This is a genomic window from Janthinobacterium sp. TPC_1, from assembly GCF_056037845.1.
The window spans coordinates 688,441-803,783 of the sequence record NZ_CP195157.1; the positions used below are offsets into that span (position 1 = coordinate 688,441).

Annotated in this window: 86 protein-coding genes and 21 pseudogenes (2 of these 107 only partly in view); 46 read left to right on the forward strand and 61 right to left on the reverse strand. The window is 64.6% G+C overall.

The genetic code is table 11. The features are described 5' to 3' along the window. The 6 genes from ACQVLG_RS03380 to ACQVLG_RS03405 form a co-directional block, all read right to left on the reverse strand. Positions 1–123: the 5' end (the start) of a hypothetical protein gene (locus tag ACQVLG_RS03380; RefSeq protein WP_474292839.1), read on the reverse strand. The gene continues 159 nt to the left of window position 1, outside the view; 123 of the gene's 282 nt are visible here — the first part of the coding sequence; its start codon is at positions 121–123; the stop codon falls past the left edge of the window. 110 nt (positions 124–233) lie between these two features. Then, positions 234–1,622 carry a TonB-dependent siderophore receptor gene (locus ACQVLG_RS03385; protein ID WP_474292840.1) on the reverse strand — a complete coding sequence of 463 codons (1,389 nt, stop codon included), beginning with the start codon at positions 1,620–1,622 and terminating at the stop codon, positions 234–236. A gap of 2 nt (positions 1,623–1,624) precedes the next feature. Then, complete coding sequence (locus ACQVLG_RS03390) at positions 1,625–2,431, reverse strand: TonB-dependent siderophore receptor (protein WP_474292841.1); 807 nt, start codon at positions 2,429–2,431, stop codon at positions 1,625–1,627. 110 nt (positions 2,432–2,541) lie between these two features. After that, positions 2,542–3,141: a FecR domain-containing protein gene (locus tag ACQVLG_RS03395; protein WP_474292842.1), complete on the reverse strand. Its 600-nt coding sequence runs from the start codon at positions 3,139–3,141 to the stop codon at positions 2,542–2,544. Further along, positions 3,108–3,533 carry a DUF4880 domain-containing protein gene (locus ACQVLG_RS03400; RefSeq protein ID WP_474292843.1) on the reverse strand — a complete coding sequence of 142 codons (426 nt, stop codon included), beginning with the start codon at positions 3,531–3,533 and terminating at the stop codon, positions 3,108–3,110. The genes ACQVLG_RS03395 and ACQVLG_RS03400 overlap by 34 nt, the downstream gene beginning before the upstream one ends. Continuing rightward, positions 3,530–4,039 carry a sigma-70 family RNA polymerase sigma factor gene (locus ACQVLG_RS03405; RefSeq protein ID WP_474292844.1) on the reverse strand — a complete coding sequence of 170 codons (510 nt, stop codon included), beginning with the start codon at positions 4,037–4,039 and terminating at the stop codon, positions 3,530–3,532. Before ACQVLG_RS03405 ends, ACQVLG_RS03400 begins: the two co-directional genes overlap by 4 nt. 240 nt (positions 4,040–4,279) lie before the next feature. Between ACQVLG_RS03405 and ffh the strand changes: the two are divergent. Continuing rightward, positions 4,280–5,650, forward strand: a pseudogene (gene ffh, locus ACQVLG_RS03410) (signal recognition particle protein). Between the two features lie 161 nt (positions 5,651–5,811). Here ffh and ACQVLG_RS03415 read toward each other — a convergent pair. Then, the gene (locus ACQVLG_RS03415) at positions 5,812–6,009 is read right to left on the reverse strand and encodes a hypothetical protein (protein ID WP_474292845.1); all 198 of its coding nucleotides are present in this window, start codon (positions 6,007–6,009) and stop codon (positions 5,812–5,814) included. Positions 6,010–6,086: 77 nt separating this feature from the next. Between ACQVLG_RS03415 and ACQVLG_RS03420 the strand changes: the two genes are divergently transcribed. After that, the gene (locus ACQVLG_RS03420; protein WP_071650146.1) at positions 6,087–6,482 is read left to right on the forward strand and encodes an SWIB/MDM2 domain-containing protein; all 396 of its coding nucleotides are present in this window, start codon (positions 6,087–6,089) and stop codon (positions 6,480–6,482) included. A gap of 142 nt (positions 6,483–6,624) precedes the next feature. On the opposite strand, the gene ACQVLG_RS03425 is transcribed toward ACQVLG_RS03420, so the two are convergent. Beyond that, positions 6,625–7,242 (reverse strand): lytic transglycosylase domain-containing protein, encoded by a 618-nt coding sequence (locus ACQVLG_RS03425; RefSeq protein ID WP_230538906.1) that lies wholly within the window; start codon positions 7,240–7,242, stop codon positions 6,625–6,627. Next, entirely contained in the window at positions 7,239–8,978 is a 1,740-nt protein-coding gene (locus ACQVLG_RS03430) for a proline--tRNA ligase (RefSeq protein ID WP_474292846.1), read from the reverse strand. The genes ACQVLG_RS03425 and ACQVLG_RS03430 overlap by 4 nt, the downstream gene beginning before the upstream one ends. A gap of 204 nt (positions 8,979–9,182) precedes the next feature. On the opposite strand from ACQVLG_RS03430, the gene ACQVLG_RS03435 reads away from it, so the two are divergent. Continuing rightward, complete coding sequence (locus ACQVLG_RS03435) at positions 9,183–9,815, forward strand: RNA pyrophosphohydrolase (RefSeq protein WP_076566319.1); 633 nt, start codon at positions 9,183–9,185, stop codon at positions 9,813–9,815. A 100-nt stretch (positions 9,816–9,915) separates the two neighbouring features. Here ACQVLG_RS03435 and mqo read toward each other — a convergent pair. Both mqo and ACQVLG_RS03445 read right to left on the reverse strand, forming a co-directional pair. After that, positions 9,916–11,513: pseudogene (gene mqo, locus ACQVLG_RS03440) on the reverse strand (malate dehydrogenase (quinone)). Further along, complete coding sequence (locus ACQVLG_RS03445; protein WP_474292847.1) at positions 11,506–11,781, reverse strand: hypothetical protein; 276 nt, start codon at positions 11,779–11,781, stop codon at positions 11,506–11,508. Before ACQVLG_RS03445 ends, mqo begins: the two are co-directional and overlap by 8 nt. A 178-nt stretch (positions 11,782–11,959) precedes the next feature. Between ACQVLG_RS03445 and ACQVLG_RS03450 the strand changes: the two genes are divergently transcribed. Beyond that, entirely contained in the window at positions 11,960–12,382 is a 423-nt protein-coding gene (locus ACQVLG_RS03450) for a DUF1841 family protein (RefSeq protein WP_070218599.1), read from the forward strand. Positions 12,383–12,387: 5 nt separating this feature from the next. Here ACQVLG_RS03450 and ACQVLG_RS03455 read toward each other — a convergent pair whose 3' ends face one another. Genes ACQVLG_RS03455 through nirK form a run of 3 tightly spaced genes read right to left on the reverse strand, consistent with a single transcriptional unit; the run spans position 12,388 to position 16,872 of the window. Then, on the reverse strand, positions 12,388–14,658 hold the full coding sequence (locus tag ACQVLG_RS03455; RefSeq protein ID WP_474292848.1) for a nitric-oxide reductase large subunit: 2,271 nt from the start codon (positions 14,656–14,658) through the stop codon (positions 12,388–12,390). Between the two features lie 14 nt (positions 14,659–14,672). Further along, on the reverse strand, positions 14,673–15,350 hold the full coding sequence (ytfE, locus tag ACQVLG_RS03460; RefSeq protein WP_230538911.1) for an iron-sulfur cluster repair protein YtfE: 678 nt from the start codon (positions 15,348–15,350) through the stop codon (positions 14,673–14,675). Positions 15,351–15,381: 31 nt separating this feature from the next. Next, entirely contained in the window at positions 15,382–16,872 is a 1,491-nt protein-coding gene (gene nirK / locus ACQVLG_RS03465; RefSeq protein WP_474292849.1) for a copper-containing nitrite reductase, read from the reverse strand. A 150-nt stretch (positions 16,873–17,022) separates the two neighbouring features. Between nirK and norR the strand changes: the two genes are divergently transcribed. Continuing rightward, positions 17,023–18,582 carry a nitric oxide reductase transcriptional regulator NorR gene (gene norR / locus ACQVLG_RS03470; RefSeq protein ID WP_474292850.1) on the forward strand — a complete coding sequence of 520 codons (1,560 nt, stop codon included), beginning with the start codon at positions 17,023–17,025 and terminating at the stop codon, positions 18,580–18,582. A gap of 140 nt (positions 18,583–18,722) precedes the next feature. On the opposite strand, the gene ACQVLG_RS03475 is transcribed toward norR, so the two are convergent. Further along, complete coding sequence (locus ACQVLG_RS03475; protein WP_474292851.1) at positions 18,723–19,064, reverse strand: c-type cytochrome; 342 nt, start codon at positions 19,062–19,064, stop codon at positions 18,723–18,725. Positions 19,065–19,075: 11 nt separating this feature from the next. Beyond that, entirely contained in the window at positions 19,076–19,405 is a 330-nt protein-coding gene (locus ACQVLG_RS03480; RefSeq protein ID WP_046684254.1) for a c-type cytochrome, read from the reverse strand. Positions 19,406–19,613: 208 nt separating this feature from the next. Here ACQVLG_RS03480 and ACQVLG_RS03485 point away from each other — a divergent pair, with 208 nt between their 5' ends. The 9 genes and pseudogenes from ACQVLG_RS03485 (at position 19,614) to ACQVLG_RS03525 (ending at position 29,015) form a co-directional block, all read left to right on the forward strand. Beyond that, positions 19,614–20,507 (forward strand): AAA family ATPase, encoded by an 894-nt coding sequence (locus tag ACQVLG_RS03485; protein WP_474295522.1) that lies wholly within the window; start codon positions 19,614–19,616, stop codon positions 20,505–20,507. Positions 20,508–20,516: 9 nt separating this feature from the next. Next, positions 20,517–21,158 (forward strand): GNAT family N-acetyltransferase, encoded by a 642-nt coding sequence (locus ACQVLG_RS03490; RefSeq protein WP_474292852.1) that lies wholly within the window; start codon positions 20,517–20,519, stop codon positions 21,156–21,158. Positions 21,159–21,237: 79 nt separating this feature from the next. Continuing rightward, entirely contained in the window at positions 21,238–22,332 is a 1,095-nt protein-coding gene (locus ACQVLG_RS03495) for a vWA domain-containing protein (RefSeq protein WP_474295524.1), read from the forward strand. A gap of 311 nt (positions 22,333–22,643) precedes the next feature. Beyond that, complete coding sequence (locus ACQVLG_RS03500) at positions 22,644–23,192, forward strand: cation:proton antiporter (protein ID WP_474292853.1); 549 nt, start codon at positions 22,644–22,646, stop codon at positions 23,190–23,192. Further along, complete coding sequence (locus ACQVLG_RS03505) at positions 23,168–23,830, forward strand: cation:proton antiporter domain-containing protein (protein WP_474292854.1); 663 nt, start codon at positions 23,168–23,170, stop codon at positions 23,828–23,830. Before ACQVLG_RS03500 ends, ACQVLG_RS03505 begins: the two co-directional genes overlap by 25 nt. Continuing rightward, positions 23,831–24,960, forward strand: a pseudogene (locus ACQVLG_RS03510) (YbdK family carboxylate-amine ligase). A gap of 174 nt (positions 24,961–25,134) precedes the next feature. Then, positions 25,135–25,617: pseudogene (locus ACQVLG_RS03515) on the forward strand (sigma-70 family RNA polymerase sigma factor); the annotation flags it as partial. 189 nt (positions 25,618–25,806) lie between these two features. Continuing rightward, positions 25,807–26,451, forward strand: coding sequence for a FecR family protein (locus ACQVLG_RS03520; RefSeq protein WP_474295526.1), 645 nt, complete (start codon positions 25,807–25,809; stop codon positions 26,449–26,451). 95 nt (positions 26,452–26,546) lie between these two features. Beyond that, a complete protein-coding gene (locus ACQVLG_RS03525) occupies positions 26,547–29,015 on the forward strand; it encodes a TonB-dependent siderophore receptor (RefSeq protein ID WP_474292855.1) in 2,469 nt (822 codons plus the stop codon). On the opposite strand, the gene ACQVLG_RS03530 is transcribed toward ACQVLG_RS03525, so the two are convergent. Beyond that, the gene (locus tag ACQVLG_RS03530) at positions 29,016–30,095 is read right to left on the reverse strand and encodes an alginate lyase family protein (protein WP_474292856.1); all 1,080 of its coding nucleotides are present in this window, start codon (positions 30,093–30,095) and stop codon (positions 29,016–29,018) included. Beyond that, positions 30,092–31,090, reverse strand: a complete 999-nt coding sequence (locus ACQVLG_RS03535) for a gamma-glutamyl-gamma-aminobutyrate hydrolase family protein (protein WP_474292857.1) — start codon at positions 31,088–31,090, stop codon at positions 30,092–30,094. The genes ACQVLG_RS03530 and ACQVLG_RS03535 overlap by 4 nt, the downstream gene beginning before the upstream one ends. A 297-nt stretch (positions 31,091–31,387) precedes the next feature. On the opposite strand from ACQVLG_RS03535, the gene ACQVLG_RS03540 reads away from it, so the two are divergent. From ACQVLG_RS03540 to ACQVLG_RS03555, 4 genes and pseudogenes are all read left to right on the forward strand, one after another. Then, positions 31,388–31,615 carry a hypothetical protein gene (locus ACQVLG_RS03540; protein ID WP_474292858.1) on the forward strand — a complete coding sequence of 76 codons (228 nt, stop codon included), beginning with the start codon at positions 31,388–31,390 and terminating at the stop codon, positions 31,613–31,615. Positions 31,616–31,686: 71 nt separating this feature from the next. Further along, a pseudogene (locus ACQVLG_RS03545) lies at positions 31,687–32,103 on the forward strand (dihydrodipicolinate synthase family protein); the annotation flags it as partial. Between the two features lie 145 nt (positions 32,104–32,248). Continuing rightward, complete coding sequence (locus tag ACQVLG_RS03550; protein ID WP_474295528.1) at positions 32,249–32,650, forward strand: dihydrodipicolinate synthase family protein; 402 nt, start codon at positions 32,249–32,251, stop codon at positions 32,648–32,650. After that, positions 32,628–33,170: a division plane positioning ATPase MipZ gene (locus ACQVLG_RS03555; RefSeq protein ID WP_474292859.1), complete on the forward strand. Its 543-nt coding sequence runs from the start codon at positions 32,628–32,630 to the stop codon at positions 33,168–33,170. The genes ACQVLG_RS03550 and ACQVLG_RS03555 overlap by 23 nt, the downstream gene beginning before the upstream one ends. A 70-nt stretch (positions 33,171–33,240) precedes the next feature. Here the strand turns inward: ACQVLG_RS03555 and ACQVLG_RS03560 are convergent. From ACQVLG_RS03560 to kdpF, 7 genes and pseudogenes are all read right to left on the reverse strand, one after another. Further along, positions 33,241–33,983: pseudogene (locus tag ACQVLG_RS03560) on the reverse strand (TorF family putative porin). Between the two features lie 146 nt (positions 33,984–34,129). Further along, a pseudogene (gene kdpE, locus ACQVLG_RS03565) lies at positions 34,130–34,827 on the reverse strand (two-component system response regulator KdpE). Beyond that, positions 34,824–37,581: pseudogene (locus tag ACQVLG_RS03570) on the reverse strand (DUF4118 domain-containing protein). Before ACQVLG_RS03570 ends, kdpE begins: the two co-directional pseudogenes overlap by 4 nt. Before the next feature lie 58 nt (positions 37,582–37,639). Then, positions 37,640–38,215, reverse strand: a complete 576-nt coding sequence (gene kdpC / locus ACQVLG_RS03575; protein ID WP_474292860.1) for a potassium-transporting ATPase subunit KdpC — start codon at positions 38,213–38,215, stop codon at positions 37,640–37,642. A gap of 10 nt (positions 38,216–38,225) precedes the next feature. Next, positions 38,226–40,302: pseudogene (gene kdpB / locus ACQVLG_RS03580) on the reverse strand (potassium-transporting ATPase subunit KdpB). 9 nt (positions 40,303–40,311) lie between these two features. Further along, positions 40,312–42,117: a potassium-transporting ATPase subunit KdpA gene (kdpA, locus tag ACQVLG_RS03585; RefSeq protein WP_474292861.1), complete on the reverse strand. Its 1,806-nt coding sequence runs from the start codon at positions 42,115–42,117 to the stop codon at positions 40,312–40,314. Next, on the reverse strand, positions 42,117–42,206 hold the full coding sequence (kdpF, locus tag ACQVLG_RS03590; protein ID WP_034746483.1) for a K(+)-transporting ATPase subunit F: 90 nt from the start codon (positions 42,204–42,206) through the stop codon (positions 42,117–42,119). The genes kdpA and kdpF overlap by 1 nt, the downstream gene beginning before the upstream one ends. A gap of 463 nt (positions 42,207–42,669) precedes the next feature. Here kdpF and ACQVLG_RS03595 point away from each other — a divergent pair. From ACQVLG_RS03595 to ACQVLG_RS03615, 5 genes and pseudogenes are all read left to right on the forward strand, one after another. Continuing rightward, positions 42,670–44,669 (forward strand): annotated as a pseudogene (locus ACQVLG_RS03595) (DNA topoisomerase IV subunit B). Beyond that, positions 44,669–46,380 (forward strand): annotated as a pseudogene (locus ACQVLG_RS03600) (molecular chaperone HscC). Before ACQVLG_RS03595 ends, ACQVLG_RS03600 begins: the two co-directional pseudogenes overlap by 1 nt. A 12-nt stretch (positions 46,381–46,392) precedes the next feature. Beyond that, positions 46,393–48,198 (forward strand): hypothetical protein, encoded by a 1,806-nt coding sequence (locus tag ACQVLG_RS03605; RefSeq protein WP_474292862.1) that lies wholly within the window; start codon positions 46,393–46,395, stop codon positions 48,196–48,198. Between the two features lie 48 nt (positions 48,199–48,246). Further along, positions 48,247–50,599, forward strand: a pseudogene (gene parC, locus ACQVLG_RS03610) (DNA topoisomerase IV subunit A). Between the two features lie 184 nt (positions 50,600–50,783). Next, complete coding sequence (locus tag ACQVLG_RS03615; RefSeq protein WP_035822224.1) at positions 50,784–50,972, forward strand: helix-turn-helix domain-containing protein; 189 nt, start codon at positions 50,784–50,786, stop codon at positions 50,970–50,972. Here ACQVLG_RS03615 and ACQVLG_RS03620 read toward each other — a convergent pair. From ACQVLG_RS03620 to ACQVLG_RS03685, 14 genes and pseudogenes are all read right to left on the reverse strand, one after another. Further along, a complete protein-coding gene (locus ACQVLG_RS03620; protein ID WP_474292863.1) occupies positions 50,969–51,301 on the reverse strand; it encodes a hypothetical protein in 333 nt (110 codons plus the stop codon). The two genes, ACQVLG_RS03615 and ACQVLG_RS03620, sit on opposite strands and share 4 nt — an antisense overlap. Positions 51,302–51,342: 41 nt before the next feature. Then, positions 51,343–53,709 carry a DUF8189 domain-containing protein gene (locus ACQVLG_RS03625; RefSeq protein WP_474292864.1) on the reverse strand — a complete coding sequence of 789 codons (2,367 nt, stop codon included), beginning with the start codon at positions 53,707–53,709 and terminating at the stop codon, positions 51,343–51,345. A gap of 163 nt (positions 53,710–53,872) precedes the next feature. Further along, positions 53,873–54,349 carry a hypothetical protein gene (locus tag ACQVLG_RS03630; RefSeq protein WP_474292865.1) on the reverse strand — a complete coding sequence of 159 codons (477 nt, stop codon included), beginning with the start codon at positions 54,347–54,349 and terminating at the stop codon, positions 53,873–53,875. A 215-nt stretch (positions 54,350–54,564) separates the two neighbouring features. Next, positions 54,565–55,784 (reverse strand): annotated as a pseudogene (locus ACQVLG_RS03635) (acetate/propionate family kinase). Then, positions 55,781–57,196, reverse strand: a complete 1,416-nt coding sequence (locus tag ACQVLG_RS03640; RefSeq protein WP_474292866.1) for a bifunctional enoyl-CoA hydratase/phosphate acetyltransferase — start codon at positions 57,194–57,196, stop codon at positions 55,781–55,783. The pseudogene ACQVLG_RS03635 and the gene ACQVLG_RS03640 overlap by 4 nt, the downstream one beginning before the upstream one ends. Before the next feature lie 9 nt (positions 57,197–57,205). After that, positions 57,206–59,415, reverse strand: a pseudogene (locus tag ACQVLG_RS03645) (DUF3141 domain-containing protein). Positions 59,416–59,515: 100 nt separating this feature from the next. Next, positions 59,516–60,640 carry an ABC transporter permease gene (locus ACQVLG_RS03650; RefSeq protein ID WP_230538938.1) on the reverse strand — a complete coding sequence of 375 codons (1,125 nt, stop codon included), beginning with the start codon at positions 60,638–60,640 and terminating at the stop codon, positions 59,516–59,518. Between the two features lies 1 nt (position 60,641). Beyond that, positions 60,642–63,383, reverse strand: coding sequence for a ribosome-associated ATPase/putative transporter RbbA (gene rbbA / locus ACQVLG_RS03655; RefSeq protein ID WP_474292867.1), 2,742 nt, complete (start codon positions 63,381–63,383; stop codon positions 60,642–60,644). Between the two features lie 2 nt (positions 63,384–63,385). Next, positions 63,386–64,459 (reverse strand): HlyD family secretion protein, encoded by a 1,074-nt coding sequence (locus ACQVLG_RS03660; RefSeq protein ID WP_474292868.1) that lies wholly within the window; start codon positions 64,457–64,459, stop codon positions 63,386–63,388. Between the two features lie 18 nt (positions 64,460–64,477). After that, a pseudogene (locus ACQVLG_RS03665) lies at positions 64,478–65,921 on the reverse strand (efflux transporter outer membrane subunit). A 10-nt stretch (positions 65,922–65,931) separates the two neighbouring features. Further along, a complete protein-coding gene (gene fabI / locus ACQVLG_RS03670; protein WP_474295530.1) occupies positions 65,932–66,717 on the reverse strand; it encodes an enoyl-ACP reductase FabI in 786 nt (261 codons plus the stop codon). Continuing rightward, complete coding sequence (locus tag ACQVLG_RS03675; protein ID WP_230538942.1) at positions 66,714–66,899, reverse strand: hypothetical protein; 186 nt, start codon at positions 66,897–66,899, stop codon at positions 66,714–66,716. The genes fabI and ACQVLG_RS03675 overlap by 4 nt, the downstream gene beginning before the upstream one ends. Positions 66,900–67,325: 426 nt before the next feature. Continuing rightward, a complete protein-coding gene (locus tag ACQVLG_RS03680; protein ID WP_474295532.1) occupies positions 67,326–67,592 on the reverse strand; it encodes a M64 family metallopeptidase in 267 nt (88 codons plus the stop codon). Further along, on the reverse strand, positions 67,559–68,770 hold the full coding sequence (locus tag ACQVLG_RS03685) for a M64 family metallopeptidase (RefSeq protein ID WP_474292869.1): 1,212 nt from the start codon (positions 68,768–68,770) through the stop codon (positions 67,559–67,561). Before ACQVLG_RS03685 ends, ACQVLG_RS03680 begins: the two co-directional genes overlap by 34 nt. A 202-nt stretch (positions 68,771–68,972) precedes the next feature. On the opposite strand from ACQVLG_RS03685, the pseudogene ACQVLG_RS03690 reads away from it, so the two are divergent. From ACQVLG_RS03690 to ACQVLG_RS03700, 3 genes and pseudogenes are all read left to right on the forward strand, one after another. Then, positions 68,973–69,083, forward strand: a pseudogene (locus ACQVLG_RS03690) (TetR family transcriptional regulator); the annotation flags it as partial. A gap of 119 nt (positions 69,084–69,202) precedes the next feature. Then, positions 69,203–69,577 (forward strand): TetR family transcriptional regulator C-terminal domain-containing protein, encoded by a 375-nt coding sequence (locus tag ACQVLG_RS03695; protein WP_474292870.1) that lies wholly within the window; start codon positions 69,203–69,205, stop codon positions 69,575–69,577. 76 nt (positions 69,578–69,653) lie between these two features. Next, the gene (locus tag ACQVLG_RS03700) at positions 69,654–70,787 is read left to right on the forward strand and encodes a DUF418 domain-containing protein (protein WP_474292871.1); all 1,134 of its coding nucleotides are present in this window, start codon (positions 69,654–69,656) and stop codon (positions 70,785–70,787) included. On the opposite strand, the gene ACQVLG_RS03705 is transcribed toward ACQVLG_RS03700, so the two are convergent. From ACQVLG_RS03705 to ACQVLG_RS03715, 3 genes are all read right to left on the reverse strand, one after another. Beyond that, positions 70,778–72,031 (reverse strand): cyanophycinase, encoded by a 1,254-nt coding sequence (locus ACQVLG_RS03705; protein WP_230538946.1) that lies wholly within the window; start codon positions 72,029–72,031, stop codon positions 70,778–70,780. The genes ACQVLG_RS03700 and ACQVLG_RS03705 overlap by 10 nt on opposite strands. Before the next feature lie 162 nt (positions 72,032–72,193). Then, positions 72,194–74,953, reverse strand: coding sequence for a TonB-dependent receptor (locus ACQVLG_RS03710; RefSeq protein WP_474292872.1), 2,760 nt, complete (start codon positions 74,951–74,953; stop codon positions 72,194–72,196). A gap of 32 nt (positions 74,954–74,985) precedes the next feature. Further along, on the reverse strand, positions 74,986–75,990 hold the full coding sequence (locus ACQVLG_RS03715; protein WP_474292873.1) for a MurR/RpiR family transcriptional regulator: 1,005 nt from the start codon (positions 75,988–75,990) through the stop codon (positions 74,986–74,988). Between the two features lie 200 nt (positions 75,991–76,190). Here ACQVLG_RS03715 and ACQVLG_RS03720 point away from each other — a divergent pair, with 200 nt between their 5' ends. Further along, entirely contained in the window at positions 76,191–77,327 is a 1,137-nt protein-coding gene (locus ACQVLG_RS03720; protein ID WP_474292874.1) for a succinylglutamate desuccinylase/aspartoacylase family protein, read from the forward strand. An 18-nt stretch (positions 77,328–77,345) separates the two neighbouring features. Next, entirely contained in the window at positions 77,346–78,734 is a 1,389-nt protein-coding gene (locus ACQVLG_RS03725) for a YfcC family protein (protein WP_230538950.1), read from the forward strand. A gap of 24 nt (positions 78,735–78,758) precedes the next feature. Here the strand turns inward: ACQVLG_RS03725 and ACQVLG_RS03730 are convergent, their stop codons facing one another. Together ACQVLG_RS03730 and ACQVLG_RS03735 are read right to left on the reverse strand one after the other, a co-directional pair. Continuing rightward, positions 78,759–79,184: a GNAT family N-acetyltransferase gene (locus ACQVLG_RS03730; protein ID WP_230538951.1), complete on the reverse strand. Its 426-nt coding sequence runs from the start codon at positions 79,182–79,184 to the stop codon at positions 78,759–78,761. A 168-nt stretch (positions 79,185–79,352) separates the two neighbouring features. Further along, entirely contained in the window at positions 79,353–79,556 is a 204-nt protein-coding gene (locus tag ACQVLG_RS03735; RefSeq protein ID WP_230538952.1) for a hypothetical protein, read from the reverse strand. Between the two features lie 317 nt (positions 79,557–79,873). Here ACQVLG_RS03735 and ACQVLG_RS03740 point away from each other — a divergent pair, with 317 nt between their 5' ends. Genes ACQVLG_RS03740 through ACQVLG_RS03750 form a run of 3 tightly spaced genes read left to right on the forward strand, consistent with a single transcriptional unit; the run spans position 79,874 to position 83,099 of the window. Further along, positions 79,874–80,230, forward strand: a complete 357-nt coding sequence (locus ACQVLG_RS03740; RefSeq protein WP_474292875.1) for an alpha/beta fold hydrolase — start codon at positions 79,874–79,876, stop codon at positions 80,228–80,230. Next, positions 80,167–81,552, forward strand: a complete 1,386-nt coding sequence (locus ACQVLG_RS03745; RefSeq protein WP_474295534.1) for an alpha/beta fold hydrolase — start codon at positions 80,167–80,169, stop codon at positions 81,550–81,552. Before ACQVLG_RS03740 ends, ACQVLG_RS03745 begins: the two co-directional genes overlap by 64 nt. Beyond that, entirely contained in the window at positions 81,552–83,099 is a 1,548-nt protein-coding gene (locus ACQVLG_RS03750; RefSeq protein ID WP_474292876.1) for a HEAT repeat domain-containing protein, read from the forward strand. Before ACQVLG_RS03745 ends, ACQVLG_RS03750 begins: the two co-directional genes overlap by 1 nt. A 221-nt stretch (positions 83,100–83,320) precedes the next feature. On the opposite strand, the gene ACQVLG_RS03755 is transcribed toward ACQVLG_RS03750, so the two are convergent. After that, positions 83,321–83,518, reverse strand: a complete 198-nt coding sequence (locus tag ACQVLG_RS03755; protein WP_077408563.1) for a hypothetical protein — start codon at positions 83,516–83,518, stop codon at positions 83,321–83,323. A gap of 265 nt (positions 83,519–83,783) precedes the next feature. Here ACQVLG_RS03755 and argH point away from each other — a divergent pair. Beyond that, positions 83,784–85,162, forward strand: a pseudogene (argH, locus tag ACQVLG_RS03760) (argininosuccinate lyase); the annotation flags it as partial. A 74-nt stretch (positions 85,163–85,236) separates the two neighbouring features. Here the strand turns inward: argH and ACQVLG_RS03765 are convergent. Beyond that, the gene (locus tag ACQVLG_RS03765) at positions 85,237–85,632 is read right to left on the reverse strand and encodes a hypothetical protein (RefSeq protein ID WP_474292877.1); all 396 of its coding nucleotides are present in this window, start codon (positions 85,630–85,632) and stop codon (positions 85,237–85,239) included. A 13-nt stretch (positions 85,633–85,645) separates the two neighbouring features. Here ACQVLG_RS03765 and ACQVLG_RS03770 point away from each other — a divergent pair, with 13 nt between their 5' ends. From ACQVLG_RS03770 to ACQVLG_RS03835, 14 genes are all read left to right on the forward strand, one after another. Continuing rightward, positions 85,646–85,768: a hypothetical protein gene (locus tag ACQVLG_RS03770; protein ID WP_474292878.1), complete on the forward strand. Its 123-nt coding sequence runs from the start codon at positions 85,646–85,648 to the stop codon at positions 85,766–85,768. Positions 85,769–86,568: 800 nt separating this feature from the next. After that, entirely contained in the window at positions 86,569–89,100 is a 2,532-nt protein-coding gene (locus ACQVLG_RS03775) for a M4 family metallopeptidase (RefSeq protein WP_474292879.1), read from the forward strand. Positions 89,101–89,355: 255 nt separating this feature from the next. Continuing rightward, on the forward strand, positions 89,356–90,549 hold the full coding sequence (locus ACQVLG_RS03780; protein ID WP_474292880.1) for a type II secretion system F family protein: 1,194 nt from the start codon (positions 89,356–89,358) through the stop codon (positions 90,547–90,549). Between the two features lie 10 nt (positions 90,550–90,559). Continuing rightward, a complete protein-coding gene (locus ACQVLG_RS03785) occupies positions 90,560–92,260 on the forward strand; it encodes a GspE/PulE family protein (protein ID WP_474292881.1) in 1,701 nt (566 codons plus the stop codon). Further along, positions 92,247–93,050: a hypothetical protein gene (locus tag ACQVLG_RS03790; RefSeq protein WP_474292882.1), complete on the forward strand. Its 804-nt coding sequence runs from the start codon at positions 92,247–92,249 to the stop codon at positions 93,048–93,050. Before ACQVLG_RS03785 ends, ACQVLG_RS03790 begins: the two co-directional genes overlap by 14 nt. Beyond that, on the forward strand, positions 93,041–93,595 hold the full coding sequence (locus ACQVLG_RS03795) for a hypothetical protein (RefSeq protein ID WP_474292883.1): 555 nt from the start codon (positions 93,041–93,043) through the stop codon (positions 93,593–93,595). Before ACQVLG_RS03790 ends, ACQVLG_RS03795 begins: the two co-directional genes overlap by 10 nt. Further along, the gene (gene pilO / locus ACQVLG_RS03800; RefSeq protein WP_474292884.1) at positions 93,583–94,203 is read left to right on the forward strand and encodes a type 4a pilus biogenesis protein PilO; all 621 of its coding nucleotides are present in this window, start codon (positions 93,583–93,585) and stop codon (positions 94,201–94,203) included. The genes ACQVLG_RS03795 and pilO overlap by 13 nt, the downstream gene beginning before the upstream one ends. Further along, positions 94,200–94,739: a hypothetical protein gene (locus tag ACQVLG_RS03805; RefSeq protein WP_474292885.1), complete on the forward strand. Its 540-nt coding sequence runs from the start codon at positions 94,200–94,202 to the stop codon at positions 94,737–94,739. Before pilO ends, ACQVLG_RS03805 begins: the two co-directional genes overlap by 4 nt. Beyond that, entirely contained in the window at positions 94,736–96,628 is a 1,893-nt protein-coding gene (locus tag ACQVLG_RS03810; RefSeq protein ID WP_230538965.1) for a secretin and TonB N-terminal domain-containing protein, read from the forward strand. The genes ACQVLG_RS03805 and ACQVLG_RS03810 overlap by 4 nt, the downstream gene beginning before the upstream one ends. A gap of 42 nt (positions 96,629–96,670) precedes the next feature. Next, positions 96,671–97,108: a type IV pilin protein gene (locus ACQVLG_RS03815; RefSeq protein WP_474292886.1), complete on the forward strand. Its 438-nt coding sequence runs from the start codon at positions 96,671–96,673 to the stop codon at positions 97,106–97,108. Positions 97,109–97,113: 5 nt separating this feature from the next. Beyond that, complete coding sequence (locus ACQVLG_RS03820) at positions 97,114–97,500, forward strand: type IV pilin protein (protein ID WP_474292887.1); 387 nt, start codon at positions 97,114–97,116, stop codon at positions 97,498–97,500. Continuing rightward, positions 97,487–98,023: a type II secretion system protein gene (locus tag ACQVLG_RS03825; RefSeq protein ID WP_474292888.1), complete on the forward strand. Its 537-nt coding sequence runs from the start codon at positions 97,487–97,489 to the stop codon at positions 98,021–98,023. The genes ACQVLG_RS03820 and ACQVLG_RS03825 overlap by 14 nt, the downstream gene beginning before the upstream one ends. A gap of 45 nt (positions 98,024–98,068) precedes the next feature. Then, on the forward strand, positions 98,069–98,725 hold the full coding sequence (locus tag ACQVLG_RS03830; protein WP_474292889.1) for an aminopeptidase P family N-terminal domain-containing protein: 657 nt from the start codon (positions 98,069–98,071) through the stop codon (positions 98,723–98,725). Next, complete coding sequence (locus ACQVLG_RS03835) at positions 98,683–99,291, forward strand: M24 family metallopeptidase (RefSeq protein ID WP_474292890.1); 609 nt, start codon at positions 98,683–98,685, stop codon at positions 99,289–99,291. The genes ACQVLG_RS03830 and ACQVLG_RS03835 overlap by 43 nt, the downstream gene beginning before the upstream one ends. 40 nt (positions 99,292–99,331) lie before the next feature. On the opposite strand, the gene ACQVLG_RS03840 is transcribed toward ACQVLG_RS03835, so the two are convergent. From ACQVLG_RS03840 to paaG, 15 genes and pseudogenes are all read right to left on the reverse strand, one after another. Continuing rightward, positions 99,332–100,906 carry a methyl-accepting chemotaxis protein gene (locus ACQVLG_RS03840; protein WP_474292891.1) on the reverse strand — a complete coding sequence of 525 codons (1,575 nt, stop codon included), beginning with the start codon at positions 100,904–100,906 and terminating at the stop codon, positions 99,332–99,334. A gap of 59 nt (positions 100,907–100,965) precedes the next feature. Continuing rightward, positions 100,966–101,371 (reverse strand): annotated as a pseudogene (locus ACQVLG_RS03845) (type 2 periplasmic-binding domain-containing protein). 10 nt (positions 101,372–101,381) lie between these two features. After that, positions 101,382–102,644: a hypothetical protein gene (locus tag ACQVLG_RS03850; RefSeq protein ID WP_474292892.1), complete on the reverse strand. Its 1,263-nt coding sequence runs from the start codon at positions 102,642–102,644 to the stop codon at positions 101,382–101,384. Positions 102,645–103,039: 395 nt separating this feature from the next. Next, a complete protein-coding gene (paaZ, locus tag ACQVLG_RS03855; RefSeq protein ID WP_474292894.1) occupies positions 103,040–105,091 on the reverse strand; it encodes a phenylacetic acid degradation bifunctional protein PaaZ in 2,052 nt (683 codons plus the stop codon). A gap of 23 nt (positions 105,092–105,114) precedes the next feature. After that, positions 105,115–105,728, reverse strand: a pseudogene (locus ACQVLG_RS03860) (phenylacetic acid degradation protein PaaY). 91 nt (positions 105,729–105,819) lie between these two features. Further along, positions 105,820–106,520: pseudogene (locus ACQVLG_RS03865) on the reverse strand (ABC transporter ATP-binding protein). A gap of 29 nt (positions 106,521–106,549) precedes the next feature. Next, on the reverse strand, positions 106,550–107,305 hold the full coding sequence (locus ACQVLG_RS03870; protein WP_131685593.1) for an ATP-binding cassette domain-containing protein: 756 nt from the start codon (positions 107,303–107,305) through the stop codon (positions 106,550–106,552). A gap of 1 nt (position 107,306) precedes the next feature. After that, complete coding sequence (locus ACQVLG_RS03875) at positions 107,307–108,290, reverse strand: branched-chain amino acid ABC transporter permease (RefSeq protein WP_230538974.1); 984 nt, start codon at positions 108,288–108,290, stop codon at positions 107,307–107,309. Further along, the gene (locus ACQVLG_RS03880) at positions 108,287–109,165 is read right to left on the reverse strand and encodes a branched-chain amino acid ABC transporter permease (protein WP_070224249.1); all 879 of its coding nucleotides are present in this window, start codon (positions 109,163–109,165) and stop codon (positions 108,287–108,289) included. Before ACQVLG_RS03880 ends, ACQVLG_RS03875 begins: the two co-directional genes overlap by 4 nt. 72 nt (positions 109,166–109,237) lie before the next feature. Continuing rightward, on the reverse strand, positions 109,238–110,389 hold the full coding sequence (locus ACQVLG_RS03885) for an ABC transporter substrate-binding protein (RefSeq protein ID WP_474292897.1): 1,152 nt from the start codon (positions 110,387–110,389) through the stop codon (positions 109,238–109,240). Positions 110,390–110,473: 84 nt separating this feature from the next. Next, entirely contained in the window at positions 110,474–111,679 is a 1,206-nt protein-coding gene (pcaF, locus tag ACQVLG_RS03890; protein ID WP_230538977.1) for a 3-oxoadipyl-CoA thiolase, read from the reverse strand. A gap of 22 nt (positions 111,680–111,701) precedes the next feature. Then, positions 111,702–113,029, reverse strand: a pseudogene (gene paaK / locus ACQVLG_RS03895) (phenylacetate--CoA ligase PaaK). Positions 113,030–113,076: 47 nt separating this feature from the next. Beyond that, positions 113,077–113,529 (reverse strand): hydroxyphenylacetyl-CoA thioesterase PaaI, encoded by a 453-nt coding sequence (gene paaI, locus ACQVLG_RS03900; protein WP_474292899.1) that lies wholly within the window; start codon positions 113,527–113,529, stop codon positions 113,077–113,079. Next, entirely contained in the window at positions 113,522–115,087 is a 1,566-nt protein-coding gene (paaH, locus tag ACQVLG_RS03905) for a 3-hydroxyacyl-CoA dehydrogenase PaaH (protein ID WP_474292901.1), read from the reverse strand. Before paaH ends, paaI begins: the two co-directional genes overlap by 8 nt. A 1-nt stretch (position 115,088) precedes the next feature. Beyond that, a protein-coding gene (gene paaG / locus ACQVLG_RS03910) for a 2-(1,2-epoxy-1,2-dihydrophenyl)acetyl-CoA isomerase PaaG (protein WP_230538980.1) crosses the window boundary here: on the reverse strand, positions 115,089–115,343 show its final stretch. Its footprint extends 537 nt past the window's final position; the window shows 255 of its 792 coding nt (coding positions 538–792); its start codon lies beyond the right edge, outside the window; it ends in the stop codon at positions 115,089–115,091.

Consider the following 115,343-nt stretch of genomic DNA (forward strand, 5'->3'; position numbering starts at 1 on the left):
TTCGGGACGCGACAGCGGCAGCACGGCCGCCAGCAGCACGGCCACGCCGGACGTCAGCGCATAGCCGCCAAAAACAGCGGCAAGCACGCGCGAAAACAACATCATGTGGGCCGATTTCATCATCGCGGCGCTCCCTGCAACACCAGCGTGGTCACGCCATCGCGGGCCAGGTTCAACTGCACATCCATAAGCCATGCATCCTTCATCAAGATAGATCATTCAAAGTTATTAAGTTATAGCTTGTAGTTCAAGGTCAGCATCAGGTTGCGCGGCGTGCCCACCAGGTTGCCGAGGACATCGGAGTAGATGCTCTGGTAATAGCGTTTGTCGAGCGCATTGTTGACGTTCAGGCGCAGCTCGGCGCGGCTGTCGATTTGCCACGCCGCGTTCAAGCCGAGGATCGCGTAGCGGCCCTGGCGCAGGTGGGCATCACCGTCCGTTGATTCCGTCGCGCCCTGCCCGTACACCGAGGCGCCGACGCGCCAGCCCTGCGCCGCGCCGGACAGGCGGTAGCTGGTGGCCAGCTTGAGCTGCTGGCGCGGATAGCGGCTATTGAAATCCTTGCCGATATTGGCCGGATCGCTGTCGCGCGTAAATTGCGCCTTCACATACGTAAAACCGGCCGACAGCTGCCAGTCGGGCGTCAGCGCGCCCGCCACGTCCAGCTCCACGCCTTCGCTGCGCACTTCGCCCGACGCGCGCTGGCAATAGCCCCACGTGCTGCCGGGGCAGGGATCCGGGCCGGTCAGGTCGTCCACGCCGCGGTTTTGCTGGCGGATCTGGAACACGGCCGCGCTTGCATTGAGGGCGCCGCCGAAGTATTCGCCCTTCACGCCCGCTTCATAGTTGGTGCCGCTGACCGGCTTCAAGGGCTGCCCCTTGGCGTCGGTGGACGCTTGGGGCTGGAAGATCTCGGTCCAGCTGGCATACACGGAATGCTGCTTGTCGAGGTCATACACGACACCGGCATACGGCGTGAATTCACGCGCCAGCGAGTAGCCGGCATCGTCCTTGTACCAGCTCACGCGCCCGCCCAGCACCAGCGACAGCGGATCGGCCAGGCGCAGGCGCGTGCCTGCATACACGCCGCTTTGTTCGGTGATGCTGGCCGTGCCCCACTGCGCGTAGTTGATGACGGGGCGCGCCACGCTGCCCGCATCCCAGTGGAACGGGTCGATCACCGGCGCGCTATCTTGCCGGGTGTACGATGCCCAGCCCCCATAGCTGTTTTTCGACGAACGGCGGTGGCTGGCGCCGACCGTCAGCTCGTGCTCGCGGCCGAACAGGCTGTAGCTGCCGCTGGCATACGCGTCATAGCTGGTATTTGCCAGTTCGGCGCGGTAGCTTTGCGAATTGAAGCGCAGGGTGCCGCCGCGGCGGTTGATGCCGGAAAACGTCGTGTCGATCTCGGGCGTCTTGCGCGTGGCCGCCAGCCTGGCTTTCCAGCCATTGCCGAAGCGGTGTTCCAGTTCGGCGAAAATGGTTTTATCCGTCTGGCGCCAGCCGTCGAAGTCGGTGCCCAGGTAGGTGGAGCGAGGCAAGTTCAAAAAGGTGCCGTCGGCGGCCGTCACCACGCCCGTCGCGACGCCGTCGTTATCGGTCTTGCGGTAGTGCGCGCCCACGGTCAACGTGGTGTCAGGGCGCAGGTCGCCTCGATGATGCCGTACAGCTGGTGATTACGGCCATGCAGCACGTCGACAAAATCCTTCTTGTCCTGCACCGTGACGACCATGCGCCCGCGCAGGGTCTTCGCTTCGTTGAGCGCGTTGGCCGCATCCGCTTCCAGGCGGTAGTTGCTCCAGCTGCCGATGCTGGCCGAGAATGACGCCTGCGGCGTGGCCGTCGGGCGCTTGCGCACCATGTTGATGGCCGCGCTGGGCGTGCCGCTGCCCGTCATCAAGCCCGTGGCGCCGCGCACCACTTCGATGCGGTCATAGATGGCCAGGTCGTCATTGTCGCCATTGAAAGTGCCGTTCGCGCCCAGGCTGGTAGGCAAACCGTCGAACAGGATGTTTTCGATTGGAAAGCCCCGCGCGCTGAAACTGCCCGAATCGCCCGTAAAGTTGCCTTTTTGCATGACCAGCCCCGTGATCGACTGCACGGCGTCGTCCAGGGTGGTGATGCCCAGGTCGTCGATCTGCTGGCGCGTCAGCACGCTGACCGACTGCGGCGTCTCGCGCAGCGACAGGTTCAGCTTGGTTGCCGTATTGCTCACGCCCGTCGTATAGGAACCGCTGCCTTCGGTCGTCGCATCGCGCCCCGCCGTGACGGACACGCCAAGCATGGTTTGCTCGGCCGCGGGACTGGCTGGCACCTGCTGCGCCAGCGCCGGCAGGCTGGCGGCCAGGCACAGGGCCGCGGCCGCTTGCGCCAGCGGACGCAGTGAAGAGTGAGATGATGGCAAACTGACAAAAGGCAAAGCGTGCGACATGAAAGTTCCTGATGGTGGTGTCATGAGACGGTGAAAAACAGGCGCCCTACCTTGTAGGTGCCGCAAGACTGCAAAACGGGCAGCCGGATGGAAAATATTTTTATCGAACGCTACGGCGCCGGTTCGACGCTGACCCAGTACCGCGTGCGGCTGCGTACCTGCACCGGCAGCGAGTTGGGCAGCATGTTCAAAATGCGCTGCGTGTCGGCCAGCGGGAACACGCCCGACAGGCGCAGCTGGGCCACTGCCGGCGCGCAGTCGATCACGCCGGGGCGGTAGCGGGCCAGGTCGGCCAGGAAATCGCCCAGGGTCACGTCGTCGACGATCAGCTGCCCGCGCGACCAGGCGTGCGCATACGCATCGATGGCGTGCGGCGCGTCCGCCGCATGGCGGGAAAAGGCTACGCCGCGCCCGGCCGCCAGCAGCATTGGCGCGCCAGCACCGTCGCGGGGGCGGATTTCAACGGCGCTTTCCAACACGTCCACGGTGCTATAGTCATCTTGCTGGCGCACGGCAAAACGCGTGCCCAGCGCGCGCACCAGGCCTTCGCGCGTGGCCACCACCAAAGGCGCGGCGCTGCCGGCACCGTGGCCGCTGGCCACGAGGATCTCGCCGGCCAGCAGTTCGATCAGGCGGCGGCTGGCGTCGAAACGCACGTTCACGGCCGATCCCGTATTCAGGCTGAGCACGCTGCCATCGTCCAGCACCACGTCGCGCCCTCGCCCGTGGCCGTGCGGTAGTCGGCACGCAGGGCGCGCATGCCATCCCAGGCATCCGTCTGCGCGGCCAGCATGCCGCCGCCGGCCGCCACGCCCAGCCACGCCAGCAACTGGCGCCGCTTGCCGTTGACGGCTTGTTGCTGCGTGCCGGCCAGCGCCTGCGCGGCCGCACCGCGATGCAAGCCGTTGAAGCGCCGCGACACCGCGTCGATATGCTGCCAGGCCCGTTCATGTTCCGGGTCGGCTGCGCGCCAGCGCTGCCAGGCGGCGCGTTCGGCTTCGCTGGCCTCGCACGACATCAGCACGGTCAGCCACTCGGCAGCCTGCTGCTGCACGTCCTCGCGGATGGCTGGCGGTGCCGCCGGCTCTGCCAGCTTGCTCATGCCGGCAGGGAGAAAAACACCTGGCGGTTGGCGCGCGTCAGGTATTGCTTGACCGAGCTGGCCGATACGTTCAGGCGCGCGGCGATCTCGGCATAGCTGAGACCTTCGAGCTGCGCCAGCAAGAACGCCGTGCGCACGGGAACCGGCAAGCCGTCGAGGGCCTGGTCGATTTCCTGCAGGGCTTCCAGCGCCAGCAGCCGTTCCTCGGGCGCGGGCGCCGTCTCGGGCGGCAGGCAAGCGAGCGCTTCCAGGTAGGCATCTTCCAGCACTTGGCGGCGGTAGCGGTGCGCCACCAGGCGGCGCGCGACGGTGGCGAGAAAAGGCCGCGCCTCGCGGATCGGCGGCGCGGAAGCGGCCGTCAACACGCTGATGAAGGTGTCTTGCGCCAGATCCGCCGCGTCGCCCGCATTGCCCAGCTTATGCCGCAGCCAGCCCTGCAGCCAGCCATGATGGCTGCTGTAGAGCGCGTGCAGGTCCTGTTGCTGGGCAAAATCGGCGGCCGACATAGCATCCCTTTCCGGTCTGGCGCGGCGCGCCCACGAATGTAAATAAGAATTATTCTCATTTTAACCGTGTTTTTGACTTTCATGCAATCGTGGCGTTGGCAGAAAATACCAACTAATTCAAAAGCCGGCCAACCGCCAGGCGCTGCAGCGCGGGACCGCCAGCCACCCGCGATAAGGTAAAATGACGGCCATCGTCCGGCTTTCGCCGCCCACTCCCAAGCTTTTCATTGCAGGTTCATCATGCTAGATAATCTCACCCAACGGCTTGCCAAAGTCGTCAAGACCATGCGCGGCGAGGCGCGCCTGACCGAAGCGAACACCGCCGACATGCTGCGCGAAGTGCGCCTGGCGCTGCTCGAAGCCGACGTCGCCCTGCCCGCCGTGCGCGAATTCATCGCCAAAGTCAAAGAAAAAGCCATGGGCGAGGATGTCATTTCCTCGCTGACGCCAGGCCAGGCCCTGGTGGGGGCGTGGTGCAGCGCGAGCTGGCCGCCCTGATGGGCGCCGACCTGGGACCGGAAGCGTCGCAGATCAGCTTTGCCCAGCAGCCGCCCGCCATCATCCTGATGGCCGGTCTGCAGGGTGTGGGTAAAACCACCACCGTCGGCAAGCTGGCGAAGTACCTGAAGGAAGAAAAGAAGAAGAAAGTGCTGACCGTCTCGGCCGACGTGTACCGCCCTGCCGCGATCGCCCAGCTGCAATCGGTCACCGCGCAGGTAGGCGCCGACTTCTTCCCGTCCACCAGCACGGACAAGCCGGTCGATATCGCCCTGGCCGCGCTGGACTGGGCGAAAAAGCATTACCACGACGTGCTGATCATCGATACGGCGGGCCGTCTCGGCATCGACGAAGAGATGATGCGCGAAATCGCCGCCGTCCACGGCGCCGTGAAGCCGATCGAAACCCTGTTCGTCGTCGACGCCATGCTGGGCCAGGACGCCATCAACACGGCCAAGGCCTTCAACGATGCGCTGCCGCTGACCGGTATCGTGCTGACCAAGCTCGATGGCGACGCGCGCGGCGGCGCGGCCCTGTCCGTGCGCCACATCACGGGCAAGCCGATCAAATTTGCCGGCGTGTCGGAAAAACTCGACGGCCTGGAAGCGTTCGACCCCGACCCGCATGGCCAACCGCATCCTGGGCATGGGCGACATCCTCGCCCTGGTGGAGGAGGCGCGCAAGGGCGTCGACAGCAAGGCGGCAGCCGACCTGGCGCAAAAGATCAAGGTGGGCGGCAAGTTCGACATGAACGACTTCAAGGCGCAACTGGGGCAAATGAAGAAAATGGGCGGCATGGCCAACCTGATGGACAAGCTGCCAGCCCAGTTCCAGCAGGCGGCAGGCGGCAAGAACATGGATCAAGCCGATAAACAGGTGCGCCGCATGTGCGGCATCATCGACTCGATGACGCCGCAGGAACGCGCCAAACCTGAACTGATCAAGGCCACGCGCAAGCGCCGCATCGCCGCCGGCGCCGGCGTGCAGGTGCAGGAAGTGAACCGCATGCTGACGCAATTCGAGCAAATGCAGACGATGATGAAGAAATTGTCGGGCGGCGGCATGATGAAGATGATGCGTTCCATGAAGGGCATGATGCCTGGGATGAGGTAGTGGAAGGCTTCAAAATCCGCTGCGCGGGGCGCCTTGCGGCCGGCGATGCTCAGCGCACCAGAGTGCGCTTGCGCTTCTCGGCCACAAATCATCCCCGCTCGCTGTGATTTTGAAGGCCTTTTTTACGCCGCGTGAGGCGTAGTTCAAGTCAAGAAACACCGTTATAAAATAATGCCGGATTGCATTTTCATGTGTCCGGCATCCTTTCTTTCCTCCCCCGCAGCGCCCCTCCCCGCATAGCCAGCAACCATGCCATTTACGGGCAAAAACGCCGTTCTGCGCTCCCAAGCGGTGCGCCCGGGCGACAGCATTGCCATTTCCCTGCTTTTTCCTCGTGAAAACGTGAAAAACACTTGCATACAAGGTAAATCCACACCAATATTAGCCGTGCGATTAATTGCGCAATTTCCCATGTGTTTGTTAAGGAGGCTCGAAGATGGCAACAGCCAAAAAAACCCCAGTAGCAGCGCCAGCCAAAGCAGCAGCAGCCAAGCCTGCAGCCGCCAAGAAAGCAGCACCCGCAGCCAAAGCAGCAGCTAAACCAGCAGCGGCGAAGAAAGCGGCAGCACCGGCAACACCACGCAAGCCAAACGCAGCATTCATGAAAGCAATGACGCCATCGAAAGATCTGGCCGCCGTTGTTGGCGCAGCACCACTGCCGCGCACGGAAGTGACCAAAAAGGTATGGGATTACATCAAAAAACTCGATCTGCAAGATCCGGCCAACCGCCGCATGATCAATGCGGACGACAAGCTGAAAGCAGTTTTCGGCGGCAAAGCCCAAGTCTCCATGTTTGAAATGACGAAACTGATCTCCGATCATTTGAAATAATCAGATACGCACAGGGCGTTTTACGCCGTGTGAGTGCCCCGCCGCATGACTGCGAGCGGGGCATTTTTTTGGGATCAGTCCCTGCCGGGATCGGAATTCGCCCCACTGGGGCGCACTCCCCCTTCGGGTCTGACCCCAGCCTTCATCTGAACTCCCACTGCTTCCAAGCCGCCCTTACCGCGTTCGGATACTCGGCCTTGCCCCGGCTGCCGTTGTACCGCCCCAGCGCCAGGTACAAATCGCCCTTCTCCATATCCAGGTACATGCGCAAAATCGCGCAACCGTAGCGCAGATTCGTCTGCATGTGGAACAGCTTGCTGCGGTCGCTGTCGCCGATGACGCCCGTCCAGAACGGCATCACCTGCATGTAGCCGCGCGCGCCGGCCAGAGAAACGGCATATTTGCGGTAGGCCGACTCCACCTGGATCAGGCCCAGCACCAGGGCCGGTTCCAGGCCCGCGCGGCGCGCTTCGTACCAGACGGTTTCCAGGAATTCCGTGCGCAACTGGGCGTCCGGCAGCTTGCGCTGCAGGCGCTGCGACATCTGCGCCAGCCATTGCTGGTAGCGCTGCAAGTCGGCGGGTGTGGCAAATTTGGGCTGCGGCGGACGCTCGTCGCGGATCGCATGCGACAGGGCCAGGCGGACGGAGTCGGCCAGCGCCTCCTCTTTCTGGTTGCCGGCCTGCGCCGGAGAGACGCAGGCCAGGCCAGCGGCCAGCGCGAGCGCGCCAGCCGCCTTGCTTACCGATAGGCGCTTCACTGCGCCATTTGGCCCTGGATGAAGGCGATGATCTCGTCCGGCGCAACGCCAGTGGCTTCCGCATCGCGGCGGCCCTGGTATTCCAGCTTGCCTTCTTTCAGGCCACGCTCGCCGATGACGATGCGGTGCGGCACGCCAATCAGTTCCCAGTCAGCAAACATCGCGCCTGGGCGCAGGCCGCGGTCGTCGACGATGACGTCCACGCCAGCGCCTTGCAGGGCCGCGTACAGCTTCTCCGTATCTTCCTTGACCAGTTCGCTGCGGTCCATGCCCATCGGGCACAGCACGACTTCGAACGGTGCGATCGACGCAGGCCAGATGATGCCCTTGTCGTCGAAGTTCTGTTCGATGGCGGCGCCCAGGATGCGCGTCACGCCGATACCGTAGCAGCCCATCTGCAGTGGCGCAGGCTTGCCGTTTTCGTCGAGGAAGGTGGCTTTCATGCTTTCCGAGTACGCCGTACCCAGCTGGAACACGTGGCCCACTTCGATGCCGCGCTCGATGGCCAGCGCGCCCTGGCCGTCCGGCGAAGCGTCGCCGGCGACGACATTGCGCAAGTCGGCCACGATGGCAGGCTCGGCCACGTCACGGCCCCAGTTGGCGCCCGTGTAGTGGAAACCGGCGTCATTCGCGCCGCAGACGAAGTCGCTCATGTGGGCGACCGTGCGGTCCGCCACCACGGTGACGGGCGCTTTGGTGCCGATCGGGCCCAGGTAGCCAGGAATGGTGCCGTAGACTTCCAGGATTTCCGCTTCCGTCGAGAAACGGTGACCGGCCAGGCCGGCAACCTTGCCCACCTTGATCTCGTTCAATTCATGGTCGCCGCGCAGCAGCAGCATGAAGTGCTGTTTCGTGACTTTGTCGTCCTTGCCCGTCGTTTCCACCGTCAGGGCGATGGTTTTCACGGTGCGCGACAGCTCGATGCCCAGCAAGGCGGCCACGGTTTCGCACTTGACGGTGTCCGGCGTGGCCGTTTTGGTCAGCGCCTGGCTGGCGGCCGGGCGCTCGCCCGCTGGCGGCAGCGCTTCGGCCGCTTCCATGTTGGCGGCGTAGTCGGAGGTCGGGCAGTACACGAGCGCGTCTTCGCCCGTGTGGGCGATGACGTGGAATTCATGCGAACCGGAGCCGCCGATGGCGCCGTTGTCGGCAGCCACGGAACGGAATTTCAGGCCGAAACGCGTGAAGATACGCGTGTAGGCGTCAAACATGACCTTGTACGACGCCTGCATGCCGGCCAGGTCGCGGTCGAACGAATACGCGTCCTTCATGGTGAATTCGCGGCCGCGCATCAGGCCGAAGCGGGGGCGGCGCTCGTCGCGGAACTTGGTCTGGATGTGATAAAAGTTCAACGGCAGCTGGCGGTAGGACTTGATTTCCGTGCGCACGACGTCCGTGATGACTTCTTCCGACGTGGGCTGGATCGCGTATTCGCGGCCGTGGCGGTCTTTCACGCGCATCAGTTCGTCGCCCATCTTGGTCCAGCGGCCCGTTTCCTGCCACAGCTCGGCCGGCTGCACGAGCGGCATCAGCAGTTCGATGGCGGCGGCTTTGTTCATCTCGTCACGGATGATGGCTTCCACCTTGCGGATCACGCGCAAGCCCATCGGCATGTAGGTATAGATGCCGGAACCGAGGCGTTTGATCATGCCTGCACGCATCATCAATTGGTGGCTGACGATTTCCGCGTCAGAAGGTGCATCTTTAAGTGTGGAAATAAAAAAACGGGAGGCGCGCATAACGGTGAATTCTTTTTAAAAAGAGAGGGTTATAATCAACCTAATTTTAAAGGATTAGCTGGCTGATGCGTCCATACTTTACACAAATGCGCTCAATTGGTGCGATTCCGGCGCTTTTCGCACCCCGAAAAGGTCACCGGCTTGCGAAGTTGTGGGTAATTATGTAAAAAAGGACGCACTGTCGCAGAAAGTTTGAGGTGCATTATGCTCGACCGTGAAGGGTTTCGGCCCAACGTCGGCATCATCCTGCTAAACGCCCAGAACGAGGTGTGGTGGGGCAAGCGGGTGCGCGAGCACTCATGGCAGTTTCCGCAAGGCGGTATCAAATATGGCGAAACACCGGAACAAGCCATGTTTCGCGAACTTGAAGAGGAAATCGGACTCAGACAGGAACACGTCAAAATTGTCGGCCGCACCCGCGACTGGCTGCGCTATGAAGTGCCAGACCACTTCATCAAGCGCGAGATTCGCGGCCATTACCGTGGCCAGAAGCAGATTTGGTTTCTGCTGAGAATGTGCGCGCGCGACAACGACGTCAATCTGCGCCTGACCGACCATCCCGAGTTCGACGCCTGGCGCTGGCATGAATACTGGGTCCCGCTCGATGTCGTCATTGAATTTAAACGCGATGTGTACCAGCGCGCCTTGCAGGAGCTGTCCCGCTTCCTGACCTGGCCCGTGCATGGCAACGCACAGCAAGCGCACCGCCACACGTCGCGCTACCTGCGCCAGCCCCATGCGCCACGGGCACAGGACGGTGCGGCACTGGCCAAGCCTTGCGACGGCATTGCCGCCGAAGGGTGTACGCCGGAGCTGATCTTGCCGGGCAAGGGGTAGTCCGCCGCAATGAACGCACGCTCCCACGCAAAAGGGGCAGCCTGAACAGGCTGCCCCTTTTTTCATGCCGGCAAGAAACTCCCCTGCCGGCCAGGCTGACTTAGTTTGCTGCCGGCGCTGGCGCAGCGCTTGGCACGTCGAGCGTAATCGCCTTCAAGCCCAGGATATTGCTGCTGTAGTGGCGGATCTTGTTGGCCAGGGCCGGGTCATTGTTCAGCTTTTGACCGTACGACGGCACCATTTCCACCATCTTCGCTTGCCATTCCGGCGTGGCCAGACGGCTCTTGAATGCCGTTTGCAGCACCTTGATCATGATCGGCGGCGCGGTCGAGGCGCCTGGCGAGGCACCCAGCAAGGCAACGATGCTGCCATCGGCGGCGCCGACGACTTCCGTGCCGAACTGCAGCAAGCCGCCTTTGACGGGGTCATCCTTGACGATCTGCACGCGCTGGCCGGCGTTTTGCAGGGTCCAGTCTTCCATCTTGGCGTTCGGCAAGTATTCGCGCAGGGTCTTCAAGCGGTCTTCCGGCGTGTTCATGACCTGTTCCACCAGGTATTTCGTCAGTGGAATATTGTCGTAACCGGCTTGCAGCATCGGTTTCACATTGCCCGTGCCGATCGAGGCAGGCAAGTCGATCCACGAGCCGTTTTTCAGGAACTTGGTCGAGAAGGTGGCAAACGGACCAAACAGCAGGGCTTTCTTGCCATCGATGATGCGCGTGTCCAGATGCGGCACGGACATCGGCGGCGAACCGACGGACGCCTTGCCGTAGACCTTGGCCGCATGCGCCGCCACCAGTTCCGGATTGGTGGTCACCAGCCATTGGCCGCCCCCGGCACGCCGCCGTAGCCCTTGGCTTCAGGAATGCCCGATTTTTCCAGCAGCGGCAGCGAACCGCCGCCGGCGCCGATGAAGACGAACTTGGCGCGCATGGTTTTTTCCTTGCCGGCAGCCAGGTCTTTCACCGTCACGTTCCATACGCCGTCGGCGCCGCGCTGGATATCTTCCACCTGGTGGCGCAGGTGCAGGACCATGCCGTGGCTGTCCGTCAGGTATTTCACGAGGCCGCGCGTGAGGTTGCCGAAATTGACGTCGGTACCGATTTCCATGCGCGTCGCGGCCACTTTCTGGCCCTTGTCGCGGCCTTGCATGACCAGCGGCGCCCATTGCTCGATCTGCGCCTGGTCTTCCGAGAACAGCATGCCTTTGAACAAGTTTTCCTTTTGCAGCGCAGCATAGCGCTTCTTCAAAAAGGCAATATTGTCGTCACCCCAGACAAAGGCCATGTGCGGCACGTTGTTGATGAAGGTCTGCGGCGCGCCCAGATGCTTATTAGCTACCTGATAAGCCCAGAATTGCTTGGAAATTTCGAATTGCTCGTTGATGGCAACGGCTTTCTTGGTCTCGATGCTGCCATCGGCCGCTTCCGGTGTGTAGTTCAGTTCGGCAAACGCCGAGTGGCCCGTGCCTGCATTGTTCATCGCGTCCGAGCTTTCGGCCGCCACGGAATCGAGGCGCTCGACCATTTCCATCGTCAGCGAGGGATCGAGTTCCTTGAGCATGCTGCCCAGGGTGGCGCTCATGGTTCCGGCGCCGATCAGCAGCACGTCGACCGGTTTTTCGGACGAGGCCGGAGGGGTCTTGTTACATGCCGCCAGGATCAGGCACGACATCAAAAGTAATAGCGATTTACGCATTCGTAACTCCATTTTTGGATACTGAAGGATGATTCTTGCGCGCCACCGTGGCGGCACCATCGCTGTGTTGAATGAAAAACAGCCAGCCAGCCGGAACGCCAGGGCGGCCGGACAGGTCAAGGTCGATGGTGATAGCATGCATGCTGCCGCGCTCCGGGATAAGCCAGGAGCGAGATCTGGTGGCAAAGGTGCGGGCAATGGAAGCACGGAATGGCAACAAAATCGCCATCGTGTCCAGTGCAAATATCAAGAGCGGCGATTTTATCACCGTTATTTGCTGCCGCCGGGCCGTGGCGGTAGTGGATAATACTTACTGCAGGGTATTAAATTGCGGTGACTTTCGGGTCATGCCCGCGGCCGCCAGACGGCAAAAAGGGCATCCTCGATGCCCTTGCTTGATGTACGCGGTACAATGCCGGCTGCCCTTTAGCCATAGTCCTTCAGCCATGTTCAACCCCTCTTCCGACGACGTGCGCCGCTTCTTTTGCGACACCTTGCGCAAGCACCGCGCCCATGAAATCCTCACGCCGATGGAAGCCATCGCGCTCGACTGGATCCTCGAACACCCCGAGTATGAAAACGAGCTCTCCGATGTCGAAGCGGCGCTGGCGCGCGATTACTCCGTCGAAGGGGGCCAGGCCAATCCCTTCCTGCACCTGTCCATGCATCTGTCGATCACGGAGCAGGTACAGGTGGACCAGCCGCGCGGCATCCGCCCGGCCGTCCAGCAACTGACCCAGCGCCTCGATTCGGCCCATGCGGCCCAGCACGAAGTGATGGAATGCCTGGGCCAGATGATCTGGGCTTCACAGCGCTCGGGCTTGCCGCCCGATACGGACGCGTATATCGACTGCGTCCGCAGGCGTTAACCGGGCTACACCGCTGAAGGCTGCAGTACTGCTGCCTTCGGCGCCTTGCCCATCAATCCCAGCACCACCTGCAATGCCATGGCGACGGCGCCGACGATGAAGACCACGTCGCCGAAGGTGCGTATCCAGCGCAGGTTCTGCAACAAAGGCTGCTGCATGAAGCCTTCGCTGCGCGCATACCACAGGCCTTCCGTCACGCTGGCGTGGAACTGGATGATGCCAATCGGCAACAGGCTGGTAAAGATCATCAGCGCCAGCCCCCCGTTCAAGCCCCAGAACGCCGTCTTCATCAAGGCAGGGCTGAAGCCGTAGTCGGGCCGCAGATAGCGCAGCACCAGCAAGGTAAAGCCCAGCGCCAGGAAGCCGTACACGCCGAACAGCGCCGCATGCGCATGCACGGGAGTCGTGTTCAGGCCCTGGATGTAGTACAAGGCCACGGGCGGATTGATCATGAAGCCCAGCACGCCCGCGCCCAGCATGTTCCAGAAGGCGACGGCGACAAAGCACATCAGGGGCCAGCGCAGGTTTTCCATCCACGGCGCGCGTTCCTTCAGGCGCCAGTTTTCCCACGCTTCATGCCCCAGCACGATCAGCGGCACCACTTCCAGCGCGCTGAAGCTCGCGCCAATGGCCATCACGGGCGTGGTGGTGCCGGCAAAGTACAGGTGGTGAAACGTGCCGGGAATCCCGCCCAGCATGAACAGCGAGGCCGACGCCAGGCTGGCCGTCGTGGCCATGCGCACCGATACCAGACCCAGGGTCGAGAAGATGAAGGCCAGCGCCGTGGTGGCGAAGACTTCAAAGAAGCCCTCCACCCACAGGTGCACCACCCACCAGCGCCAGTACTCCATCACCGATAAATGCGTGCGTTCGCCGTAGAACAGGCCGGCGCCATAGAACAGCCCGATGGCCCCCACGGACGCGGTCAGCAGCGCCAGCAGGTTCTTGTCGCCCCCCGGCTGGCGCAGGGCGGGCACAACGCCGCGCAGCATCAGCACGAGCCACAGCAGGATGCCAATGAATTTGCCGATTTGCCACAAACGTCCCAGGTCCACATATTCATAACCCTGATGACCGAGCCAGAAATTCCATTCGGGCGGCATGACTTGTGCAATCGCAAGGTAATTGCCGATAAATGAGCCGACGACGACCGCGACCAGCGCCCAGAACAGCACGTCGACGCCGAGGCGCTGCCACTTCGGGTCCTTGCCGCCATTGATCAAGGGGGCGAGGAACAGGCCGGCGGCCAGGAAGCCCGTGGCGATCCAGAACAGCGCGGCCTGGATATGCCAGGTGCGCGTGAGCGCATACGGGAACCAGCGCGACACGTCGATGCCGTAGAACTGCTGCCCTTCCACCGTGTAGTGCGCCGTGAAGCCGCCGATGAAGACCTGGAAGATGAACAGCGCCACCACCAGGAACAGGTATTTGCCCAGTCCCCGCTGCGAAGGCGTCAGCGCGAAAGTGGTGAGCGGGTCGCGCGGACCGGCGGCCGGCAGCGCTTCGTCATGGTCGCGCAAGAAGGCCCAGCCCCAGACGAGGAAGCCCACGCCGGCCAGCAGCACCACCACGCTGGCGACCGACCAGACCAGGTTTTCGCCGCTGGGCTGGTTGCCGATCAGCGGTTCGTGCGGCCAGTTGTTCGTATAGGTCACTTTCTGGCCAGGGCGCTCGGTGGCGGCGGCCCACGCCGTCCAGAAGAAGAACTGCGTCATCTGCGCACGCCGCTCGGCGCTGGGCAAGGTGTTTTCCTTCATGGCGAAATGCTCGCGGCTGGCGTGCAGTGCAGGCGCGTCGGAGAACAGCTGGTCGTAATAGTGCGCCGTGTTGGCGATCGCTTGCACGCGGCGCGCCGACAGGCGCAGCACTTGCGCCTCATCGACCCGGTTGCCGCGGTATTCCAGCTTGAGCGCTTCGCGCAGCGCCGCCTGCGCGGGGCCGTCGAGCGCCGCGTAGGCCTTGCCATGCTGCTCTTGCGCGACCAGTTCCAGCCAGGCCGTCAGTTCGCGGTGCAGCCAGTCGGCCGTCCAGTCGGGCGCCTGATAGGCGCCGTGGCCCCAGATGGAGCCCAGCTGCATGCCGCCGACGGATTGCCAGGCCGTCTGGCCGTCGAGGATGCCCTCGCGGTCGAACAGCTGCCGGCCATCCTGCGCCAGCACTTGCGCGGGAATCGGCGGCGCCTGGCGATACACTTCCGTGCCGTAGTAGCCGAGCAGCGAAAACGTCACGATCAGCACACCGATCAGGGTGAACCAGAGTTTTTTGTAGGGACCCATGGGTCTTTCCTTTGTCAGTGCACCACGGCCGGCGCAAAGCGCTCGAACAGGATATTGTTTTCAGTATGGATGTGCGCCATCAGGTCTTCGCGGAAGGTGCGCAAGCCCGTGTACAGCGCGCGCCAGGTGGTGCAGGCGCCGCCAGGTGCGGTGATATCGTTCGTCATCGCCTCCATCGCGCGCAAGGCCACACCATGGTCGTCGTGCTCCATGCGCATCACGTTGATGGGCGCGCCGGCGCGTGGACCCTGGCCGCGCACGATCATGGGGAACAGCACGTCTTCCTCCTTGCGCATATGGCTTTCCAGTTCCTGCGCCATGGCCGACAGGTGTTCCGCCAGCCCGTGCGGACAGTCGGCGCGGTCGCCATGCACCTGCTCGACCTTGCGCGCCAGGCGTATCAGCTCGGGCAGCTGCTCGCGGTGCACGGCGTGGTAGCGCGCCAGGATGTGTTCCACCAGCTCGGTGGCCGGGGCGTCCTGCCAGTCACGCGCGCCGCTGGCGTCAATCCGTCCGGCCAGCACTTCCAGTTCCTTGACGATGGGCGCCGTGTCCACGCCGGCCGCTTCGGCGGCGGCGCGCAGGGTCTTGTTGCCGCCGCAGCAGAAATCCAGGCGGTGCGCATCGAACAGGCGCGTGGCGCCAGGGATGCGGCGGGCCAGCTGGCCCAGGGATTGTTCGATCATTTCCATAGCAGTTCCTTGATGATGAATGGGGGTTGTTTTATTGGACGGCGCCCGCGTGGTAGACGCCGGGCACGGCTTCGCCAGTCACTTCCAGCACGCCCACGGCGCCCTTGCCGGCGCGCGACAGCGCATGGTCGACCAGCAGATAGCTGCCAGGGTGCTGTACCTTGAGTTCGACGATGGTCGCGCCGCCCGGCGCCACCAGCGTGGTTTGCACGTCGTTTTTCGGGCTGCTGATCGAGCCTTCGCTGTACACCTTGTCGAAGATCTCGCCGATGATGTGGAATGACGAAATCTTGTTCGGGCCGCCCACGCCGAAATAGATGCGTACGGTCTCGCCGACTTTCGCCTGCAATTTGTGCGTCTTGCTCAGGGCGCCCACTTCGCCATTGAAGACGTAGTAGTCGGGCAGTTCATTGGCCATTTTTTCCAGGTTCGGTTCCTGATGCACGGGGGCGCCGTGCGGACGGCCCGTGTACATCTCGCCCTGCATCACGTAATACTCGCGGTCCACTTTCGACAGGCCGCCTTCCGGTTCGACCAGGATCATGCCGTACATGCCGGCCGCGATATGCTGCGGCACCAGCGGCGTGGCGCAGTGGTAAACGAACAGGCCCGGATTGAGCGCCTTGAAGGTGATCGTCTTTTCCTGCCCCGGCGCCACCTGCGTGTGCTGTCCGCCGCCATGGCCGCCCGTCACCGCGTGCAGGTCGATCGAGTGGATCATCTTGCTGTCCTTGGCGTTGAACAGGGTCAGTTCCACCGTGTCGCCCACCTTGGCGCGCAGCATCGGGCCGGGCACTTGCCGGTTGTTGAAGGTCCAGTAGGTAAAGCTGGTGCCGTCATCGAGCTTGCCCGGCAATTCCACCGTCTCCATGCGGTATTTCAGGGTTTGCGGCGCGCGCACGCCGATGGCGGAAGGCACCTGCGCCGGATTGGCGGCCACGCTGACGGCCGATGGATCGGGGCCGCGCATCGGCGACGGCGCGGGCGTGTACAGGGCCAGCGCGGCGGCCTGGCTCGATTCGCCCGCTGCGCTGCCGGCGCCAGCCGTCTTCGGTGCCCCGGCTTCGGCCAGCGAGGTGCCGGCGACTTCCAGCTTGCCTTCCATGCCGATCTGGCGGTGGCCGGGAATCGAGCAGTAATAGGTGAACGTGCCGGTGCGCGTGACCTTGAAGCGCACGGTGGTGCTGCCGCTGTTGGCGCTGAACTTGTTTGATGCCACGTTCAGTTCCGGGATCAGCAGGTCGTGCTCGGCGCCTTCGCCGCTTTTCAGCACCAGTTCGACCGTGTCGCCCACCTTGGCCGCCAGCAGCACGGGGTTGACCTGGCCCTTGGCGTCGATGAAGACCATCTTGCCGTCGACGATATTGGTTTGCAGCTCATAGCGCTTGAGCGTCGCAGGCGCGGCTTTGGCCGCAGTGGCGGCGGCGCTGGCCGGCAGGCTCGCCTGGGCTTGCACGGACAGGGGCATGGCCAGGACACAGACGGCGGCGGCAATGGCGCGGAGGGAGGGAGTCGTTTTCATCAGGCTTTCCTTGGTCTTGTATGCCGGTTTGGCACCCTTACCTAGGCAAACCGTGTGCCAGGAAAAACTTGTTTTAAATCAATGATTTGAAAAATGCAGGGTCGGTATGACCCTTTTCAAGCGTGGTCCGTTGTACCCTGCATGGTACTTATGACCACCACCGCCACCCACCTGCTGCTGCTCACCGACCTGGTCGCCGACCTGCCCGTGGCCGTGCGCCTGCAGCGCCTGGTCGGCAGCCTGCGCGCGCACTTCGGCTGCGAGGCCGTGGCCTTGCTCAAGCTCGATGGCGAGCACCTGCGCCCCGTGGCGATGGCCGGCCTGGCCAGCGACGCGCTGGGACGCCGCTTCGCCGTCGCCGGCCATCCGCGCCTGGCCGCCATCCTGCAGCGGCGCGGCGTGCTGTGCTTCCATCACGACAGCTCCCTGCCCGATCCCTACGACGGCCTGATCGCCGAGCGGGCCGGCGAACCGCTGCCCGTGCACGACTGCATGGGCATGGCGCTGGACCTGGAAGGCGAACGCTGGGGCGTGATCACGCTCGACGCGCTACAGGTGGGCACCTTCGATACGCAAGCGCAGCGCGACCTGGGCGAACTGGCCTGCGCCATCGAGGCGGCCGTGCGCGTGACCCGCCTGGAGACGGAAATCCGCGCCCTGCGCCTGTCGGGCGGCGCCATGCTGGCCGATGCGCAGGCGCCGCGCGAGGAACACGATTTCGTCGGCCAGAGCAGCGCCATCACACACTTGCTGCACGAATTGCAGGTGGTCGCCGATTCCGAGCTGCCAGTGCTGCTGCTGGGAGAGACGGGCGTGGGCAAGGAATTGTGCGCGCACCGCCTGCATCGGCTATCGCGTCGCGCTGGCAAGCCATTGATCCACGTCAATTGCGCGGCCTTGCCGGAATCGCTGGCCGAGAGCGAATTGTTCGGCCATGTACGGGGCGCGTTTTCCGGCGCCGTCAGCGACCGGCCCGGGCGCTTCGAGGCGGCCGAAGGGGGCACCCTGTTTCTCGATGAAGTGGGGGAATTGCCGCTGTCGATACAGGCCAAGCTGCTGCGCACCTTGCAAAATGGCGAAATCCAGCGCCTGGGCGCGGACCGGCCGCGCCGGGTCAACGTGCGCGTGATCGCCGCCACCAACCGCAGCCTGCGCGAACATGTGCGCGACGGCTCGTTCCGCGCCGATCTGTACCACCGTTTATCCGTGTATCCCGTGCCGATTCCGCCGCTGCGCGAGCGGGGCAATGACGTGCTGCTGCTGGCCGGTGGTTTCCTGGAACTGAACCGCGCGCGCCTGGGCTTGCGCAGCCTGCGCCTGTCCGCCGCGGCGGAAAACGCCCTGTGCCACTACCGCTGGCCGGGCAATGTGCGCGAACTGGAACATGTGATCAGCCGGGCCGCGCTGAAAGCGGTGATCCGCGGCGCGGACCGCAAGGACATCGTGACCCTGGAAACGGATATGCTCGACCTCGATGCGCTGGAAGCGCCGGCCGGCACGGACGCGCTGCTGCCGGCGCCGGCCGCGTGCGGCACGTCGGCGGCGCCGCTGCTATCCATGCATCAGATCGTGGAAGCGAGCCAGCGCCAGGCCATCCGGCAAGCGCTGGCGTTGCATCAGGATAACTGGGCCGCCGCGGCGCGGCAACTGGGGCTCGACGCCAGCAATTTGCACAAGCTGGCGCGCCGGGTCGGACTGAAGAACACCTAACCAAACCTACTGCGCGTCGGTATAGGCAACCTACGATGCTCACTGTGCTTCAGCACAGTTCCGCGTCTCGGCCGCCTCTCACTTCCGCTCGCTACGGTTTTGTCAGGTGTCAGAACAACCAATCAATCCGGCGCTAAAACTCAGCGGTGGGTCACCAGTGTGGTCGGCAGGCTGTGCAGGTAAGCGGCCAGATCCTTGATGTCCTGGTTGCTCAGCGGTTTCACCTGGCCCGTCATGATGGCGTTGTTGCGGCCATTGGCCTTGTCGCCCCGTTTATACGCCGTCAAGGCGTGTTCCAGGTAATCCTTGTGCTGGCCTGCCAGTTTCGGGTAGGACGGGTCGATGGGCGAACCGTAATCCTTGCCGTGGCAGGTGGCGCAGCTGTATTTTTCGGCCAGGGCCTTGCCCGTGTTGATATTGCCGGCGGCGCTGGCGGAAAACGAGACGGTGGCGCAAACGAGGGCGGCGAGTAATTTTGTCATCTGGCTGGTCCTCAGTTCGGCTTGGCTTGTTGCGCATAATACGCGGCGACATCGGCGATATCCTGGTCGGACAGGCTGCTGGCGATGCCCTTCATGCTGGGGTGCTTGCGGTCGCCCTTCTTGTAGGCTTGCAGCGCATTCTCGATATATTTTGCCGGCTGGCCGCCGATCATCGGCACCTGGAACACTTCGGGGAAGGTCGCCTTGTAACCGGGGATGCCGTGGCAGCCGATACACATTTCCACCTTGGCAGGGGCTGCCTTGGCGTTTCCTACAATGTCAGCCGCTGTGACGGCATTTGCTATGCCGGCAAGCACGAGAAGTGCAAATATTTTTTTCATAGTGGCAATGTGAACAAAGGTAATCGGAGAAACGCCAGAGCTGGTTTTTATTGATTTTATGTGTTGACAATTAAGGTTGACAATTAATCTGCTGCTTGCCGATTCTAGCCAAGATATTCTTGCAAGTCCACCTATAAAACCCGCATTGTAGGCAGGCAGGCACAGGCCGTCCGCGTGACGCTGCGCCACAGTTCTGTTTATACTCACCATTTCCCTACTTTGGCAGACCGCTCATGCAAGCACAGCCCCCCAGCAAGGCCAACGCTTCGAAGGTTCCGACAGCTATGTCGCCACCGCCGACCTGAAACTGGCCGTGAATGCGGCGCTGACCCTGCAACGCCCTCTGCTGATCAAGGGTGAGCCGGGCACGGGCAAGACCATGCTGGCCGAAGAAGTGGCCGCCGCGCTGAACATGCCGCTGATGCAATGGCATATCAAATCGACCACCAAGGCGCAGCAGGGCCTGTACGAATACGACGCCGTGTCGCGGCTGCGCGATTCGCAGCTGGGCGACGAGCGCGTGCGCGACATCCAGAACTACATCGTCAAGGGCGTGCTGTGGCAGGCATTCACGGCACCCGAGCCGGTGGTGCTCTTGATCGACGAGATCGACAAGGCCGACATCGAATTCCCGAACGACCTGCTGCGCGAACTGGACCGCATGGAATTCTATGTGTATGAGACGCGTGAAATGGTCACGGCGCGCCATCGTCCGCTCGTCATCATCACCTCGAACAACGAAAAGGAATTGCCGGATGCCTTCCTGCGCCGCTGCTTCTTCCATTACATCAAATTCCCGGACAAGGACACGATGGAGCAGATCGTCGCCGTCCACTACCCGCACCTGAAACAGGAATTGCTGGCGCAGGCGCTGCAAACCTTCTATGAGGTGCGCGACGTGCCGGGCCTGAAGAAAAAGCCGTCGACGTCGGAATTTCTCGACTGGCTCAAGCTCCTGCTGGCCGAAGACATCCCTGCCGAGGCGCTACGCAGCAAGGATAATAAAGCCGTCGTGCCGCCGCTGCACGGCGCGCTGCTGAAAAACGAGCAGGACGTGCACCTGTTCGAGCGCCTGATGTTCATGTCGCGCACCAACCGCTAAGGAGCGCCGGTGAACGACATCAGCCCGGACAAGGTCTTCGTCCCCCTGGAACTGCACGGCATCCGCCTCGAAGCCTTGGCGCCGCACCACGCGCCCGGCCTGCGTGCGGCGGCCATGGATGGCGAACTGTGGAATCTGCGCGTCACCTCCTCCGTGCCCGAGCCGGACCAGGTAGATCAGTACATTTTCAAGGGCATCGAGATGCGCCCTTCGCGCTTTGCCTTTGCCGTCATCGACGCGGCCAGCGGCGAGGTGCTCGGCACCACCAGCTACCACGACGTGGTGCCGGCCATCGGACGCCTGGAAATCGGCTACACCTGGTACGCGAAGCGCTGCCAGCGCAGCCACGTCAACACCACCTGCAAATTGCTGCTGCTGGCGCACGCCTTCGACACGCTCGGCTGCGCGCTGGTGGGCCTGCGCACCGACAATTTCAACCACGCCTCGCAGGCGGCCATTGAGCGCCTGGGCGCGAAAAAGGATGGCGTGCTGCGCCACCATGCGCTGCGCCGCGACGGCACCGTGCGCGACACGGTCATGTACAGCATCACGCGCGGCGAGTGGCCGGAAATCGCCGCCCATTTGCGCTACAAGCTGGCGCAGCGCCCCATCGCCGCACTGCCACGCGCGGGAGAACCCGCGCCATGCTGATCTGATCGATTTCTTCTTCACGCTCAAGGATGCGAAGATTCCCGTCTCGATCAAGGAATTTCTGACGCTTCTGGAGGCGCTGCAAAAGAACGTCATCGACGCCTCGATGGACGATTTCTACTATCTGGCGCGTTTGACCCTGGTCAAGGATGAGGCCCATTTCGACAAGTTCGACCGCGCCTTTGCCCAGTACTTCAAGGGCGTCAACGCGGCTTTCGACACGAACGCGGCGATTCCCCTCGACTGGCTGCTCAAACGCATGCAGCGCGAGCTGTCCGAAGAGCAAAAGGCACAGCTGGAAAAATTCGGCTACGACAAGCTGATTGACCGTCTGAACGAGCTGCTGAAGGAACAGAAGGAGCGCCACGAGGGCGGCAGCAAGTGGATCGGCACGGGCGGCACCTCGCCGTTCGGCAATGGCGGCACGAACCCGGAAGGCATCCGCATCGGCGGCAAGGGCGGCAACCGCACGGCCGTGAAAGTGTGGGAAGCGCGCAGCTACAAGGATTACGACGGCGAGCGCGAACTCGGCACGCGCAACATCAAGGTGGCCTTGCGCCGCCTGCGCAAGTTCGCGCGCGAAGGCGCGGAAGATGAGCTGGCGCTCGACGCCACCATCGCCGCCACGGCCAATAACGCGGGCTACCTGGACATCAGGATGCGGCCCGAGCGCAAGAACCGCATCAAGGTGCTGATGCTGTTTGATGTGGGCGGCAGCATGGACGACCATATCGAACGCACCGAGGAACTGTTCTCGGCGGCGAAGACGGAATTCAAGAACATGGAATTCTTTTACTTCCATAACTGCGTCTACGACTACCTGTGGAAGAACAACCGGCGCCGCAACGCCGAGCGTTTTCCCACCTGGGACGTGCTGCGCAAATACCCGCCCGACACCAAGCTGATTTTCGTCGGCGACGCCACCATGAGCCCCTACGAAATCCTGCAGCCGGGCGGCAGCGTCGAATACAACAACGAGGAAGCGGGATCGGGATCGGCGTGGCTGGCGCGCTTTACCCAGGCGTTCCCGAAATTCATCTGGCTCAATCCCGAAGCGGAAGGCTTATGGCAGTACCGCCAGTCGATCGGCGTGATGCGGCAGTTGATGAACAACCGCATGTTCCCCCTGTCGATCGACGGGCTGGAACGGGGCATGCGTCTGCTCAGTAAATAAAAGCACGCAACAAAAAGTCCATGGCGGCAGGGGGCCGCCATGCCGTACACTGCGACACGGCACTACCGTGCGGAGCATCTCCGCCGCGGGCGGGTAGCATACGCCGATACCAGCCCTGCCCTACCCTGCTGCATCCCGTGCGCGGCCGCCATGACCGCGACACTGTTCGATTGCGCACATCGTGCGCCTTCTGCTCCGGTAGAATCGGCGCATCGCTCTGCGCAAACCATGCACCACCGCTGCACCACGACATTGCCGCGCCAGCCCCCGTGCTGCCGGCCGGTGCCAGCGCCATTTTCAAAGGAATGAGCATGCAAAGTCTGATCTCGATCGCCGCCGACCTGTCCTGGCCGTTCGCCATTACCCTGGCCTGGGTAGTGGGCGAATTCGGCCACCGCTGGACTGGCCTGCCGCGCATCAGTTTTTACGGCGTGATCGGTTTCGTCCTCGCGCAGACGCAGGTAGGCATCCTGCCGCAGACGGACGCCGGCCCCATGCTGGTGCTGGCCGACGTGGCCTTCGGCCTGATCCTGTTCGAGGTGGGCTACCGCATCAACCTGCGCTGGCTGAAGAACAATCCGTGGATCGCCGTCACGGGCCTGGTTGAATCCCTGCTGACCTTTGCCGTCGTCTACTTCATCGGCATCGAATTCGGCAGCACCTCGATGACGGCGCTGCTGCTGGCGTCCCTGGCCATGTCCACCTCGCCGGCCACCATCATGCGCGTCATCAACGAAGAACGCAGCTCGGGCCAGGTCACGGAACGCATCGTCCACCTCACCGCCCTGAACTGCGTGCTGGCCGTGTTCACGTTCAACATCATCGTGGCTTCTGGTTGTTCCAGAGTTCCACCGACCTGATCGAGGCGAGCAGCAGCAGCGCCGCCGTGCTGGCTGCCTCCGTGGCCGCCGGCACCGTCTTTGGCATCGTCGTGCCAGCCATGCTGCGCCGCCTGGGCAACATGGCGCAGGATGCCACCGTCGCCTTCGCGCTGTCGGTGATGCTGCTCGTCGCCCTGACCTACACCACCAGCCTGTCGCCGCTGCTGGCCACCCTCACCTTCGGCCTGGTGGCGCGCCACCGCAGGGTCGCCTTCAGCCAGGCGCAGCGCAATTTCGGCGCCATGGGCGAGCTGCTGACGGTGCTGCTGTTCGTGTATGCCGCCTCGACCCTGGAATGGGCCAGCGTGACGGCGGGCGCGGGCCTGGCCCTGGCCGTCGTCGGCGGACGCTTGCTGACGAAGGTTGCCGGCGTAGCCGCGTTTTCGCACGTCAGCGGCATTTCCTGGCGCAAGGGCGTGCTGACGGGCGTGGCCCTGACGCCCGTCTCCGTCTTCATCATCCTGCTGCTCGAACACGCGCGCCAGCACGGCGTGAACTTCGGCGACGAATTGAACGCCCTGGCCGCCATCACCCTGGGCCTGGAACTGGTCGGCCCCGTGCTGGTGCAGCGCGTGCTGATGCTGGCCAAAGAAACCCACGAAATCAAGGAGCGCTAAATGCCGCTGGAACCCTTTGGCCAATCGGCCGCGCTGACCTTCGGCGTCGAACTCGAACTGCAACTGGTAAACCTGTCGGACTATGACCTGACGGCCGCCAGCCCCGACCTGCTGCACCTGCTGAATAAAAAGCCGTTCCCCGGCAACGTCACGCCGGAAATCACCGAGAGCATGATCGAGATCAACTCGAGCGTGCACACGCACCATGGCCCCCTGCTGGAGCAGCTGCAGGAAATCCGCGACACCTTGATCACGGCCGGCGACAAGCTCAACATCGGCATCGCGGGCGGCGGCACGCACCCGTTCCAGCAATGGTCGTCGCAAAAATCTTTTCCAAGCCCCGCTTCCAGGAGATTTCGGAACTGTACGGCTACCTGGCCAAGCAGTTCACCATCTTCGGCCAGCACGTGCACATCGGCTGCGCCTCGGGCGACGACGCCATGTTCCTGCTGCATTCGCTGAACCGCTACATCCCCCACTTCATCGCCCTGTCGGCTTCCTCGCCCTATGTGCAGGGGCGCGACACCCTGTTCGATTCGGCCCGTTTGAATTCCGTGTTCGCGTTCCCCATGAGCGGGCGCGCGCCGTTTACGCTAAGCTGGGACCAGTTCTCCAACGAGTATTTCGCCAAGATGGAGAACACGGGCATCATCAAGAGCATGAAGGATTTTTACTGGGACATCCGTCCCAAGCCGGAATTCGGTACCATCGAACTACGCGTGTGCGACACGCCGCTGACGGTGGAGCGGGCCGCGGCCCTGGCCGCCTACCTGCAAGCGCTGTGCCGCTACCTGCTCGAACGCCGCGAAACCCCGCCCGCGGAAGACGATTACCTCGTATATAACTACAACCGCTTCCAGGCCTGTCGCTTCGGCCTCGATGGCGCCATCACGCATCCAAAAACCTACGAAACGATGTCGCTGCGCGAAGACATCATGACCACCCTGCGCAAGATGGAACCGCACGCCGAGGCGCTGGGCAGCACGCCAGCCCTGAAACACCTGTCGGACGTGGCCAAGCAGTGGAGCGACGCGCAATACCTGCGCAAGCAGCACAGCCTGCAGGGCAGCGCCGAGGGCATGGTCGATTCGGCCATCCGATGTTTTCGCGGTGAACCGATGAATTACTGAGGATGCCTGGCCAAACCTGCTGCGCGTCGGTTTTGCCAGTCATCGTGATTTTTACCCCAACAACGCAACCCCAAAAAAAACCACACCCCATCTCCCCGTCATTTACAGCTCCCTCTCCCGCTTGCTACAATGAGAATGATTCTTATTATTATTTAAAAACGCAAAGGGAATGCGATGCCGCTGGCAGAGCCGCTACAACGCCAGGACATCGCGACACTGTATGCCGACCACCACGGCTGGCTGCAGGGCTGGCTGCGCAAGAAGCTGGGCAGCACGGCGTGCGCGGCCGATGTGGCGCAGGACACCTTCCTGCGCCTGCTCGACCGCGAAGACGCCGTCGCCGCGCGCGAGCCGCGCGCCTTTCTCGCTACCGTGGCGCAGCGCGTGCTGTTCAACCATTACCGTCGCCAGAAGCTGGAACAGGCTTATCTGGACGTGCTGACACAGCTGCCGCCCCTGCACACACCATCGCCCGAGGAACGCGCGCTGCTGTTGGCCACCGTGTTTGAACTCGACCGCATGCTCGACGGCTTACCGCCTCCCGTGAAACGGGCTTTTTTACTACGCCAGCTCGACGAACTGCCGCAGGAAGACATCGCGCGCCAGCTCGGCATCTCGCTGGCGACAGTCAAACGCCATCTGCAGCGGGCCGGCAGCGCCACGCAGGCGTGGCAGCAGCTGCAAATGCAGCACGAGCATCTGCCGCCCGCGGCGCACGCGAGCCTGCTGCGCGCCTGCGTGCAAGCCAACGCCCCGCGCCGCCATGCCGTCAAGACGCTGGCCCTGCTGCTGGCCTGCGGCGCCTCGCTGTACGCGTTCGAGCGCCGCAGCCCATGGCGCGGCTGGATGGCCGACTACCGCACGGGGGTCAACCAGCGCCGCGTCGTGACCCTCGATGACGGCACGCAGCTCACGCTCAATACCAATAGTGCCGTGAATATCGCTTACGACGGCGCGCAGCGCCGCATTCAACTGCTGGCAGGCGAAATCTTCATCGCCACCGGCAAGGACGCGGCGCAGCGGCCTTTCTTCGTCGGCACGCCGCATGGCAGCCTGCAGGCGCTGGGCACGCGCTTCACCGTGCGCCTGCACCAGCAATACGCCAGCGCCGGCGTGCTCGAAGGCGCCGTCGCCGTGCTGGCCGGCGATGGAGCACAGCGCCTGGTGCTGCATCCCGGCGAAGGCGCGCATTTCGACGGCACGAGCTGCCACCGCCAGGCGCTGGCGCCGTATGGCGGCGCCTGGCTCGATGGCATGCTGGTGGCGCGCGACATGCGCCTGGCCGATTTCCTCGCCGAGCTGTCGCGCTACAGCGAGCATCCGCTGGACTGTACGCCCGCCGTCGCCAACCTGCGCGTGTCCGGTTCCTACCCGCTGGCCGACGTGGGCGCCATCCTCGACGCCGTCAGCGCCAGCCTGCAACTGCGGCGCAATACCGTCACGCGCTTCTGGGGCCGGCAAATCGTCAGGATCGAACTGGCGGCGCACTGAAAAATATTTTCTGCAAAGTGAGCTGTTTCGCCGTGCTCGCGTGACTTGGTAGACAGGTAGTCTCCATCTTGCGCATCCACGAAAGGTTTTATTCCATGCACCACGCTTCGCGTTCCCTCCTTACCCGCACCGTCCTGGCCTGTGCCCTGTCGCAGATCGGCATGGCGCTGGCCCTGCCGGCGCCAGCCCTGGCACAAAGCCAGCAAGTGCGCGTCTATGGCATCCCGGCCGGCGCGCTGGGCGACGTGCTGACGCGCTTCGGCAGCGACAGCGCCATTTTATTGTCGTTCTCCAGCGACGCCACGCAAGGCTTGCGCAGCGCCGGCCTGCAAGGCAGCTATGGCGTACAAGACGGTTTCCGCGTGCTGCTGGCCGGCAGCGGCCTGCAAGCCGTGCCGCAGACGAACGGCGGCTACCTGCTGCAAAAGGTCCCCGCCAGCGCCAGCGCACCCACGGCGGACAGCCGTGGCGTGGCCGTCATGAGCGGCGTCACCGTGGTGGCGGCGGCCGAGCGCAACGCCGCCACCAGCGGCACGGGCAGCTATACGGGCGGACCCGCCAGCGGCGCCACGGGCCTGGCCCTGACGCAGCGCGAAACGCCGCAGTCGCTGACCATCGTCACGCGCCAGCAGATGGATGACCAGAACAGCAACGCCGTCTCCGACGTCATGAAAAACGTCAATGGCGTAAGCGTGCAAAACTACGACAGTGACCGCTGGAGCTTCCAGGCGCGCGGCTTTGACGTCACCAATTTCCAGTACGACGGCGTGTCGGCCATCTATGACGGCGTCTACGACTGGGGCACGACCAACAGCGACATGGCCATCTATGACCGCATCGAAGTGCTGAAAGGCGCAACGGGCCTGATGAGCGGCTCGGGCGACCCGTCGGCCACCGTCAACATGGTGCGCAAGCGCCCCACCGCCAGCTTCGAAGGTTCGGCGACCCTTGGCGCGGGATCGTGGGACAATTACCGGGGCGAGGCCGATGTCTCAGGCCCCCTGAACGACAGCCGCACGGTGCGCGGCCGCCTGGTGGGCGCCTACCAGGACAAGCACTCCTACCTGGACCGCTACACGCAGCAAAAAACCGTCGCCTACGGCATCATCGAGGCGGACCTGACACCCCTCACCCTGCTGACGGCCGGCTTCACGCACCAGGATTACAAGCCGCGCGGCTCCACCTGGACGGGCTTTCCCCTGTTGTTTTCCGACGGCACGCGCACGAACTTTCCCACTTCGTGGAATCCTGCCACCGACTGGAGCCGCCGCGACATGCAGAACACCACGCTGTTCTCGTCACTCGAACATACGTTCGCCAACGCGTGGAAGGTGAAATTGAGCGCCAACCAGTTGCGCAGCAAGCACGACAGCGTGCTCGGCTCGGCCAGCAGCGGCAATCCCGACCCCGTCACGGGCGAAGGCGCCTATTTCTTCATGGGCAAATACAAGGGCGACCGCCGCCAGACCACCGTCAACGTCGACGCCAGCGGCCCGTTTACCCTGTTCGGCCGCCAGCATGAAGCCATGCTGGGCTATTCTTCGTCGACGGCCAAGCAGGACGCCCCCGTCTACAAATCGGTCTATCCGCCCCTGGACGGCAGCTACTTCGACTGGCGCGGCCAGTATGCGGAGCCGGCGTTCGAACACCAGGGCAACGATGATGACAGCACGCGCCAGAGCGGCCTGTATGGCGCCGTGCGCCTGCGCCCGAGCGATGCGCTATCGGTGATCGTCGGCACGCGGATCAGCAACTACAAGATGGATCAGAAGCGCAGCTTATTCGACAATGCCACGCCCAGCCATACGCGCATGGACGAAAGCGGCGTCATCACGCCGTATGCGGGCGTCGTGTATGACCTCGACAAGACCTATTCCGTGTTCGGCAGCTACACGACCATCTTTGCGCCGCAAAGCAACCGCGACGTGAAGCGCAACTTCCTCGCACCCGTGCGCGGCAAGGGTGTGGAAGCGGGTGTGAAGGCGGAGTATCTCGACGGCAAGGTCAATGCCAGCGCGTCCCTGTTCCAGATCCGCCAGAGCAATGTGGCCAGCTCTGTGGGTGAAGTCAACGGCGAAGAAGCGTATAAAGCCATCGATGGCGTCACCAGCCGCGGCGTGGAAATGGAGGTGACAGGCGAGGTGCTGAAAGATGTGAAACTGAGCGCCGGCTACACGTATGCACATGTGCGCGACAAGGATGGCAAGGACGTGTTTTCCACCATGCTGCAAACCACGCAGCCGGCCCACCTGGCAAGAGTGCAAGGCAGCTGGCGCCTGCCAGCCAGCCTGGACAAAGTGACGGTGGGCGGCGGCCTGACCTGGCAAAGCAGTTTCCACGGCGAGGTCAGGAACCCTGCCGCCAACGACAATGCGCGCCTGCAGCAAGGCAGCTATGCACTGGTCAACCTGCTGGCCCGCTACGAGATCAGCAAGAACGTCACGGCCAGCCTAAACGTGAACAATCTGCTGGACAAGAAGTACTTGACGGGTCTGGGCCTGTTCGGAACAGGCTTCTACGGTGAACCGCGCAATGTGATGTTCACCGTGCGCACGAAGTTCTGACTAACTGCCATACAGCGCCAGCGCCCAGGCTGGCGGGTGCAATTCCAGCGCCAGCGACAGGTAAGCAGGGTCGAAGCGCGCCGCCAGCAGGTACACATTGGCGGCGCCCCTGGGCTCCCAATTCCCCGTAAAACCCTTTTCGCCGGCCGCCACGCGCTTGCGGTCGAAGGGCACGGCGCTTTTCGCGAATTCCTCGTGCGTTTTCCTGCCCTGCGCATACGGCGCCAGCCAGGCCAGCGCTTCGGCCAGGCGCCGCGCTTCCGGCGCGCCATACCAGTCGTCGCCATGCGCCTGCGCCATCAGGGCCGTCGTCAGCAGCGGCTCCAGGCTGTAGGTGGTGTAATGCAGCGCATCGCGCTGCTCGAAGTCGAAGGGCACGCCGCCGGCGCCGATATTGCGCGGCACGTGCGCCAGGAAGCGCTCCTTCGCGCGCGCGATCAGCAAGGCTTCGCCCGTGACATACGCGGCGGCCGTGCCGATCTTGATGCGGTGGCTGTGCCAGTTGTTGCGCGCCGTGGACGGGCCGCCCACCTTGACAGGATCACTCAAGTACCCGTGTGCCAGGGTGCGGCAAAACGCCTGCACCTGCTCGCGCTCGACGCCGCTCAAGCGTTCCTGTACCAGATCAAAGCCCATCAGCAGGCTGGCCAGCTCCGTCTCGTCGACGGGACTGAACGAGGGTGCATAGCCGCCGCTCCAGGCCAGCAACAGCTGGCGCGCCGCCTCGAAATGCGCCATCTCACCCGATAATCTCCAGGCCAGCGCCTGCAAGCGCGCCTGGCGCCAGTCCTCCTGCGCCTGCTGGCTGGTCTCGCGCCCGCCCTCGCCCTTCAGCAAGCCGCCCGTGCGTACTTCGGCCATCAGGTGCACGGGCCGCGCCGCATCCTTGTGCGCCGCCTTGAGCACCTGCTCGGCAATGGCCGGCGCCACCCGCGCCTTGAGCGTGCGTGCGCGCGCGGCGGACGTCAGCGCAAACGGCAGCGCACCCTCATGCGGGCGCGGCGCCGCGCGCAAGCTGGCCAGGGGCAGCGCCAGCAAGCCGGCCAGCACGGCGCGCCGGCGCATCAGGTGCGTGCTCAAAACCGCGTCTCCCGCGCCGCGCGCAAAAAGTTATCGAGGATGGGCGTGCAATCGAGCAGCTCGACGCCGCCACCCGCCGAATGGAATTCCGGGTGCCACTGCAAGCCCATGACGAAGCGGGCACGCTGGTAGCGGATGGCTTCGACGATGTTGTCCCCTTGCGAATACGCTTCCACGGTGACGTCGCGCCCCAGGTCCTTGACCGACTGGTGGTGGATGGAATTGACGAGCGCCTCGCCCGTCTTCGGGAACATGCCCGCCAGCGACGAGCCTTTCGGGAAGACGATGGTGTGGCGGTGGCGGTCATACAGGTCGTTGACGTGCGAGGTGGCGCCTGCCACGTCCGAGGCGATGTCCTGGTACAGGGTGCCGCCAAAGCCCACGTTGATCAGTTGGCAGCCGCGGCAAATGCCCAGCACGGGTTTGCCCGCGTCGACGAATTCGTGCAGCAGTTCCAGCTCGTACAGGTCGCGCGCGCGGTCGCCGTTCCATTCGGGGCGCGTGGCCGCCTCGGAATACGTCTGCGGCGAAACGTCGGCGCCGCCCTGCAGCACCAGGCCGTCCAGGTGGCGCGCATAGTGGCGCAGGGTGATGTTGCTCGGGTGTAGCTGGCCGCTGGTATTGACGGTCGGGATCATGAACACCAGCACGTCGCGCGACATGACCCACTGGGCGATCGACTCTTCCAGGTATTGCAGGTTCTTGCTGCGCAGGCCGGTGGCGCCCGGCTCCGGGTGGAAAATGCGCGCCGAGATGCCGATGCGCAGCGTGCGCCGCATGAAATCGCGGCTGGCCTTGTCGCGCATGGAACGGTAGCGCGACGAGATCACCCGCCAGGCCAGCGCCAGCGGCGTGTCGTTATCCTTCAGGTAGCGGGGGGCCGCGTCGTGCGCACGGTGCTCATCATCGGGCGCCCGGTGGCCCACCCGGTCGGGCCGCGATGGCGCTGCGGGATCGGTGGATGGGGGCTGCTGGGGATCTTTTTCGTCTGACATGGCAAGGCTGACTGAAAGCGGAGACGTTTTCAATATAAACCCCTGCCTCGGAAAGCACGATTCAATTTTGTAACAAAAGGCCACGCGGGGCATCCACGCAACACGTCCACGCCCGATGCATACAGCCCGTTTACGCTGACGGCCCCGCTTTTTAGAGAATCTTTACGCCCCCGCTGCTAATCTTGAACTTACCTCAACCACCGCTGCAAAGCCACCATGGAACCCCATTCACGCCTGCAAACGCATCAAGCGCATCAAGCACTGCCCCACCGTCATCCCCGCCTGCCCACCTTCCTCATGCATATCACGGTAGACAAGTCCTGCCTGGCCGAGCTGCGCCAGCTGGTCGTCAGGACCTGCGGCGGCATGCTGTCGTTCATGCGCATCGAGGCGGTCGACCATGCCGAACGCATGAAAGTCTGGCTGTGCGTGACGGAACCGGCCCTGCGCCTGACCATGGATGCCGTCATGCGCCTGCTGCCGGCGGCGGAATTTGGCCGCATCAGCCAGGGGAAATCGCTATGAACCAGTACTCCTGCGAGCAGGCGATGTCTTCCTCGCGCATCACCGCGCACTTCCAGGGCATCTGGGTGCCGATGGTCACGCCCTTCCTTGATGGCGATGGCGACATCGACTTCGACGCGGCCCAGCAGCTGGCGTGTGAGCTGGCCGCCAGCGGCATCGATGGCCTGGTGGTGTGCGGCACCACGGGCGAAGCGGCCATGCTGAGCGCCGCCGAACAGACCATGCTGCTCGACAGCGTGCTCGAAGCTGTCGGCCCCCGCTTTCCCGTCGTGATGGGCATCGGCGGCAGCGACACGCGCAGTGTCGTCGGCACCGTGCAACGCTACAACGACCATCCGCTGGCGGGCCTGCTGGTCTCGGCGCCCGCGTATGTGCGCCCGTCGCAGGACGGCATCGTGCGCCACTTCCAGGCCATCGCCGCCGCCACCGACCAGTCCATCGTGCTGTACAACGTGCCAGCGCGCACGGGCGTCAATATCGAACCGCAGACGGCCGCGCTGCTGGCGCGCGACTCGCACTTCGTCGCCATCAAGGAAGCGGGGGCGGAAGCTGCAGCAACTGGGCGAACTGCTGCTCGACACGCGCCTGGACGTGCTGTGCGGCGACGATGCGCTGCTGCTGGCCAGCCTGTCCATGGGCGGCCACGGCGCCATGTCGGCCGCCGCCCAGGTGCGGCCCGACCTGTATGCGCAGCTGTACCACCTCGTCAAGCATGGCCGCCACGGCGCCGCCGGCGCCCTGTTCAAGACCATGCTGCCCGTCATCCGCCTGCTGTTTGCCGAACCGAATCCCGCTCCCGTGAAAGCGGCGCTGGCCATGCAGGGCAAGGTGCGCGACGCATTGCGCCTGCCGATGACGCCCATGTCCGCCGCCGGCCAGGCCGTCCTGGCCGCGGCGCTCGAACCCCTGATGGAATTGCCCGTCTGGACCGTCAGCGACAGGGATGCGCCGCGCGAAGGCTGTCTGCTGCAGTTGGTCTCCCCCGCCAACATCATGCCAGCCGTGCGCCAAGATGATCATCGCCATCACGGATGAACGCGGGGGGATGGAGAAATCCATCCTGGCCGGACGGCTGGCCGCCTCGCGCGCGCTGGCCGGACGCAAGGTATTGCTGCTCGATGCCGATCCGCGCCAGGGCGCCATGGCGCAGGCCAGGAACCTGCACGACGGCGCCATGCACGGCAGCCTGACGCGGCCGCGCCTGATGGCGCGCGCCATCAGCGCCAAGGGCTTGCAGCCGGAGCTGGAACACCTGGTGCACTGCTACCACGACATCGTCATCGACAGCGAAGGCCGCGACTCCATGGGCAGCCGCTCGGCCCTGATCGCCGCGCGCGTGCTGGTGGTGCCGCTCGGCGGCGTCGCCGACGCCGGCGCGCAGGCTGGCCTGGCGCGCCGCATCGCGCACGCGCGCGGCGCCAATCCCGGCCTGCGCGTGCTGCTGGCAACGGACACGCAAGCGGCACTTGCCCACGCCCTGGCAGCGCAGATTCCGGCCGCGCGCGTGGTCGGCCTGGGACAGCTGTATTGCGCCGTTTTTAACCTGCCCGCTTAGCAACCTGCCCGCTTAAGCACGCAAAAAAGGCGGCGCATGCGCCGCCTCTCCTTTCAGTCAACTCAGTCCATTAAAACGTCTTGCTGACCGTCAGCTGCAGCGCCGTCTTGCCCATGAATTTGCCATTCACTGGCGAGGCATAGGCCGACTTGCCCGCGTTCGTGCCGATCACGGCCAGCGCGCCCGTAACAAACCCGAAATCGCGCGTGACGCCCACTTTCCAGTCCGTGTAGCTAGCCGCATCATTGTTTTTGACTTTCTGGTGGCCCGCATGCAGGTTGCCGGTCCAGCCGTTCGTCAGGTCGATGGTCGCGCCGATGTCCAGGTAGCCGCTGTTCTTGCTGTTGACGATGCCGAACAGGTTGGAGACGGAGTGCGAATACTTGACGTAGGCGGGGCCATACGACAGCTGGCCGTAGACTTCCTGCGTGTCCGCGTTGGCCAGACCGATATTCTTCAAGCCGTTGTCCGCATACACGTAAGCGAGCACACGTCATAGCCGATATCACCGCCCAACTGGCCGCGCTTGCCCGCATACAGATCGACTTCCACGTCGCCGCTGCCGCCCGCATCCTTGGTCCACTTGATGGTCGAGGCCCAGGCGCCCGCATACAGGCCCGTCGGGTTGTTGACGTAATCGACGCCGCCCTGCAGCGCGGGTTTCAAACGCGTCTGCGAGATGCCGCGATAGCGGTAGTCGGACACGCCGGCCACGTTGAAACTGACTTCGTTGTCGGGCTTGGCCTCATCCGCGTGGGCCAGGCTGCCCGTCAAGGCGGTCGCAACGGCAAGTGCAAGTAGCATTTTATTCATGGTTTTTTCTTCTTCATGGGTGGTATGGGCCTTTGCCAACATGGCGCAGCTGGCCCGCCGCTGCAAAAATTCGCTGCAAAAATTTAAAGTAAAGCGTCCCCCCGGCGCGCGCGGCGCCTGTTTTCAAACAGGGGAAATAACAGGTATTAGAGCGGCAGCAGCAGCCGGTAGCCGACGGCCGTTTCCGTCAGCAGATACTGCGGCTGGGCCGGATCGGCTTCCAGCTTCTGGCGCAGATGCCCCATGTAGATGCGCAGGTAGTGGCCGTTTTCGCTGTTCGACGGCCCCCACACTTCGCGCAGCAGCTGCGGATTGGTGACCACCCTGCCCGCATTCTTCACGAGCACCGACAGCAGGCGAAATTCCGTCGGTGTCATGTGCACCAGCTGCTTGTTGCGCGTCACCAGGCGGTCCTTCAGGTCGACGCGCACGTCGCCGAACTGCACCACGCCATCGTCGCTGGCCGCGGGCTGGCGCTGGCGGCGCAGGGTGGCGCGCACGCGGGCCAGCAACTCGCCCACGCCGAACGGCTTGGTCAGATAATCGTCGGCGCCCGCGTCGAGCGCGCGGATCTTGTCCTGCTCGTCGACCCGCGCCGACAGCACGATGATGGGCACGGCCGACCATTTTCGGATGTCGGCGATGAAGTCGATGCCGTCGCCGTCGGGCAGGCCAGGTCCAGCACGATCAGGTCGGGCCGCCGCGTGCCGGCATCGATCAAGCCCCGCTGCATGGTGGCGGACTCGAAAATCTGCCAGCCCTCGTCTTCCAGCGCGGCGCGCACGAAGCGGCGGATTTGCGGTTCATCCTCGACCAGCAAGGCGGTAGCGGAAGGTTCGTTCATGATGGTTTTCCTGTTTCATTTACGTTGGCGTCGTCCAGCTCCGCTTCCGGCAAGGCCGGCGGCGTACCCAGGGGCAGGCTGAAGACGATGGCGGCGCCCTGTCCCGGCGCGTGCGGCTGCGCGTGGATGGTGCCGCCGTGGGCTTCGACGATGGCGCGGCAAATGGCCAGCCCCAGGCCGACGCCCGGCTTGTTCGATTCGCGCTCGCCGCGCGTGAATTTTTCAAAGATGGCTTCTTCGCGGCCGGGCGGCAAGCCCGGGCCATCGTCAAGCACCTTCACCTGCAGGAACTGGCCGTGCACCCCGGCCGCGACCTTGATGGTGCTGCCCGGCGGCGTGTACTTGGCCGCGTTTTCCAGCAGGTTGCACAGCACGCGTTCGATCAGCACGGCGTCGTAGCGCACCAGCGGCAAGTCCGGCGCCAGCTGCGTCTGCACGGCATGCTGCTGCAATTGCGGGCCGCTGGCGCGCAGCGCGCTGCCCACCACTTCTTCCAGCGCCTGCCATTGCAGGTTCAGGCGCACCTGCCCGCTTTCGATGCGCGCCATGTCCAGCAAGTTCGCCACCAGAGCGCTCATGCGCACGGTTTCGGACTGCAGCGAGCGCGCCATGTCCAGCTGCGCGGGCGACAGCGCAGGCCGGGACAGGGCCAGCGATTCGGCCAGGCCCACCAGCGACGTCAAGGGCGTGCGCAAGTCGTGCGACAGGGCCGCCAGCAGCGAATTGCGCAGCCGCTCGGACTCCATCTGCAGCAGCGCGCCTTGCGCCACGTCGATGTAGTGCACGCGTTCGAGGGCGATGGCCGCCAGGGCGGCAAAGGTATCGAGGTGCTGGCGCTGCTCCGGCACCAGCAGCCAGCGCCCGTGCTGGGCAGCCTCCAGCGGCAGCAGCGCCAGCACGCCCCGCGTGCGCATCGGCGCGATCAGCGGCAGGTAGAAAATGGGCGACGCCGGCAAGGTATCCGTGCTCGTCCCCGCCGCCTGGGCATGGTCGAAGGCCCACTGCGCGATGCCGATATCGAGCGGCTCGCCGCCGTTCGGGGCCTGCAAGCTGCCCTCGTCATCGGGCAGCAGCAAGGTGGCGCGCGCGCGGAACGCCCGTTCGATGGCGCTTTTCGTGATGTCGAAAATCTGCTCCGTCTGCAGCACGCCGGACAATTCGCGCGAAAACTCATACAGGGCTCGGGCACGCGCTTCGCGATGCGAAGCCACGCGCGCCTGGAAGCGTAGGCCGGCCGTCAGGTGGCCCGTGATCAAACCCACGGCCAGCATCACGCCAAAGGTGATCACATACTGGAAATCGCCGACGGCAAACGAGAACCGCGGCGGCACGAAGATGAAATCGAAGCTGGCCACGCCCACCAGGCTGGCCAATGCCGCCGGCCCGCGTCCCAGGCGCACGGCCAGCAGCACCACCGTCAGCAAGGACAGCATGGCGATGTTGGCCAGGTCAAGATAAGGCTGCAGCGGCACCGAGGCGAGGGCCGTGCCCAGGCTGGCGCCGGCGGCCAGGATGTAGCGCCAATGACGCGATGGCCGGCGCGGCGCCTCCTCGTCTTCGCCCGCCGCGCGCCGGGGCGCCGCATCGGCAGGCGGCAAGCCCACCTCGATCAAATCGATATCGGGCGCCAGGCTGGCCATGCGCGCGGCCGGCGGCGCCTGCCACAGGCGCGCCAGCGCACCGCAGTTGGCACGGCCGCGGCCACGGCCCACGATGACTTTCGAGATATTCGCGCCGCGCGCATACTCGACCACTGCGCCGGCGATGTCGGCGGACGGCACGATGGCCGTGCGCGCGCCCAGGTCCTGCGCCAGTTTCAGGGTTTTCAGGATGCGTTCGCGCTGGCCCGCCGGCAAGCGCTGCAAACGCGGCGTTTCCACGTACAGCGCGTGCCATTCCGCGTTCAGCTGGCTGGCCAGGCGCGCCGTGCTGCGGATCACGTGCTCGCCCCCCGCGTGCGGTCCCACGCAGGCCAGCAGCGCGGCCCCCGTCTTCCACACGGGATTGATGGATTTTTCGACGCGGTAGGCCTGCACGTCATCCTGGATCCGGTCCGCCGTGCGGCGCAAGGCCAGTTCACGCAGGGCGATCAGGTTACCCTTGCGGAAAAAGTGCTGCGATGCCCGTTCGGCCTGCTGCGGCTGATACACTTTGCCCTGCTTCAGGCGGCGCAGCAGTTCATCGGCGGGGATATCGACCAGCACCACTTCATCGGCACGGTCGAACACCGTGTCGGGCAGGGTCTCGGCCACACGCACGCCGGTGATCCCGCCCACCACGTCGTTCAGGCTTTCCAGGTGCTGCACGTTCACGGTCGACAGCACGTCGATGCCTGCCTGCCGCCAGCAATTCCTCGACGTCCTGCCAGCGCTTCGGATGGCGCGAACCGGCCACGTTCGAATGGGCCAGTTCATCCATCAGTATCAGCGGCGGCGCGCGGCGCAGGGCCTCGTCCAGGTCGAACTCGTACAGGGTCTTGCCCCGGTACTCGATGGCCTTCAGGGGCAGCACGGGCAAGCCGTCCAGCTGGGCTGCCGTATCCTGGCGCCCATGCGTCTCCACCACGCCCACCAGCAAGTCCTGGCCATCGGCCAGCAATTTGCGCGCGGCCGCCAGCATCGCATACGTCTTGCCGACGCCAGCCGAGGCGCCAAAATAAATGCGCAGCCGGCCGCGCGCGGCTTTCTGTTCCTGCGCCTGCACTTGCGCCAGCAGGGCATCAGGGTCGGGGCGTTGGCTGTCGTTGGGGAGCATGGGTATCTTTTAAGGTCAAAACCAGGGGCAAAACCGGCGGCTCTGCCCCTGCATCATCTTACTTCGCGGCCGCATCGAGCGCCAGATTCAGTTCCAGCACATTAACGCGCGGCTCGCCGAAAAAGCCGATATACGCGGTTTTCTGCACCTTGGCGATGGCGTTTTCCACCTGCGCCAGCGGCACGGCGCGCACGCGGGCCACGCGCGGCGCCTGGTACAGGGCGCCCGCCAGGCTGATTTCCGGGTCCAGGCCGCTGCTCGACGCCGTCACCAGGTCGACGGGGATCGGGTTGCGGTTGCCTGGATCAACTTCCTTCAGGGCGGCGATGCGCGCCTTGACGGCGTCCACCAGGGCCGGATTGCTCGGTCCCTGGTTCGAGCCGCCCGAACCGGCGCCGTTATTCGCCATCGGCGCGGTGGCCGACGGCCGGCCCCAGAAATACTTGGGCGAGGTGAAGGACTGGCCGATCAGCATCGAGCCGACTGGCTTGCCACCACGCTCGACGATGCTCCCGTTGACTTCATCGTTGAAGGCCAGCTGGCCGATGCCGGCCGTGGCAAACGGATAGACGACGCCGCAGATCACGGTCAGCGCGGCAAACAGGACCAGGGCGGGACGTACGATAGTGCTCATGATGGTTCCTTTAAACTAAATTGAGGGCGGACAGCAACATGTCGATCAACTTGATCCCGATGAAGGGCAAAATAATCCCGCCCAGGCCGTAGATCAGCAGATTGCGGCGCAACAGGCTGGCCGCGCCGATGGCCCGGTACTGCACGCCTTTCAGCGCCAGCGGAATCAGCACGACGATGATCAAGGCATTGAAGATCACGGCCGACATGATGGCCGAGGCGGGGCTGGCCAGGTGCATGATGTCGAGCGCCTTCAACTGCGGATAAGTGCCCACGAAGGCGGCCGGGATGATGGCGAAGTACTTGGCGATGTCGTTCGAAATCGAGAACGTCGTCAGCGAGCCGCGCGTCATCAGCATCTGCTTGCCGATTTCGACGATTTCCAGCAGCTTGGTCGGGTTCGAATCCAGGTCGACCATATTGCCCGCCTCTTTCGCCGCCTGCGTGCCCGAATTCATGGCCACGGCCACGTCGGCCTGGGCCAGCGCCGGTGCATCGTTGGTGCCGTCGCCCGTCATCGCCACCAGGCGGCCTTCGGACTGGTAGCTGCGAATCAGCTTGAGCTTGTCTTCCGGCGTCGCTTCGGCAAGAAAATCGTCCACGCCCGCTTCGGCGGCAATCGCGGCCGCCGTCAGCTTGTTGTCGCCCGTGATCATGACCGTCTTGATGCCCATGCGGCGCAATTCCGCAAAACGCTCCTTGATGCCGCCCTTGACGATATCCTTCAGTTCCACGGCGCCCATGACGCGGCCATCATCGACCACCACCAGCGGCGTGCTGCCGCGGCGGGCGATGTCGTCGACGGCGCGCCCCACCTCGGCCGGATACGGCTGGCCCAGCGCTTCCACATATTTTTTCATGGAGTCGGCCGCGCCCTTGCGCAACTGGCGCACCTGCTGCTCGCCAGGGATATCCATGCCGCTCATGCGCGTTTGCGCCGTGAAGGGCACGAAGGTGGCGTGCAGGCTGGCCATTTCGCGTTCGCGGATATTGAACTTCTGCTTGGCCAGCACGACGATGCTGCGCCCTTCCGGCGTTTCATCGGCCAGCGAGGCCAGTTGCGCCGCGTCGGCCAGCTGCTGTTCCGTCACGCCGGGTGCCGGCACGAAGCTCGATGCCTGGCGGTTGCCCAGGGTGATGGTACCCGTCTTATCGAGCAGCAGCACGTCCACGTCGCCCGCCGCTTCCACGGCGCGCCCCGACGTGGCGATCACATTGGCCTGCATCATGCGGCTCATGCCGGCCACGCCGATGGCGGACAGCAAACCGCCGATGGTGGTCGGGATCAGGCACACGAGCAGCGCGATCAATACCGTGATGCTGACGGGAGTGCCGCTGCCGGCCGCCGCCACGGAAAACAGCGAGTACGGCAGCAAGGTCACGGTGACGATCAGGAAGACGATCGACAAGGCCACCAATAAAATCGTCAGGGCGATCTCGTTCGGCGTCTTCTGGCGCTTGGCGCCTTCGACCATGGCGATCATGCGGTCGATGAACGCTTCGCCCGGGTTGACGGAAACGCGCACCAGCAGCCAGTCGGACAGCACGCGGGTGCCGCCCGTGACGGCGGAAAAGTCGCCGCCCGATTCGCGGATCACGGGTGCCGATTCGCCCGTGATGGCGCTTTCGTCGACGGAGGCCACGCCGGCCGTCACTTCACCGTCGGCGGGAATCACGTCGCCCGCCTCGACCAGCACCGTCATGCCCTTGCGCAGGTCGGTGGCCGGCGTAGGCAGCCAGGACGTGCCGTATTTCGGCGTCTGCATTTTCTTTGCCATCACCGTCTGCTTGAGGGCGCGCAGCGAGGCCGCCTGGGCCTTGCTGCGGCCTTCGGCCAGCGCCTCGGCGAAGTTCGCGAACAGCACGGTAAACCACAGCCACACGGCGACGGCGACGATGAAGCCGAACGGCGCTTCACCCTGGCCATTCAGGGCCTGGATGGCCAGGGGTCGTGATGATGCTGCCCACATAGACGACGAACATCACGGGGCTGCGCCACTGCGTGCGGGGGTCGAGTTTTTTGAACGCATCGACGATGGCGGGGCCAATCAGTGCGGAATCGAACAAAGTCAGGCTTGTGCGTGACATGGTAGCCTCTTATTTGATGAAAAGTTGCAGGTGTTCGACGATCGGGCCCAGGGCCAGCGCGGGAACGTAATTCAATACACCAACCAGCACGACGACGCCGATCAGCAGGCCGATGAACATGGGGCCGTACGTGGGCATGGTGCCGGCATTGGCCGACAGGCGCTGCTTGGCCGCCAGCGAACCGGCCACCGCCAGCACGGGCACGATCACGCCGAAGCGGCCGAACCACATGGCAATCGCCAGCATCACGTTGTAGAACGGCGTGTTGGCGGACAGGCCGGCAAACGCGCTGCCGTTGTTGTTGGCCGCCGACGTGAAGGCATACAGGATCTCGGAGAAGCCGTGCGCGCCCGGATTGGCCACGCCGATCTTGCCCGGTTCGACCATCACGGCGATCGCCGTGCCCGTCAATACCAGGGCTGGCGTAATCAGGATGGCCAGCGACACCATCTTCATTTCATAGGCCTGGATTTTCTTGCCCAGGTATTCAGGCGTGCGGCCGATCATCAGGCCGGCGATGAAGACGGCCAGGATGGCGAACATCAGCATGCCGTACAGGCCCGTGCCCACGCCGCCGAACACCACTTCGCCGAATTGCATCAGCAGCAGCGGCACCATGCCGCCCAGGGGCATGTAGGAATCGTGCATGGAGTTGACGGCGCCGCACGATGCGGCCGTCGTCACCGCCGCGAACAGGGTCGAGGAGCTGATGCCGAAGCGCGTTTCCTTGCCTTCCATATTGCCGCCCGATTGCAGACTGCTTGCCTGCTGGTCCACGCCCAGCGCCTGCAAGGCGGGATTGGCTTGCTGCTCGGCGCTCATCACGCCGGCCGTCATGACGACGAAGATCAGGCTCATCGCGGCCAGCACGGCCCAGCCCTGGCGCAGGTCGCCCACCATGCGGCCGAATGTGAAGCACAGGCCGGCGGGAATGATGAAGATGGCCAGCATCTGCAGGAAGTTCGACAGCACGGTGGGGTTTTCATACGGATGCGAAGAATTGGCATTGAAGAAGCCGCCGCCGTTCGTGCCCAGCAGCTTGATCGATTCCTGCGACGCGACGGGGCCCATGGCGATCGTCTGCGTCGTCGCCACTTGCGCTTCCATCACGGGTTGACCGGCCGTATCCAGCACTGGCTGGCCATCGGCTGTCACTTTCGGCGTTTCATACGCCACGTGGTCGAGCAGGGTCACTTCCTTGTAGGCGGAAAAATTCTGGATCATGCCTTCGCCCATGAAGACGACGGACAGGGCCAGGGACAGCGGCAGCAGGATGTACAGGGTCGAACGCACCAGGTCGACCCAGAAATTGCCGATCGATTTGCCCGAGCGCGACGCGAAACCGCGCACCAGTGCGAAGATCACGGCGATGCCGGTGGCCGCCGAAAAGAAGTTCTGGCATGCCATGCCCAGCATCTGGGTCAGGTAGCTCATGGTCTGTTCGCCGCCGTAGCCCTGCCAGTTGGTGTTGGCGACGAAGCTGACGGTGGTATTGAACGAGGAATCGGGGCTGACGGCGCCCAGGCCCTGGGGATTCAAGGGCAGGAAGCCCTGCAGGCGCTGCAGGCCGTACACGAAGACGGCGCCCACCGTGTTAAACACGATCAGGGCGATGGCATAGCTTTTCCAGCCCATGGCCTTGTCGGCGGGAAGGCCCGACCAGCGGTACAGCAGGTTTTCCAGCCTTTGCAGCCAGCCCAGGCCGCGCACGGGGCCGTCGCCGGCCACTTTGGCCATGTACAGGCCCAGCGGATAGCCGGCGGCCAGCAGCACGGCCAGGAAGGCCACCAATAACAGTATCGATTGCGTCGTCATCACAGTTCCTCCGCCTTCAGCAGCGCCACCAGCAAATACACGAGCAGGCCGGCCGAGACGACGGCGCCCAGCACATAAAATGCGTTCATTTGACGCTCCCTAATTTGTCGCAGGCGACGGCAAAGCCGGCCGCCACGACGAAAAACACGGCAATCAAGCCGAGATACACGAGATCCATTCCCACCCTCATTCAGGTTTGTTTTGATAGTGAGCAGATTAGCCAAAAGGGTCTAAAAAATTCGTAAAGACTGGGAAGGCAGCTGTAAACAAGATGTAAAAATGGCGGCTTTACCGCATAAAATCCATCACAATTGGCGCAAAACCACGCGCGCGGCGCACTGTTGTTGCCTTGGAGTAGCGCTATTGCTCGCCGGACAAGATAGAATGCGCGAGCGTCCGCACAAGGACGCCAAGCCTGCCGCACTGCCCTCCCCCAGTGACGCTGGACGGGATATACTGTATATTCATACAGTTATCGCCGCCGCTGTCATTGCGCCCCGCAGTGCCCTGGCCTGGCGTTCCAACCACTGTCTTTACTTAGCTTGAACACGTATGGCCACTAAAAAACCAGCATCCGACTACAGCGAATCATCCATCCGTGTCCTGAAAGGACTGGAACCCGTCAAGCAGCGCCCGGGGATGTACACCCGCACTGAAAATCCGCTGCACATCATTCAGGAAGTGATCGACAATGCCTCCGACGAGGCGCTGGGCGGTCATTGCACGCATATCGCCGTGACGCAAAACACGGATGGCAGCATCACCGTCGAAGACAATGGCCGCGGCATTCCCGTCGGCCTGCACCCGGAAGAAGGCGTGCCGACGGTGGAAATCGTGTTTACACGGCTGCACGCGGGCGGCAAGTTCGACAAGGGTTCGGGCGGCGCCTACGCGTTCTCGGGCGGCTTGCACGGCGTCGGCGTATCCGTCACGAATGCGCTGTCGACGCGCCTGGAAATCACCGTCTGGCGCAAGGAAAGCGACGGCAACGGCTTGCACCACATGGTGTTTGCCAACGGCGACGTGATCGAGCCCCTGAGTTCTCGCCCCGCCCCGCGCGACGGGAAAAAATCCGGCACGCGCGTCACGGCCTGGCCCGATGCAAAATACTTTGATTCTCCCAACATCTCGCAAACGGAGCTGCAACGCCTGCTGCGCTCGAAAGCCGTGCTGCTGCCGGGCGTCACCGTCACGCTCACCAACGCGAAGACGGGCGATACGCAGACCTGGCAGTACGCCGAGGGCTTGCGCGGCTACCTGACCGAAACGCTGGCGCAGGTATCGAATGGCGAAACCCTGATTCCCCTGTTCGAAGGCGCGCAATACGCTGGCCCGGACTCGGAAGGCTTTGCCGAAGGCGAAGGCGCGGCCTGGGTCGTGGCGTGGACGGAAGAAGGCGCCATCGTGCGCGAATCGTACGTCAACCTGATTCCCACCTCGAATGGCGGCACGCACGAATCGGGCTTGCGCGACGGTCTGTTCGGCGCCGTGAAAAACTTCGTCGAAATGCACTCGCTGCTGCCCAAAGGCGTGAAGCTGCTGCCGGAAGACGTGTTCGCGCGCGCCTCGTTCGTGCTGTCGGCCAAGGTGCTGGACCCGCAATTCCAGGGCCAGATCAAGGAACGCCTCAATTCGCGCGATGCCGTGCGCCTCGTCTCGACCTTCACCAAGCCGCCGCTGGAACTGTGGCTGAACCAGCACGTCGATTATGGCAAGAAGCTGGCCGAGCTCGTGATCAAGCAGGCGCAGTCGCGCCAGCGTTCGCTGCAAAAAGTGGAAAAGAAAAAATCCTCGGGCGTGGCCGTGTTGCCGGGCAAGTTGACCGACTGCGAATCGTCGGACATCACGCGCAATGAACTGTTCCTCGTCGAGGGCGACTCGGCGGGCGGTTCGGCCAAGATGGGCCGCGACAAGGAATTCCAGGCGATCCTGCCCCTGCGCGGCAAGGTGTTGAACTCGTGGGAAACGGACCGCGACCGCCTGTTCGCCAATAACGAGATCCACGACATCGCGGTGGCCATCGGCGTCGATCCGCACAGCGCGTGGGCGACTCGCCCGACCTGTCGGGCCTGCGCTACGGCAAGATCTGCATCCTGTCGGATGCGGACGTGGACGGCTCGCACATCCAGGTACTGCTGCTGACGCTCTTTTTCAAGCATTTCCCCGTCCTGATCAACAAGGGCCATATCTGCATCGCCCGTCCGCCTTTGTACCGCGTGGATGCACCGGCGCGCGGCAAAAAGCCGATGCAGAAGATCTATGCGCTCGACGACGGCGAACTGCTGGCCATCGAGGACAAGCTGCGCAAGGAAGGCGTGAAACAGGGCGCCTGGTCGATCTCGCGCTTCAAGGGCCTGGGCGAGATGAACGCCGAGCAGCTGTGGGAAACGACGATGAACCCAGACACGCGCCGCCTGCTGCCCGTCACCCTCGGCGAAGTCGACCACATGGCCTCGGCTTCCCGCTTCAATATGTTGATGGGCAAGGGCGAAGCGGCCGGACGCCGCGCCTGGATCGAGGAACACGGCAATGAGGCGGAGGCGGATATCTGATGATCATCGGCATCGACCTGGGCACCACCAACAGCCTGGTCGCCATCTGGCGCGACGGCAAGGCTTCCATCATCCCGAATGCGCTCGGTGAACACCTGACGCCGTCGTGCGTGAGCATCGACGACGACGGCACCGTGCTGGTGGGCCGCGCCGCGCGCGAGCGCCTGCAGACGCACCCGCAGCTGACGGCGGCCGTCTTCAAGCGCTACATGGGCAGCGAAAAGAAGATCACCCTCGGCACGCAGCAATTCCGCCCGGAAGAACTGTCGTCGATGGTGCTGCGCGCGCTGAAGGAAGATGCCGAAGCTTTCCTCGGCCACCAGGTCGAGGAAGCCATCATCACCGTGCCCGCATATTTCAGCGATGCGCAGCGCAAGGCCACGCGCATCGCCGGCCAGCTGGCGGGCTTGCGCGTGGAGCGCCTGCTCAACGAACCGACGGCCGCCGCTCTGGCCTACGGCATCCGCGACAAGGAACAGGAAAGCAAATTCCTCTCGTCTTCGACCTGGGCGGCGGCACGTTCGACGTGTCGATCCTGGAACTGTTCGAAGGCGTGATGGAAGTGCGCGCCTCGGCCGGCGACAATTTCCTGGGCGGCGAAGACTTCGTCACCGTGCTGGTCGACGCTTTCATGGAAGGCAGCGGCTTGCGCGGCGCCGTCGGCAGCCGCCTGCTCGATCCGCGCCAGCAGCAGCTGCTGCGCGACGAAGCCGAGCGCGTCAAGCGATTGCTGTCGGAGCAGCCATCCGTGCGCATGGCCACGCGCTACCAGGACCAGGAATATAGCTGGGAGATCGGCGAAGACAAGCTGGCGCAGCTGTGCGAGCCGCTGCTGGCCCGTTTGCGCCTGCCCGTGGAACGCGCGCTGCGCGACGCCACCATCCGCGCGGCGGAACTCAATGAAGTGGTGCTGGCCGGCGGCGCCACGCGCATGCCGCTGGTGCGAAAACTCGTCTCGCGCATGTTCGGCCGCTTCCCCGCCATCCACCTGGACCCGGACGAAGCCGTGGCGCTGGGCGCCGCCGTGCAGGCGGGCCTGAAGATGCGCGACGCGGCCCTCGACGAAGTGGTCATGACGGACGTGGCGCCGTATTCGCTGGGCATTTCGATTTCGCGCCAGGTCGGCGCGAACCAGTATGAGGGCGGGCATTACCTGCCCATCATCGAGCGCAATTCCGTGGTGCCCGTCTCGCGCACGGAAAACATCACCACCATCTACGACAACCAGAAGGAAATCAACGTGGCGATCTTCCAGGGCGAGTCGCGCCTGGTGGCCGACAACGTCTTCCTGGGCAAGATCAGCTTCCCGATACCCGCGAAAAAGGCGGGCGAGATCGGCATCGACGTGCGCTTCACCTACGACGTCAGCGGCGTGCTGGAAGCGGAAGTGACGGTGCTGGCCACGCAGGAAAAGCACAAGATGGTCATCAGCGACAATGCGGGCGTGATGACGCCGGAACAGATCGAGCAGCGCTTTGCGGAACTGGCCGACCTGAAGATCCACCCGCGCGAGCAGATGGAAAACCGCACCCTGGTCACGCGCGCCGACCGCCTGTACGAACAGTCGCTGGGCGACATGCGCCAGTACCTGGCGGCGCACACGGCCAATTTCCAGGCCGCGCTGGAAACGCAGGATCCGAACACCATCCGCAAAGCGCGCCAGGCGCTCGATGAGGTGTTGCGCCAGGTCGAGAGCGAGAGCTTCCTGTAAATGGACGGCGGCATGCACAACGGACAGCGCAGCCTGTGGGATATCCTGGGTACGGAGCCGACCGGCGACGAGCGCGCCCTCAAGCGCGCGTACGCGAAGCGCCTGAAGGTGACGCGTCCCGAGGACGATCCGGCCGCCTTCCAGGAGCTGCGCGAAGCGTATGAATACGCGCTGCGCCATGCGTCCCATTTTGCCGGGGAACTGCCGGAAGCGGAATCGGCCGGTGCCGAGGCGGCGGAAGTGCCAGAAGCACCGCCCCTGGAACCTGCCGACCTGTGGGGCGTCATTGACGACGCGGCGCAGCAAGCACCCACAGAATTATGGGGCATCATTGCCCAAGAACCGGCACCGCAGCCGGAACAATGGGGTGTGGTCGCCGTCGATCCGGCGCAGGAAGCGGAGTACCTGTGGCAAGGCTGCCTGGCATGGATGCGGCAGGCGGATGCGGGCGACGCGCTGGCCCGCATGCTGCAGGACGATGCCATGCTGAACCTCGACGTGCGCGAGGAATTCGAGCTGTGCGCGCTGCGCTACTGCGCCAGCGCCGGCTATGACCTGGCGCTGCGCCAGGCCCTGTTCGAACAGCTGGGCTGGGACTACGACTTTTCCTATCTGGCGCGCAGCCATGCGGACCTGGTGCGCAGCGCCGTGCAGCGCTACCGGGCGGACCGCTCGTTCGCCCATTTCAGCGACAACCGCGACAGCTATCCCGGCCTGGACTGCATCATGTCGCAGCAGGCGCCAAGCGCCTACGCGCGCCAGCTGTTCGACCGAAAATTCACGCTGCAGCTGCGCGAGCTGCTGCACACGATACGCTGGCAGCACGGCGAGATGCTGGCCTACAAGCTAGATACGGACCTGTTCGAGCGGTGGGAACACGCCGTGCATGCCAAGCGCTACTTCAAGCAGACGGCGCTCGCTTCGTGCGGCCTGGGCTTCGTGCTGCACTTCATGCTCGCGGGCGTGCTCGACGCGGCCGGCTTCAAACTCGGCGACGCGGCCGCCCATGCCAGCCTGCTCGGCTTCCAGGCGCTGGCCTTTTCCCTGCTGGCCATGCATGCCTTGCGCTGGCCGGCCCCCCTGTTCGCGCGGCTCGACTCGCTGCAGGAAGCGCTGCAGGAGCGCCTGCCCGTGCTGTGGCAGCGGCCCGGCTTGCGGCAGCTGGGCTGGATCGTGCCCTATCTGCTGCTGGCCCTGATGCTGTTCCTGCCAGAACGCAGCGACACCATGCGCCTCGTCACTGCGGCCGGTTTGTGCGCGTCAGCCCTGCTCGCATATGCGATGAACCGCCAGCTGCTGCATGGCATGCTGCTGCTCCTGGTCCTGGGCATGTCGCTGTTCGCCGCCATGTTCATGAGCGGCAAGGGGCAGTCGGCGCTGGCCATCGGCGACGCCATGCCGATGATGTTTTGCCTGGCGGCGCTGGCCCTGCGCAGCGCCACCGGCCTGTATGGCGATTGCGGCTGGCCGGAGGCGCTCTTGCCCCGCCTGCGCGCGGCATGGCTGATCGGCTGCACGGGCTTGCTGTCGCTACTGTATGTGCAGCAGTTGCCGGCCGCCCTCGTCGGCGCCGCGCTGTATGCCTGGTCGTGCGCCGGCCTGCTGTTTTCGCCCACCGATTTCAAATGGAAGACGATCTGGCCGGTGGTGCTGGTGCCATCCATCGGCATTTTTTTGCTGGCCGGTCAGGCTCCTTCCATCCGCGCCATGCCGATGATGCATAACAGCGTCGAACTGGCCGTGGCCGTGCTGTATCTGACCTTGCGCTATATGTATCTGACGTACGGCAAGTCCTTTTCCAAATCCAGGCTGTCATAATCAGCCCCACGAATTCATCCGCAACCACTTAACACCGAAACAAGCGCCATGTCCACACAAACCAATTTATTTGACGATGCCCAGCCTGAGCCGATCGAGCCGGATGAACCGGTATTCGACGGCGAAGCGCTGACCCTGTCCACCTTTGCCGAGCGCGCCTATCTCGATTACGCCATCTCCGTCGTCAAGGGCCGCGCCCTGCCCGACGTGTGCGACGGCCAGAAACCCGTGCAGCGCCGCATCCTGTATGCGATGAATGAGCTGGGTCTCAACTCCACGGCGAAGCCGCGCAAATCGGCGGCCGTGGTCGGCGACGTGCTGGGTAAATTGCATCCGCACGGCGATCAGTCCGTGTACGACGCGCTGGTACGCATGGCGCAGGATTTCTCCTTGCGCTACCCGCTGATCGATGGCCAGGGCAACTTCGGCTCGCGCGATGGCGACGGCGCCGCAGCCATGCGTTACACGGAAGCGCGTCTGACGCCGATCGCCAAGCTGCTGATGGATGAAATCGGCATGGGCACGGTGGATTTCCAGCCCAACTACGACGGCTCGACGGAAGAACCGAAGCTGCTGCCGGCGCGCCTGCCGATGGTGCTGCTGAACGGCGCCTCCGGCATCGCCGTGGGCCTGGCGACGGAAATCCCGTCGCACAACCTGGCGGAGGTGGCGAAAGCGGCCGTCGCCATGATCCGCGATCCGAAGATGACGCACGCCGAGCTGATGGCCATCATTCCCGGCCCCGACTTCCCCGGCGGCGGCCAGATCATCACGCCGCCCTCGCAAATCGCCGACATGTACGCGAGCGGCCGTGGCAGCATGAAGGTACGCGCACGCTGGAAGATCGAAGAGCTGGCGCGTGGCCAGTGGCAAGCCGTGGTGACGGAACTGCCGCCGGGCACCTCCTCGCAAAAAGTGCTGGAAGAAATCGAGGAACTGACGAATCCGAAGATCAAGCGGCAAGAAGGCGCTGTCGCCGGACCAGGTAGCCCTGAAGGCGCTGATCCTCAATTCGCTCGACACCATCCGCGACGAATCGGGCCGCGCCGCGCCCGTGCGCCTGGTGTTCGAACCGAAATCGAAGAACCAGGACCAGACGGAATTCATGCTGATGCTGCTGGCGCATACGTCGCTGGAATCGTCGACCTCGATCAACCTGGTGATGATCGGCGGCGACGGCCGTCCGCGCCAGAAAGGCCTGGGCGATATCCTGCGCGAGTGGATCGATTTCCGCTTCGAGACCGTCACGCGCCGCACCGGCTACAAACTGGGCAAGGTCAAGGACCGCATTCATATCCTGGAAGGACGCGAAGCGATCCTGCTCAATATCGACAAGGTGATCCAGATCATCCGCAATTCGGATGAACCGAAAACGGCCCTGATCGACGCATTCAAGCTGTCCGAGCGCCAGGCCGACGACATCCTGGAAATCCGCTTGCGCCAGCTGGCGCGCCTGGAAACGATCAAGATCCAGCAGGAACTGGCCGAGCTGCGCAAGGAAGAGAAGTCGCTGCAAGACCTGCTCGACAACCCGGGCTCGATGAAGCGCGCCATCATCCGCGAAATCGAAGCGGACGCCAAGCAGTTTGGCGATGCGCGCCGGACCCTGATCGAGGAAGCGCAAAAAGCCGTGGCGGAACAAAAAGTGGTCGATGAACCGGTCACCGTCATCATTTCGGAAAAAGGCTGGGTGCGCGCACGCACCGGCATCGGCCACGATGCGGCGCAATTCACCTTCAAGGCGGGCGACAGCCTGCATGGCGCCTTCGAGTGCCGCACGGTCGACACCCTGCTGGGCTTTGGCAACAACGGCAAGATCTACTCGGTGCCCGTCTCGGCGCTGCCCAACGCACGCGGCGACGGCGTGCCAATCACGACCTTGTGCGACCTGAGCGGCGGTACGCCGGGCAACGCCGTGCGCATCCTGCACTACTTTGCGGGCAATGGCACCACCAATTTGCTGCTGGCGTCGAGCGCCGGCTACGGTTTCATTGCCAAGGCGGGCGACATGACGAGCCGCTTGAAAGGCGGCAAGGCCTTCATCACCCTGGACGATGGCGACGTGCCTTTGGCGCCGAAAGTCATCTCCGAGGCGGCCAGCGCCCTGGCCTGTTTGACGGAAGGCGCGCGCCTGCTGGTGTTCGGCCTCGATGAAATGAAAACCCTGTCCAAGGGCGGCACCGGCGTCAAGCTGATCGACCTCGATGCCAAGGACAAGCTGCTGGCAGTGCAGCCGATCACGCAGCGCGGCCTGGTGGTCTCGGGCATCGGCCGCGCGTCGAAACCGCAGGATGCGTCGCTGGGCGCCACGGCTCTGGCCGAGCACTTCGGCAAGCGCGCCAAGAAGGGCAAGGCGCTGGCGGCCAAGCTGAAACCGGTGTCCATGGTAGCCATCGGCTAAGCGCCATCGATTCCTACGAAAAGACAGGTTCGCCTGTCTTTTTTTTCGCCCATCGCATCTGGCAGCAGAGAAAATAATTTTACAAATACGTCCCCCGTTCCCGTTACTCCTGCAGGCATGCCACCGGCATGCCGCCCACGAACAGGAGAGCAAGGATGACACACAACGTTTCAGGCAGGCGGCCATGCAGCGCCTGACGCCCGCGGAACGGCTGGTAGCGGCCATGGCGGCCGAAGGCTTGCCGTACAAAAGCATCGCCAGGGAACTGGGCAAGTCGCCGGCCACCGTGCGCAACCAGTTGCATGCAATTTACCAGAAACTGGGCGTGGGCAACCGCACGGCGCTCGCGCACAAGCTGCGCGGCCAGCCTTAATGCCGCGCCAGGCGCAGCACGTCGGGTGTCGCTTCGACGATATCGATCACGTCCTGCTTCCCGGCTGCATCCCCCAAAGCATAGCGGCCCATGCCCAGGGGCACCAGCCGGGAGACAAAACCGGCGCGGGGACGATCGTCGGAACCGGGTGCCATCGACGTCAATGTCGCCTCCCCTTGCGCCATGGCGCCGGCGGGTGCGCCGAATTCGAGCACCTTGCGCCCCTTGCGACTGGGAGGAAAGGCGAAGGTGGCCGTGGGCCGGTACACCTCGACACCGTCCGCATCCTCTTCGAAGGAGTGCGTCCAGCTACCGCTGGGCAAAGCCATCGTCATGCCGTGCATGCCGCCTCCCGTTTAATATATTGACGTCAGAAACACGATACCACGCCGCCCAGGCTTTCATAGCCGCTCACGGACGGTGACCAGGCCGTGCCGTTCCACGCCTTGTGGAACAGAGCCCCATTCGTACCCGTGACAAACACGTCGAGGCGGTTCAGCGCCCATGCCGTGGCGCGCGGACGCGAGGTGCAGATGCCGCCCAGGTTTTCAAACCCCGTCACGGATGGCGACCAGGCCGATCCATTCCACGCCTTGTGGTACAGGGCGCTGTCCGTGCCGATGACGAACAGGTCGAGCCGGTTGGCCGCCCACGACACGGCTTCCACCTCGCCCACGCAAATGCCGCCCAGGCGCTCGAAGCCATCGTTGGAAGGGCCCCATTTCGCGCCATCCCACCATTTATGATACAGCGCGCCATCGGTGCCCGTCACAAAAACGTCGAGGCGGTTCGGTCCCCACGCCACCGCCTTCGGCGACGAGGTGCAGATGCCGCCCAGGCGCTCGTAGCCCGTCAGGGACGGTCCCCAGGCCGTGCCGTTCCACCACTTGTGATACAGGGCCCGGTCCGTGCCGATGACGAAGACATCGAGGCGGTTCGGTCCCCACGCCACAGCTTCCGGCTGGCCCAGGCAGATGCCGCCCATGGCTTCGTACCCCGTCAGCGACGGCCCCCAGGCGGACCCGTTCCACCACTTGTGGTACAGGGCCCGGTCCGTGCCGACGACAAACACGTCGAGGCGGTTCGGGCCCCAGGCCACGGCGCGCGGGTCGCCCACGCACAAGCCGCCCATCGCTTCATAGCCCGTCAGGGACGGACCCCAGGCCGTGCCGTTCCACCATTTGTGGAACAAGCCGCTGTCGGTGCCCGTGACGAAAACGTCGAGCCGGTTCGGCCCCCACGACACCACCTGCGGCGCACTGGTGCAAATGCCGCCCTGCCCTTCGTAACCGGTGACGGACGGCGCCCAGGCCGTGCCGTTCCAGGCCTTGTGGTACAGCGCGCGGTCGGTGCCCAGCACGAAGACGTCGAGGCGGTTCGCACCCCAGGCCACGACAGGGGAAGAGCTCTGGCGCGGCGTGGCGCCTGTGCCGCCCGTCCCCGTGCCGATGCTGGCGCGCGGACCATCGAGACAGGCCTGCATGCGCGCCACCTGGCCCGCCGTGAACATGAACATGGCGGGATCATCGACGTAATCCATGTAGTTCATGAACATGTCGCCATTCGGCCCGTTGCTGCAGGAAATGTGCGGGAACGAGGGCTGGCCCGTATTCGGCCCGCCCTGGTTCGGCGTGTCGGCCACGTTGTCCGTGCCCGAGCAGCCGGTGCCGTCGTCGCCCCAGATATGGTTCAGGTTCAGCCAGTGGCCGATTTCGTGCGTGGCGGTGCGCCCCAGGTGGAACGGCGGCGCCGCCGTGCCGGTCGTGCCGAAGGCCGATTGCAGGATCACCACGCCGTCGGTGGCGGCCGGGCCGCCGGGAAATTGCGCATAGCCGAGCAAGCCGCCGCCGAGCTGGCACACCCAGATATTCAGGTAGCTGTCGGCAGGCCAGGCATCCATGCCACCCGTCGCCTGCGACTTGACGGCATCGTCCGCACCAAACGAGGCCACCGTCGTCTGGCGCCGCTCGATGCCGCTGGTGGCCGCGCCATGCGGATCGATCGTGGCCAGCGCGAACTCCACGCGCGCATCGGCCGTCAGCGGCAGGAACGGCGCCGGCGTACTGTTCACGTCGGGATTGACGCGGCGGAAGTCACGGTTGAGCACATCGATCTGGCTTGCGATCTGTGCATCCGAAATATTCTGCGCGGCCGTATTCCACACCACGTGCACGACCACCGGTATCTGCGTCACGCCGGAACGTCCGGCGCTGCTGCCGGCCCCCTCGTACATGCCAGCCTGGTTTTCAATATCGGCGCGGATGTTCGCATACGATGGATCTTCCGTCAGCAGGCGGCGATGCACATCCATCGTGGCGCAGGTGCGCACCTGCGGCGTACCGCCGCCCTGGCCGCCGCCCTGGCCGCCGCCGTCGCCGTCGCCGTCGCCGCCCATGCCGCCTGCACCGCCCCCGCCATCGCCATCGCCATCGCGGTCGCCCCCCATACCGCCGCCATCGCCCACGTGCATGCAACTGGCGCCCGCCATGCCTTGCGATGCCTGCTGCATGGCGCCGCCCGGCATGTCGCCGGCATGCACTGCGGCCGCGCCCTGGGTGAGCGACGCCTGATCCGCGTACGACATGCCCAGGCGCGGCCCCGGCATGGCGTTGGCGCCGGCCGCATCAGTGCCGGCATGCACGTCGCCCTCGACCGGCATGGATTGCATGGACTGCATGGCCGGCGCGCCTTCAGCCGAACCGGTGGCCGGTGATTTTTTCGTTTTAACGGTGCTCATGATGTCTCCTTCGTCTGTTTGCCAATTCACTATGGCACGGCGAAAAGAACAGCATTTGTGCCAGATCAAGACTGGCAAGCGGTGCCCAAAAAAAGTGGCAGACAAAAAAAAGACAGCCGAAGCTGTCTTTGGGATTTGCAGGCCGTGGCCCGCAAACGGGGAATTACTTGGCGGCGGCGGCCTTGACTTCAGCGTCGGCCTTGGCCTTGGCTTCTTCCGTCTTGGTGGCGGCGAGGGCTTTGTCGGCGTTCGCTTCCACTTTTTCCTTGGCGACCTTGGCGTTCGCTTTCACGGCAGCCTTGGTGGCTTTCGCATCGGCCTTGGCGTCGGTTTTATCGGCCTTGGCTTCCGCTTTCAGCTTGTCTTCCGCATCGGCGTGGACGACCTTGTCATGAGCCTTGGCCTTGGTTTTGTTCGCCTTGTGCTGGGCGTCGGTTTTCTTTTCGTCAGCCTTCATTTCGGCCTTGGCGACATTGGCGTCAGCCTTGGCATCGACCTTGGCTTCCGAAGCGGCAGCCTTGTTGACGTCTTTTTGCGCGGAGGCCTGGGCTTTCACGACAGCTTCCGTGGCCGGTGCCGTTTGAGCGAAGGCGGCGGTAGCAAACAGGGTGGCGATCAGGGCGGCGAGTAATTTGTTCATGATGAGACCTTTCAATATGGTTTAATTTTATTCTTACTAAAGGCGGGCAAAATGTTCAAAATTTGCCAGGCATCGCGCTGTTTCTTGATGTAGCGCAATGGCATGACTTCATAGTAAAGATAACTGGCAAACCACACAGTGCGTTAGCGCACTCAACGAGAAATATGTGCAAATCGGCAAATTTCCCATCGAGCGCGGCCGGACGCGTCAGATCCTCATGCGCCCACGGCCAGGGCCGCGTGGCGCGCCGCCACCCACTCTTCATTGGCCGGCTCCACGCCCACCACGATGCGGCTGGCGTCGGTGGAGAGATACGGCTGGCGTTGCGCGCATTGGCGTCGGCATCGAGTACGGGGCCGATAAAACCGAGCTCGGCGCAGATGCGCTGGCGCAGTTCGGCGCTGTGCTCGCCGATACCGGCCGTAAACACCAGCATGTCCAGCCCGCCCAGCACGGCCGTCAGGGCGCCGATCTCGCGCACGATGCGGCGGATATATAAGGCCAGCGCGGCGCGGATGCGTTCGCCCGTGGCATCCTGCCGGTCCTGTTGCGCCAGCAAGACCGGCGGGTCGGCCGACACGCCCGACACGCCCAGCAAGCCCGACTCGTGGTACAGCACATGCGCCACTTTTTCCAGCGACAGCTTTTCGATTTCCATCAGGTAGATGACGGCGCCCGGATCGAGCGAACCGCAGCGCGTGCCCATCATCAGGCCGTCGAGCGCGGAAAAGCCCATGGTGGTGGCCACGCTGTGCAAATTGTCCATGGCGCACAGGCTGGCGCCGCTGCCCAGGTGGGCCACGATGACCTTGCCGCGCGCGACGGCGCCAAAACGCCGCTCCAGCACCAGCGACTGGTACTCATACGACAGGCCGTGGAAACCATAGCGGCGCAAGCCCCGCTCCCACGCATCGTAAGGCAGGGCAAGCATCTGCTCGACCTGCGGCACCGTGTGGTGGAAGGCCGTGTCGAAGCAGGCCACCTGGGCGATGTCGGGGCGCGATTCAAGCAGCACCTCGATCGCTTCCAGCGCGAACGGCTGGTGCAGGGGCGCCAGCGGCACATAGCTTTTCAGGTCCGCCAGCACCGTGAAATCGATGCGCACGGGAGCGAAATACTTGCTGCCGCCATGCACCACGCGGTGCGCCACGGCGCGCAGCGCACGCCCGTCCAGCTGCGCCACCACTTGCGCGCGGATGTATTCGAGCGCCGCGTGATGCGGCTGCTCCGGGTCCAGCTGCAAGGCGACCGCCGGCAGGCCGCCAGCGCGGTAAGTGGCGTTTTCACGGCCGATGCCTTCGACCTTGCCGCTCCATTGCGCCTGCTGCAGCAGCACGCCGCCCGCCTGCTCGAACAGGGCGAACTTGATGCTCGACGAGCCGCAATTGAGCACCAGGATCAGGGTGCCATCAGTATGTTGGACTGCTGCGTTCATGGCGGCGTGCTCCGGTAATGGTTGGCCAGCATCACGGCGATGGCGCACGAGGCGATGCGACTGGCGCGCGAGTCGGCGCGGCTGGTAAGGATGACGGGGATTTTCGCGCCCAGCACGATGCCGGCGCTGTCCGCGTCGCCCATGTATTCGAGCTGCTTGGCCAGCATGTTGCCGCTTTCCAGGTCGGGCACCAGCAAAATATCGGCGCGGCCCGCCACTTCCGAGACGATGCCCTTGACGGTGGCGGCGGCAATCGACACGGCGTTGTCGAAGGCCAGCGGGCCGTCGAGGATCGCCCCCGTGATTTGGCCGCGGTCGGCCATCTTGCACAGGGCGGCCGCGTCCAGCGTGGCCGGCATGTCCGCATTCACCGTTTCCACGGCGGCCAGGATGGCCACGCGCGGGCAAGCCACGCCGATCACGTGCGCCAGGTCGATGGCGTTGCGCACGATGTCGGCCTTCATGGCCAGGTTCGGCGCGATATTGATGGCCGCATCCGTGATGATGAAAGGACGCGGATACGCGGGCGTCTGCATCAGGAAGCAGTGGCTGATGCGGCGCTTGGTGCGCAGGCCGGCGCTGGCCGACAGCACGGCCGACATCAGTTCATCCGTATGCAGACTGCCCTTCATCAGCGCCTCCACTTCGCCCTTGCCCGCCAGTTCGGCGCCGCGCGCGGCGGCCGCATGGCTATGCTCGACGTCCTCGATGGCGATGCCGGCCAGGCTCAGGCCCGCTTCGGCCGCCACCGCTTCCAGGCGCGCGCGCGGCGCCACCAGCACGGGCGTGATCAGGCCGGCCGCATAGGCGTCGAGCGCGCCCGACAGGCTTAATTCATCGCAGGGATGGATCACGGCGACCCGGATCGGCCCCAGCGTGCGTGCATGTTCCAGCAATCGCCGCGTGCCGTCGCCGTTATGCAGGCGTACCTCGGGCAGGGTGGCGCGCTGGCGTTCGATCTGCTCGGCGGGCGCGATCACCTGGGCTTCGCCGTCGAGCACCACGGCGCCATGCTGGTTGACGCAGCGGCACGCCAGGGTCACGTGGCGGCTGCGCGGCTCGAGGGCCGTGACGGTGACGCTGATGGCCAGCGTATCGCCCACGCGCACGGGTTGCAAAAAGCGCAGGGTCTGGCCCGTGTAGACGGTGCCGGCGCCGGGCAAGCGCGTGCCCAGCACGGCGGATATGAGGGACGCGCCCCACATGCCGTGCGCGATCACGCCCTGGTAGCGGGTGGCGGCGGCAAATTCGGTATCGAGGTGCTGCGGGTTGTCATCGCCCGACATCACCGCAAACAGGGCGATATCGTCCATGCTCAGGGTGCGCGTGATGCTGGCGCTGTCGCCGATGGCGATCTGGTCGAAGGTGCGGTTACGTACGATATTCAGATCATCGTCTTGGGTAGTAGTCATCGTGGTCTTCTAGGCAGGGGTAATGTGTTTGGCCGGTTTGGCTTTGGATCCGGCATGGGAGGCGCGCGCGTCCGGCGGCAGCGCCTTCGCCTGCGCCTTGACCGCGCGGTCGAAGACGTCCAGCATCTGCTGCAGGCTCGCTTCTTCGTCCGGCGTCGGCGCTTCCGGCACTTGCAGCACTTGCTGCAGCCACTCGGCCAGCGCGCCGATGTCGTCCGGATCGGCGCGCGACAGCAAGGCCGGCAAGGCGGCGATGGCGGTATCGAAATCATGCAGCATCAGGCGCGCCTGCTGGCGCACGATGCCGCGGAATTCCTCCATGCTGACCTCCTGCCGGTATTGCGGCTTGATCAATTTGAGGGCCAGGTTGACCCTGCGCTCATCGGCGATCATGCGGAAGCGGTAGATGTAGAACAGCGCGCGCACGGCCGCTTCCACCAGGCCGCCCCGCTGCATGTCCTCGTCCATCTTGCGCGTTTCGCAGCGCACGTATTCGCAATGCTCGGGCGAGATGCCGGGATGGGGGCGCGGCGGCGTAGCGTCGCCGATGGCCTGTCCCGTCAGCGCCTGCACCAGGGGCGAGCCGTACACCAGGTCGAAGGTGGTTTCCTGCAGCATGTCGCGCCAGTCGCGCCAGCCGTTCAAGCCGGCCGTGATGGCGCCGGAGACGGCTTCCTGCATGGCCAGCAGCGGGTTGTCGGGCGATACCGGCTGGCGGTGCGCGCGCACCTTTTCCGCCTCCTTGGCGACCAGCCTGGCCAGCGGATTATGATCCGTCCAGCGCTCGTACGACACGCGCAGCGGATGCGCAAGCTGCAGGAAGCGCGCCGACTGCGGCGTGACCATGGCGCGCACCCACGGCTGCGCAAACGTGCGGTACAAGGCCAAGTTGACCTCGGATACGCGCGCGGCGGCGGCGAACTTGCGGTCGTTTTCCACGCTAGGCTGCACGATGGCGCCACGTCCTCGATGCCGCGGTGCTCGACCTGCAGCACATAATCTCCGCTGGCCAGGTCGGCATTCGGCGTGTCGGGCGTCTTGTCGACGATCCTCGCTTCGTAGATCCCGGCCGGCAGCAGGTTGATCAGGTCGATATTGCTGGCGAATTTCTGGTGTTCCTTGTGCCCCACCTTGGCCGAGACGAAGATGCCCAGGTGGCCGATGCTGTCGTGCACGGCATACACGATGGTCTGGTCGTGCATCAGCACGTCGTTGTCGTCGCGGTACAGGTCCGTGATCCAGCCCAGGGCCTGTGGCGGCGGCGTAATGTTGTCACCATTCGAGCAAAACACGACGATGGGCGAACGGATATTGCGCAAGTCCAGCCGCACGCCGTCGGAAGTGATCAATTCCGCCGTGGCCAGGCGGTTGCCGATGAACAGATTGTCGACGATGTACTGCATCTCGACGTCGTTGAGGAACACGTGGCCGCCCCAGTATTTTTCAAATTCCAGGTAACGCGGCGCTTCCGTATCGATGTTCGCGTACAGGTTGTACTGCTTGCTCCACAGGGTGTTGGCCGGGTTCAGTTTTTCGAAATTCTGCACCAGGCTGGCGCCGTCGAAGCGGCCGTTGCCCAGGTCGCCCGCCAGGGCCGTGGCCCAGCTGCCGCCCATCAAGCCGCCCGCGTAGCGCATCGGATTGCGGCCATGCCAGCCGGCCCAGTAGGACACGGGCGCGCCGGCCACAATGATGGGGCCGAACAATTCCGGGCGCATGGCCGCCGTCATGAGGATTTGCCAGCCCGCCTGGCAATTGCCGATGACGACGGGCTTGCCTTCGCTGCGCGGATGCAGGGCGATGACTTTTTCCAGGAAAGCCGCCTCCGCATGCATCACGTCTTCCACCGTCTGTCCCGGCACGGGATCGGGCAGGAAACCGATGAAGTAGCACGGGTGGCCGGCGCGCAGGGCCACGCCGATCTCGCTTTCCGCCTTGAAGCCGCCGATGCCGGGACCGTGACCGGCGCGCGGATCGACGACAACAAAAGGGCGCTTCGATGGATCAGGCTCGGGCGCATCGGGCGTCAGGATGCGCGCCAGGCCGTAGTTGACGGGGCGCGCCAGCTCCAGGCCCGACATCACCAGTTCGGCGGGGAAGTCCAGCACGTTCGGCACTTCCTCGGCCAGGTGTTCCTGGTACTGGTTGCCGCGCCGGCGCATCACGTCCGCGTACAGCACAATGCGCTGCCAGGAGTCGCGCGCATAGTCACCCAGCATACCAAGGGACGGCAAGCCGCCGGTGGAGAAAAATGGTGCAGCTTCGATCTTCATGGCTATCCTTTTCATGCAAAAAACGCCGGACCATTCCGGCGCGGGACTACGCCATCTGGCTGATGGTCTTGCGAAAGCGCGCCAGCGCGAAGGTAAACAGGGCCGTACCGATGGCCAGCAGGGCGAGGAACGGCTTCCACACCACGTCGATGCCGGCGCCGCGGTACAGGATCGCCTGGCTCAATTCGACGAAATGCGTGGTCGGTGCGATCAGCATGATGTTCTGCACCAGCTCGGGCATGCTTTCGCGCGGCGTGCTGCCGCCCGAGAGCATTTGCAGCGGCAGCAGCACGAGAATCAAGAGCATGCCGAACTGCGGCATGCTGCGCGCCACGGTGGCGAGGAAAATGCCCATCGAGGTGGTGGCAAACAGGTGCAGCGCCGCGCCGCACAGGAACAGCGCGATCGAGCCTTCGATCGGCACGTGCAGCATGCCGCGTACCACCAGGTTCAGCGACAGGGCGGCGGCCAGCAGCACCACCAGGCCCATCGACCAGACCTTGCCCAGCATGATCTCGGCCGGCGTCACGGGCATCACCAGCAAGTGCTCGATGGTGCCATGTTCGCGTTCGCGGATCAGGGCCGCCCCCGTGAGGATAATCGACAGCATCGTCACCTGGTTGATCAGCTCCATCAGCGAGCCAAACCACGCCTGGCTCAGCGAGGGATTGAAGCGCGCGCGCATCACCAGGTCCACGGGCGAGACGGTCGCGCCCCGATAGCGTTTGGCGAATTCGGCTATTTCACCGGCGACGATCTGCTGGATGTAGCCGCTGCCGCTGAAGGCCTGGCTCATGCGCGTGGCGTCGACGTTCAGCTGCAGTTCCGCCTGGCGCCCGCCCAGCACGTCGGCCTGCAGCTTGGGCGGGATCGTCAGCACGAAGGTGTACCGGCCCGCATCGAGGCCCGCATCGACCTGGCTCTGGTTGATCATGGCCGGCGGCGTGAATTGCGGCGGGAAGAAGGCCGAGGCGATGCGCCCGGACAGGGGCGAGCCATCCTCGTCGACGATGGCGATCGAGGCCATGTGCAAGGTTTCCGGCTTGGCCGTGGCGGCCACGTAGATGGCCAGGGTGAAGGTGTAGAGGATCAGGATCAGCATCATCGGATCGCGGATCAGGCTCCAGATTTCCTTCACGCCCAGGCGGTAGATGTTTTCAAGGTGGCGCATATCAGCTCTCCTGTTTCTTCAGCAGCGCCACCGTCACGCCGAGGATCACGGGAATGGCGACGATCAGGGGCCAGAACGAGGCGTGCAGGTCGCCAAAGCCCAGCGCCTTGTTGAATACGCCCCGGCTGATATTGAGCATGTGCGTGGCCGGGTACATCAGGCCGATGGCCTTGCCCACGCCTTCCATCGACGAGACGGGATTGAGCAGGCCGGAAAACTGGATGGCCGGGATCATGGTGCCGATCATGGTCACGAACAGGGCCGCGATCTGGCTGCGCGTAAACGTCGAGGCGAACAGGCCGATGCCGGTGGCGCAAATATTGAAGATGAAGGTGGCGCCGATCAGGGTCGGCAAGCTGCCCTTGATCGGCACGCCGAAGGCGGTGACCGCCAGCAGCGCCATGAGGACGAAGTTGAACATGGCCAGCACGACGTACGGCACCTGCTTGCCGAGCAAGAATTCCAGGCGCGTGACGGGCGTCACGTACAGGTTGATAATGGAGCCGAGTTCCTTTTCGCGCACCACGGACAGCGCCGCCAGCATGGCCGGCAGCATCAGCAGCAGCAGGGGAATCACGGCCGGCACCATGGCGGGCAGGCTTTTCACGTCCGGGTTGTAGCGGTAGCGCGTCTGGATGGCGACGGGATTGCTCATCGTGATGCCGTAGCGGTGCAAGGCCTGGTCGGCCAGCCACAGCTGATGCATGCCCTGCACGTAGCCCTGCACGGTTTCGGCGCGCATCGGCATGGCGCCGTCGATCCACGCGCCCACCTGCGCCGGCGCGCCGCGCTGCACGTCGCGCGCGAAGCCGGGCGGAATCTCGATGGCCAGCGACAGTTCGCCGCTGCGCATGCGCTTGTCGATATCGGCATAGTCGCGCAACGGCGGGCGCTCGACGAAGTAGCGCGAACCGGCCAGGTTGTTCGTGTAATTCTGGCTCAAGGTAGTCTGGTCGTGGTCGAGCACGGCATAACTGAGATCTTCGACATCCAGGCTGATGCCGAAGCCGATGACGAACAGCAGCAACACGGAGCCGCCCAGCGCCAGGGTCAGGCGCACGGGGTCGCGCCGCAGTTCCAGCGCCTCGCGCCACATGTAGCTGAGCATGCGGCCCAGGCTGAAACGGCTGCGCCGGTGCTGCGGCGCCGGTGCCGCTTCCTGCGGCACGGACGCCGGCGCTTCCTGCACTGTCGACGGCGCAGTGCCGCCGCCCGCCTCTTCCAGGTAGGCGATGAAGGCCGCTTCCAGCGATGGTGCGCCCTTCTTGCGCACCAGTTCGGCCGGCGCATCGCTGACCAGCACTTTACCCGCGTGCATCAGTGAGATGCGGTCGCAGCGCTCGGCCTCGTTCATGAAGTGGGTGGAAATGAAGATGGTGACGCGGTCGCGCCGCGCCAGTTCGATCATCAGGCGCCAGAAATTGTCGCGCGCGATGGGGTCGACGCCGGACGTCGGTTCGTCGAGGATCAGCATTTCCGGCTTGTGCACCATGGCCACGGCCAGCGACAATCGCTGGCGTATGCCCAGCGGCAGGCTGTCGGGCAAGTCGTCCATCACGGCGCGCAGGTCGAAGCGCTGCGCCATTTCGTCGATCCTGGCCGGAATCTCGCCCTCCGGCACGTGGAACAGGCGCGCGTGCAGCACCAGGTTCTGGCGCACCGTCAGTTCACTGTACAGAGAGAATGCCTGCGACATGTAGCCGACCCTGCGGCGCGTATCGATGTCGTTGGAATCGACTTCCTTGCCGAACAGCCAGGCCTTGCCTTCCGTGGCCGGCAGCAGACCCGTGAGCATCTTCATGGTGGTCGACTTGCCGCAGCCGTTCGAGCCGAGAAAACCGAAGATCTCGCCGCGGCCGATGCGGAAATTCACATGGTCGACGGCGGTAAAATCGCCGAAGCGCATGGTCAGGTCTTTGGCCTCAATGGCGACGTCCTGCGCGCTGGCTGGATCCAGCGGCGTGATGACCACCGGCTGGTGGCCGGCGCGCTTGGCTTCGGGCAGCAGCTTGATGAAGGCCGCTTCCAGGTTGTCGCTTTGCGTGCGCGCCAGCAGTTCGGCCGGCGTGCCCGTATCGAGCACCTTGCCGTCATCCATGGCCACGAGCCAGTCGAAGCGCTGCGCCTCGTCCATGTAGGCGGTGGCCACCATCACGCTCATTTGCGGGCGCTGCACGCGGATGCCGGCGATCAGGTCCCAGAACTGGGCACGCGCCAGCGGATCGACGCCGGTGGTCGGCTCATCGAGAATGAGCAGGTCGGGATCGTGGATCAGGGCGCAGCACAGGCCCAGCTTCTGCTTCATGCCGCCCGACAGTTTACCTGCCGGGCGCGCGAGGAAGGGCTGCAAGCCCGTGCTGCGGGTCAGCTGGTCGATGCGGCGGCGGCGCTCGGCGGCGTCATGGCCGAACAGGCGCGCGAAAAACTGCAGGTTTTCCTCGACCGACAGGGTCGGATACAGATTCTTGCCCAGGCCTTGCGGCATGTAGGCGATGCGTGGACAGACGTCGTCGCGATGGCGCGCGTCCTGCATGTCGCCGCCCAGCGCCATCACGCTGCCCTGCTGCACGGCGCGCGCGCCGGCCACCAGCGACAGCAAGCTCGATTTGCCCACGCCATCGGGACCGATCAGTCCCACCATGCGGCCGGCCGGCACATCGAGGTCGATGGCGTCGAGCGCCACCGTCTTGCCGTAATGCTGGCTGACGCCCTTGATGCTGACGACAAAGGAAGTCACGTCCATGCTCACTGCGGAACCTTGGCCGTCAGTTCAGCGGGCCATGGCTGCTTTGCGTCGAGGCGCACCCAGGCCACGCCAGGCAAGCCCACTTTTACCAAAGCCAGGTGCTTTTGCAGCAGCTCGCGGCTGATCTGCGCTTTCACGCGGAACATCAGCTTCTGGCGCTCGCTGGCCGTTTCCACCGTTTTCGGCGTGAACTGCGCGCTGGCGGCGACAAACGAAATCGTCGCCGGAATCACGTAATTGGGCGCCGCATCGAGGATGATGCGCACTTCGCCGCCCATCGCCACCTTGCCGGCCGCCGTCTCGGGCAGGAAGAAGGTCATGTAGACGTCCGACAGGTCGACCAGGTTGAGCACCTTGCCGCCGCCGGCCAGCACTTCGCCCTGCTGCGCCACCAGGTATTGCACGCGGCCGTCGCGCGGCGCCGCCAGCTGGCCATCGGCCAGGTCGGCGTCGATGCGCGCGGTGGTCGCCTCGGCGGCGACGACGGCGGAACGCGAACCGACCACTTGCGCTTTTGCCGCGTCGATGGCCGCCTGCGCCGCCGTCACCTGCGCCTTGGCCGCATTCAGGGCGGCGGCCACGCTGCGCACGCGGGCGCGGTCATCGTCGAGTTCCTGCACCGAGGAAGCCCCCTCTTTCGACAAGGTTTCGGAGCGGGCCAGGCGGCGCCGGGCCGCATCGAGTTCACTTTCGCGCTGCGCCACGATGGCCAGCGCGGCGGCCTTGTCGCTCTCGCGCACGGCCACTTGCGCCTGCGCGCCGACCACGGCGTCGGACGCCTGCTGCTGGCGCGCGCGCGCCTCGTCGCGCTGGGCCGTCAGCGAATCGACCTGCATGGTGGCCAGCGGCTGGCCCGCCTTGACGAAGTCGCCCTCGCGCACGAGGATCTCCTTGACCCGGCCGGCCAGCTTGGTGGCGACGTCGACTTCCGTCGCCTCGATGCGGCCATTGCCGCTGACAAAACCTTCGCCAGGGCCCGTGGGGCGCATTTTTTGCCAGGCCACGTAGCCCAGCACGAGCACGGCCACGACCAGCGCGGCGGGGATGAGTTTTTTCTTCAGTTGAGCATTCATGGTATCGGGGCGATCAAATTAGTGGGTGGAAGCGGCGGCGGGTGCGGGTGCGCCGCCGCCCAGGGCCGCGTACAGGCTGACCTGGCTGGACAGCAGCGCGCGGCGCGTCTGCACCAGCTGCTGCTCGACCGTCAGCAGGTCGCGCTGTGCATCGAGCACTTCCAGGTAGGGCGCGGCGCCATTGTCATAGCGCAGCTTGGCCAGGCGCGCCCGTTCGCTCTGCGCCGCCAGCGTGGTCTTGCCGATATCGACCTGCAGCGCCAGCCAGCGCCGGTTCGACAACGCGTCGGCCACTTCGCGGAAGGCGCCCTGCACGCTCTTTTCATAATTGGCCACGGCCACGTCGCGGCGCACCTCGGCCAGGTCCATATTGGCGCGGATGCGGCCCGCGTCAAAGATCGGCAGCACCAGGCGCGGCGCGAAATTCCAGGCGCCGCTGCCCGAATCGAACAGGCCGCTCAATTCCGCGCTGGCCGTGCCATAGCCAGCCGTCAGCGAAATCGTGGGGAAGAAGGCGGCGCGCGCGGCTCCGATATTGGCTTGCGCGGCACGCAACTGGTGCTCGGCCGCCATCAGGTCGGGACGCTGCGTGAGCAAGGCCGAAGGCAGGCCCGCATGCAGCGGCTGCAGCACGCTGGCATCGTCGAAGCGGCGCACCTCGCCAGCCACAGGCGCCAGGTCGACGGGGCCGCCCCAGCTGGGCCAGCGCGTGCGCCTGCACGGCGCGCGCCTGCTCCAGCTGGGCCGACAGCGACAGGGCCTGGCTGAGCAGGGTTTCCACCTGCGTCAGGTCCAGCTTGGAAATCGACCCAACCTCGAAGCGGCGCGTAAAGATGCGCAGCGACTCGGCGCGGCTGTCGACGGTGGCGCGCGCCAGTTCCACGCGTTCGTCGAGTTCGCGCAAGCCCAGGTAGCCATTCGCCACCTGCGCCACCAGGGCCACGCTGATGGCGCGGCGCGCCTCGTCGCTGGCCAGCAGGGTTTGCAGCGCGCTGTCTTTCAGGCTGCGCACTCGGCCCCAGAAATCGAGCTCCCAGGCGCTCACGTTCAAGCCCGCCTGGTACTGCGCGCTCGTCATGGCGCGCCCCGTCGGGCTCAAGTCAGCCGGCACGCGCGCGCGGCTGCCGGAGGCGCCCAGCGCAATGGTGGGGAATTGTTCCGCGCGCTGGATGCCATACGCGGCGCGCGCCTCTTCCACGCGCAGGGCGGCGATGCGAATGTCGCGGTTGCTGGCCAGCGCTTGCGCAATGAGCGCCTGCAGGCGCGGATCGGCAAAGTAGGCTTGCCAGGCGACGTCGGGCGCGCTTGCGCCGGCAGCGTCAGTTTCCGGATACTGCGCCGCCACGGGCAGCGGCGGCGGCGCGTAAGGCGGCGCCAGCGAGGCGCAGCCGGCCAGGGCCAGCGCGGTGGCCAGCGCGGCCATCCTGGCGCGGTTGGGCAAAACAGAAACAGCCATGATCATCTTCTTCCAGTCAATTCAGAATGTTGTAGCCGCCATCGACATACAGGGTGCCGCCCGTGATGGCACGCGCGCCGTCGCCGGCGAGGAAGGCGCACAGCGCGCCCACGTCCTCGATGGTGGCCAGGCGGCGCATGGGCGAGCGCTCGATGGCGTCGGCCATCAGGCGGTCGAAATGGGCAATGCCGGAAGCGGCCCGCGTCTCCAGTGGCCCCGGCGAGATGGCGTTGACGCGGATGCCTTGCGGCCCCAGTTCGGCGGCCAGGTAGCGCACCGACGCTTCCAGCGCCGCCTTCACGGGCCCCATCAGGCCATAATCGGCGATGACTTCCTCGGCGCCCAGGTAACTCATGGTGGTCAAGCTGCCGCCGTGCGGCATCAGCGGTTCGGCCAGCTTCGCCATGCGCATGAAGGAATGGCAGGAAATGTCCATCGCCTGCGCGAAACCGTCGGCGGAACTGTCCGTCACGCGGCCATGCAAGTCTTGTTTGGGCGCGTAAGCGATGGAATGGACGACGAAATCGAGCGTGCCCCACTGCTGCGCAATCTGCGCGAACAGCGCCTCCAGTTGACCCGGCACGGCCACGTCGAGCGGCGCCATGATGGCCGCCTGCACTTGCTGCGCCAGCGGCTCCACGTGCGGACGGGCCTTGTCATTGAGCCAGGTCACGGCCAGTTCGGCGCCGGCCGCGCGCAGCGCGCTGGCACAGCCCCAGGCGATGCTTTGCGCATTGGCGATGCCCACCACCAGGCCCCGCTTGCCCTGCAAGGGCAAGTGCGGGCGCAAGTCGGCCGTCATGCCTGGACGGGACGCAGGGCGGGCCACGGCGTGGCCGCATGCACGCAGCGCACCGCGCCAGTACGCATGGCGGCCGCGCTCATGGCCAGGGTCACGCCGCCGGCGCGCGCATACGGCAAGGCAATCGGCGTGTGGGGATGGAGGGTATTGCACGCGTCAGGCGCGGGGGTGTGCATCTTCATGAATCGGCTTCCGTCACTGAAATTCGAGGCCGGCACCAGTGCATTGTCGGGGAACTGGTACAGGGCGAAAATTACTCTACAGCATTTAGATACGTGATTCGCGATGAGTCCGGTCCGCATGCTTATCGTTTTGAGCTAGGTCAACTATAAGTGCGATTGCGGCAATGCAACATTGATGTAAATCAAATTTTACCTCAATATTATCTAAATGAAATATTTTTCAGGCAAGCGTGCGAGCATACGTATTTGATAATACTACCGGGCTGGCGGGAAGAAAAGGGAGCATGCCGGCGCCAATGCCGATTGTCTGGAAAACAAGCAGCGCCGGGCGATGGCACAAGGCCGGCAATGGGAAGGGGCGGAAAGGGGGCCATGCTATTGCGATGCAGCATGGCCCCGTGTATTACTGGAATGACGGCAGCGGCATTATTTGCCCGGCGCCGGGGCGCCACGCGAATACAGGTCGATGATGGTGCTGATGCCATCCTGGCAGACGGAGCAGAACGTCTCGCTGCGGTCGAACATGATGCATTGCATCTCGGGCCGGTAATAGCCGGATGATTCGTAGTTCGCGCCTTCGAAGGCGCCCACCGTATGGCGCTGCGGCGCCTTCGAGAACAGCTGCTGCGTGTATGCCAGGTCGGCCTTGAACAAATCGCTCATCTCGCTTTCAGGACGGTTGGCCGCGCGCAGGGCGGCGCGCTGCTTCTGGTATTCGCGCGCATGGCTGTCGTACGCGTCCTTCGGCCAGGGCGCGTCGGCAGCGGCGTGCCAGCCTTGACGTGGCTCTTCCATTTCAGCTTGGACGGATCACGCAGCGCCGTGGCGTTCGGCTCCCACGGCTCCTGGCGTTCGCCATTCGACTGGTAGGCCACGGGCGAGGTGTAGTACTCGTCGGCCAGGCCGGCGAAATGATGGCCGAATTCATGCACGAACAGGTAATTGGCCCAGTCGTTGTTCGCTGCCGCTGTGCTAAACTGGCCGAAGATGCCGCCGCCGCCATAGGTATCGTTATTGACGAGGATTTCGATGAATTCATACGGCGCGTACTGCGCCAGGTCGCGCAGCGCGCGGTTGTCCGTCGTCAGCACATAGCGCTCGCTGCCGAAGATGTCGTAGCGGGTGCCCAGCGGCGAAGCGTGATGCACGCCCGTCGATGGACGCGACACACCCGACTCCGGCGTCGGCGCGGCCATGGCCCACACGTTGAAGTCTTTGGCCCGCTCGCGAAATGGCGAGACGGTAAACAGGTGCTCGGCCAATTTCCGCGCCGTCGCCTCGAACTTGCCCATTTCGGCGGCCGTGTAGCCGTCGCCCATGATCAGCAGGTCGACCTTGCCGGACGACGGACCGCTGATGCGGATCGGAATTGGCTTGACGGGCGCCGGCGGCTGCTTGCGGATCACGTCCTGCGCGGCAGGATCGACATCGGTGCTCCACACAATGGAAAACAGGCCGCGTTCGTCGCGCTTGAGGATGCGCACGCGTACGGGATGCTCGGGCTGCGGGAAGCGCACGGATTCCTGGAAGGCGCGCGTGGTGGTTTTCGCTTCGTCGGTACTGGCCCACTCGCCGAAGATGGTGGAAAAGCCGCGCGAATACAGCACCTTGCCCGACTTGATGTCGACCACTTCCAGCATATTGTTGCCGCGGTTGCTGTCGTCGATGGGGCGCGCCAGGTTGCCCGGCCATGGCAAGGGCTCGACCAGCACGCGCTCGACCGCATAATGCTCGCCCAGCGCATTGCCGCTGTGCTGGTAGTCAAGGCGCATGGTGGCCGGCAGCGGGGCATTATCGGCCTGCGCGGCGGGGACAATGCCGGTGGCCAGCGCCAGCGCACAGAGGAAGGATCGAATCGGAGTCTGCTGCATCTCATTCCTAACACGGTAGAAAAACGGGTAAAAGAAGCGGTTTTCCAAACAAACAGCGGCGCCAGCGGCGGGCATGGAAAAATCCGGTGCGGCACATTGTAGCGACAGGAATAGGTACTGCAAAGCATCCAGCTTGACCGCGCCGCGCAATCCATTTATATTAGACTGACTAGTCGATTAATTAAAAGGAGAGCCAACCGCCATGCGCACCATCGATCCCGGCAAACACGCGGCCCGCCGCGACGCCATCCTCGCCGCCGCGCGCCACTGCTTCGCGCGCAAGGGCTTCCACCAGACCAGCACCGCCGCCATCTGCGCGCAAGCGGGCATGAGTCCCGGCAACCTGTTTCACTACTTCCCCACCAAGCAAGCATCATCATCGCCGCCATCGTCGACCAGGAAGGCAGCGAGACGGCCGCCTATTTCGCCGGCGTGCAAGGCAGCGCCGATGCGTACGGCGCGCTGCTCGACTTCATGGACCTGGTGCTGGCATTGGCGGCCGACGGGGACTTTGCGGGACTGGCGCTGGACATTGCCGCCGAAGCGATGCGCGACACGGATATCGCGGCCAGGGTGGCGCGCAACGACGCCAGCCTGCGCGGCGGCCTGCAAACCTTGCTGGAAGAGGCGGCCGCACAGGGCCAGGTCGACGCCGCGCTAGACGCCGCGCAAACGGCCGGCTGGATCGCAGCGCTGATCGACGGCATCTTCAACCGGGTCGCCGTCGATCCCGATTATGTACCGCTGGCGCAGCGCGCCAGCCTGCACCTGCTATTGGCGCGCTTCCTGCGCCCTGCCCTGGCATGAGCGCCGCCATGACAACTCCGCCCACGCGCATCGCCGACGTCGACGCCCTGCGCGGCTGCGCCCTGTTCGGCATTTGGTGGTCAATATCGGCGCCTTCGCCACGCCCTGGTTTGGCCTGGGCTTGACCGATCCCGCCTTTCACGGCGGCGTGGACCGCGCCGCGCATTTTCTCGTCGCGCTGCTGTTCGAGACCAAGTTCTATCTGCTGTTTTCCTTCCTGTTCGGCTACAGCTTCACCTTGCAGATGCAGGCGGCCGCGCGCGCCGACGCGCCGTTCGTGCCGCGCATGCTGCGCCGGCAAGCGGGCCTGTGGCTGATCGGCGCCCTGCATGCCGTGTTCCTGTTTCATGGCGACATACTCACCACCTACGCCGTGCTGGGCATCGTGCTGCTGGCGCTGCACCGCTGCGGCGAACGCCAGGCACTGTCCGTGGCGCTGCTTCTGATTACCGTCTGCGCCGCATTCTGGGCAGGCATGGCCTGGCTGCAAAGCCTGCAGCCGGCGGGCGACGCGGCGGACAACGCCGTGGCGATGGCGCAAAAGGCGGCATCGGCGCTGGCCGCCTACCGCGCCACGCCGGCAACCGTCGTCAATCAGCACCTGCGCGAACTGAGCGACATCTGGATCGTCCTGCTGCTGGTGCAGGCACCGTGCGCGCTGGCCATGTTCCTGTGCGGCCTGGCCGCCGGCAAGCGCGAGATGCTGCTGCACGCGGCCGACTATCTGCCGCTGCGCCGGCGCCTGCTGTGGGCCGGCGCCCTGGCGGGATTGCCCGGCGCAGTCTTGTATGCATGGACCTCCGTCTATGGGGACAGCCCGGCATGGCAGGTGGCGGGACTGGCCGTCGGCCTGGCGACGGCGCCGCTGCTGGCGGGCGCCTACCTGGCATTGGCGCTGGCCCTGTTCGAGCGCTTGCGCGACGGCAGGCTGTTTGCCCTGCTGGCCGACACGGGCCGCATGGCCCTGTCGAACTACCTGCTGCAGTCGGCCATCTGCGCCTGGCTGTTCCTCGCGTATGGTGCGCGCTTGATGGGCAGCGTCTCGCCGCTGGGCGCCCTGGCGCTGGCCGTCATCATCTTCAGCCTGCAGCTGCCCCTGAGCCGCTGGTGGCTGCGCGGCCACGCGTATGGCCCTGTCGAGTGGCTGCTGCGGGCCTTGACGATCGCAGCGTGGCCGCGCTGGCGGCGCGCCAGTGCAAGCTACTTGTAGCGGTACAGGGGCTGGCGCAGCTGGATCGGGCGGATGTCGAGGCGCAATTTCAGCACCGAATACGCTTCCGCCTCGGTCGAGCTGTAGCCGACGCTGTTGACCGTTTTACTGAAGCGGAACTCGAAGCCCAGGTCCGGGTACGGGTCGCGCGGGTTACCGAAGGCGATGCCGATGGCTTCCTGCTGCGCGTTGTCGATCAAATTGCCCATCAGGTCGAGCACGGCGTTGTTGCCGAGGATATCGTTGGTAAACACGGGTTCGCGCATGTCCGGCTGGTTTGGATCGAGCTTGTTGTCGGCCTTGTCCGGCGAGGGCGTGAAGACACGCGTGACGAGGTTGAATTTGTCGCCCCGGTCCAGGTAGCTGATGGCCGCGTTGCTGATATTGAAATTTTTCACGCCGCGGTCGCTGATGGCGCCCGACAGGTCGATCAGCAGGGCACCGCTGTAGCCGATGACCTCCACGTCGCGCATGGCGTCGACCACCATGGCGCTGTTTTCATCGATGCCCAGTCCCAGGTGATAGCCTTTTTTCAGCATCACAGGAATCATGCGCGCGAAACGGCCGCGCACCAGCAGATGCTGGTCGACGAAGACGTCGCTGCCGATGAAGCCCAGGCCCGGCGCAATCTCGCGGCCATCCGTCACGCCCATCTTGAGCATGTCGAGCACGGGCTTGGCGTCGTAGAACATGGTGGTGCTCATGATGGCCGCGCCGGCGCTGGAGCCGGCGATCACGCCGCCGTTGCGGTAGACCGACCAGATGGCTTCCAGCGCGGCCGTGCGGCTGCCGTCCGGGCGCAGCAAGGCTTGCGTGATGCGCCCTTGGTCACCGCCGGCAAAATAGATGCCGGTGGCCGACTTGATCTGCGTCACGATGGCAGGGTCTTCGGCCGCCTTGCGGTAATCGCGATTGGCAAGCTTGACAGCCAGCGGCACGAAAAAGGCATCGGCGCCATACTGATTGAGCTTCCTGATGATGCTTTCACCGGATTTTTCCGGGTTCATCGCGGCCGAGGCCAGCACGGCGATGCGCGCGCCGGGACCGCCGGACAACTTGACGATACGCTGCCACACTTCGGCATTGTCGGCGCGCAGGCCGCCGCCGATGATGACGAGGGTGCCCTGCGGCGCGCTGCCGATGGCGCTGCCGCCAGGCGCCGCCACGGCATGGAAGCTGCACAATGCCAGTGCGAACAGCAGCGCGGCACGGAATGTGTGATACAGGCTTGCGGATGATTTCATGGTGCCTTTCGAATACAAGGAAAGTGGCGCGCGCTTGCTGACACAGGCGCGCACCCTTGCTGCCAAAACTGCTGCTTGTAACCCAATTGCCTCGAACTACGATACTACTTGCCGCATATGACAGCGTTGTTGCGCTATCTCCACGCTTCTATGTAAAACTGCTTACTTGAAGCTGTAATTGGCGCTGGCATAAAAGCGCCGGCCGCGCGGGTCCGCGTAGGTCGGGTCATAGCCGGAGAGGAAATAGTAGGCCTGGTTTGAGTACGGCGGACTGGTATTGAACAGATTCTGTATGCCGGCGCGCAGCTTGAACTGCTGGCTGACCGCATACGCGCCCGACATGTCCCACAGCGTGTAGGCCTTCACCCGGTTCGGCTTGACCACGCTGCCATCGTCCGTGTTGATGGCCGAGTTCTGGTCATCGTAGCCGCTCGAATACGTGTTCGACAGGCTGGCCGAATACGGACCGCTGTCCCAGTCCAGGGTGATCGTATGGCGCCAGCGCTGCACCACGCCGTCCGTGACAAACTTGTTCAGATTGCTGATGAAGACGTCGCCGGGGCTGGTCTGGATTTTTGAGCCGCGCACATAGGTGCCGCTCAGGTGGCCGCCAAAGCGCCCCCATGCCGTTTTCACGCCGTGCAGGTCGGCCGTGATATCGATGCCCGAAGCTTTTTGCGCGCCGCGGTTCTCCTTGCGCAGTTCGATGTAGCGGATTTCATTGTCTTCGTCGCGGTGCACCAGGTCGCCGTACTTGGACAGGTTGGACAGGATGATGTCGTCGCCGATTTCGCTGATCAGGTTCGTGCGCCGGATGTTCCAGTAGTCGGCACTGAAGGTCCAGTGCTGGCTGGGTTCGAGCACCACGCCGGCCGTGAACTGGCGGCTGCGCTCCGGTTTCAGCTTGTCATTGCTGTAGCGGCGCGTACGCCAGTTGTCGGCGCAGACGGAGTAGTCGTTGTTCTCGCTCGCGCAGTACACGGGATCGGGCAGGGTCGCCGTCTGGCTATAGACGGTGGGCCGATGCAGGTCCGACATCGACGGCGCGCGGAAACCCTTGCCGGCCGAGGCGCGCAGCAGCACCTCCTTGCTGGGCATGTAGGTCAGGCCTACCTTCGGACTGAGGGCGCCACCCACTTGCTGGTAATGGTCATAGCGGCCGGACAGCTGCGCCTGCCATTGCTTGCTGAACGGCAATAGCAATTCACTATAGATGGCCTGCACATTGCGGCTGTCGCTGGTGGCCACGCCTCCTTCGGGCGCGTCATCGTTGGTGATATTACCGCTCATTAGCAATGCGGATGGCCGGAAATCCGTGCGCTCGCGCCGCACTTCGCCGCCCACCGCCAACGCCATGTCGCCGCCGCCCATGGACATCAAGGGACGCGACACCTTGAAATCGAGCGCATCCATGACGCCGCGCGCGTGCCGCACTTCGTCGTTGACCTGGATGCTCTCGAGCAGCGCCTTACCCGCCGCGCTGGAGGGGCCGAAGGGATTGATGGTGCCATCCGTGATGCCCTTTTGTAGCTGGTCGGCCAGCAGGTAGCCGTGCGTGTCCTTGTCCCTGACCACATTGACACTGTGATTCAAGCCCACGTCGTAATCCCAGCCGCCCACGGTGCCGGTGGCGCCCACCACGTAACGCTGGCTTTCGCTGGTCAATTCGCTGGTGCGCATGCCCGCTTCGTTCAGGCGGATGCGCAGGGCCAGCGTGCCAGTCAACCCGGCGGCGTTCAGCTGCGGCACCATGCTGGCGTCGATTTCGCCATCCGGCCGCGCTGTCGATCCCACGTAATAGCTGCGCGAACGGCTCAACGCCACCTCCGCATACAACTGGTGATCGTTGTTCAATTTGAGGACGCCGCGCGTGAGCAGGTTCTGCTTGTCCGTTTTCGGATACAGCTCGGTGTCGCCCATGTAGTTATAGGTACACGCATCGACGCCGCCCGTGCCTGCCGGCAGGTACACATTGGCCGGTCCGCTGCAGCCTGGAATCGACAGATTAATCAGGCGATTCGTGATCGGCTGGCCATTGAGCAGGAAGCCCTGTTCCTGCAGGTAGTCGCGCTGGTCGCTGGAGAGGCGGATATTTGCCGGACTGGCGTAACTGGACAGCAAATGGCCGAGGCGTTCCGGCACATGCAGGTGCGGAATGAACTTGCGCTGCGAAGTGCTCAGACGGTCGGTTTTTTGCAGGTCGACCACGGCAAAGATATTGTAGCCATCCGTGGCCAGGTCGCCCGTTCCGGCCGTGATGCTGGCCGTGCGCTTGCCGGCGCCGCCTTCCTGCGTGCCGCTGCCGTAGGCGTTCAGCTCCACGCCCTGGTAATCCTTGCGCGTAATAAAATTGATGACGCCGCCGATGGCATCCGTGCCGTACAGGGCCGAGGCGCCGTCGAGCAGCACTTCCACGCGCTGCAGGGCGGCGGCGGGAATGTTATTCAGGTCCACGCCCGCATCGTCGCCGGGCGAGGCGAAGTTGGCCATGCGCCGGCCATTGAGCAGCACCAGCGTGGACGAGGTGCCCACACCGCGCAGGTTGGCGCTGTTGAAGCCGCGCTGGTCGCCGCCCACGTTGATGCTGACGCCATCGGTCAGGCCGCCCACATTGGCCGAGACGCGCGCCATCAGCTCGGCCGCCGTCGTCACGCCCGCCTTTTCGATGTCGGCACGGGTGATGACCTGCACCGGCAGCGCCGTTTCCGATTCCAGGCGCTTGATGGCCGACCCCGTGATCTCCACGCGCTGCATTTTTTTTGACGCCGGCTCCACGTCCGGCCCCTGTTCCTGCGCCTGCGCGCCGCCGGCCAGCATGCCCAGCGCCGCCGACACGCTCAGCGCGCCCAGCGCCAGCCGCACGCCTTGCGCCAATACCGACTCGCGTGGCAAGAAGCCACCGTCCCGTCTTTTCATCTGCATGGTCACTCTCCCCGGATGTTGATGCCTGATTTTTATAATGATTTTGGGACTGCCTTGCGTTGCCTTGAAGCTGTTTTCCGCGGGCCCTGCACGCCATGTTCGCCGCCATACAGATAGGCGGCGATGACTTCGCTCAAGCGGGCCGCTTTTTCTACGTTCTTCCTGTTCGATACCATCAGCGCCACGGCCAGCGCCTCGATCATGGCCAGCGCCGTGCTGGCGCTGCTGGGCAGGACGGGATGCGTGCTTTGCGCATACAGCGCGTGGTCGGCCAGTTCGGCCAGGGGGGACGCGGGAGAGTCGGTGAGCGCCACGATGCAGGCGCCGCGGTCGCGCGCGAAGCCGGCCAGGCCGATGCAGTCGAGCGTGTAGCGGGGGAACGAGATCACCACCAGCACGTCGTGCGCCGTCAGGTTGACCAGATGTCCGGCTGCCACTTCCGAACCGCCGATGCCCACCACTTCCACCACATGCGGGCAGAACGGCTGCAGATGCTGCACCAGCATGCCCGCCAGGTTGGCCGACAGGCCAAAACCCATCACATATACCACCTTGGCGCGCGTCAGGCGGCGCACCACGGCCTGCATGGCGGGCGGCGACAGGGCATCGGACGTGGCGGCGATGTTCGCGGCCGCATATTCCAGGCTTTCCGTGATGGGCGAGGTGGCGCGCGCGCGCCGCTGTATCGTGCGGCGCAGTTTGTCGTCGACCGGCTGCAACAGCGATTGCAGGGTTTCGGCCATGGCGCCGCGCATGGCCGAATAATTCTTCTGGCCGATATCGCGCGCGAAGCGGCTGATGGTGGCCGTCGACACCTGGCAGCTGTCGGCCAGTTCCTCGATGCCCAGCGCCGTCACGCGCATCTGGTTGCGCAGCAAATAGTCGGCGATCTGCCGCTGCGAAGCCGAGCCGCCGGCCAGCACGTGCATCAGCGCCTGCCCCAGCGGCGATTGCGCGAACGCGGCGTCGGGCGACGCCAGCGTGTTGGCAGGTGGCGTGGGGGTGCTGCTTCTGGCAGGACTGGCGGATGCGCTCATATCGCTGGCGGCCTGTGTTCTAGTGTGTGGCGAATGACGGACAAGGAGGCGAAAACGGGTCGCTGGAACTTACTGTACGCATATCAAAAAGAAAACTCAACAAATATTTGTAAAAGGATTTTCATTGATTTACTTCGTGAAAATATTGCTACATAATCGACCGGAATCCATCAACCATGCACCTTTTCGGGGCGCCCACCATGCAAGTACAACAGCATTCCATCTCCACCGCGCACGCCAGCATGTCATGCCAATTGAGCAGCTTCCACTTCGGCACTGCGGCCGCCACCAGCCGCAGCGGCAAGAAGGTGTATATCCAGGCGGCGCTGCACGCGGACGAGGTGCCGGGCATGCTGGTGTCGCAATTTCTGCGCCGCGAACTGCTGGCGCTGGAAGCGGCGGGCAAGGTGCATGGCGAAATCATCCTGGTGCCGGCCGCCAACCCGATCGGCCTGGCGCAAGCTATCCATGGCGCGCCGTTCGGCCGCTTCGACCTGACCACCGGCATCAACTTCAACCGCGCCTACCGCCATGTGGCCGATGAATTGAAAACCACGCTCGATGGCCAGCTGGGGCAGGATGCGCAAGCCAACGTGGCGCTGATACGCGCGCATGCGCGCGCCGCCGTCGCCGCCTGGCGCCCAGGCACGGATGCGGAGACGCTGAAGAAAACCCTGCTGGGCATGGCCATCGATGCCGATATCGTACTCGACCTGCATTGCGATAACGAAGCGGCCCTGCACATTTATACGGGCACGCCGCTGGCGGCGCAGATCGCGCCCCTGTCCGCGCTATTGGGCGCACGCGCCGTGCTGCTGGAACTGGCCGCCGGCGAAGAGCCGTTCGACGAAGCCTGCAGCCGCTTGTGGTGGGATCTGGACGCGCACTTCGGCGGCCGCTATCCGATTCCCGCCGCCTGCCTGTCGACCACCGTCGAACTGCGCGGCGAAGTGGAGGTGAGCTACGCCTTGGCCGAGCGCGACGCCGCCGCCCTGCTGCGCTTTCTCGCCATCGAGGGCGTGCTGGAGATCGCCGGCGCCGGCGACGACCTGCCCGCGCCGCAATGCCAGCCCACGCCGCTGGCCGGCGTGGAACCCATCCTCGCGCCGCATCACGGCGTACTGGTCTACCTGCGCGAAATGGGCGACGTGCTGGCCGCCGGCGACGCGGTGGCCGACTTGATCGACCCCGTCAGCGGCGAGACGACGACCTTGCGCTGCACCGTCGCCGGCGTCTTTTTTGCGCGCAGCGCCCATCGCCACGTCCTGCGCGGCATGAACGTCGGCAAGGTCGCCGGGGCCGTCGCCTTCCGCGGCGGCAGCCTGCTGAGCCAATAAATGTCACAAAAAAGCGCCATGCGAAAATTCAAGCTCCCCAATACCTTCGTCCTGCTGTGCGCCATCCTGGCCATGATCGCCCTGGCGACCTGGCTGGTGCCGGGCGGGAAATTCGACACCCAGCTGGTCAACGGCAAGCAGCTGATCATCCCCGGCACGTTTCATTACGTAGCCAACAAGCCGCAGGGGCTGGCCGCGCTGATGATGGCGCCCATCAAGGGATTCGTCGACGCCAGCCTGATCATCGGCTTCGTGCTGATCGTCGGCGGCGCCTTCGCCGTGCTGCAAAAAACAGAAGCCTTCGACTCGCTGATCAAGGCCATCGCCAAGGCGCACACCAGTTCGCGCTTCGTGCGCGCCGCCATCATCCCCGTCTTCTTCACCATGTTTTCGCTGGGCGGCGCCACTTTCGGCATGAACGAGGAAGCGATTCCCTTCATCCTGATCTTCGTGCCGCTGGCCCTGGCCCTGGGCTACGACACCATCACCGGCGTGTCGATTCCCTTCATCGGCTCGCAGGTGGGCTTTTCCGCCGCCTTTTTAAATCCGTTCAACGTCGGCATCGCGCAGGGCATCGCCGGCGTGCCGATCTTTTCCGGCATCGGCTACCGCCTGATCGTGTGGGCCATCGCCACTGCCGTCAGCATCGTGTTCTTGATGTGGTACGCGGCGCGCATCAAGCGCCATCCGGAAAAAAGCCCGACCTACCTGCTCGACATCGAAAAGCGCAGCGAGCACACATTGGACCTGAACAGCTTTGCCGGCATGACGCGCACGCACCGCGCGGTACTGTGGATTTTCATGGCGACCCTGCTGACGATGGTCGTCGGCGTCGTCAAGTACGACTGGTTCATCGATGAAATCGCCGCCCTATTCCTGGTGATGGCCATCATCGTCGGCCTGGTCGGCCGGCTCGACATGGACAGCCTGGTGGCGTCGTTCGTGCAGGGCGCGCGCGACATGGTCAGCGTGGCGCTCGTCATCGCGCTGGCGCGCGGCACCATGATCCTGGCGCGCGACGCGCAGATCATCGACACCATGCTGCATGCATTGACGCCCCTGGTGGCCTCGTCGAGCCCCGTCTTCGCCGCGCAAAAGATGTTCTTCATGCAGTCGGTGATCAACTTCTTCATCCATTCGGGCAGCGGCCAGGCGGCGCTGACCATGCCCATCATGGCGCCGCTGGCCGACCTGGTGGGCGTGACGCGCCAGACGGCCATCCTGGCCTTCCAGTTCGGCGAATTCACCACGCCGATGATCCCCACCTCCGGCATCACCGTCGGCGTGCTGGCGCTGGCGCGCGTGCCGTGGATTACCTGGGCCAAATGGATGATCCCGCTGCAGCTGATCTACCTGGTGCTGGCGCTGCTGCTCTTGATTCCGCCCTGCCTGATGCACTGGCAGTGAGCGCCAGCCTGGCGGCTCAGGAAATCAACGCTGGTAGATATCGGGCACATACCGCTCCATCAGCGTCTCGGGCCTGAGCGGCGCCGTAAAGCCGTAGCGTGCATATAGATCATGCGCCGTGCTGGTGGCCAGCATGAATCGGCGCAAGCCCTGCAAGCCGGGATGCGCCATCACGGCCTCCATCAGGCGCTTGCTGTAGCCACGGCCGCGGTATTCTTCCAGCACATACACGTCGACCAGATAGGCAAACGTGGCGTAGTCGGTGACCACGCGGGCGAACGCCACCTGGCGGCCGTCCAGCATGCCGCCAAAGCAGAGCGAATGGTCGATCGCGCGCTGTACCGTGGCCAGCGGGATGCCGATGGCCCATGTCGATTGCGTGCCGAGAAAATGGTGGATGGCTGGAACGTCGAGTTCCGCCTTGTCGGTGCTGATTATCAGATGCGACATCGCGCAAGCCCTGCTATCGTTGAAAAACACGATCATCGGCCTTTTTGCCGCGGCTGTCACCAGGGATGCATAGAACCGGGGGCGCCGCCCGTTCCGATTGCCCATGATGGGATGCCATAAGGTGCTGCCAATACTGTTACCGATACTGCCTGCATGCCATCGCCGCGCTTACAGGGCGAGGGCGGCTTTTTCTTCGGCGCTCAAACGCCTGGCGCTCACATACACGGTGTGCATGGTGGCGTGATCGGCGCTGGCGGCGATGGGGGCCGGCGCGGCGCGGAACTTCGGCACGGCGGCGGTGGCCAGGCTGGTCGCGGCGGCGATGGCGATGATGGCAACGAAGATGGCTTCCATGTTTTTAGCGATGTTCATGATGGTGTCCTTTGGGTGGCTGGTTGTGTGCTGCGATGATGGAACTGTAGGCGCATTGCTCCGCGATCGCCACCGGATTGCGACAAACAGCCCAAAAAACACAGGGACAGAATACCGAGCGGCCCGATGAAAGGCAGAAAGCCAGGCTGGCCCCGCGCAGCACCTTGTTCCGGCTCCGGCAACGACGGGCCATCGTCATTGCACAAGAGACTGATCGCCATTCCTTGCGGCGGACATGCCCTTGAATGTATTTCTTGCAGGCATGCTACAAATGTGGCATGCTACATTTGTAGCTTATCCAATCACCAAGGAATACGATGCTCTCATTCGCATGGAAGTGGACATTGGCCGGCCTGCTGTCTGCCGCCGTCTTGACAACGCCGGCGGTTGCCGCCGATTTTGACGGCATGGTCAGCGTCGGCGGACACCCGCTGCACGTGGCGCAGGCTGGCGCAGGCTCGTATACCGTCGTCTTCGAGGCGGGCTTCGCCAGCGACCTGTCGGTATGGCGCAAAGTGGCGCCGGAGGTGGCGAAAAATGCGGCAGTACTGGTCTATTCCCGCGCCGGCTACGGCAAGTCGCCGGCACGCCCACAGCACAGCCGCTCGGCCTGGAGCAAAGCGTCGCCGAGCTGGCCGACGTGCTGCGCCAGCGCAAGGTGGAGGGCCCGCTGATCCTGGTGGGCCATTCCTATGGCGGCTTCCTGATCCGCTACTTCGCGGCCACGCATCCGCAGCGGGTCGCGGGCCTGGTCTTGGTCGACCCCGCCGATGAAGGACTGGAAAGCATACTCAAACACATCGATCCGGCGCGCCTGCGGCAGGACCAGCGCATGCTCGCTGCCAGCATTCCGGCCAAGTGGCAGGGCGAGCTGCAAACGATCCAGGCGCTCCTCGATGCGGGCCAGCTGCCGGCGATGCCGGCGCTGCCCGACGTGCCTGCGGTGCTGCTCACGTCCGTGCAGGCGCGTGCCGGCTCGGACTTCTTCCAGGAGACGCCGGCCGTCATCAAGATCAAGCGCGAGCGGCACGCTGCCTTCCTCAGCCAGTTTTCAAGCTGCGCGCACGTCTTCACGCCGAACAGTGGCCATGGCATCCAGATGCAGGAACCGGACCTGGTCATTGCCGCCATCGGCCAGGTCATGACCCTGGCCACGCAGGGTGCCGCGCGCGCGGCCAAGGCGCAGGCCAAAAAAAAGCTGATGGGTGAGCTGGAGCACAGCACCGCCATGCTGGGCAAGCAGCAGAATGACGCAGCCATGGATCACACCGCGGCGGCACTGCGGGACAGCGCATTGAGCGAAGCGAAGATCAATGCATTGGGTTTCGACCTGCTGACCAAGGCGAAGCAGACGGCGCTCGCCACGCTGGTGCTGGCGTACAATGTCCGGGCCTATGCGCAGTCCGACAATGCCGCGGACAGCTACGGCGAAGCCTTGCTGGCAGGTGCCCGCCCCGCGGAGGCGCAGCGCCAGTTTCGCGCGGGCGCTTGCGCTGGGACAGGCCAACGGCGCACGCGAACAGGCCATGGCCGGCTACCGCCAGCATCTTTCACAAGCAGAGCAAGCATTGAAATCACCATGAAAAAGAAACCCTTGGCCACTGTCCCCGCCGAGATGCGCGGACTGGAAGACCTGGCACCGCGCGAGCGCCAGGTCGTCGAATGCGTGTACCGGCTGCAGGAAGCGACGGCGACGCAGATCCAGGAAGAACTGGGGCCGGACTTGAGCAATTCGGCGGTACGCGCCATGCTGGCACGCCTGGAAACGAAGGGCGTGCTGCAGCATCGCGTCGACGGTCAGCGCTATTTGTACAGCGCCGTGGCGCCGCAGGCACAGGTGCGCGAGTCGGCACTGAAAAAACTGGTCGGCACCTTTTTCAATAACTCCAAGGCCAGCGCCGCGACGGCCTTGCTCGGCATGTCCGGTGAGCTGAGTGCGCAGGAGCTCGATGATCTCGAAGCGATGATCGCGAAGGCGCGCCAGGAAGGCCGCTGATGGCGGGAACCGATCTCGCGCAGCTTCTCCTGAAGCATAGCGTGACGGTGATGCTGTTGCTCTGCATGCTGCGCCTGCTGCACCGCGCGTCGGCCTCGCGCCGCGTGTTTGCCACGCGCTGCGGCCTGGTGGCGCTGCTGCTGATGCCCTTGTTCTGGCTATGGCTGCCGCAGCTGTCCATGCGCATGCCGCTGGCCATGTCGGCCCTGCTCGACCCTCCGCTGCGCATCCCCGCCAGCGTGACGACGGCTGCGCTGCCCGACATCGATGCCGCCCTGGCCGCCCCGGCCCGTGCCGCATGGCTGGGCCGCTGGCTGCTAGCCGTATATGCCGTAGGAGTGCTCTGCCACCTGCTGCGCCTGGCGCTGAACCTGGTGCGCTTGCGCCAGGCTACCACCGCCGCGCAGGTGCTCGAAGCACCGGCATGGAGCATGGCCCTGCAAAGGCTGCGCCTGTCGCTGGGGCTGCGCCGTTCCGTGCGTCTGCTGGTCTCCGAGCCGGCCACATCGCCATACAGCTGGAGCTGGCGCCATCCCGTCATCGTGCTGGACCGGCATAGCGTCGGCAATGCGGAAGCCGATGCCGTGCTGGCCCACGAACTGGCGCACATCCGCGCCCACGACTGGCCCATGCTGCTGCTGGCGCGCATGCTGCTCGCCCTGTACTGGTGGCACCCTCTGATGTATCCGCTGCTGCGCATGCTCGAACACGATACGGAATGCGCCGCAGATGACGCGGTATTGGCTGCCGGCGCCACGCCATCGCGCTACGCCCACACCCTGCTCATGGTCTCGCGCCAGGCCTTCGGCGCAGAACAGGCAGACCAGCCGGCAGCGGGCATGGCCAATCGCATTGCCAGCCGCGGCGCCATGCTGGGCACACGCATCGCGGCGCTGCTGGAAGCCCATCGCCCGCGCGGGCGCGTCACGCTGCGTCAATGGTGGAGCGGCATGCTGGCAAGCGTGGCGCTGGTGTGCGTGATCGGCAGTATCACGCTGCAAGGGGAACAGGTGCTGTGGCCGGACAGCCTGTTGCCGGCCCCGAACGGCCAGCAGCAAGATCCGGTCGCCTTGCTGCATGCGCTCGGCAACCCGAATTTCACCCAGTTATCCAGCGCGATGCGTGCCAGGGACTACACCCTGCGCCATGCGGCCGAGACAGAATCGTTCCGCCAGCGCGCCGCCATACCGGCACTGCTGCTGGCCTTGCGCGACCCGCAGCCTGTCGTACGCCAGCTTGCCGTCTGGGCACTGGGCGAGATGCGTTTTGCGGAAACGGCGCCCGCCGTGGCGGCGCTGCTGGCCGATCACGACGCCGCGGTGCGCGCCGAAGCTGCCGCCGCGCTGGGCGACATGGACGAGCGGCGCTGGCTCGCTCCCATGATCGCCATGCTGGGCGACAAGGACGCTCTGGTGCGCCGCCGCGTGGCCCATGCGCTGGGCGACTTGCAAGCCGGCGCCGCCATGCCCATGCTGCAAAGCCGCTTGAACGATCCCGTTCCCGACGTGGCCAGCGAAGTGCGCTGGGCGCTGGGCGAAATGCGCTAGGCGTGGCTGTCCACTGCCGCCGACGCGATGCCGATGGCTGATGAGGGCTGACTGATAAAAATAGGGGGCTTGGCTGGAAGCGTGCGTTCCGCCCGTTGCTACGCTGTGTTGCAGATTGCTGCTGTCACCGGGGCTGGAGCGAACCGGGGGTACCGCCCGTTCGAATGGCCCGTGATGGGATACTGCGAGTTACTGCTACTGCCCGCATGGCATGGCCGCGCTTACAGGGCGGCTTTTTCTTCGGCGCTCAGGCGCTTGGCGCTGACGTACACGGTATGCATGGTGACTTGCTCGGCACTGGCGGCGATGGGGGCTGGCGCGGCGCGGAACTTCGGCACGGCGGCGGTGGCCAGGCTGGTCGCGGCGGCGATGGCGATGATGGCGACGAAGATGGCTTCCATGTTTTTGGCGATGTTCATGATGATGTCCTTTGAGTGGCTGGTTGTGTGCTGCGATGATTGAACTGTAGGCCGATCCCCCCTGAACTGCCATCGGATTGCGACCAAACGCACGATTCGCGGGACAGAATACAAACAGCCCGGATGAAACGCGCAACAGGCCATCAACGTGGCATTTGAGGCTTGCCAGCCCCATTCCCGGCCATTTCAGCGCCCTGCAAGCCCCTAAAAGCCCTACCGCTGGCCAACCTTGTTTATAATCGCCCTACACTAAAGGACTTCTTTCATGACTGATCAATTCTCCAAAAAGGGCGAAGCCTGGTCGGCCCGGTTTTCCGAACCGGTCTCGGACCTCGTCAAGCGCTACACAGCTTCTGTATTTTTTGACAAGCGCCTGGCGCTGTTCGACATCGAAGGCTCGCTGGCCCATGCGGAAATGCTGCATGCGCAAGCCATCATCAGCCCGGCCGACTACGCGGAAATCCAGCGCGGCATGGCGCAAATCTCGCAGGAAATCGCCGCCGGCCAGTTCGAATGGCTGCTGGACCTGGAAGATGTCCACCTGAATATCGAAAAACGCCTGACCGAACTGGTCGGCGATGCGGGCAAGCGCCTGCACACGGGCCGTTCGCGCAACGACCAGGTGGCGACCGACATCCCCTGTACGTGCGCTCCGCCATCGACGACATCACCGCCCTGCTGGCGACCTTCCGCAGCGCGCTGACGGACCTGGCCGAACAGCATGCCGACACCATCATGCCGGGCTTTACCCACATGCAGGTGGCCCAGCCGATCACCTTCGGCCACCACATGCTGGCGTATGTCGAAATGTTCGGCCGCGACGCCGAGCGCATGGCCGACTGCCGCAAGCGCGTCAACCGCCTGCCGCTGGGCGCCGCCGCCCTGGCCGGCACCACCTTCCCCATCGACCGCCTGCGCGTGGCCAAGACGCTGGGCTTTGACGACGTGTGCCACAACTCGCTCGACGCCGTATCGGACCGCGATTTCGCCATCGAATTTTGCGCCGCCTCCGCCGTGCTGATGATGCACGTGTCGCGCATGGCCGAAGAACTGGTGATCTGGATGAGCCCACGCATCGGCTTCATCGATATCGCCGACCGCTTCTGCACCGGCTCGTCAATCATGCCGCAAAAGAAAAACCCGGACGTACCGGAACTGGCGCGTGGCAAGACGGGCCGCGTCTACGGCCACCTGATTGGCCTCTTGACCCTGATGAAAGGCCAGCCGCTGGCCTACAACAAGGACAACCAGGAAGACAAGGAACCGCTGTTCGACACCGTCGACACCGTCATCGACACCCTGCGCATCTTCGCCGACATGGCCGGCGGCATCACGGTAAAACCGGAAGCGATGCGCGCAGCCGCCCTGCAGGGTTATGCCACGGCGACCGACCTGGCCGACTACCTGGTCAAGAAAGGCTTGCCATTCCGCGACGCCCATGAAGCGGTGGCCCTGGCCGTGCGCGCCTGCGTCGACGCCGGCTGCGACCTGGCCGACCTGTCTTTGGATCAGCTGCGCGCGTTTTCGCCGCTGACCGGCGAAGACGTATTCGAGGTGCTGACGCTGGAAGGCTCCGTCGCCGCGCGCGACCACGTGGGCGGCACCGCGCCGCGCCAGGTACGCGAAGCGATCGCCCGCGTGCGTGCGCACGCAGCTGGAAAAATAAACCGCGCTTGCGCCTCCGGACGCCCCGCTGCAGCGATGCAGCGGGGCGTTTTTCATTGCGCGACGATTTTCGACAGTACGGAAAAGGCGGCGCCCGTCTGCGACGCTTCCAGCAGCAAGGTCAGCTCCGTATATGTGCAGATGATGTTGATCAGATTGATGCGCTCCCAGGCCAGGCGCTTGAGAATGGCGTGATACACGCCCGGCGTATAGCAGGTTTCGGCGGCCAGGTGCAAAGTCACGGCCGTCACCCGTTCCTGGCGCGCCAGTTCCTGCTCTTCGCCGAACACCTCTTCCACCAGCGCGTGCAGCGAACGGCTGCAGATCACCATCACCTCGTTGACGCCGCGCGTAACGGTGATGAACGTGCCCCGCTGGGGCGCTGCCAGCGCCAGCAACTGGCGCTGGCAGGCATACGTCTGGTCGGAATAACGGTAGGTAAAAATCATCAGTTCGCTGCGCGTGGACAGCTCGCCCGCGCGGTGCGTGCGCCAGCACGATCTCGCCGCCTTTCTGCTGCGGCATCCGTTCGGCCAGGCGGCGCAGCGCCATTACCACGGCAGCCTGCCCCACCGGTTTCCATAAGTCGCTCTGCAATTGCGGCTGCAGCTGGCGCGCCAGTTCCGACAGGTTCAGCAAGCCGCGGCCCAATCCCTCGCTGAGAAAGGCCGATTCCATCACGATCTGTTCCACTTTGGTCGCTATCGAAAGCATAGTTCGTCGGGCCGGTGATTCCGGTGCACGCACCAGGAGCCGGCAACCCTTCCTGAAAAAAGGATGCACTGCGCCAGCGGCCGCGCCGGGCGGCGCGGTCGGACTCGCGGAAAAGCCCCCTTGCGGGGGGGAACAGCCGGCTGGCGGCGGCTAGGAAGGCGGATGCAGCATGAAGGCCGCTCCAGAGGGGAAATGGCTGAAACCTGCAGCAGAAAACAGAACTGACGTCATGTGAAACTCCCGATTTTTTCCCGATGCGCTGTAGTGGACGCGGTCATTGCCGCGTGCGCTTTTTTTGTCTTCGCCTGGTCCTCTGGGGACACCGCGAAGACCTAGTGTAGATCGCAACATTTAGAAAAGGCAACAGTGTTTTTCCAACAGAACACACCATTAGGCGAAGTAGTCCAAAACAAAAGTTGCAGCTTGCGATACATCAAACTTTCATATGATGTATTGCCGAAAAATGTTCAATTCTTAACAAAAATTCGCGTAGTGACCCATTTCTTGAATTTTTTGACATGGCGATCTCGACAAGTTTAGTGTCCCCCTACCCGGCGTCATGCCACCACAAAACGGCAGGCTATCCGCCCGCCGCCAGGCACGCCGGGGTGGCCATCAGGCATCGCGGCCAGCTCATTCACCATTTCCTTAACCGATACCATGGAGCAGAAATGAATTTACGTTTGACGATAGTTGCCGCATCCATCGCCGCCCTGCCGCTGATGGCCACCACGGCCGACGCCGCCACGCCGCTGCCACAGACCCTGATGGCCGCGCCGGTCGCCCTGGCTTCTCCACAAGAGACCGCCAGCCTGGTCAACAAACTGGCCGCGCAAGCGCGCAGCCGCGGTCTGAATACCGAGCATGGCTTTGCCGTCGGCGCCCAGCATCCGGGCGTCAGCGGCACCCGCGTGAGCCGCGTACAGCACACCTACAAGGGCTTGCCCGTCTTCGGTTCCGAGACGGTAGTGGTCAGCAACAGCGCCGGCGACATCGTCAGCGAATCCGTCTCGGACCGCGCGTCCGGCCTCGGTAGCGGCGGCGTCAATGCCGTCACCCGCAGCGCCACCACCGATATCGACACCACGCCGGCCGTCAGCGCCGCCGCCGCCATCGCCGCCGCCGTGAAAAGCATCGGTGTGCCGGCCGTCGACCATGTGCCGCCGCATGCGCAGCTGCTGATCTACCCCGTCATGAAAACCGTGCGCGTGGCCGGCGCCGAGAACAAGTCGGAAGCGGCGCTCAACGCCCTCGACGTGCAGGATGTAGTCGACCACTATGAGCTGGCCTACCTGGTGCAGACGCGCATGATCAGCGGCAGCAAGCCGGTCTACTACGACACCGTCGTCAGCGCCAGGGATGGCCGCATCCTGCGCCAGTGGAAAGCCCTGAAAACCGTCGCCGGCATTGGCAACAGCCAGTACAACGGCCAGGTGCCGCTCAACACCACGCTGACCGGCAGCACCTACACCATGAAAGACCCGAGCCGCGGTACGGGCGGCAGCTTCGGCGGCATGGCCATCACGAATGCCAACCATGGCACCACCTCGGGCAGCGTGTACAGCAGCACCAGCAATACCTGGGGCGACGGCCAGCAATACATCAACGGCGGCAGCACCACCAACGCCAACGGCCAGACGGCGGCCGTCAATGCGATGTGGGGCCTGATGAACACCTACGACACGCACAAGAATGTGCTCGGCTGGTCCAGCCTGGACGGCAACAACACGGCCACCCACATCGCCGCCCACGTCAACACGGCCTACGACAACGCCTACTACGACGGCAACTGCAAATGCATGTACATCGGCGACGGCGGCAGCGCGTTCAACAACCTCGGCTCCATCGACGTGATCGGCCATGAGATGGGCCACGGCATCACGGACGCCACCTCGGGCCTGATCTACTCGCAGGAGTCGGGCGGCTTGAACGAATCGAGCTCGGACATCGCCGGCGAGATGGTGGAAGCGTATGCGCGCGCCGGCGGCACGGGCAGCACGATTCCCAATACGGGCAACGATTGGATGACGGGCAAGGAGATCGCCAAGAATGGCCAGCCGCTGCGCTGGCTGTACAAGCCGAGCAAGGATGGCAGCAGCCCGAATGCGTGGAGCAGCACCATCAAGAACCTCGACGTCCACTACAGCAGCGGTCCGAACAACCGCATGTTCTACTTCCTGTCGCAAGGCTCGAATTCCACGTCCAGCAGCGACTACTACAGCTCCTACCTGAACAAGAGCCCGCTGGCCATGACCGGTATCGGCAGCGACAAGGCTTACCGCATCTGGTTCAAGGCCGCCACCACCAAGTTCACCTCGTCGACCAACTATGCCGATGCGCGCAACAAGGTGCTGCAGGCAGCCGAGGAACTGTATGGCGTGGGCAGCGCGGAATCGATCGCCGTCAAGCGCGCGTATGCGGCCATCAACGTGGGTACCGACGTCGATGAATCGACGACGGGCGGCGCGGTGACCATCACCAGCCAGCCGGCCAGCATCACCGTCGCACCAGGCGCCACCGCCTCGTTCGCCGTGGGCGCGGGCGGCGGCACGGCGCCGTACACCTACAAGTGGTACCGCAACGGCGCCGTGATCAGCGGCGCCACCTCGCCCGCCTACAGCTTCACGGCCGTGGCGGCCGACAGCGGCGCCGTCTTCAAGGCCACGGTGACGGATTCCTCATCGCCCGCCGTGACGGCCACGTCGAACAACGCCACGCTGACGGTGGGCACCAGCAGCGCCACCGAACGCGTGACGAACGGCGGCTTCGAGGCCGGCGCCACGGGCTGGAGCGGCACCACGGGCGCCATCGGCACGTTTACGGGGCAAGCCGCATACGAAGGCACGCAGTACGCCTGGCTGGGCGGCAATGGCGTCACGGCCAGCGAATCGCTGACGCAAAGCGTGGCCATTCCGGCCACCGCCACGTCCGCCAGCTTGAGCTTCGCGCTGCATATCGACACGGCTGAAACGGGCAATACCGTGTACGACAAGCTGGTCGTCACCGTGAAGAACAGCGCCGGAACGGTGCTGGGCACCCTGGCCACGTATTCGAACGTGAACAAGGCGGCCGGCTACCAGATCCGCACCTTCGACCTGATCGCCTACAAGGGCCAGACCGTGCAGATCTCGTTCGCCGCCACCGAGGACGCATCGCTGCAAACCTCGTTCGTGATCGACAAGGTCAGCCTGGTTACCCAGTAATCGGCTGAACATGCGGGCGGCAGGCCGGTTTGCCGCCAGTCGCCCGCATCCACCGCACGACACGATTGATTTTCTGGCAATTCCAGTCTACCCTGAGGCAGTGATTGCATCTTGCCTGCTGCCGTTACCCGCGACGAATTGAACTTTTTTTGGATGGTTCCTGACCGATGCCTACTTCGACCTTGTCCGCACGCGCTTTCCCCCATTCCAGCCTGTCCATTTTTACGCCTGCCATCATGCTCGGCTGAGCCGGACATGCAGTTCCACCTCCAGGTGCAGGGCCCGGCGGGCAACCAGGCGCTGGCCATCGACGCCGCCAGCGAGGCCGAGGCGATCCGCGCGGCCGTGCGCGGCGGCTGGCGCGTGCTGGCCGTCGACGACGGCGCCGCGCCGGACACCAGCGTCGCGCTGCGCCCCGGCAAACAGGGCCTGCCCCTGCTGCAATTCAGCCAGGAGCTGCTGGCCCTGCTCGAAGCGGGCCTGAACCTGGGCGAAGCCATGGCCACCCTGCACAACAAGGAAACGCGCCCCGGCGCCAAGGCGACCCTGGCCGCCATCGTGCTCACCCTGCAGCAAGGGCTAAGCTTTTCCGACACCCTGGCCGGTTTCCCCGACATCTTCCCCGACATTTACATCGCCACCGTGCACGCAGCCGAACGCTCGGGCAACCTGCCCGAGGCGCTGGCGCGCTTTGTCGCCTACCAGCTGCAGTTCGACGCCATCCGCAAAAAACTCATTTCCGCCGCCATCTACCCGTGCATGCTGCTCGTCGTCGGCGGCCTGGTGACCCTGTTTTTGCTTGGCTACGTGGTGCCGAAGTTCAGCGTCGTCTACGAAAGTTCAGGCCGCGAGATTCCCTGGATGTCGCAGATGCTGCTCGGTTTTGGCCAGACCCTGGCCGCGCATCCGCTGCTGTGCGCCGGCGCACTGGCCGCCGCCGCCGGCGCCGTGGTCTTCGGCATTGCCAACCGCACCATGCGCATGACCCTGGTGCTGCGCCTGCTGCGCCTGCCCGTGCTGGCGGACAAGGCGGCCGAATTTCGCCTGGCCCGCTTCTATCGGGCCCTGAGCCTGCTGCTGCACGCGGGCATCCCGCTGCACAAGGCGCTGGCCATGGTCGGCCCCATGCTGCTGCCGGCGCAGCAGGAGCAACTGGCGCAGGCGCGCCGCGCGGTGCAGGAAGGCATGCCGTTTTCCACCGCGCTGGAACAGGCCGGCATGGCCACGCCGGTGGCGCAATCGCTGCTGAAGGTGGGAGAAAACACGGGTCGCCTGGGCGACATGCTTGAACGCTCGGCCAAGTTCCACGACGAGGAATTCGCCCGCTGGGTGGACTGGGCGTCGCGCCTGCTCGAGCCACTGCTGATGACCATCATCGGCGTCGTGATCGGCGGCGTGGTGGTGCTGATGTACATGCCGATCTTTGAACTGGCAGGGAGCTTATCTTGAAGGTCATGTCATGAACGCGCGCGACGAAGAGCGAACCGTGCTCGATGCGGCCATGCTGCGCCAGGCCCATGCCAGCGCGCTGGAACAGGGCCGCCCGCAGATGGCCGTGCTGCAGGAAACGGCGGCGCTGCCGCCCGAAGTCTTTTTGCGCCAGCTGGCCGCCCTGTTCCGTTACCCGGCCTGGACGATGGCCGAACTGCAGGCCGCCCTGCCCGCCTTTGCCCTGCTGCCCTACACCGATTGCGCCCAGCGCGACTGCGTGCTGCTGCAGCCGGATGCGCCTGGCGCGCCGCCCGTGCTCGTCATCGGCAATCCCTTCAGCGAGGACCTGCTGCAATGGGCCGACTTCGCCCTGTCCACGCCCTTCACGGTGGCGCTGGCGCACCCGGACGACCTGGCCGCCTACCTGCAGCAGCAGGAAAGCGTGCAGCAGGCGATGCAGGAAATGCAGCACGGGGATGATGTGCCGGGCCTCGACCAGAGCATCGAAGACATCTCGCTCATCCGCATCAGCGAAGACAGCAGCCCCGTCGTGAAACTGGTGAACTCCACCATCTACGATGCCCTGAAATTCCAGGCCAGCGACATCCACCTCGAATGCGACGTGGCCAGCCTGGTCATCATCAAATACCGCGTCGACGGCGTGCTGGTGCAGGCGGGCCAGGTGCAGGGGCTGCAGATGGCCGAACAGATCATCTCGCGCATCAAGGTCATGGCCGACCTGGACATCGCCGAGCGGCGCATCCCGCAGGACGGCCGCTTCAAGGTGCGCGTCAAAGGGGCAGAGATCGACTTTCGCGTTTCCATCATGCCCAATATCTTTGGCGAGGACGCCGTGCTGCGCCTGCTCGACCGGCGCGCGCTGACGGAGGCGGCGCAGGCGCTGCGCCTGGAAAGCCTGGGCCTGAACGAGGATGCCATCGAACAGATCCGCCGCCTGGCCGCCAAGCCGCACGGCATGCTGCTGGTGACAGGCCCTACCGGCTCGGGCAAGACCACCACCCTGTACGCGGCCATCACGGAAATCAACACGGGGCGCGACAAGATCGTCACCATCGAAGACCCCGTCGAATACCGGCTGCCGCGCGTGCTGCAAATTCCCGTCAACGAAAAGAAGGGGCTGACGTTCGCGCGCGGCCTGCGCTCCATCCTGCGCCACGATCCCGACAAGATCATGATCGGCGAGATCCGCGACGATGAAACGGCGCAGATCGCCGTGCAGGCTGCGCTCACGGGCCACCTGGTATTTACCACCGTGCACGCGAACAACGTCTTTGATGTGGTGGGCCGCTTCCTGCACATGGGCGTCGATGCCTACAGCTTCGCGGCGGCCCTGAACGGCATCGTGGCGCAGCGCCTGCTGCGCCTCAATTGCGCCCATTGCGCCGTCGACGCCAGCGCCGAGGTGCTGGCCGACGCGCAGCAGCTGCGCGACAGCGGGCTGGCCCTGCATCAGGTGCAGGACTGGCAATTCATGGCCGGCAAGGGCTGCGGCCACTGCCGCGGCACCGGCTACAAGGGCCGCAAGGCCGTCGCCGAGGTCTTGATGCTCAGCGATACGATGCGCGAAATGATCTGCACGCGCGCGCCCCTGAGCCAGATGAAGGAAGAGGCGGCGCGCAACGGTTTTCGCCTGGCGCGCGAAGCGGGCCTCGACCTGGTGCGGCGCGGCGAAACCACTTTAGCGGAGCTCAATCGTGTCACTTATTGAACGCCTTACCCGCGCCACCGTGTGCCTGCACCTGGCCCCGCACGGGCTGCACGGCGTGCTGCGCCGCGCCGGCCGTCCCTTGCCCGACACCGCCTTCCACCTGACCATTGCGAATCCCGACGCCAGCTGGGAAGTGGCGCTAGCCGCCCTGCGCGGCTGGCTCGAACACGATGGCGGCAAAAAACTGCCGCTGGCCGTCAGCCTGGCCAGCCGCTGGTGCGCCATGCTGATGGTGCCGTGGAGCGGCGCCCTGCTCGACCGGAGCAGCGCCCAGCGCTTCCTGCACAGCCAGTTCGGCGCCGTGTATGGCGACAGCGCGCGCGCCTGGCGCCTGGCTGCCGATGACGCTCCTTATGGCAAGCCGCGCCTGGCCTGCGGCATCGATGCGGCCCTGCTGCAAGGCGTGCAGGACGCGGCCGCCGCGCATGGCCGGCGCTGCCTGTCCATCGAACCGATCGCCGGAGCGGCCTGGCGCAGCATCGCCGGCGGCAAACCTGCCGGTAGCAAACCTGCCGCCTTCGCCCTGGTGGAAGCGGGACGGCTGCTGCTGGCAACGACGGGCGGCGGACGCATCACGGCCCTGCACAGCCAGTCCTGCGCCGCGGCCTGGGGCGACGAACTGGATCGGGCGTGGCGGCGCTGGAACTTGCGCGCGCCGCAGCTGGACGCGATCGAGCAAGTGGCGCTGCTCGACTTGAGCGGCGAACCGCAGGATGCGCTGCCGGCGCGCTTCCAGCCCGTTGCCGTGGCCAGCGCCGCCCACCTGATGCGGGAGGCCGCATGGGCCTGAGCCGCCTGGAATTCCTGCCGCCCGGCGCCGCGCAGACGTTCAAGGGATGGCGCCTGGCCCTGTGCCTGGGGGGCGGCTTGCTGTTGCTGCCGGCCGCCGTGTACTGGCTGGTGCAGGCGCAGGAAACGCGACGCCTGGAAGCGCAGCTGGCGCAGCTGCAGCCGGTGCGTCCCGTGCGTGCGCCCCTCTCGGCGAACCAGCAGCGCGAGCGCGACCTCGAACTGAAACAGGTGGCCGCCGCCGTGCGCCAGCTCAACCTGCCCGTCACGCGTCTGGTCAGGACGGTGCAGGCGCCGCGCGACGTGCGCGTGGCCCTCCTGGGGCTGGACCTGAACGCGCAGCAGGGACAGGATGGCGCCAGCGTCCTGAAAATCGCCGCCGAGGCGGAAACCCCGCAGGACATGCTCAATTACCTGGCCTTCCTGAACCAGCAGCCCATGTTCAGTTCCGTGTATCTGCTCAAGCACGAGATGAACAGTAACGCGAATGCGAACGCGCCCGCACACCCTTACCGTTTTCAGCTGGAGGCGCAATGGCGGCAATAAAACCCGTACTGAAAGCAGGCGCGCCCGTGGCCCGCGCACGCCGCCAGTTGCATATGCCGCCGCGCATGGCGTGGGAAGCGCAGCGTCTGTGGCGCATGCTGGGCTGGCCCAGCGCCATCGGCGCGGCAGGCCTGGCGCTGGCCGCCATCGCCGTGCAGCAGGGCGAGGCGCTGGCCGAACGCCAGCAGCCATTGCGCGCGCAGCTGGCCGTGATGGCGAAACAGGCGGCGCTGCCGCCGGCGCCCGTCACGCTCGACGCCGACGCGGACAGCCTGGCCGCCTTTCATGCCTACCTGCCCGCGCACGACAGCATTCCCGAGCAGCTGAAAACCTTGCTGGAAGTGGCGCAACAGAGCGGCGTCACCCTGGCCAAGGCCGACTACAAGCCGCAGGAAGACGGTAACACGGCCTTTTTGCGCTACCAGATCACCCTGCCGGTAAAAGCCGAATACGCGCAGCTGCAAACCTTTATTGTCGACGCCCTGCAGGCACTGCCCACCCTGACCCTCGACTCCGTGCTGTTCAAGCGCGAGCAGATCGAGGCGGGCGAGATCGACGCGCGCATCCAGTTCATCCTGCTGGTCAAGAAGCCGGAGGCGCGCCGATGAAAAAAGCCGTACTGGGGACGGCTGCCGTGGCCACCCTGCTGGCCGCCCTCTTCTCCCCGGAGGACGAAGGCAGCATCGTGGGGCCGGCCACGGCCACGCCGCGCCAGGTGGAACGGGTGGCGGTCGCGCCCCTCGTCGCGACCGCTGCCGCTGCGCCAGCCAATCGCGCGCTGGCCATCGAACCGCGCCGGGGGCTCGACGACGAGGAAGCGGCCACCCTGTTCGCCAAGCAAAGCTGGCAGCCGGAGACGCCGAAAAAGATCATGCTCGACCAGCAGGCGGCGCAGGCCACGCGCACTGTCGCCGCCGTCGATGCAAACGCGCCGCCGCCTTTGCCCTTCCAGTTCCTCGGCCGCTTTGTCGACGAAGGCAAGGCCGCCTATTTTCTGCAGGCGGGCGAACGCAACGTGGTGGCGCGCCCCGGCGATACGCTCGAAGAGCGCTACCGCTTCGACGGCGTGGTGCAAGGCGCCCTGCAATTTACCTATCTGCCGCTCAACCTGAAACAGACACTCGCCGTAGGGGACCTCAATTGAAACGACGCACACCACGTACCGGCATCACCCTGCTGCCGATGCTGTCCCTGCTGGCCGCCTGCGCCGGCAACCAGGCCTATACCGACGGCCAGGCCATGCTGGGCGCCGGCCGCACGGAACAGGGCCTGGCCCTGCTGGAACAGGCGGCGCAGGCCGAACCGACCAACGCCAAGTACCGCATAGCTGTCACCAATGGCAGGATGCGCGCGCTGAACAACCTGAATGGCCGCGCCGAGGCGCTGCGCCAGCAGGGCAAGCTGCCCGAAGCGCAAGCGCTGTACCAGCAGGCGCTGGCGCTGGACGCCAGCAACGACGTGGCGCAGCGGGGCCTGGCCGGCGTGGCGCAGGATGAACGGCACCGCAAGCTGGTGCAGGAGGCGCAGGCCAGCTACCAGCGCGGCGGCGAAGCGAATGTCGCGCAGGCGCAGGAAGCCTTGCGCCAGGTGCTGCAGGAACGGCCCGCGCAGCGCGAAGCGCTGGCCCTGAAAGGCCGCATCGGCGACGAGCTGGCCAAAAGCCGTCCGGCCGGCGGCAAGCTGGCGGCCGCCTACCGCAAACCCGTGACGCTGGAATTTCGCGACGCGCCCCTGCGCTCCGTGTTCGACTTCATCAGCAAGGTGTCGGGCCTGAACTTCGTCTTCGACAAGGAGGTCGACCCGGCCCTGCGCGCCACCATTTCCGTGCGCGACACCAGCATCGAAGAGGCGATTGCCATGCTGCTGGGTGCCAACCAGCTGGAGCAAAGCGTCACCAGCGACAAGTCGATCACGATCTACCCGAACACGCCGCAAAAGGTAAAGGATTACCAACAACTCGTGGTGCGTACCTTCTTCCTCGCCAATGCGGACGTCAAGACGGTGGCGTTTTCCATCAAAACCCTGCTCAAGGCCAAGGACGTCGTCACCGACGAGCGGCTAGGTATCATCATGCTGCGCGATACGCCGGAAATGGTGCGCATGGCCGAGCGCATCATCAACGTGCAGGACCTGGCCGACCCGGAAGTGATGCTGGAAGTCGAGGTACTGGAAGTGAAACGCACGCGCCTGATGGAACTGGGTGTGCGCTGGCCCGACCAGGCCAGCCTGACCCTGGCCGGCGTCGCAGGCAGCACGGGAGGCCTGGGCGGCCTGAAGGTGGCGGACCTGCACCGCATCAATGGCGACAATATCAACCTGGGCATCGGCGGCGTCACCCTGAACGCCAACAAGACGGACAGCGACAGCAATATCCTGGCCAACCCGCGCATCCGCGTGCGCAACAAGGAAAAGGCGAAGATCCTCATCGGCGACCGCGTGCCCGTCATCACCGTCACGACGAACAACGGCGTCAGTTCCGACAGCGTCAATTACATCGACGTGGGCCTGAAACTCGACGTGGAACCGAACGTCTACCTGGACGACGAGGTGGCCATCAAGATCAACCTGGAAGTGTCGAACGTCGTCAAGGAGGTGATCAGCAAGACGGGCACGCAGGCTTACCAGATCGGCACGCGCAGCGCCTCGACCGTGTTGCGTTTGAAGGATGGCGAGACGCAGGTGCTGGCGGGCCTGATCAGCGACGAGGACCGGGGCACGGCCAACAAGGTACCGGGCGTGGGCGAGCTGCCCGTGCTGAACCGCCTGTTCGGCAGCCAGAAGGATGATGCCATGCGCAGCGAGATCGTGCTGTCGATCACGCCGCGCCTGCTGCGCAGCATCCGCCGCCCGGACCTGATGACGGCCGAATTCAATTCCGGCACCGAGGCGTCCGTGGGCGGCCGCGCCAGCGTCGGTGGCAGCCCTGAGGCCATCGCCGCGCCCGAGCAAGCCGCACCGCGCACCGGCTCGCCCATGACGGGCGGCGACGAGGCGCCCGCGGCAGGCGACAAGTCCGGCAAAGGTGGCCAGTGAGGTGGCCAGTGAAAGAGCGGGGCTTTACCTTCATCGAAACTGATGATCACCCTGGCGATCATGGCGACCCTGGCCACGGTGGCCGTGCCGATGGCGCAGGTGGCCTTGCAAAGGGCGAAGGAGCAGCAATTGCGCAATGCCCTGATCGAGATGCGCGAAGCGATCGACGCCTACAAGCACGCCTCGGACAATGGCCGCATCAAGCTGTCGCTGGGCGCCTCCGGCTATCCGAAAAAACTTGAGGAACTGGTCGAGGGCGTGCCCGACCAGCGCAGTCCCTCGAAGCAGAACATCTATTTTTTGCGCCGCCTGCCGCGCGACCCGTTCCAGCCCAGGGAAGCCGGCAGCGCGGCCGACAGCTGGAGCAAGCGCGCGTATGCCTCGCCGCCCGACAATCCCAGCGAAGGCGAAGACGTATTCGACGTCGCCTCGCGCTCGACCAAGGCGGGCCTGAACGGCGTGCCGCTCAATCAATGGTGACCGCCATGCAGACCACGACCATACGCCGCGGCTTTACCCTGGTCGAACTGCTGGTGGTGCTGGCGATCATCATCTCGCTGCTGCTGACGATCGCCATCCCCCGCTATTTCGGCTCGGTGGAAAAGTCGAAAGAGGTCGCCTTGAAGGAAAACCTGCAGGTGCTCAGGAGCGGCCTCGATAAATACTATGCCGACAAGGGAGAATACCCGGCCGCGCTGGCCGACCTGGTGACCCACCACTACTTCCGCAGCGTGCCGCTGGATCCCGTCACGGAATCGGCCGCCACCTGGCAGCTGATCCCTTCGCCGAATGGCGAGATCGGCGGCGTGGCCGACGTGCGCAGCGGCGCCAAGGGCAAGACGCGCGAGGGCATCCCCTTTGAGCAACTCTAGTTTCCTGAGCCGCGCACGCGGCTTCGCGTATATCTGGACCCTGATGCTGGTGGCCTTCATGGGTGTGGGCCTGGTGCTGGCCAGCGAATTGCATGCCACGGCCGCGCGGCGCGACAAGGAACGCGAGCTGCTGTTTATCGGCCATGAATTCCGCAACGCGCTGGGCCGCTACTACGACAGCACGCCGGGTGACGGCCGGCCACGCTATCCCTTGACCTTGCAGGAACTGCTGCGCGACCCGCGCTTTGCCAACGCCCGGCGGCATCTGCGACGCCTGTATGCGGACCCCGTCACGGGCAAGGCCGAATGGGGCGTGCTGCGGCAGGAGGGACGCATCGTCGGCATCCATTCGCTGTCGCCGCAACTGCCCATCAAGCAGGACAATTTTCTTGACGAAGACGCCAGCCTGCGCCGCAAGCAGCGCTACGCGGACTGGCACTTCACGTATCCGCACGACCTGGTGCTGGCCCCACCCGATGCGGCCGGCGGCGCGCCCGGGCTCAAGCCGAAAGGCGCGAACTGATATCATGCCCGCATTCCATATTCAGCATCGAGCAAAGGAGCAGGCATGAGCATAGGTGGCACTTCCATCGAACAGGCATTGGCATCGCTGTCGGACATGACGGGCGGCATGGCCGCCATCGGCAAGGAGGAACATGCGCAACGCATCGCCAAGGCGCAAGCGTTCATGCGCGAACAGGGCATCGCCGCCATCTACCTGAACGCGGGCGCCAACCTCACCTATTTCACGGGCACCAAATGGTATGCCAGCGAACGCATGGTGGGCGCCATCCTGCCTGCCAGCGGCGAGATCGAATACATCGCGCCCGCCTTCGAGGAAAGCACCTTGACGGGCTTCATGCTCGTCGAAGGCCGTGTCAATTGCTGGGAAGAGCATGAAAGCCCGTACCAGCTGTTCGCCGACGTGCTGGCGCGCATGGGGATAGCCCAGGACGCGAATCAACCGCCGCGCGTGGGCATCTGCGAAAGCGCCGCCTTCTTCATCTATGACGGCATCCGCCCGCTGGCCCCCGGCTACGCGCTGGAAAACGCGCGCACCGTGACGGCGTACTGCCGCAGCAGAAAATCGGAGGCGGAAATCGCCCTGATGCAGCGCGTGATGGACATGACCCTGGCCGTGCACGTGGCCACGGCCAGCATGCTGTACGAGGCATCACGACGGTGGAAGTGGAGGAATTCATCCAGCGCGCGCACCGCAAAGTAGGCGCGCCCCGCTCGTATTTTTGCATCGTGCTGTTCGGCGAAGCGACGGCCTACCCGCATGGCGTCAACTACGTGCAAACCCTGAAGGCGGGCGACACGGTGCTGATCGACACGGGCTGCCAGGTGATGAACTACATCTCCGACATCACGCGCACTTACGTGTTTGGAGCCATCAGCGAACGTCAGCGCAGCGTGTGGAACAGCGAAAAGGCGGCGCAGGCCGCCGCATTCGCCGCCGCCCGGTTGGGCGTGCCCTGCGGCGACGTGGATCGCGCGGCGCGCGTGTCCCTGGAAGCGGACGGCTTCGGCCCCGGCTACAAGCTGCCGGGACTGCCGCACCGCACGGGCCACGGCATCGGCCTCGATATCCACGAGTGGCCTTACCTGGTGGGCAACGACACGACGCCGCTCGACGTGGGCATGTGCTTCTCGAACGAGCCGATGATCTGTATCCCCGGCGAATTCGGCATCCGCCATGAAGACCATTTCTACATGACGGAGAACGGTCCGCGCTGGTTCACGCAACCGGCGCACAGCATCGACGATCCGTTCGGTTTGCGCGCGTAAGCCGGCGCTCCTGTGTTGGATTACGCTGCGCTAATCCAACCTACGCCGCCAATGCCCGGTAGGTCGGATTAGCGCGTAGCGCGTAATCCGACACACCCCCCTGCGCCAGCTTGAACACGGCCAGCGCCGTACCCAGCTGCACGGCCTGCTCCTGCAACGATTCGGCCGCCGCCGACGCTTCTTCCACCAACGCGGAATTCTGTTGCGTCATTTGATCCATGCTGCCGATGGCCACGCCGATGTCCCCGATGCCGGCGCTTTGCGCCTGGCTGGCAGCACTGATTTCGGCCATGATATCGGCCACTTTTTTCACAGAGTCAACGATCTGGCCCATGGTCAGTCCCGCCTCATCGACCAGCTTCGAACCCACGTTGACCTTGGCCACCGAATCGCCGATCAATTGCTTGATTTCTCGCGCCGCAGCCGCGCTGCGCTGCGCCAGGTTGCGCACTTCGGACGCCACCACGGCAAAGCCGCGTCCCTGTTCGCCGGCGCGCGCCGCTTCCACGGCCGCATTCAAGGCCAGGATATTCGTCTGAAAAGCGATGCCGTCGATGACGCCAATGATGTCGACGATGCGTTTCGATGAATCGTTGATCTCGCCCATGGTGGTGACCACCTGACTGACAACTTGCCCGCCCTTCACGGCAACCGACGATGCCGACACCACCAATTCATGCGCCTGGCCCGCGTTGGCGGCGTTGTCGCGCACGGTGGAGGTCAGGCTGTCCATGCTGCGCGCCGTCTGGTCCAGGCTGCCCGCCTGCGATTCCGTGCGCGCGGCCAGGTCTGCATTGCCCTGGGCGATTTCGGCGCTGGCCACCTGGATGGTCTCTGCCGACGCCTTGATGTCGGAAACCATGCCGCCAAGCTTGGCGCGCATGTCCTTCAGCGCCGCCAGCAAGCTGGTCTGGTCGCCCGCCTCGGTCACGATATGCATCGACAGGTCGCCATCGGCCACGGCGCGCGCGATCTGGCGCGCATATTCGGGTTCGCCGCCCAGCTGCTGCCAGATGGCACGCACGACGAAGTGCGACACGGCCACCAGGCAGACGATGACGGCCAGCGCCACGGCGATGCTGGTATTGAGCGCATTGCGCACGTTGGCCGCGCTGCGTTCTATGCCCTGCCTGAACTGCGCTTGCGCCTGTTCATTGGTCTTTGCCAGGTCGGCATTGAGTACCGCCAGCGCGCCCTGCATGCGTGCCACGGCCGCTTGCGGGTCGCCCTCTTCCATTTCCAGCATGATGCGCGCCGCGCTCAGGGCCGGCGCATAGTAGGCATCGAATTCCTTGGCCAGCCGCGCACCGTGCTCGCGCTGGCCGGGGATCGCCGCAAAGTCGCCCAGCCTGGCACGCAACTTGACTGCCTGGCCGCCGACTTGCCCGATGCGTTCCTTGTCGCCTTCGCTGACGGCATCGCGCAGGGCGTCGCCGACGGCGGCCACATCCAGGGTCAGCGACTTGGCCAGGTCGAGCACGGGATAGTCGGCGCTTTCCGTGGCGCGGATGGAATTGAGCGTGGCCGTGGACAGATAGGCGCTGACGGCCAGCCCCAGCCCGAAAATCACGGCCGAGACTACAGGTAGCGCCCATATCTTGCGTTTGATGCTCATTGCTGTCTCCTGATGGTATGTGTACCGGGCCGCCGCATGGCGCGCGGCCCGGGGCGGCTTTATGGCGCCGTCAGCACCACTTTGACGCTGGCGTCGACGGCGCTCTTTTCGATATAGCCGATGGCTTTCGGATCGGCCGCCACGACCTTCTTCACATCGGCGCTATTGGCCACTTCCTTCGGCAAGGTCGCCTTGCCCGTGAAGACCAGCTTGGACCACAGGGCCTTCGCCTGCGACGGTTCCTTGTCCGTCACCTTTTGTGTAGAACTCGGCACGCACGGGGGCGCTTTCCGGCTGGTCGATCGGCGTCATGGCCGTCGATTTACCGAGGAAAAACTGCGCCACCTGTTCATTCGTCATCGCGCCGGCGGCGCTCTTGGCATTGACCACCACGACCACTTCGGCCATGGCGGGAACGGCGGTCGACAGCGCCAGCAAGGCAGCCGCAAAAATAAAGGGTTTCATGCGGAGCTCCTCAGAAAACGAAATCGATGGCGGCGGCAGCCACCGTGACGGGGCCATGGAAACCCGGCTTGGCTTGCACGAACAGGCCCGGGCCATTCTTCGGCTTGATGCGGTCGATCTGCACCTTCAAGGCGGCCGAACGGTGGAAGTCCCAGCGCACGCCGATGCTGTCCGTCGATTGTTCGAGCTGGTTGCGCATGGTGGCCAGGGTGTCGACGCCGGCCGACAGGACGCGCAGGGTCGGCGTGCAGGCGGCCGGATAGCCGGCAGGGCAGGATGCGGGCACGGTGTTGTTCACGCGGCCATCGGCCTTCAGGCTGGCGTGGCTGTAGTAGGGCAGGAAGGCGCCCATGCGGTAGCCGCCCATCACGTACCACGAGGTGCTGTCGCTGACATAGCTGTCCGTCTTGCGCTTCGCATATTCGGACTGCAGCAGCACATTGTTCCAGTCCAGGCCCAGGCCCACGGAGGTGAACGACGCCTTCTTGTCCTTGACTTCCAGCGCATCGGCCAGGGCGCCCAGCTGGGCGATCCTGTAGCCGCTGCCGGCCGTGCGCAGGCTGCCCATCAGGGTGTTCAGGCTCGGCGAATCGTTGATCGTCAGCTTGGTCTCGGCACGGCCGAAGCGCACGGTGACGGGACCGTGTTCGGCCACCACGTTCAGGGCGACGATGGACTTGCCTTCCACCTGCACGGTCGAAGCGGGCCCCGTAGCCAGGGTGGCCTTGGTACGGCCCAGCGCCAGCTGCGTGGTGATGCTGGTATCGCCCGCGCTGAACTGGTAGGTCCCGTCGATGCCGTCGATGCTGTTCAGCGGTACCTGCGAATACATTTCGCCCGGCGGACGCAGCATGGTGTTGGCATAGCCGACGTTGCGGTAATCGGAAATCATGAAGACGGGCAGGCCCATGCGGCCGACGCGCACGCTGAAGCTGTCCGATACCTTGGCCTTGGCGAAGGCCCACGCCAGTTCGGCGCCGACATCATCCTCGCCATCCTTGCGCGCCAGGCCCTGCACGGTGGCCGACAGCCACGGGGTGACGGTCACATTGGCTTGCAATCCCAGGTTGGAATCGACGCCCGTGCGGGCGGTGCGGCCGGCACCGGCAGCCTGGTTCGGGCGCGCGAACTGCGCGTTATCGGTATCGGCCATGGTCAGGGCGGCCGTGCCGTAACCGCTGATCTTGACTGCGGGGCCGGTGGGTTCTTCGGCATAGGCATGGCTGATGGCCAAGGGCATGGCCAGCAGGAAAAGCAGGACGTGTTTATTCATAGTAATTAAATACCCGTAGCGGTGAACGTTAATCGTGGAATGGGACTCGAGGTCGATGGCTCACCGGCCGTAACAGGCCGGGTCCGTTTTTTTTTCGCGCCGCCATCGCCTTTGAGGCCTGCATGGCGTGTGACCAGTGAGTAAAACCATGCTACATAGAAAAGGTTTTACGTTGGAAAGTTTTCTTGCGGCAATGAGCGAATTCGCCGCTTTTGATGAAAAAAGCACGCGTTCTAGAGGGGTTTATCTAAATAGCACGCTGTGCAAAACCACACTTAGCCTATATTTTTCATACACTTATGGATAATTCAAGACGAAAAGAATCCGGATAAAAAAAACGCCACCCGCGCGATGATCGCGGGCGGCGCCGATGCAGGCAGTCTTGCGTCTGAAGCTTATTCGCGCTTGGACACCAGGGTCAGGATGTCGTAGCTGGCCACCAATTCCTCGTTCTGATTGGTCACCTGCACGTCCCAAGCGACCACGCCCTGTCCCACTCCAAATACGTCCTTGCGGTTGCGGTCGACCTTGCGCTTGCACGTCAGGCGCGCGCGGATGGTGTCGCCGATGGCGACGGGAGCGACGAAGCGCAGGTTGTCCAGACCGTAGTTGGCCAGCACGGGACCGACGCCGGGCGAGACGAACAGGCCAGCGGCGGCCGACAGCACGAAGTAGCCGTGGGCGATGCGCTTGCCGAACTGCGATTCCTTCGCGGCGATTTCGTCGAAGTGCATGTAGAAGAAATCGCCCGAGATGCCGCCGAAGGCGACGATGTCCGCTTCGCTGACGGTGCGGCGGTGCGTGAGCAGCGAGTCGCCCGTCTTCAAGTCCTCGAAGTGCTTGCGGAACGGGTGGATCGGGCTTTCGTTGACGTCCGCGCCGCGCACGTATTCACCGGTGATCGCCGCCAGCATGGTCGGCGAGCCTTGCACGGCCGCCCGTTGCAGGTAATGGCGCACGGCGCGCACGCCGCCCAGTTCCTCGCCGCCGCCCGCGCGGCCAGGGCCGCCGTGCTTCAGTTGCGGCAAGGGCGAGCCGTGACCCGTCGAGTCGACGGAGGCCACGCGCTCGAGCACGTGCACGCGGCCATGCGTGGCCGCCACCTGCGGCACCACGCGCGCGGCGATCTTCGGATCGCGCGTCACCAGGGTGCTCACCAGGCTGCCCTTGCCGCGCGCGGCCAGGGCCAGCGCTTCATCGATATCCTTGTAACCCATCATGGTGCTGACGGGGCCGAACGCTTCCACGTCATGCACGGCATCGTTGCCGAAGGCATCGCGGCACAGCAGCAAGGTCGGCGAGAAGAAGCTGCCGTCCTGCGCGCCTTCGCCGAGCGGATTGAATCCGTCGCCCGCACCGAACACCACTTCATTATCCTGCGACAGGGTGGCAACCCGCTCGGCCACGTCATTTTGCTGCTCTTTCGACGCCAGCGCGCCCATGCGCACGCCGTCGATGGACGGGTCGCCCACCACCACCTTGGCCAGGCGCTCGCGCAGGCGCGTGCCGACGGCGTCCATCAGGTGCTCGGGCACGATGATGCGGCGGATCGCCGTGCACTTCTGGCCCGACTTGCCCGTCATCTCGCGCACGACTTCCTTGACGAACAGGTCGAATTCCACGTCGTCTGGCGTGACGTCCGGCGCCAGGATGGCGCAATTGAGCGAATCGGCTTCGCCGTTGAAGGGCACGGACTGGGCGATCAGATTCGGGTTCGTGCGCAGCTTGGCGGCCGTGGCGGCCGATCCCGTGAAGGTGACGAAATCCTGGCCATTCAGGCGGTCCAGCAAGTCGCCCGTGGAGCCGATCACCAGTTGCAGGCTGCCGGCCGGCAGCAAGCCCGATTCATGCATCATGCGCACGACGGCCTGCGTCAGGTAGCTGGTCGCCGTGGCCGGCTTGGCAATGCAGGGCATGGCCGCCAGGAAGCTGGGCGCGAATTTTTCCAGCAAGCCCCAGATGGGGAAGTTAAAGGCGTTGATGTGCACGGCCAGGCCGCCGCGCGGCACCAGGATATGCGTGCCGGCGAAACCGCCCTTCTTGCCCAGCGCGATGGCCGGGCCTTCGTGCAGCACGTTCGACGACGGCAGCTCGTTGCTGCCCATGCTGGCGTAGGCGAACAGGGTGCCCGTGCCGCCTTCGATGTCGACCCAGCTGTCGGCGCGCGTGGCACCCGACAGATGCGAAATCGCATACAGTTCTTCCTTGCGCTCGACCAGGTACAGGGCCAACGCCTTCAGGCGCGCGGCGCGCTGCTGGAAGTCCAGCGCCATCAGGCCCGGCACGCCCGTCTTGCGCGCATACGTGACGGCTTCGTCGAAGTCGATCTTTTCCGCATGCGTGTGATAGATCACGCGGTTGTTCAAGGCGCTGTGCAGGGACACGGCGGCGCTTTCGCCCAGCCAGCGGCCGGCGATCAGGCTTTGCAGGGTGGATATGTGAGCCATGTGGTTTACTCCTATGTAGGTTTTTACTGCGCCGCAGCGTTCTTGTGCAAATGCAGCGGCAAGGCCGATTCGAAATTGAGACGCTGGCGGTTAGCCTCGACTTGCGTCAGGGCTTCCACTTCGCGCATCGTTTGCATCGAGCGCACGGCCAGTTCGTGGTACTGGCCCGTGCCCGAGCTTTTCCATTTGATTTCATCGTCGGTCAGCGCGCGGATGATCTTGGCGGGCGTGCCGACCACCATGCTGCGCGGCGCGACGATCATGCCCGCCTTGACGAAACTCATGGCGGCGACGATGGATTCCTCGCCGATGACGGCGTTATCCATCACCACGGCGTTCATGCCGACGAGCGCGTTGCAGCCGATGCGGCAGCCGTGCAGGACGGCGCCATGGCCGATATGGCCGTCGACTTCGACCACCGTGTCGCAGCCGGGGAAACCGTGCATGACGCAGGTATCCTGCAGGTTCGCGCCCTCTTCCAGGATCAATCGGCCGAAATCGCCGCGGATCGAGGCCAGCGGGCCGATATAGCAGCGCGGGCCGACGATCACGTCGCCGATCAGCACGGCCGACGGTGCACATAGGCGCTGGGGTGGACGACGGGGGTGACGCCGTTGATTTCGTAGACTTTGACCATGTTGCTCTCCAAAACATTATTGCCAGCCGTAGCGGCTGATGTCGGATTACGCGCAAGCGGCTCGGCGCCCCCGCTAATCCGACCTACGTCTTCACATACCCAAGTACGCGCTTTGTACCTGCTCGTTATGCAGCAACTCGGGACCGGGACCGGACAGCGTGATGGCGCCCGTCTCGATAACATAGCCCACGTCGGCGATCGACAAGGCCGCGTGCGCGTTCTGCTCGACGAGGAAGATGGTGATGCCCTGGTCGCGCAGCTCGGCCACGATGCGGAAGATTTCCGCGATCAGGAGCGGCGCCAGGCCCATGCTCGGTTCATCGAGCAGCAGCAGTTGCGGGCGCCCCATCAGCGCGCGCGCCATGGCCAGCATCTGCTGCTGTCCGCCAGAGAGCGTGCCGGCCAGCAGCAGGCGCTTTTCCTTCAGGATCGGGAACAGCCGTACATGCGCTCCATGTCGCCCGCCACGTCCTGTGCCGGGCGTGTAAACGCGCCCAGGCGCAGATTGTCTTCCACCGTCATGGGGCCGAACACTTGGCGTCCTTCCGGCACCTGGCAGATGCCGGCGCGCACGCGCTTGTCGGCGCTCATGCGGCTGACGTCCTGGCCGGCGAAGGCGATGCTGCCGGCGCTGATCGGCTGCACGCCGGAAATCGCCCGCAGCAAGGTCGTCTTGCCGGCGCCGTTCGCGCCCACCAGCGCCACCAGCTGGCCCTGGCGCACTTGCAGGTCGATGCCGTGCAGGGCCTGGATGCGGCCGTAATGGCTGGTCAGGCCGGCGATATCGAGCACCAGCGGTGTCTGAGGTTTTTCCATCTTCATCATGCCGCCACTCCCAGGTATGCCGCCACCACGTCGGGATTGGCGCGCACTTCGGCGGCGGTCCCTTCGGCCAGCTTCTTGCCATAGTCGAGCACCAGGATATGGTCCGACAGATTCATCACCAGTTTCATGTCATGCTCGACCAGCACCACCGTCACGCCCGATTGCGCCACCTTGCGGATCAGGGTTTCGATCTCGCCCGTCTCCGTGTGGTTCAGGCCCGCCGCCGGTTCGTCGAGCAGCAGCACTTTCGGCTTGGCCGCCAGCGCGCGGGCGATTTCCAGGCGTTTTAATGCGCCATACGACATCTGCCCCGCCTCGTCATCGATATGCCGGCCGACGCCGACAAACTCCATCAGGCCCGCTGCCTCGTCGCGGCAGGCCGCATCGGCGCGGCGCACGGACGGCAAACGCAGCATGGAGGCGAACAGGTTCTGGTTCAGGCGCAGGTGCGCGCCCACCATCACATTGTCGATGGCCGTCATGTTCATGCACACCTGCAGGTTCTGGAAGGTGCGGCTCATGCCGCGCCGCGCCAGCGCATCGGGCGGCATGGCGGCCACGTTCTCGCCATTGAGCAGGATCTCGCCCTTGGTCGGCGTGTAGACACCGGTGATCAGGTTGAACAGGGTCGTCTTGCCGGCGCCGTTCGGCCCGATCACGGAGTGGATATTGCCTTCCTTGACGGTGAAGCTCACGTCCTGCACCGCGTGCACGCCGCCGAAGCTCTTGCTCAGATTATTAATCGTCAGCATCTCACACCTCCTGCTCAGCTTTGACGGGCGCCTTCGGCGTGGCGGCCCGCTTGCGCGAACGGCTGGCCAGGCTCGGCACCAACCCCTTGGGCATGAAGATCATGGTGGCCATCAGGATCACGCCGAACACCACCGTTTCCCAGCCTTCAAAACTGGACAGCAGTTGCGGCAGGATCGTCAGCAGCGCCGCGCCGATGATGGAGCCGAAGATCGACGCCATGCCGCCCACCACCACCATCGTCACCAGTTCGATCGAATGGAAAAAGCCGGCCAGGTTGGGCGTGATGAAACCGATGTAATGGGCGCTGATGCTGCCCGCGATGCTGGCAATGACGGCCGACAGCACGAACACACGCACCTTGAAGCGCGTCGTATCGACGCCGACCACACGCGCCGCCACTTCCGAACCGTGGATGGCCTGCAGCGCGCGGCCGACAGGCGAATCGATCAGGTTCAGCGCCAGCCACGTCACCAGCAACAGCAGCACGGCGCACACCAGGTACCACGATTTTTCACCGGCGATTTCCAGGCCGGCGACACTGAAGGCGGCGACGCCGATGCCGTCCGGGCCGCCCGTCCATTGCGTCTCGTTGTTGATGACGATAGAAATGATGATGCCCAGGCCCAGGGTCGCCATGGCCAGGGTATGGCCCTTGAGTTTCAACACGGGACGCGCCAGCAGCAGCGCCAGCAAGCCCGTGGCGACGGCGCCGGCGGCCAGGGCGGCGAGCGGCGGCCAGTTGTAGTGCGTGGTCAGCACGGCCGAGGCATACGCGCCCAGGCCGTAGAAACCCGCGTGGCCCAGACTGATCTGGCCCGTGTAGCCCATCAAGAGGTTCAGGCCGATGACGACGATGGCGTTCAGCGCGATGCGGATCGCCACGTCATAGTAGAACGCATTGCTGAGGAACAGCGGCAGGATGGCCAGCACCAGCGCCAGTACCAGCAAGCCGCCATGGCGCGAGCGAGTGAGTAAATTCTTCATACACGCTCCGAATTTTTAGCGCCAAACAAGCCTTGCGGCAGGAAGAACAGGATCAATAAAATCAGCACGAACGGTACCGCATCCTTGTAGGCCGACGAGATGTAGCCGGCCGTCATGGCTTCGGCGATGCCGAGGATCAGGCCGCCGGCAATCGCGCCCGCGCCGCCGCCCAGGCCACCCAATACGGCGGCGACAAAGCCTTTCAGGCCCAGCATGATGCCCGCGTCATAGGACGTGTACGTGATCGGTGCGACGAGGATGCCGCCCGCCGCGCCCAGCAGAGCCGACAGGCCGAACGAGAACAGCAGCACCTTGCGCGTGTTGATGCCCACCAGTTGCGCGGCCAGCTTGTTGTGCGAGGTGGCCAGCATGGCCTTGCCCATCAGCGTGCGGCCGAAGAACCAGCCCAGCACCAGCACGATGACGACCGTCACGCCCAGCACCCACAGGCTTTGCGGCAGCAGGCTGGCGCCTAGAAATTCGATCGGCGCGTCGCCGGAAAAGGCCGGCAGCGAGTGCGTATCCTTGCCCAGCCAGATTTGCACGAGGCCGCGCAGCACCAGCGAGGCGCCGATGGTAATGATCAAGAGGGTGATGACCTGCGCGTTCTGCGCCGGTTCGATCACGGCTTTTTCCATCAACAGGCCAACGATGCCGGTGGCGATGACGGCCAGGATGATGGCCAGCGGCAGCGGCACGCCGGCGGCCGACATCACGGCGGCCAGCATCCCGCCCAGCATGATGAATTCGCCTTGCGCGAAATTGATCACGCCGCTGGTGTTGTAGATGATGGTAAAGCCCAGCGCCGCCAGCGCGTAGGCGGAACCGACCGTCATCCCGGAATACAGAAATTGTAGAAATTGTGCGACTTCCATGGTGTCTCCATTATGTTCGGCTATGCGCGGGCCGCCTTCGAGGACGGCCTCGCGCAGGTACTCTGGCTTACATCACTTCGACAATTGCCATTCGCCGTTCTTCACTTCCACCATGCGGAAAGCCGACAGGTCCAGGCCCATGTGGTCTTTGGCCGACATGTTGAACACGCCGGTCGTGCCCACAAAACCCTTGGTCTGCTCCAGCGCCGTGCGCACTTTTTCGCGGTCCGTACCGCCGGCGCGCTTGATGGCGTCCACCGACAGGTTCAGGGCGTCGAGCGCATAGCCGCCAAAGGTCGACGGATCGATCTTGTAGCGCTCTTTATACGTCTTGTCGTAGCCGACGACGACGGCCTTTTGCGCGTCGCTGTCGGGCAGCATGGCGCCGATCAAGAGAGCCGGCGTCGGCAGGCGCACGCCTTCGGCGGACTTGCCCGACAGCTTCAGGTATTCGTCCGACGCCACGCCATGCGACTGGTACAGCGGCAGCGCGGCCATACCTAGCTGGCCGTAGTTCTTGGTCACGACCGCCGGGCCCTGGCCCAGGCCGAACACGAAGACGGCCTGCACGCCAGCCGTATTCTTGATGCGCGTGAGCTGCGCCGTGATATCCGTGTCTTTCGGACCGTAGGTTTCATCGGCCACCAGCGTGATGCCGTATTTCGAAGCGACGATCTGCGATTCCTTGCGGCCCGAGGCGCCGAAGCCGCTCGTTTCCGACAGCAGGCCCACCTTGCTGATGCCGCGCTTCTTCATGTCCTCGAACACCTTCTCGGCCGCCATGCGGTCCGTATGCGGCGTCTTGAAGACCCACTTCTTGACCGGATCGATGATTACCACGGCGCCCGCCAGCGAAATGAACGGCACGCTGGCGCGCTCCACCAGCGGCGCCATCGCCATCGTCGCGCCCGTGGTGGTGCCGCCGATCAGCACGTCGACCTTGTCCGACTCGATCAGGCGCTTGGTAAAACCGTTGGCCTTGGCCGCATCGCTGCCGTCGTCGTAGTGCACCAGTTCCAGCTTGCGTCCCAGCACGCCGCCGGCCGCATTGATTTTCTCGATGTACAGCTGCAGGGTTTTCAGTTCCGGGTCGCCCAGGAAGGCGGCCGGACCCGTGACGGACAGCACGGAACCGATCTTGATGTTGTCGGCCGCGTACGCACCCGCGGCAGTCATGGCCAGCACGCCGGCGATCAGGGTTTTCTTGAAGATATTGGCAATCATTGTGGTCTCCACCAGGTTGGCACTACGGTCAATTAATATTGGCGCTTTTTTACAAGCCTGCGCCTTTTTTGTTTTTCTACTTTTTTATACGCGTTCAATGACGACAGCAATACCCTGCCCCACGCCGATGCACATGGTGCACAGCGCATAGCGCCCGCCCGTGCGCTCCAGCTGGTTCAATGCCGCCATCACCAGGCGCGCGCCCGATGCGCCCAGCGGATGGCCGATGGCAATCGCCCCGCCATTCGGGTTCACGTGGGCCGCATTGTCGGCCAGGCCCAGGTCGCGCGTGACGGCCAGCGCCTGCGCCGCAAACGCTTCATTGAGTTCGATGACGTCCATCTGCCCGATGGTGAGTCCCGTCTGCGCCAGCACCTTGCGCGACGCCGGCGAGGGACCAAAGCCCATGATGCGCGGTGCCAGGCCGGCTGTGGCCATGCCCAGCACCTTTGCGCGGGGCGTCAATTTGTATTTATCGACGGCGGCTGCGGACGCGAGCAAAATCGCGCAGGCGCCGTCGTTCAAGCCCGAGGCATTGCCGGCCGTGACCGTGCCGTCCGCTTTCACCACGCCTTTCAATTTCGCCAGCATTTCCAGCGAGGTGTCCGGACGCGGATGTTCATCCATCGTCACCATCTTCGGCTCGCCCTTTTTTTGCGGCACGGCGACGGGCACGATTTCGCGATCGAACACGCCAGCCGCGTTGGCGGCGGCCCAGCGCTGCTGGCTGCGCAAGGCCAGCGCGTCCTGGTCGGCGCGGCTGATGCCAAATTCCACGGCCACGTTTTCCGCCGTTTCCGGCATGGTGTCGATGCCGTACTGCGTTTTCATCTTGCCATTGACGAAGCGCCAGCCCAGGGTCGTGTCTTCGATTTTCGCCGCGCGCGAGAACGCGCTGTCGGCCTTGCCCATCACGAAAGGCGCACGCGTCATGCTTTCCACGCCGCCGGCGATGATCAGCTCCGCCTCGCCCGCCTTGATGGAGCGGGCCGCCATGCCGACGGCGTCCAGGCTGGAGCCGCACAGGCGGTTGATGGTATTGCCCGGCACCGCCGCAGGCAAGCCGGCCAGCAGCGCGGCCATGCGGCCCACGTTGCGGTTGTCCTCGCCCGCCTGATTGGCGCAACCGTAGAACACGTCGTCGATGGCGGACCAGTCGACGGACGGGTTACGGGCGATCAACGCGGCAATCGGCAGCGCACCCAGATCGTCGGCGCGCACGCTGGATAGTGCACCGCCGTAGCGGCCGAAAGGTGTGCGCACGGCGTCACAGATAAAGGCTTCGTTCATGTTTGCTTCCTTGTTCGGGCTATCAGGAGAAAATCTTCGGGCGCTGGTCGACCACGCGGCGGGCCTTGCCCGTCAGGGTGCGTTCGATGCCGGCAGCGGCCACCAGGCGCACGCGCGTGCTCACGCCCACGTGCGTCTTGATGCGGTGTTCCAGCTCGCGCGCCAGGGCATCCGTTTCGCTGGACGAGATGGTGGCGGTCAGGTCGATGCGCAGCTCGGCGATGACTTCGAGCTTGTCGAGGTGGCCGTCGCGCGTGACCACCAGCTGGTATTGCGGCGCCAGCTTCGGCATTTTGAGGATCAGCTCTTCGATCTGGGTGGGGAAGACGTTTACGCCGCGGATGATCAGCATGTCGTCCGAGCGGCCCGTGATCTTGCCGATGCGGCGCATGGAGCGCGAGGTGGGCGGCAGCAAGCGGGTCAGGTCGCGCGTGCGGTAGCGGATGACAGGCAGCGCTTCCTTCGACAGCGAGGTGAAGACAGTTCGCCCTCCTCGCCATCCGGCAGCACTTCGCCCGTTTCGGGATCGATGATCTCGGGATAAAAATGGTCTTCCCAGATGACGGGACCATCCTTGCTTTCGATGCATTCGGACGCCACGCCAGGCCCCATCACTTCGGACAGGCCATAGATGTCGACGGCGTCGATGCCGGCGCGCGCCTCGATTTCCGAACGCATGGCGTCCGTCCACGGTTCCGCGCCGAAGATGCCCACCTTCAGCGACGATTCGGCCGGGTCCAGGCCCTGGCGCGTGAACTCCTCGATGATGTTGAGCATGTAGGACGGCGTGACCATGATGATCGATGGCTTGAAATCCTGGATCAACTGCACTTGCTTTTCCGTCTGCCCGCCGGACATCGGGATAACCGTGCAGCCCAGGCGCTCGGCGCCGTAGTGCGCGCCCAGGCCGCCCGTGAACAGGCCGTAGCCGTAGGAGATATGCACCATGTCGCCCGCGCGGCCGCCGCCGGCGCGGATCGAGCGCGCCACCACGTTGGCCCAGGTATCGATGTCGTTCTGCGTGTAGCCTACCACCGTGGCCTTGCCCGTGGTGCCGCTGGACGCGTGGATGCGCACCACTTGCTCGCGCGGCACGGCGAACAGGCCAAACGGGTAATTGTCGCGCAAGACTTTTTTATCGGTGAACGGGAATTTCGACAGGTCGGCCAGGGACTTCAGGTCGTCCGGATGCACACCCGCTTCGTCAAAAGCGGCGCGGTAATGGGGCACGTTGTCATACGCGTGCTTGAGCGTCCATTTCATGCGTTCGAGCTGCAGCGCCTGCAGTTCATCCTTGCTGGCGCGCTCGATCGGCTCGAGGTCATTCGGGGCGGGAATTCGTTGGACCATCATTGTCTCCTGTTTAATTCTTTAACTGTTCAATCGGTACTGGCAGTTCAAGCCTGCTCTTGTATGACTTCGCCCGCCACGCGGATCGACTTGCCGCGGAAGAGCGCGATGGCGCGGCCTTCCTGGTTGCTGACCTTGACGTCATAGACGCCGCTCTTGCCGGCCAGCGCCTGCTCGACGGCGTGCGCCGTCAGCACGTCGCCTTCGCGGCCTGGCGCCAGGTAGTCGATGGTGCAGCCGGCGCCCACGGTGTTCAGGTTGTAGCTGTTGCAGGCGAAGGCGAAGGCGCTGTCGGCCAGGGCGAAGATAAAGCCGCCGTGGCAGGTCTGGTGGCCATTGAGCATGTCTGCGCGCACCGTCATCGTCATGCGCGCATGGCCGGGGCCCACGTCGGCCAGGGCGATGCCCATGGCGGCGGTGGCGTTATCGCGCGACAGCATGGAGGCGGCGGCCGCTTCGGCCAAGGCCTGGGCAGCGTGAAATTGGTCTTCCTTATGCATGAAACGGTACTCCATTGGCGAGTTTGCGGCGCAGCAGCGGCGAGACCCGGTAGCGGTCTTCGCCATAGCCTTGCGCCAGGTGGTGCAGCACGGTCACGATCTGTTGAACGCCCACCGCATCGGCCCAGGCCAGCGGCCCGCGCGGGTAATTGACGCCCTTCTGCATGGCGATATCGACGGCGTCCGCCGTGCACACGCCCTGGTTGACGGCGTCGGCCGCCTCGTTGGCCAGCATGGCGACGGTGCGCATGACGGCCAGGCCAGGCACGTCGTCCAGGCGCGTGACGGTGAAACCGGCCGCCTGGAACAGGCCGACGACGGCCGCGTAGGCGGCGTCGCTGCACTGGTCGGCGCGGGCCACGGCGATGCGCTTGGCACCGGCGTAATCGAGCGCCAGGTCGAACAGCACCGTGTCCGGATGCTGGTTGTCGTGCGCGCGCTGGGTGGCGCTGCGGCCATCGGTCAGATAAATCGCGGCGCCATGGCAATGCAGGGCCGGCGCTTCGTCGTGTGTCTGGCCTTCCTGCGTCACGCGGCGGCTGACCGTGATGCCAGCCTGCTCCAGCCGCTGCACCAGGCTGCGAATGATGCCGCTGTGGCCACGGCCATCGCCGCCGATGGCGGCCGACAGGGCGACGAATTCCGGCTTCGGCTGCGGGGCTTCCGCCTGCGCGACAGGGGCAGCCGCGCCTTCGCCATACTGATAAAAACCACGGCCCGATTTGCGGCCCAGGAAACCGGCGTTGACCATTTCCTGCTGCAGCACGGACGGCGTGAAGCGCGGGTCGTTGAAATAGGCGCCGAACACGGATTGCGTGACGGAGAAATTCACGTCATGGCCGATCAGGTCCATCAATTCGAAGGGGCCCATGCGGAAACCGCCCGCTTCGCGCAGCACGGCATCGATGGTGGCGGGGTCGCCCGCCTGCTCGTTCAACAGGCGCCAGCCTTCCGCATAGAACGGACGGGCGACGCGGTTGACGATGAAGCCGGGCGTCGATTTCGCATGCACGGGGTTCTTGCCCCAGGCGATCGAGGTGTCGTAGACGGTGGCGGCAACTTGTTCACTGGTGGCCAGGCCACTGATCACTTCCACCAGCGCCATCAGGGGCACGGGATTAAAGAAAAGCATGCCGACCAGGCGTTCCGGGCGGCGCAGCTTGGCGGCGATGGCCGTGACGGAAATCGACGAGGTATTCGTCGCCAGGATGCAGTCGTCGCTGACCAGCGCTTCCAGTTCCGCGAACAGGCCGCGCTTGACGTCGAGATTTTCCACGATGGCCTCCACCACCAGGGATGCATCGCTCACATCGGCCAGGCTGCCGGCCGCCTGCAGGCGCGCCGTGGCGGCTGCCGCATCGTCAGCCGTCATGCGGCCCTTTTCGGCCAGCTTCGCATACATCTTGCCAATGTCGAGCAAGGCCTTGCTGACGGCTTCCGCGCGCGTGTCGTACAGTTTGACGCGGTAACCGGCGGCGGCGGCCACCTGCGCGATGCCGGCGCCCATGGCGCCGCTGCCGATGACGGCGACGATACTGTTGTTTGCCAATGCGGTCATATCAATGTCCCTTGAATTGCGGTGTGCGTTTTTCCATGAAGGCGGCCACGCCTTCGCGGTAATCGTCGCTGTTACCGAGATCGCTCATCATGCGCGCTTCCAGCGCAAGCTGCTGCGGCAGGGTATTGGCGCCGCTGGCGGCCAGCGCCTGCTTGGTATACGCCAGGCCCTTGGTCGGCGCCGTGGAAAAGTGCACGGCCAGCTTGCGCGTCTCTTCCGCCAGCTGCGCGTCGTCCACGCATTTCCAGATCAGGCC

Excerpts from the sequence above, each read along its gene's own strand:
- ACQVLG_RS03390 (WP_474292841.1), bottom strand. The coding sequence starts at position 2,431 with ATGTCGCACGCTTTGCCTTTTGTCAGTTTGCCATCATCTCACTCTTCA.
- ACQVLG_RS03400 (WP_474292843.1), bottom strand. The coding sequence starts at position 3,533 with ATGAGCAAGCTGGCAGAGCCGGCGGCACCGCCAGCCATCCGCGAGGAC.
- ACQVLG_RS03405 (WP_474292844.1), bottom strand. The coding sequence starts at position 4,039 with ATGTCGGCCGCCGATTTTGCCCAGCAACAGGACCTGCACGCGCTCTAC.
- ACQVLG_RS03415 (WP_474292845.1), bottom strand. The coding sequence starts at position 6,009 with ATGCAAGTGTTTTTCACGTTTTCACGAGGAAAAAGCAGGGAAATGGCA.
- ACQVLG_RS03420 (WP_071650146.1), top strand. The coding sequence starts at position 6,087 with ATGGCAACAGCCAAAAAAACCCCAGTAGCAGCGCCAGCCAAAGCAGCA.
- ACQVLG_RS03430 (WP_474292846.1), bottom strand. The coding sequence starts at position 8,978 with ATGCGCGCCTCCCGTTTTTTTATTTCCACACTTAAAGATGCACCTTCT.
- ACQVLG_RS03435 (WP_076566319.1), top strand. The coding sequence starts at position 9,183 with ATGCTCGACCGTGAAGGGTTTCGGCCCAACGTCGGCATCATCCTGCTA.
- ACQVLG_RS03450 (WP_070218599.1), top strand. The coding sequence starts at position 11,960 with ATGTTCAACCCCTCTTCCGACGACGTGCGCCGCTTCTTTTGCGACACC.
- ACQVLG_RS03455 (WP_474292848.1), bottom strand. The coding sequence starts at position 14,658 with ATGGGTCCCTACAAAAAACTCTGGTTCACCCTGATCGGTGTGCTGATC.
- ytfE (WP_230538911.1), bottom strand. The coding sequence starts at position 15,350 with ATGGAAATGATCGAACAATCCCTGGGCCAGCTGGCCCGCCGCATCCCT.
- nirK (WP_474292849.1), bottom strand. The coding sequence starts at position 16,872 with ATGAAAACGACTCCCTCCCTCCGCGCCATTGCCGCCGCCGTCTGTGTC.
- norR (WP_474292850.1), top strand. The coding sequence starts at position 17,023 with ATGACCACCACCGCCACCCACCTGCTGCTGCTCACCGACCTGGTCGCC.
- ACQVLG_RS03475 (WP_474292851.1), bottom strand. The coding sequence starts at position 19,064 with ATGACAAAATTACTCGCCGCCCTCGTTTGCGCCACCGTCTCGTTTTCC.
- ACQVLG_RS03480 (WP_046684254.1), bottom strand. The coding sequence starts at position 19,405 with ATGAAAAAAATATTTGCACTTCTCGTGCTTGCCGGCATAGCAAATGCC.
- ACQVLG_RS03500 (WP_474292853.1), top strand. The coding sequence starts at position 22,644 with ATGCAAAGTCTGATCTCGATCGCCGCCGACCTGTCCTGGCCGTTCGCC.
- ACQVLG_RS03520 (WP_474295526.1), top strand. The coding sequence starts at position 25,807 with ATGGCCGACTACCGCACGGGGGTCAACCAGCGCCGCGTCGTGACCCTC.
- ACQVLG_RS03525 (WP_474292855.1), top strand. The coding sequence starts at position 26,547 with ATGCACCACGCTTCGCGTTCCCTCCTTACCCGCACCGTCCTGGCCTGT.
- ACQVLG_RS03535 (WP_474292857.1), bottom strand. The coding sequence starts at position 31,090 with ATGTCAGACGAAAAAGATCCCCAGCAGCCCCCATCCACCGATCCCGCA.
- ACQVLG_RS03540 (WP_474292858.1), top strand. The coding sequence starts at position 31,388 with ATGCATATCACGGTAGACAAGTCCTGCCTGGCCGAGCTGCGCCAGCTG.
- ACQVLG_RS03550 (WP_474295528.1), top strand. The coding sequence starts at position 32,249 with ATGGGCGGCCACGGCGCCATGTCGGCCGCCGCCCAGGTGCGGCCCGAC.
- ACQVLG_RS03555 (WP_474292859.1), top strand. The coding sequence starts at position 32,628 with ATGATCATCGCCATCACGGATGAACGCGGGGGGATGGAGAAATCCATC.
- kdpC (WP_474292860.1), bottom strand. The coding sequence starts at position 38,215 with ATGAGCACTATCGTACGTCCCGCCCTGGTCCTGTTTGCCGCGCTGACC.
- kdpA (WP_474292861.1), bottom strand. The coding sequence starts at position 42,117 with ATGACGACGCAATCGATACTGTTATTGGTGGCCTTCCTGGCCGTGCTG.
- kdpF (WP_034746483.1), bottom strand. The coding sequence starts at position 42,206 with ATGAACGCATTTTATGTGCTGGGCGCCGTCGTCTCGGCCGGCCTGCTC.
- ACQVLG_RS03605 (WP_474292862.1), top strand. The coding sequence starts at position 46,393 with ATGCACAACGGACAGCGCAGCCTGTGGGATATCCTGGGTACGGAGCCG.
- ACQVLG_RS03615 (WP_035822224.1), top strand. The coding sequence starts at position 50,784 with ATGCAGCGCCTGACGCCCGCGGAACGGCTGGTAGCGGCCATGGCGGCC.
- ACQVLG_RS03620 (WP_474292863.1), bottom strand. The coding sequence starts at position 51,301 with ATGGCTTTGCCCAGCGGTAGCTGGACGCACTCCTTCGAAGAGGATGCG.
- ACQVLG_RS03625 (WP_474292864.1), bottom strand. The coding sequence starts at position 53,709 with ATGAGCACCGTTAAAACGAAAAAATCACCGGCCACCGGTTCGGCTGAA.
- ACQVLG_RS03630 (WP_474292865.1), bottom strand. The coding sequence starts at position 54,349 with ATGAACAAATTACTCGCCGCCCTGATCGCCACCCTGTTTGCTACCGCC.
- ACQVLG_RS03640 (WP_474292866.1), bottom strand. The coding sequence starts at position 57,196 with ATGACTACTACCCAAGACGATGATCTGAATATCGTACGTAACCGCACC.
- ACQVLG_RS03650 (WP_230538938.1), bottom strand. The coding sequence starts at position 60,640 with ATGCGCCACCTTGAAAACATCTACCGCCTGGGCGTGAAGGAAATCTGG.
- rbbA (WP_474292867.1), bottom strand. The coding sequence starts at position 63,383 with ATGGACGTGACTTCCTTTGTCGTCAGCATCAAGGGCGTCAGCCAGCAT.
- ACQVLG_RS03660 (WP_474292868.1), bottom strand. The coding sequence starts at position 64,459 with ATGAATGCTCAACTGAAGAAAAAACTCATCCCCGCCGCGCTGGTCGTG.
- fabI (WP_474295530.1), bottom strand. The coding sequence starts at position 66,717 with ATGACGGCCGACTTGCGCCCGCACTTGCCCTTGCAGGGCAAGCGGGGC.
- ACQVLG_RS03675 (WP_230538942.1), bottom strand. The coding sequence starts at position 66,899 with ATGAAGATGCACACCCCCGCGCCTGACGCGTGCAATACCCTCCATCCC.
- ACQVLG_RS03685 (WP_474292869.1), bottom strand. The coding sequence starts at position 68,770 with ATGCAGCAGACTCCGATTCGATCCTTCCTCTGTGCGCTGGCGCTGGCC.
- ACQVLG_RS03705 (WP_230538946.1), bottom strand. The coding sequence starts at position 72,031 with ATGAAATCATCCGCAAGCCTGTATCACACATTCCGTGCCGCGCTGCTG.
- ACQVLG_RS03710 (WP_474292872.1), bottom strand. The coding sequence starts at position 74,953 with ATGCAGATGAAAAGACGGGACGGTGGCTTCTTGCCACGCGAGTCGGTA.
- ACQVLG_RS03715 (WP_474292873.1), bottom strand. The coding sequence starts at position 75,990 with ATGAGCGCATCCGCCAGTCCTGCCAGAAGCAGCACCCCCACGCCACCT.
- ACQVLG_RS03720 (WP_474292874.1), top strand. The coding sequence starts at position 76,191 with ATGCAAGTACAACAGCATTCCATCTCCACCGCGCACGCCAGCATGTCA.
- ACQVLG_RS03725 (WP_230538950.1), top strand. The coding sequence starts at position 77,346 with ATGCGAAAATTCAAGCTCCCCAATACCTTCGTCCTGCTGTGCGCCATC.
- ACQVLG_RS03730 (WP_230538951.1), bottom strand. The coding sequence starts at position 79,184 with ATGTCGCATCTGATAATCAGCACCGACAAGGCGGAACTCGACGTTCCA.
- ACQVLG_RS03735 (WP_230538952.1), bottom strand. The coding sequence starts at position 79,556 with ATGAACATCGCTAAAAACATGGAAGCCATCTTCGTTGCCATCATCGCC.
- ACQVLG_RS03740 (WP_474292875.1), top strand. The coding sequence starts at position 79,874 with ATGCTCTCATTCGCATGGAAGTGGACATTGGCCGGCCTGCTGTCTGCC.
- ACQVLG_RS03750 (WP_474292876.1), top strand. The coding sequence starts at position 81,552 with ATGGCGGGAACCGATCTCGCGCAGCTTCTCCTGAAGCATAGCGTGACG.
- ACQVLG_RS03755 (WP_077408563.1), bottom strand. The coding sequence starts at position 83,518 with ATGAACATCGCCAAAAACATGGAAGCCATCTTCGTCGCCATCATCGCC.
- ACQVLG_RS03765 (WP_474292877.1), bottom strand. The coding sequence starts at position 85,632 with ATGATTTTTACCTACCGTTATTCCGACCAGACGTATGCCTGCCAGCGC.
- ACQVLG_RS03775 (WP_474292879.1), top strand. The coding sequence starts at position 86,569 with ATGAATTTACGTTTGACGATAGTTGCCGCATCCATCGCCGCCCTGCCG.
- ACQVLG_RS03780 (WP_474292880.1), top strand. The coding sequence starts at position 89,356 with ATGCAGTTCCACCTCCAGGTGCAGGGCCCGGCGGGCAACCAGGCGCTG.
- ACQVLG_RS03785 (WP_474292881.1), top strand. The coding sequence starts at position 90,560 with ATGAACGCGCGCGACGAAGAGCGAACCGTGCTCGATGCGGCCATGCTG.
- ACQVLG_RS03795 (WP_474292883.1), top strand. The coding sequence starts at position 93,041 with ATGGGCCTGAGCCGCCTGGAATTCCTGCCGCCCGGCGCCGCGCAGACG.
- pilO (WP_474292884.1), top strand. The coding sequence starts at position 93,583 with ATGGCGGCAATAAAACCCGTACTGAAAGCAGGCGCGCCCGTGGCCCGC.
- ACQVLG_RS03805 (WP_474292885.1), top strand. The coding sequence starts at position 94,200 with ATGAAAAAAGCCGTACTGGGGACGGCTGCCGTGGCCACCCTGCTGGCC.
- ACQVLG_RS03815 (WP_474292886.1), top strand. The coding sequence starts at position 96,671 with ATGATCACCCTGGCGATCATGGCGACCCTGGCCACGGTGGCCGTGCCG.
- ACQVLG_RS03820 (WP_474292887.1), top strand. The coding sequence starts at position 97,114 with ATGCAGACCACGACCATACGCCGCGGCTTTACCCTGGTCGAACTGCTG.
- ACQVLG_RS03830 (WP_474292889.1), top strand. The coding sequence starts at position 98,069 with ATGAGCATAGGTGGCACTTCCATCGAACAGGCATTGGCATCGCTGTCG.
- ACQVLG_RS03840 (WP_474292891.1), bottom strand. The coding sequence starts at position 100,906 with ATGAGCATCAAACGCAAGATATGGGCGCTACCTGTAGTCTCGGCCGTG.
- ACQVLG_RS03850 (WP_474292892.1), bottom strand. The coding sequence starts at position 102,644 with ATGAATAAACACGTCCTGCTTTTCCTGCTGGCCATGCCCTTGGCCATC.
- paaZ (WP_474292894.1), bottom strand. The coding sequence starts at position 105,091 with ATGGCTCACATATCCACCCTGCAAAGCCTGATCGCCGGCCGCTGGCTG.
- ACQVLG_RS03870 (WP_131685593.1), bottom strand. The coding sequence starts at position 107,305 with ATGCTGACGATTAATAATCTGAGCAAGAGCTTCGGCGGCGTGCACGCG.
- ACQVLG_RS03875 (WP_230538974.1), bottom strand. The coding sequence starts at position 108,290 with ATGAAGAATTTACTCACTCGCTCGCGCCATGGCGGCTTGCTGGTACTG.
- ACQVLG_RS03880 (WP_070224249.1), bottom strand. The coding sequence starts at position 109,165 with ATGGAAGTCGCACAATTTCTACAATTTCTGTATTCCGGGATGACGGTC.
- ACQVLG_RS03885 (WP_474292897.1), bottom strand. The coding sequence starts at position 110,389 with ATGATTGCCAATATCTTCAAGAAAACCCTGATCGCCGGCGTGCTGGCC.
- pcaF (WP_230538977.1), bottom strand. The coding sequence starts at position 111,679 with ATGAACGAAGCCTTTATCTGTGACGCCGTGCGCACACCTTTCGGCCGC.
- paaI (WP_474292899.1), bottom strand. The coding sequence starts at position 113,529 with ATGCATAAGGAAGACCAATTTCACGCTGCCCAGGCCTTGGCCGAAGCG.
- paaH (WP_474292901.1), bottom strand. The coding sequence starts at position 115,087 with ATGACCGCATTGGCAAACAACAGTATCGTCGCCGTCATCGGCAGCGGC.